This window comes from Paenibacillus paludis, from assembly GCF_042610515.1.
Lineage (GTDB): Bacteria > Bacillota > Bacilli > Paenibacillales > Paenibacillaceae > Paenibacillus_AQ.
The window spans coordinates 1-103686 of record NZ_JBGJZP010000026.1 but is presented as its reverse complement, the minus strand read 5'-3'; the positions used below and the strand labels follow the sequence as shown (position 1 = coordinate 103686).

Annotated in this window: 101 protein-coding genes and 2 pseudogenes; 1 reads left to right on the top strand and 102 read right to left on the bottom strand. The window is 49.2% G+C overall.

What is annotated here, in order from left to right:
* Nucleotides 1–130: 130 nt before the first annotated feature.
* The 96 genes and pseudogenes from ACAN56_RS31440 to ACAN56_RS30965 form a co-directional block, all read right to left on the bottom strand.
* A complete protein-coding gene (locus ACAN56_RS31440; RefSeq protein ID WP_019910496.1) occupies nucleotides 131–391 on the bottom strand; it encodes a stage V sporulation protein S in 261 nt (86 codons plus the stop codon).
* 200 nt (nucleotides 392–591) lie between these two features.
* Complete coding sequence (locus ACAN56_RS31435) at nucleotides 592–1386, bottom strand: TIGR00282 family metallophosphoesterase (RefSeq protein WP_038593324.1); 795 nt, start codon at nucleotides 1384–1386, stop codon at nucleotides 592–594.
* Between the two features lie 125 nt (nucleotides 1387–1511).
* On the bottom strand, nucleotides 1512–3053 hold the full coding sequence (gene rny / locus ACAN56_RS31430; protein ID WP_038593326.1) for a ribonuclease Y: 1542 nt from the start codon (nucleotides 3051–3053) through the stop codon (nucleotides 1512–1514).
* A 307-nt stretch (nucleotides 3054–3360) separates the two neighbouring features.
* Nucleotides 3361–4095: a regulatory protein RecX gene (locus ACAN56_RS31425; RefSeq protein WP_038593328.1), complete on the bottom strand. Its 735-nt coding sequence runs from the start codon at nucleotides 4093–4095 to the stop codon at nucleotides 3361–3363.
* A 114-nt stretch (nucleotides 4096–4209) separates the two neighbouring features.
* A complete protein-coding gene (recA, locus tag ACAN56_RS31420; protein WP_038593331.1) occupies nucleotides 4210–5274 on the bottom strand; it encodes a recombinase RecA in 1065 nt (354 codons plus the stop codon).
* A gap of 297 nt (nucleotides 5275–5571) precedes the next feature.
* Entirely contained in the window at nucleotides 5572–6861 is a 1290-nt protein-coding gene (locus ACAN56_RS31415; protein WP_076110063.1) for a competence/damage-inducible protein A, read from the bottom strand.
* A gap of 46 nt (nucleotides 6862–6907) precedes the next feature.
* Nucleotides 6908–7495 (bottom strand): CDP-diacylglycerol--glycerol-3-phosphate 3-phosphatidyltransferase, encoded by a 588-nt coding sequence (pgsA, locus tag ACAN56_RS31410; protein WP_038593337.1) that lies wholly within the window; start codon nucleotides 7493–7495, stop codon nucleotides 6908–6910.
* Between the two features lie 149 nt (nucleotides 7496–7644).
* Entirely contained in the window at nucleotides 7645–8136 is a 492-nt protein-coding gene (locus ACAN56_RS31405; protein WP_038593340.1) for a YajQ family cyclic di-GMP-binding protein, read from the bottom strand.
* A 208-nt stretch (nucleotides 8137–8344) separates the two neighbouring features.
* Nucleotides 8345–8506, bottom strand: coding sequence for a hypothetical protein (locus ACAN56_RS31400; protein WP_167347618.1), 162 nt, complete (start codon nucleotides 8504–8506; stop codon nucleotides 8345–8347).
* A gap of 81 nt (nucleotides 8507–8587) precedes the next feature.
* Nucleotides 8588–9568: a helix-turn-helix domain-containing protein gene (locus ACAN56_RS31395; RefSeq protein WP_038593343.1), complete on the bottom strand. Its 981-nt coding sequence runs from the start codon at nucleotides 9566–9568 to the stop codon at nucleotides 8588–8590.
* Between the two features lie 91 nt (nucleotides 9569–9659).
* The gene (locus tag ACAN56_RS31390) at nucleotides 9660–10427 is read right to left on the bottom strand and encodes a DUF3388 domain-containing protein (RefSeq protein ID WP_038593346.1); all 768 of its coding nucleotides are present in this window, start codon (nucleotides 10425–10427) and stop codon (nucleotides 9660–9662) included.
* A 177-nt stretch (nucleotides 10428–10604) separates the two neighbouring features.
* Nucleotides 10605–10865 (bottom strand): DUF3243 domain-containing protein, encoded by a 261-nt coding sequence (locus tag ACAN56_RS31385; RefSeq protein WP_038593349.1) that lies wholly within the window; start codon nucleotides 10863–10865, stop codon nucleotides 10605–10607.
* 153 nt (nucleotides 10866–11018) lie between these two features.
* On the bottom strand, nucleotides 11019–11786 hold the full coding sequence (ymfI, locus tag ACAN56_RS31380; protein ID WP_038593352.1) for an elongation factor P 5-aminopentanone reductase: 768 nt from the start codon (nucleotides 11784–11786) through the stop codon (nucleotides 11019–11021).
* Nucleotides 11786–13066, bottom strand: coding sequence for an EF-P 5-aminopentanol modification-associated protein YfmH (gene yfmH, locus ACAN56_RS31375; protein WP_379147735.1), 1281 nt, complete (start codon nucleotides 13064–13066; stop codon nucleotides 11786–11788). Before yfmH ends, ymfI begins: the two co-directional genes overlap by 1 nt.
* A 2-nt stretch (nucleotides 13067–13068) precedes the next feature.
* The gene (yfmF, locus tag ACAN56_RS31370) at nucleotides 13069–14307 is read right to left on the bottom strand and encodes an EF-P 5-aminopentanol modification-associated protein YfmF (RefSeq protein WP_340899787.1); all 1239 of its coding nucleotides are present in this window, start codon (nucleotides 14305–14307) and stop codon (nucleotides 13069–13071) included.
* A 204-nt stretch (nucleotides 14308–14511) separates the two neighbouring features.
* Nucleotides 14512–15372 carry a spore cortex-lytic enzyme gene (gene sleB, locus ACAN56_RS31365; RefSeq protein WP_038593360.1) on the bottom strand — a complete coding sequence of 287 codons (861 nt, stop codon included), beginning with the start codon at nucleotides 15370–15372 and terminating at the stop codon, nucleotides 14512–14514.
* 378 nt (nucleotides 15373–15750) lie between these two features.
* On the bottom strand, nucleotides 15751–18411 hold the full coding sequence (locus ACAN56_RS31360; RefSeq protein ID WP_379147732.1) for an FtsK/SpoIIIE family DNA translocase: 2661 nt from the start codon (nucleotides 18409–18411) through the stop codon (nucleotides 15751–15753).
* A 124-nt stretch (nucleotides 18412–18535) separates the two neighbouring features.
* Entirely contained in the window at nucleotides 18536–18751 is a 216-nt protein-coding gene (locus ACAN56_RS31355) for a YlzJ-like family protein (RefSeq protein ID WP_038593366.1), read from the bottom strand.
* Complete coding sequence (locus ACAN56_RS31350) at nucleotides 18748–19527, bottom strand: ClpP family protease (RefSeq protein ID WP_340897829.1); 780 nt, start codon at nucleotides 19525–19527, stop codon at nucleotides 18748–18750. The genes ACAN56_RS31355 and ACAN56_RS31350 overlap by 4 nt, the downstream gene beginning before the upstream one ends.
* A 130-nt stretch (nucleotides 19528–19657) precedes the next feature.
* The gene (locus tag ACAN56_RS31345; RefSeq protein WP_379147729.1) at nucleotides 19658–20668 is read right to left on the bottom strand and encodes an anti sigma factor C-terminal domain-containing protein; all 1011 of its coding nucleotides are present in this window, start codon (nucleotides 20666–20668) and stop codon (nucleotides 19658–19660) included.
* A complete protein-coding gene (locus ACAN56_RS31340) occupies nucleotides 20665–21159 on the bottom strand; it encodes an RNA polymerase sigma factor (RefSeq protein WP_038593373.1) in 495 nt (164 codons plus the stop codon). The genes ACAN56_RS31345 and ACAN56_RS31340 overlap by 4 nt, the downstream gene beginning before the upstream one ends.
* A gap of 231 nt (nucleotides 21160–21390) precedes the next feature.
* Nucleotides 21391–23070 (bottom strand): ribonuclease J, encoded by a 1680-nt coding sequence (locus ACAN56_RS31335; RefSeq protein WP_038593375.1) that lies wholly within the window; start codon nucleotides 23068–23070, stop codon nucleotides 21391–21393.
* 610 nt (nucleotides 23071–23680) lie between these two features.
* Nucleotides 23681–24556, bottom strand: coding sequence for a 4-hydroxy-tetrahydrodipicolinate synthase (dapA, locus tag ACAN56_RS31330; RefSeq protein ID WP_038593377.1), 876 nt, complete (start codon nucleotides 24554–24556; stop codon nucleotides 23681–23683).
* A gap of 16 nt (nucleotides 24557–24572) precedes the next feature.
* Complete coding sequence (gene dapG, locus ACAN56_RS31325; RefSeq protein WP_038593379.1) at nucleotides 24573–25793, bottom strand: aspartate kinase; 1221 nt, start codon at nucleotides 25791–25793, stop codon at nucleotides 24573–24575.
* A 187-nt stretch (nucleotides 25794–25980) separates the two neighbouring features.
* A complete protein-coding gene (dpsA, locus tag ACAN56_RS31320) occupies nucleotides 25981–26880 on the bottom strand; it encodes a dipicolinate synthase subunit DpsA (RefSeq protein WP_379147725.1) in 900 nt (299 codons plus the stop codon).
* Nucleotides 26881–27052: 172 nt separating this feature from the next.
* A complete protein-coding gene (locus tag ACAN56_RS31315) occupies nucleotides 27053–27649 on the bottom strand; it encodes a dipicolinate synthase subunit B (RefSeq protein ID WP_038593383.1) in 597 nt (198 codons plus the stop codon).
* Nucleotides 27650–28546: a dipicolinate synthase subunit DpsA gene (dpsA, locus tag ACAN56_RS31310; protein WP_038593387.1), complete on the bottom strand. Its 897-nt coding sequence runs from the start codon at nucleotides 28544–28546 to the stop codon at nucleotides 27650–27652.
* Nucleotides 28547–28759: 213 nt separating this feature from the next.
* Entirely contained in the window at nucleotides 28760–29206 is a 447-nt protein-coding gene (gene dut, locus ACAN56_RS31305; RefSeq protein ID WP_197073606.1) for a dUTP diphosphatase, read from the bottom strand.
* Complete coding sequence (locus tag ACAN56_RS31300) at nucleotides 29184–30449, bottom strand: M16 family metallopeptidase (protein ID WP_038593393.1); 1266 nt, start codon at nucleotides 30447–30449, stop codon at nucleotides 29184–29186. The genes dut and ACAN56_RS31300 overlap by 23 nt, the downstream gene beginning before the upstream one ends.
* A gap of 80 nt (nucleotides 30450–30529) precedes the next feature.
* Nucleotides 30530–31516, bottom strand: a complete 987-nt coding sequence (locus ACAN56_RS31295; protein WP_379147721.1) for a polysaccharide deacetylase family protein — start codon at nucleotides 31514–31516, stop codon at nucleotides 30530–30532.
* Between the two features lie 361 nt (nucleotides 31517–31877).
* Complete coding sequence (gene pnp, locus ACAN56_RS31290) at nucleotides 31878–33980, bottom strand: polyribonucleotide nucleotidyltransferase (protein WP_038593399.1); 2103 nt, start codon at nucleotides 33978–33980, stop codon at nucleotides 31878–31880.
* A gap of 301 nt (nucleotides 33981–34281) precedes the next feature.
* Nucleotides 34282–34551 carry a 30S ribosomal protein S15 gene (gene rpsO / locus ACAN56_RS31285; protein WP_019910460.1) on the bottom strand — a complete coding sequence of 90 codons (270 nt, stop codon included), beginning with the start codon at nucleotides 34549–34551 and terminating at the stop codon, nucleotides 34282–34284.
* Between the two features lie 150 nt (nucleotides 34552–34701).
* Nucleotides 34702–35649 carry a bifunctional riboflavin kinase/FAD synthetase gene (locus ACAN56_RS31280; protein ID WP_038593402.1) on the bottom strand — a complete coding sequence of 316 codons (948 nt, stop codon included), beginning with the start codon at nucleotides 35647–35649 and terminating at the stop codon, nucleotides 34702–34704.
* 37 nt (nucleotides 35650–35686) lie between these two features.
* Nucleotides 35687–36601 (bottom strand): tRNA pseudouridine(55) synthase TruB, encoded by a 915-nt coding sequence (gene truB / locus ACAN56_RS31275; protein WP_379147717.1) that lies wholly within the window; start codon nucleotides 36599–36601, stop codon nucleotides 35687–35689.
* Nucleotides 36598–37575 (bottom strand): DHH family phosphoesterase, encoded by a 978-nt coding sequence (locus ACAN56_RS31270; RefSeq protein WP_038593408.1) that lies wholly within the window; start codon nucleotides 37573–37575, stop codon nucleotides 36598–36600. The genes truB and ACAN56_RS31270 overlap by 4 nt, the downstream gene beginning before the upstream one ends.
* 21 nt (nucleotides 37576–37596) lie before the next feature.
* Nucleotides 37597–37950 carry a 30S ribosome-binding factor RbfA gene (gene rbfA / locus ACAN56_RS31265; protein WP_038593410.1) on the bottom strand — a complete coding sequence of 118 codons (354 nt, stop codon included), beginning with the start codon at nucleotides 37948–37950 and terminating at the stop codon, nucleotides 37597–37599.
* A gap of 18 nt (nucleotides 37951–37968) precedes the next feature.
* Nucleotides 37969–40674 carry a translation initiation factor IF-2 gene (gene infB / locus ACAN56_RS31260; RefSeq protein WP_379147742.1) on the bottom strand — a complete coding sequence of 902 codons (2706 nt, stop codon included), beginning with the start codon at nucleotides 40672–40674 and terminating at the stop codon, nucleotides 37969–37971.
* Nucleotides 40672–40990, bottom strand: a pseudogene (locus ACAN56_RS31255) (YlxQ family RNA-binding protein); the annotation flags it as partial. The gene infB and the pseudogene ACAN56_RS31255, both read right to left, overlap by 3 nt.
* Nucleotides 40983–41291, bottom strand: a complete 309-nt coding sequence (rnpM, locus tag ACAN56_RS31250; RefSeq protein WP_038593419.1) for an RNase P modulator RnpM — start codon at nucleotides 41289–41291, stop codon at nucleotides 40983–40985. The gene rnpM and the pseudogene ACAN56_RS31255, both read right to left, overlap by 8 nt.
* 32 nt (nucleotides 41292–41323) lie before the next feature.
* Nucleotides 41324–42421, bottom strand: coding sequence for a transcription termination factor NusA (gene nusA, locus ACAN56_RS31245; RefSeq protein WP_038593421.1), 1098 nt, complete (start codon nucleotides 42419–42421; stop codon nucleotides 41324–41326).
* 26 nt (nucleotides 42422–42447) lie between these two features.
* On the bottom strand, nucleotides 42448–42915 hold the full coding sequence (rimP, locus tag ACAN56_RS31240) for a ribosome maturation factor RimP (RefSeq protein ID WP_038593427.1): 468 nt from the start codon (nucleotides 42913–42915) through the stop codon (nucleotides 42448–42450).
* 176 nt (nucleotides 42916–43091) lie between these two features.
* A complete protein-coding gene (locus tag ACAN56_RS31235) occupies nucleotides 43092–47420 on the bottom strand; it encodes a PolC-type DNA polymerase III (RefSeq protein WP_379147713.1) in 4329 nt (1442 codons plus the stop codon).
* A 213-nt stretch (nucleotides 47421–47633) separates the two neighbouring features.
* Nucleotides 47634–49082, bottom strand: coding sequence for a proline--tRNA ligase (gene proS / locus ACAN56_RS31230; RefSeq protein ID WP_038593433.1), 1449 nt, complete (start codon nucleotides 49080–49082; stop codon nucleotides 47634–47636).
* A gap of 105 nt (nucleotides 49083–49187) precedes the next feature.
* Complete coding sequence (gene rseP, locus ACAN56_RS31225; RefSeq protein WP_038593436.1) at nucleotides 49188–50462, bottom strand: RIP metalloprotease RseP; 1275 nt, start codon at nucleotides 50460–50462, stop codon at nucleotides 49188–49190.
* Nucleotides 50463–50612: 150 nt separating this feature from the next.
* Entirely contained in the window at nucleotides 50613–51752 is a 1140-nt protein-coding gene (locus ACAN56_RS31220) for a 1-deoxy-D-xylulose-5-phosphate reductoisomerase (protein ID WP_038593438.1), read from the bottom strand.
* Nucleotides 51753–51775: 23 nt separating this feature from the next.
* Complete coding sequence (locus ACAN56_RS31215) at nucleotides 51776–52579, bottom strand: phosphatidate cytidylyltransferase (protein ID WP_379147711.1); 804 nt, start codon at nucleotides 52577–52579, stop codon at nucleotides 51776–51778.
* Nucleotides 52580–52600: 21 nt separating this feature from the next.
* Nucleotides 52601–53374 (bottom strand): undecaprenyl pyrophosphate synthase, encoded by a 774-nt coding sequence (gene uppS / locus ACAN56_RS31210; protein ID WP_038593442.1) that lies wholly within the window; start codon nucleotides 53372–53374, stop codon nucleotides 52601–52603.
* 79 nt (nucleotides 53375–53453) lie between these two features.
* On the bottom strand, nucleotides 53454–54008 hold the full coding sequence (gene frr, locus ACAN56_RS31205) for a ribosome recycling factor (protein ID WP_038593444.1): 555 nt from the start codon (nucleotides 54006–54008) through the stop codon (nucleotides 53454–53456).
* Nucleotides 54008–54736, bottom strand: coding sequence for a UMP kinase (pyrH, locus tag ACAN56_RS31200; RefSeq protein WP_038593446.1), 729 nt, complete (start codon nucleotides 54734–54736; stop codon nucleotides 54008–54010). The genes frr and pyrH overlap by 1 nt, the downstream gene beginning before the upstream one ends.
* 108 nt (nucleotides 54737–54844) lie before the next feature.
* A complete protein-coding gene (gene tsf / locus ACAN56_RS31195; RefSeq protein WP_038593448.1) occupies nucleotides 54845–55495 on the bottom strand; it encodes a translation elongation factor Ts in 651 nt (216 codons plus the stop codon).
* Nucleotides 55496–55624: 129 nt separating this feature from the next.
* The gene (gene rpsB, locus ACAN56_RS31190) at nucleotides 55625–56326 is read right to left on the bottom strand and encodes a 30S ribosomal protein S2 (RefSeq protein ID WP_036692565.1); all 702 of its coding nucleotides are present in this window, start codon (nucleotides 56324–56326) and stop codon (nucleotides 55625–55627) included.
* Between the two features lie 201 nt (nucleotides 56327–56527).
* Nucleotides 56528–57148, bottom strand: a complete 621-nt coding sequence (locus tag ACAN56_RS31185; RefSeq protein ID WP_379147706.1) for a hypothetical protein — start codon at nucleotides 57146–57148, stop codon at nucleotides 56528–56530.
* On the bottom strand, nucleotides 57145–57723 hold the full coding sequence (locus ACAN56_RS31180) for a hypothetical protein (RefSeq protein ID WP_038593451.1): 579 nt from the start codon (nucleotides 57721–57723) through the stop codon (nucleotides 57145–57147). Before ACAN56_RS31180 ends, ACAN56_RS31185 begins: the two co-directional genes overlap by 4 nt.
* Before the next feature lie 37 nt (nucleotides 57724–57760).
* Nucleotides 57761–58072 carry a hypothetical protein gene (locus ACAN56_RS31175; RefSeq protein ID WP_038593454.1) on the bottom strand — a complete coding sequence of 104 codons (312 nt, stop codon included), beginning with the start codon at nucleotides 58070–58072 and terminating at the stop codon, nucleotides 57761–57763.
* A 117-nt stretch (nucleotides 58073–58189) separates the two neighbouring features.
* Entirely contained in the window at nucleotides 58190–59593 is a 1404-nt protein-coding gene (locus ACAN56_RS31170) for a flagellar assembly protein A (RefSeq protein ID WP_379147704.1), read from the bottom strand.
* 29 nt (nucleotides 59594–59622) lie between these two features.
* Nucleotides 59623–60411, bottom strand: a complete 789-nt coding sequence (locus tag ACAN56_RS31165) for a FliA/WhiG family RNA polymerase sigma factor (RefSeq protein ID WP_038593460.1) — start codon at nucleotides 60409–60411, stop codon at nucleotides 59623–59625.
* 76 nt (nucleotides 60412–60487) lie between these two features.
* On the bottom strand, nucleotides 60488–60901 hold the full coding sequence (locus ACAN56_RS31160; RefSeq protein ID WP_379147701.1) for a hypothetical protein: 414 nt from the start codon (nucleotides 60899–60901) through the stop codon (nucleotides 60488–60490).
* Between the two features lie 2 nt (nucleotides 60902–60903).
* Nucleotides 60904–61401, bottom strand: coding sequence for a chemotaxis protein CheD (locus tag ACAN56_RS31155; protein ID WP_038593467.1), 498 nt, complete (start codon nucleotides 61399–61401; stop codon nucleotides 60904–60906).
* Nucleotides 61394–62020: a chemotaxis protein CheC gene (locus ACAN56_RS31150; RefSeq protein WP_038593470.1), complete on the bottom strand. Its 627-nt coding sequence runs from the start codon at nucleotides 62018–62020 to the stop codon at nucleotides 61394–61396. The genes ACAN56_RS31155 and ACAN56_RS31150 overlap by 8 nt, the downstream gene beginning before the upstream one ends.
* Nucleotides 62021–62023: 3 nt before the next feature.
* Nucleotides 62024–62485, bottom strand: a complete 462-nt coding sequence (locus ACAN56_RS31145; protein WP_038593472.1) for a chemotaxis protein CheW — start codon at nucleotides 62483–62485, stop codon at nucleotides 62024–62026.
* A gap of 27 nt (nucleotides 62486–62512) precedes the next feature.
* Nucleotides 62513–64570: a chemotaxis protein CheA gene (locus ACAN56_RS31140; RefSeq protein ID WP_038593474.1), complete on the bottom strand. Its 2058-nt coding sequence runs from the start codon at nucleotides 64568–64570 to the stop codon at nucleotides 62513–62515.
* A gap of 34 nt (nucleotides 64571–64604) precedes the next feature.
* Nucleotides 64605–66008, bottom strand: a complete 1404-nt coding sequence (locus ACAN56_RS31135; RefSeq protein ID WP_379147697.1) for a protein-glutamate methylesterase/protein-glutamine glutaminase — start codon at nucleotides 66006–66008, stop codon at nucleotides 64605–64607.
* A gap of 38 nt (nucleotides 66009–66046) precedes the next feature.
* A complete protein-coding gene (locus tag ACAN56_RS31130) occupies nucleotides 66047–66922 on the bottom strand; it encodes a MinD/ParA family protein (protein WP_379147696.1) in 876 nt (291 codons plus the stop codon).
* A complete protein-coding gene (gene flhF / locus ACAN56_RS31125; protein ID WP_379147694.1) occupies nucleotides 66922–68352 on the bottom strand; it encodes a flagellar biosynthesis GTPase FlhF in 1431 nt (476 codons plus the stop codon). Before flhF ends, ACAN56_RS31130 begins: the two co-directional genes overlap by 1 nt.
* Entirely contained in the window at nucleotides 68349–70382 is a 2034-nt protein-coding gene (gene flhA, locus ACAN56_RS31120; RefSeq protein ID WP_038593482.1) for a flagellar biosynthesis protein FlhA, read from the bottom strand. Before flhA ends, flhF begins: the two co-directional genes overlap by 4 nt.
* Nucleotides 70383–70402: 20 nt before the next feature.
* Nucleotides 70403–71497 (bottom strand): flagellar biosynthesis protein FlhB, encoded by a 1095-nt coding sequence (flhB, locus tag ACAN56_RS31115; protein ID WP_379147691.1) that lies wholly within the window; start codon nucleotides 71495–71497, stop codon nucleotides 70403–70405.
* 22 nt (nucleotides 71498–71519) lie between these two features.
* Entirely contained in the window at nucleotides 71520–72305 is a 786-nt protein-coding gene (gene fliR / locus ACAN56_RS31110) for a flagellar biosynthetic protein FliR (RefSeq protein WP_038600090.1), read from the bottom strand.
* A gap of 10 nt (nucleotides 72306–72315) precedes the next feature.
* Nucleotides 72316–72585 carry a flagellar biosynthesis protein FliQ gene (fliQ, locus tag ACAN56_RS31105; RefSeq protein WP_038593488.1) on the bottom strand — a complete coding sequence of 90 codons (270 nt, stop codon included), beginning with the start codon at nucleotides 72583–72585 and terminating at the stop codon, nucleotides 72316–72318.
* Between the two features lie 22 nt (nucleotides 72586–72607).
* On the bottom strand, nucleotides 72608–73375 hold the full coding sequence (gene fliP, locus ACAN56_RS31100) for a flagellar type III secretion system pore protein FliP (RefSeq protein ID WP_038593491.1): 768 nt from the start codon (nucleotides 73373–73375) through the stop codon (nucleotides 72608–72610).
* Nucleotides 73372–73899 (bottom strand): flagellar biosynthetic protein FliO, encoded by a 528-nt coding sequence (locus tag ACAN56_RS31095; protein WP_038593494.1) that lies wholly within the window; start codon nucleotides 73897–73899, stop codon nucleotides 73372–73374. The genes fliP and ACAN56_RS31095 overlap by 4 nt, the downstream gene beginning before the upstream one ends.
* Nucleotides 73900–73908: 9 nt before the next feature.
* Nucleotides 73909–74274, bottom strand: coding sequence for a response regulator (locus ACAN56_RS31090; protein ID WP_019910416.1), 366 nt, complete (start codon nucleotides 74272–74274; stop codon nucleotides 73909–73911).
* A 26-nt stretch (nucleotides 74275–74300) separates the two neighbouring features.
* Entirely contained in the window at nucleotides 74301–75593 is a 1293-nt protein-coding gene (fliY, locus tag ACAN56_RS31085) for a flagellar motor switch phosphatase FliY (protein WP_379147688.1), read from the bottom strand.
* Complete coding sequence (gene fliM / locus ACAN56_RS31080) at nucleotides 75583–76581, bottom strand: flagellar motor switch protein FliM (RefSeq protein ID WP_038593500.1); 999 nt, start codon at nucleotides 76579–76581, stop codon at nucleotides 75583–75585. Before fliM ends, fliY begins: the two co-directional genes overlap by 11 nt.
* 39 nt (nucleotides 76582–76620) lie before the next feature.
* Complete coding sequence (locus ACAN56_RS31075) at nucleotides 76621–77088, bottom strand: flagellar basal body-associated FliL family protein (RefSeq protein WP_038593503.1); 468 nt, start codon at nucleotides 77086–77088, stop codon at nucleotides 76621–76623.
* Nucleotides 77085–77309 carry a flagellar FlbD family protein gene (locus ACAN56_RS31070; protein WP_038593507.1) on the bottom strand — a complete coding sequence of 75 codons (225 nt, stop codon included), beginning with the start codon at nucleotides 77307–77309 and terminating at the stop codon, nucleotides 77085–77087. Before ACAN56_RS31070 ends, ACAN56_RS31075 begins: the two co-directional genes overlap by 4 nt.
* 84 nt (nucleotides 77310–77393) lie before the next feature.
* A complete protein-coding gene (gene flgG / locus ACAN56_RS31065; protein ID WP_038593510.1) occupies nucleotides 77394–78212 on the bottom strand; it encodes a flagellar basal body rod protein FlgG in 819 nt (272 codons plus the stop codon).
* A 123-nt stretch (nucleotides 78213–78335) separates the two neighbouring features.
* Nucleotides 78336–78719 (bottom strand): TIGR02530 family flagellar biosynthesis protein, encoded by a 384-nt coding sequence (locus tag ACAN56_RS31060; protein WP_038593513.1) that lies wholly within the window; start codon nucleotides 78717–78719, stop codon nucleotides 78336–78338.
* Nucleotides 78716–79207 (bottom strand): flagellar hook assembly protein FlgD, encoded by a 492-nt coding sequence (flgD, locus tag ACAN56_RS31055; protein ID WP_379147683.1) that lies wholly within the window; start codon nucleotides 79205–79207, stop codon nucleotides 78716–78718. Before flgD ends, ACAN56_RS31060 begins: the two co-directional genes overlap by 4 nt.
* A gap of 27 nt (nucleotides 79208–79234) precedes the next feature.
* A complete protein-coding gene (locus ACAN56_RS31050) occupies nucleotides 79235–80869 on the bottom strand; it encodes a flagellar hook-length control protein FliK (RefSeq protein ID WP_379147681.1) in 1635 nt (544 codons plus the stop codon).
* A gap of 23 nt (nucleotides 80870–80892) precedes the next feature.
* The gene (locus tag ACAN56_RS31045) at nucleotides 80893–81840 is read right to left on the bottom strand and encodes a MotE family protein (protein ID WP_379147679.1); all 948 of its coding nucleotides are present in this window, start codon (nucleotides 81838–81840) and stop codon (nucleotides 80893–80895) included.
* A gap of 18 nt (nucleotides 81841–81858) precedes the next feature.
* Nucleotides 81859–82302, bottom strand: coding sequence for a flagellar export protein FliJ (gene fliJ / locus ACAN56_RS31040; RefSeq protein ID WP_038593525.1), 444 nt, complete (start codon nucleotides 82300–82302; stop codon nucleotides 81859–81861).
* Nucleotides 82303–82308: 6 nt separating this feature from the next.
* Nucleotides 82309–83622: a flagellar protein export ATPase FliI gene (fliI, locus tag ACAN56_RS31035; RefSeq protein WP_038600094.1), complete on the bottom strand. Its 1314-nt coding sequence runs from the start codon at nucleotides 83620–83622 to the stop codon at nucleotides 82309–82311.
* A complete protein-coding gene (locus ACAN56_RS31030; RefSeq protein WP_379147677.1) occupies nucleotides 83615–84466 on the bottom strand; it encodes a FliH/SctL family protein in 852 nt (283 codons plus the stop codon). Before ACAN56_RS31030 ends, fliI begins: the two co-directional genes overlap by 8 nt.
* Nucleotides 84459–85475, bottom strand: coding sequence for a flagellar motor switch protein FliG (fliG, locus tag ACAN56_RS31025; RefSeq protein WP_038593531.1), 1017 nt, complete (start codon nucleotides 85473–85475; stop codon nucleotides 84459–84461). Before fliG ends, ACAN56_RS31030 begins: the two co-directional genes overlap by 8 nt.
* Nucleotides 85476–85479: 4 nt before the next feature.
* Nucleotides 85480–87069, bottom strand: a complete 1590-nt coding sequence (gene fliF, locus ACAN56_RS31020) for a flagellar basal-body MS-ring/collar protein FliF (RefSeq protein WP_038593534.1) — start codon at nucleotides 87067–87069, stop codon at nucleotides 85480–85482.
* A gap of 35 nt (nucleotides 87070–87104) precedes the next feature.
* Nucleotides 87105–87413, bottom strand: coding sequence for a flagellar hook-basal body complex protein FliE (fliE, locus tag ACAN56_RS31015; RefSeq protein WP_038593537.1), 309 nt, complete (start codon nucleotides 87411–87413; stop codon nucleotides 87105–87107).
* Between the two features lie 30 nt (nucleotides 87414–87443).
* The gene (gene flgC / locus ACAN56_RS31010; RefSeq protein WP_038593540.1) at nucleotides 87444–87890 is read right to left on the bottom strand and encodes a flagellar basal body rod protein FlgC; all 447 of its coding nucleotides are present in this window, start codon (nucleotides 87888–87890) and stop codon (nucleotides 87444–87446) included.
* Between the two features lie 6 nt (nucleotides 87891–87896).
* The gene (gene flgB / locus ACAN56_RS31005) at nucleotides 87897–88304 is read right to left on the bottom strand and encodes a flagellar basal body rod protein FlgB (protein ID WP_038593543.1); all 408 of its coding nucleotides are present in this window, start codon (nucleotides 88302–88304) and stop codon (nucleotides 87897–87899) included.
* 378 nt (nucleotides 88305–88682) lie between these two features.
* On the bottom strand, nucleotides 88683–90083 hold the full coding sequence (hslU, locus tag ACAN56_RS31000) for an ATP-dependent protease ATPase subunit HslU (RefSeq protein WP_038593546.1): 1401 nt from the start codon (nucleotides 90081–90083) through the stop codon (nucleotides 88683–88685).
* 33 nt (nucleotides 90084–90116) lie between these two features.
* Nucleotides 90117–90659: an ATP-dependent protease subunit HslV gene (gene hslV / locus ACAN56_RS30995; RefSeq protein ID WP_038593549.1), complete on the bottom strand. Its 543-nt coding sequence runs from the start codon at nucleotides 90657–90659 to the stop codon at nucleotides 90117–90119.
* A 130-nt stretch (nucleotides 90660–90789) separates the two neighbouring features.
* A complete protein-coding gene (gene trmFO, locus ACAN56_RS30990) occupies nucleotides 90790–92148 on the bottom strand; it encodes an FADH(2)-oxidizing methylenetetrahydrofolate--tRNA-(uracil(54)-C(5))-methyltransferase TrmFO (protein ID WP_379147672.1) in 1359 nt (452 codons plus the stop codon).
* A 24-nt stretch (nucleotides 92149–92172) separates the two neighbouring features.
* Nucleotides 92173–94269, bottom strand: coding sequence for a type I DNA topoisomerase (gene topA, locus ACAN56_RS30985; RefSeq protein WP_038593555.1), 2097 nt, complete (start codon nucleotides 94267–94269; stop codon nucleotides 92173–92175).
* 99 nt (nucleotides 94270–94368) lie between these two features.
* Nucleotides 94369–95487: a DNA-processing protein DprA gene (dprA, locus tag ACAN56_RS30980; RefSeq protein ID WP_379147669.1), complete on the bottom strand. Its 1119-nt coding sequence runs from the start codon at nucleotides 95485–95487 to the stop codon at nucleotides 94369–94371.
* A gap of 228 nt (nucleotides 95488–95715) precedes the next feature.
* Complete coding sequence (gene sucD / locus ACAN56_RS30975; RefSeq protein ID WP_038593560.1) at nucleotides 95716–96645, bottom strand: succinate--CoA ligase subunit alpha; 930 nt, start codon at nucleotides 96643–96645, stop codon at nucleotides 95716–95718.
* Nucleotides 96646–96711: 66 nt separating this feature from the next.
* Nucleotides 96712–97869 carry an ADP-forming succinate--CoA ligase subunit beta gene (sucC, locus tag ACAN56_RS30970; RefSeq protein ID WP_038593563.1) on the bottom strand — a complete coding sequence of 386 codons (1158 nt, stop codon included), beginning with the start codon at nucleotides 97867–97869 and terminating at the stop codon, nucleotides 96712–96714.
* A 348-nt stretch (nucleotides 97870–98217) separates the two neighbouring features.
* Nucleotides 98218–98682, bottom strand: coding sequence for a MarR family winged helix-turn-helix transcriptional regulator (locus ACAN56_RS30965; protein WP_038593568.1), 465 nt, complete (start codon nucleotides 98680–98682; stop codon nucleotides 98218–98220).
* Nucleotides 98683–98829: 147 nt separating this feature from the next.
* Here ACAN56_RS30965 and ACAN56_RS30960 point away from each other — a divergent pair, with 147 nt between their 5' ends.
* Complete coding sequence (locus ACAN56_RS30960; protein ID WP_076110114.1) at nucleotides 98830–99258, top strand: organic hydroperoxide resistance protein; 429 nt, start codon at nucleotides 98830–98832, stop codon at nucleotides 99256–99258.
* 122 nt (nucleotides 99259–99380) lie between these two features.
* Here the strand turns inward: ACAN56_RS30960 and ACAN56_RS30955 are convergent, their stop codons facing one another.
* From ACAN56_RS30955 to ACAN56_RS30930, 6 genes and pseudogenes are all read right to left on the bottom strand, one after another.
* Entirely contained in the window at nucleotides 99381–101177 is a 1797-nt protein-coding gene (locus tag ACAN56_RS30955; RefSeq protein WP_379147665.1) for a YifB family Mg chelatase-like AAA ATPase, read from the bottom strand.
* A 196-nt stretch (nucleotides 101178–101373) separates the two neighbouring features.
* Nucleotides 101374–101883 carry a metallophosphoesterase gene (locus ACAN56_RS30950; protein WP_038593578.1) on the bottom strand — a complete coding sequence of 170 codons (510 nt, stop codon included), beginning with the start codon at nucleotides 101881–101883 and terminating at the stop codon, nucleotides 101374–101376.
* 66 nt (nucleotides 101884–101949) lie between these two features.
* Complete coding sequence (locus tag ACAN56_RS30945) at nucleotides 101950–102363, bottom strand: hypothetical protein (RefSeq protein WP_379147663.1); 414 nt, start codon at nucleotides 102361–102363, stop codon at nucleotides 101950–101952.
* A gap of 134 nt (nucleotides 102364–102497) precedes the next feature.
* Entirely contained in the window at nucleotides 102498–102884 is a 387-nt protein-coding gene (locus tag ACAN56_RS30940; RefSeq protein WP_038593584.1) for a YraN family protein, read from the bottom strand.
* Entirely contained in the window at nucleotides 102881–103180 is a 300-nt protein-coding gene (locus tag ACAN56_RS30935) for an EscU/YscU/HrcU family type III secretion system export apparatus switch protein (RefSeq protein ID WP_038593587.1), read from the bottom strand. The genes ACAN56_RS30940 and ACAN56_RS30935 overlap by 4 nt, the downstream gene beginning before the upstream one ends.
* A pseudogene (locus ACAN56_RS30930) lies at nucleotides 103177–103686 on the bottom strand (DNA ligase); the annotation flags it as partial. The pseudogene ACAN56_RS30930 and the gene ACAN56_RS30935, both read right to left, overlap by 4 nt.

The window sequence follows — 103686 nt, the reverse complement described above, 5'->3', positions numbered from 1 at the left end:
TTCTCCAATAACGGGAGAATCGCTGCTCTTTTGAGTCTTAAGCTTTTGAGAGATAGAGGGCCTGTCTCCGACAGTAGAATATCTTCTTTTGGGACAGCCCCTTCATCCCGTAAGTTCTAACATTCATTAATTATCTAGGCTCTACAATGAGTTTAATCGCCGTCCGATCCTCTCCATCAATCACTATATCAGTAAAGGCTGGAATGCAGATCAAGTCGACACCGCTTGGCGCGACAAATCCCCGGGCGATGGCAACTGCTTTGACTGCTTGGTTCAGTGCTCCTGCTCCAATAGCTTGTAGCTCGGCCGATCCACGTTCACGAAGAACACCCGCTAGTGCGCCGGCAACGGAATTCGGATTGGATTTAGCTGATACTTTTAATACATCCATAGTAAGTACCTCCCCTGGGAAAATGATGGTGTTCTTCCACTACTGTAGATGTTATTCGCGAGAGAAGAAATAATTCCTTCTTTTTGCGGACTACTCCGGAGAAAATGGTACAAAAGTTACTCTTTTTCGATATAAAAAATATCACACTTTACCCCAAATCAGCGATTATTCCCGAAAAGCCTAATTCCTTGGTGTCCTCATTAACTCATAACCCATTCATCTTCACGCAGCCGAATCTTCTCCAGACGTGTTGCCTTGCCCGTAGCCTCGTCAATCTCTGCGAATAAACCGTGCAATTGCCATTTACCTTCGTCAACTACAAATCTGGCCGGAAGCTGGGTAGTGAACTTATAGAGGACCGCATCCTTTTCCATACCCAAAATTCCTTCTCTTGAACCAACCATGCCGGCATCCGTCAGATAAGCAGTGCCTCCCGGCAGGATAACATCGTCATTGCTCTGCACATGTGTATGGGTTCCTACAACAATGGAAGCATGCCCGTCCATAAAATAGCCCATAGCGATCTTCTCGGAAGTAGCCTCGGCGTGGAAATCCACCAGAATACACTTGTGATTCCGGCGCAGCTCGTCCACAATCTCTTCGCCCACCCGAAACGGATCATCAATTGCCGGCAAAAAGGTCCGTCCTTGCAAATTGACAATCGCCAGCTCTTTGCCATTGCCTTTAATAATCGTATATCCTCTGCCAGGTGTTCCTGCAGGGAAATTAGCCGGGCGGATGATCCGGGGCTCGTCGTCGATAAATTCGAAGATGTCCTTGTTATCCCATGTATGATTGCCCATTGTAATGCCATGAACGCCCCAGTTGAAAAATTCATTGGCAATAGCGGAAGTAATACCTCTTCCCGCTGCGGCATTTTCTCCGTTCGCAATGATTATATGCGGCTGGTATTTGTTCTTCAGCGAAGGCAGCATTTCACGCAGCGCTTTTCTGCCGGTATTGCCTACAATATCACCTATAAATAAAACTTTAATGTTGTTCTCCTCCTAAAAGTTTAATGGGTTAATCCAAGATAAATGTTCTTCGTACACATCCGGCTTCGAAAGCATATATTCTGTATGAAAGAAAAAAGGCCCCGCAGGGGGGCCGATTTCCTTGCTTATTTAGCGTATTCAACAGCCCGTGTCTCGCGGATTACGGTAACCTTGATATGACCCGGATAATCCAGTTCACTCTCGATCATCTTCGTAATGTCGCGGGCCAGACGGAATGCTTCCGCATCGTCGATCTTCTCAGGCTGCACCATCACCCGAACCTCGCGGCCCGCTTGAATGGCGTAGGACTTCTCGACGCCGTCGAAGCTTTCGGAGATTTCCTCCAGCTTTTCCAGACGTTTGATATACGTTTCCAGTGTCTCACGGCGTGCGCCAGGGCGTGCAGCCGACAAGGCGTCAGCAGCTCCAACCAGCATGGCAATAACCGAAGTAGCTTCGCAGTCACCGTGATGGGACGCGATACTATTGATAACAACCGGATGCTCCTTGTATTTCTTCGCCAGTTCGACGCCAATCTCGACGTGCGAACCTTCCACTTCATGATCCAGCGCTTTGCCGATATCATGCAGCAGACCGGCACGTTTAGCAAGCACGATGTCTTCCCCAAGCTCACCGGCCATAAGTCCAGTCAAATAAGCAACCTCCATGGAGTGCTTGAGTACATTTTGACCGTAGCTCGTACGGAATTTCAGACGGCCCAGAATTTTGATCAGATCCGGATGCAATCCGTGAACGCCAACCTCGAAGGTAGCCTGTTCACCGTATTCGCGAATCCGCTCATCCACTTCTTTGCGGGATTTCTCCACCATCTCTTCAATCCGTGCCGGATGGATACGTCCATCAGCAACCAGCTTCTCAAGTGCCGTACGGGCCACTTCGCGGCGAATCGGATCAAAGCCCGACAAAATAACGGCTTCCGGCGTATCATCAATAATGAGATCAATACCAGTAAGAGTTTCCAGTGCACGGATGTTGCGGCCTTCACGGCCGATAATCCGGCCCTTCATTTCTTCATTCGGCAATGTAACTACTGACACGGTTGTTTCCGCCACATGATCAGCTGCGCAGCGCTGAATAGCCAGTGTAATGATTTCGCGGGCTTTCTTGTCCGCTTCCTCTTTGGCCTGCTGTTCAATTTCCTTAATCATCTGTGCGGTCTCGTGGCGAACTTCCTGTTCTACATTGCTAAGAATGATACTTCTGGCATCATCGATGCTCAAATTGGAAATACGTTCCAGTTCAGTGACCTGGTTCTTGTAAATTACATCAATTTGCTGTTGTGTTTCGTCAATTCGTTTCTCTTTGTTAGCTACTTGTTCTTCTTTTCGTTCAAGCGATTCCATTTTTTTATCCAGTGATTCTTCCTTTTGCAGCAAACGTCTCTCTTGCCGTTGGATTTCATTCCGACGTTCACGAGTTTCTTTCTCAGCTTCAGTACGGATTCTGTGGACTTCGTCCTTAGCTTCGAGTACCGTTTCCTTCTTCAGCGCCTCCGCCTCTTTCTTCGCGTTCTCCACGATGACTACGGCTTCTTTCTCAGCGCTTGAAATCTTAGCTTCTGCAAGGGATTTACGAATAAAATAACCGAATCCAAAGAATAATGCAGCTACAACGAGAACGATTATGACCCAGATTGCAGTTACCATCTGTTCACCTCCTCGTTGGTTCCTCCAAGGGAAATGCCTTGGGAATTGTGCAGTTGTTAAACTATCCGTTCATCACCATACAAAAAACCGGTAATACACCGATTGCCATACTGCACATGCTGCACATGCACACTGCCCGCCTTATCCGGCGATTACATTTCATATGAGTTGTACGCGAACCGGTTCATAAGAGTCTGCTTTTTGGGAAGGAAAAAGGATTCTTAGTTTATGCCGATTCATGTTATATTTTATTATTTATAAAAAGACCTTGTCAAGAGAGTCGATAACCGCATTTAAGTCAAGAGAATCAGTCAGGGAAGTAAATCTCCTCTTCTTCACCCTCAAAATCCTCTTCCTGGCGTAAAACATTCAGTACCTGCCGTACCATTTCACCGGAATATCCGCGCCGCATGAGGAAGGCTCCGGTCTTTCTGCGCTTGTCATTAACGTCTCCGCGAATCAGATTCCATTTCTTGCGCCCTGTCTGCAGAGCGCTCTCCAGTTCCTGTTCCGGAGAGATATTCTCCAGCGCTTCCGAGATCAGCGACTTGTCGATTCCTTTCTCCCGCAGCTCCTGACGGATCCATAGCTTGCCCTTACGCTGATTTGCAATGCGTTGTTCCGCCCACTGCTTGGCATACAAGGGATCATCAAGGAAACGCTCCTGCTGCAACCGCAGCAGCACCTCGGCAATAATAGTCTCTCCTATTTCTTTCTCGCGTAAACGACGGGCCATTTCCTGAGACGTCCGAGGCTTGCGTTCCAAATACCGCAGCCCCTCTACATAAGCACGCTGCCGTTCATCCGCAACAACAATTTCCACCAGATCTTCCTTCATGAACGAACTGCCGGTAATCATCCGATATTTAATCATGACATCTTCATGAACAGTCATGTTATATGCGCCGAAATGAATAATGTAACGGTGATCGGACTTCTTTTGCCGCTCTACCCGTGTGATGACAAGCAGCTCGCCTTCAGGGAAATTGTCCAGCGGTTGTTCTTCCTGTTCTTCCGGTTCAGGGTTCAATTGTATTACCATGGCTGTCTGTCACCTCATAGCTATTGATTCTTATACTCTTCTGATCTTATGAAAAAGCGCCCTGTTAAGATCATTCACAGGGCGCCTATTACCTTATATAATATTCACTTCAATTTATTCGATTTCGAGCAGCAAGTTTTCTTCTTCCTCTTGCTCTGCAGCAATCTCGGTTTCACTCGGAGCCGCTACAATCGTCGACAAATTGCTGGCTTCACGAATCTTATTCTCAATCACCAGAGCAATGTCCTGATGCTCTTTCAGAAACTGCTTGGAATTCTCACGACCTTGGCCCAAACGTTCACCCTCGTAGGAATACCAGGCACCGCTCTTGTTAACGATATCCATTTCCGTACCGATATCAACAAGGCTTCCCTCTCTGGAGATACCCTCACCGTACATGATATCAACGTCAGCCTGCTTGAACGGAGGTGCAACCTTGTTCTTCACGACTTTGATCTTCGTACGGTTACCGACAACATCATTTCCCATCTTGATGCTCTCTACGCGGCGCACATCAAGCCGAACGGAAGAGTAGAATTTCAATGCCCGGCCGCCTGGAGTTGTTTCCGGGTTACCGAACATAACGCCGATTTTCTCACGCAGCTGGTTAATGAAGATGGCAATCGTATTAGACTTGTTGATCGCTCCGGACAGCTTACGTAAAGCTTGGGACATCAGACGTGCCTGCAAACCAACGTGCGAATCTCCCATATCGCCTTCAATTTCCGCTTTCGGTACCAATGCCGCTACGGAGTCCACGACAATAATGTCTACTGCGCCACTGCGGACGAGCGCTTCGGCGATTTCCAGTGCCTGTTCGCCTGTATCCGGCTGGGAGAGCAGCAGCTCATCAATGTTTACGCCGAGAGCATTAGCATACTTAGGGTCAAGCGCATGCTCTGCATCGATGAAAGCAGCTTGTCCACCAAGCTTCTGCACTTCTGCAATCGCATGTAGAGCAACAGTCGTCTTACCGGAAGATTCCGGTCCGTATACTTCAATAATGCGTCCTTTAGGAAGTCCGCCAATACCTAATGCAATATCAAGTGCCAAGGAGCCGCTAGGTACGACTTCGACTTTCATATGCGAGGATTCTCCCAGTTTCATGATCGAACCTTTACCGAATTGTTTTTCTATTTGACGAAGCGCCATATCAAGCGCTGCACGACGATCTGACAATCAGACCACTTCCTTCACTGTTTATAGTAATATAATAACGTGTTTTGGAGGTCTTGCCAAGCTTTTTTTCGAACATACATTCGTTTTTTTTGTCTTCCGGGAGAATACTCCCTTTTATTGTAAGCCTCCTTCCGGATGTTGAATTCAATACAAATCCTTCAGTCACCGGAAATCAACGGCCTATGCTCGCAGGAGCTCCGCTGTAGTCCGCGGCGCCGCATAAAACAAAAAACCGCAGCAGAGAGTTCTCAGTGCTACGGTTCTTCCGTATATACAATTATATACCGTCTTAGCAGGTTATTGCAAGGCTGATCCATCCAGCGGAGTAGCCACCTTGCGCTCCTCCAGCCTGCGCCAGAGACGGTATAATAGCGCTTTGACTGAACGCAGCCGGATGTTCTCACGCGTCCCTTTGAGATTGAGCTCATACACCTCAGTCTTTTGCCCCCGTTCCGCTAAGCCGACATAGACAAGCCCTACCGGCTTGCGTTCGGAATAGCCGGGGCCGGCAACGCCTGTAACCGATAACCCGAAATCACTGTCCCCTATCATTCTTACCTGTTCCGCCAGCACCTCAGCAACTTCGCGGCTGACCGCTCCGGCAGCATCAGGACCCTCGAGAAGAGCAGCAGGCACATTCAGCAGCTTCTTCTTCATCTCATTGGAATAGCAAACAATACCCCCATTGAACATGGATGCGCTGCCCGGAATATTCGTGATGCTCTCCATCAGCAAACCGCCTGTACAGCTCTCTGCGGCGCTTAAGGTCAGTCCGGCATCTGCCATCCAATCGACAATAAGCTGTTCCAGCGGCACATCTATATTGGCATACATATGCTCCGGCAGAATATCCTTGATTGTTTTCTCCAGCACGTCCAGCTTCTCCATGGCACTGTGTTCAGAAGTCGCTTTGGTAGAGATGCGGACCGTCACTTCCCCTTCCTTGGCATAAGGAGCGATAGTTGGATCAGTCTGACTCCGGATCAGATCGATCAATTTGTCCTCCAGCAGCGACTCGCCGATGCCGGCAAATTTGAGCATTTTGGAGTAAATCGGCATTTCGTCTGTCAGCGCGTGCTGCAGCAGCCATGGCTTAGCCTTGTCCGTAAACATCGGCTTCATCTCGCGCGGCGGGCCTGGAAGCACGATATAATACTTCTCTTCATGGGCGAATGCGATGCCGACAGCAAGGCCGATTTCATTGGAAAGCGGCGTAGTTCCTTCAATAATAAGTGCCTGCTTACGGTTGTTCTCTGTCATCACAATCTTTCGGTCATCAAAAAAACGCTGTACATGATCCATCGCAAGCTGGTCGATATGAAGCGAACGGCCCAGCGTTAACGCCAGTGCGTCTTTGGTCAGGTCATCTTCGGTCGGACCGATTCCACCAGTGAACAAAATGACATCCGCACGGCTCTTTGCAATCTCTATTGCTTCCTGAATACGGCCGCTGTTATCCCCGACCACAGTTTGAAAATAAACATCAATTCCCATCGCGGCCAGCTCTACAGATAAGAACTGGGCATTGCTGTTCACGATTTGTCCAAGTAAAAGCTCCGTTCCGACGGCAATAATTTCCGCTTTCATAGCTGGCTTTCTCCTCCTGGTTGTAGAGTGGATGCGTTGTTAAGTTCTAAGCATCATGAAGCTGCAGCAAATCCTTGTTCTTCACGAAATAATCAATCCCCGAGTAAATAGTGATGAGCGCAGCAGCCCAAATGGCAATATCATCAAGAGGAATACTGACGAACTGGAAGGGAAAGTTGTTGAGCAGCAGAAGTGAAATGGCGACAATCTGCACGACTGTCTTTATCTTGCCCCATTTGCTGGCGGCAACCACTTTGCCTTCGAGCAGCGCTACCTGGCGCAGCCCGGTTACGGCAAACTCACGGCTGATAATCACAATGGCGATCCATGAATCGCATCTTCCCAGCTCAACCAGAGAAATCAGCACCGCAGAAACCAGCAGCTTGTCCGCCAGCGGGTCAAGCAGCTTGCCGAGGTTAGTGACCATGTTATATTTCCGGGCTATATAGCCGTCTATACCGTCCGTGCTGGCCGCGAGCAGAAAGATTACAGCCGCGATCAGATGATTAATTGAAAGCTGGAACGAGCCCCAATGTAAAGGCTCCGGATAAAATCTGAAATCCACCAGCAAAAAAAACATCATAATCGGGATAAGGCAAATGCGGGCTAGCGTGATGCGGTTGGGCAAATTCACTGAAGTTCCTCCCCTGATCGTTACGAATCCAAAATTCCACTATTTTCTTCAAAACTGCTTAAGCAAGTATATTATAGCCATATGTACGTGTCAAAAAAACAGAAAGCACCCCGCAAAAATGGTGCGTAAGCACTGCGGGGCACAAAAGCTTACTTTAAATTGTTAAACTGCAAATCCAGCGGCAAATCGGCTTTGCGCAAAATCTGAATAATTTGCTGCAAATCATCGCGGCTTTTGCCGGTAACGCGGATTTGATCTCCCTGAATCTGACTCTTCACCTTCAGCTTGGAATCCCGGATCAGAATATTGATTTTCTTAGCGTTTTCCTGATCGATTCCCTGCTTGAGGCCAAGACGCTGGCGCACTGTCCCAAGGGAAGCCGGTTCGACTTTTCCGAAATCCAGATTCTTGAGGGTAATCCCACGTTTGACCATCTTGGATTGCAAAATATCAATGACTGCCCCCAGCTTATACTCGTCCTCTGAGGCGATCATAAGCGCATCCTTTTCCAGCTTCAGGCTGCTTTTGCTGTTCTTGAAGTCAAACCGGTTATCAATCTCCTTCTCGGTCTGGTGAACAGCATTGGTCAATTCCTGCATATCCATTTTGGATACAATGTCAAATGAACTTTCCGAACTCATGAATCCACGTCCTTTGCTAACAATTATTCTGCTCCTATTATATGAGAAAGGGCTTCTTAAGTCTAATTATGGCAAGAATAAGGCACCCGCACCCCCCGCATGCAAAACAGCCCCACAGATGTGGAGCCAAGTGCAAGCCTTTGATAATCAAAGGCTAAAAACACGCCCCCGGCAATAACCGCAACCGGGAGACGTTCATACAGCGGCTTTATCTGCTACGAGCGGGAGCCCGAAACATATCCAGAATCCCCAGCACAATATGTGCCAGTCCAAAGCCAAGAATTCCATAGCCCCAGGCGCTCGGTGTCAAGTAATAACCGAGGAGACTGACGATAATGCCCAGCCCTGTTACAATCCAGCTAACGGTCATGAGAGTACACCTCACTTTGGCGTAAGAACTGTAAATCACTCTTAGATTCTCCAAAATGCCAAAGTCTATACGTGGATACCTTTATTGACCTGAAGTGCTATTCTGGCTAGTAGCGCTGTCCTGCGACTCATCTGTGTTTCCGGATTCACTGTCGGCTGAAGTGCCCTCATCCAGTTCAAGCAGAATGCGGGAGGAGGTTTTGCCGTCAGTGATCACTTGTCCGTTAACAGTAATATTTGTAGCTGGCGAGTAACCGGATTTAATATAGATCCCTTCACTGCCGAGTGTAAAGCTCTTATTCTCGCCGGCCGCAGTGTTGCCAAAGCTGAGCTTCTCACCTTTGGAATTTTCACCCTTGTAAACTTCAAGCCAGCTTACACCGGTTGCCGCAATCTCAACCTGCACAGCGCTTCCGGAAGGAGCAGAAACTTTGTAAATCGTCGTTTTGCCCGATTTACGGTCCTGTGTGACCGTAACCGCCTGAGAGCTTGGTGAAGGAACCGGTGTAGCCGTCGGAGCCACAGTAGCCGTTGCAGTCGCTTCAGGGCTGCCTGCTGATTCCGAAGGAGACACCACTCCGCCCCCGACCGCTGTCGGGGAAGGCTGATTTTTAGAAGGATCCTTTTGTTCGTTGGTCAAATTCTCGGGAGCAGCATTTTCAGGATCAGCTTTGTTCATATTCGAAGATGCGTACAAATAAATTACTACAATAATCAATATTGGGAAGGTCCACATCAGGACTGTCGGAAGCCACTTCGCATTCCGTTCCGTTTCAGGTCTGCGGCTGCGCTTCTGAATCACGGTCTCCATCGTTGTTGTTTCTACCGGGGCAGCCGGGACATTGCCATGCTCCTCCATGAGCTCGTCCGGGTTCACACCCACTGCCTCAGCATAGGTTTTGATAAACGCCCGAACATAGAAGCTCCCGGGAAGCACTTTATAGTCACCCGCCTCGATGGCTTCTAAATATTTTTTTCGAATCTTTGTTACTTCCTGGACATCGTCAAGACTCATCCCTTTTTGCAGACGAGCCTCCTTCAAATGCCGGCCCAGTTCCGACATGCCATCACCTCCTAAAAGTTTTGTCAGCATTTGCTTTCTTGAAGAGCATCGTACAAAACCCGCTTCGAAAGCATCCGCTTTGTTTTATATTCTAAAGATCATCACTGTAGCTTGTCGTAAACGACTCGTACAATATCTCTTCGTTCGGCATATTGCGCAGCTCAATAATGATATCAAAATCATCAAAGGTATACTCGGATTCCCGCACAAAAATATCCGGATGCTCAATTACTTTTGTGCTGGGCATACTCATCACATTCTGAAGCAGATTGTAATGCTTCTCATTGGAGCGGATCGTGCTTACAATCCCGTCAATAATAAAGACATTATGAGGGTTCATCTCATCCTCAGCCAGCTGGCTGCGGACCGTTTGCCGCAAAAGCGTCGAAGAAACAAATGTCCAGCGCTTCATGGCGCAGACACTACCAGCGATAATAGACTCCGTCTTGCCGACGCGGGGCATTCCCCGTAGTCCTATAACCTGATTCCCTTCCCTTTTAAACAGTTCACCGAGGAAATCCACGAGCAGTCCCAGCTCATCCCGCGTAAAACGGAACGTCTTGCGGTCATCCGAATCGCGGTCAATATATCGTCCATGCCGGACAGCCAGCTTATCCACAAGCCGTGGAGAACGCAGCGCCGTAACCGTAATATTATCTACTTTTTTGAGCATTTCACCCATCAGCATAATCTTCTCATCATCGTTTGTTTCCAGGAGCATTCCGCGCGTCTTGCCTTCCACACCGTTGATGGTCAGGATGTTGACTTCAAGCATTCCGAGCATAGAAGCGATATCTCCAAGCAGACCAGGTCTGTTCTTATGTATCTTGTACTCCATATACCATTGTTTATATTCCACTTGTTACACCTCATAGATTCCTTTTCCCTGCACTTTGCCATACATTAAAAAAACCTGCTTCGGCAAGCGTTCTGAAACACGGGTCATGTTAATGATATATAAAATGAAATTGAAAGGCAAGGACACTACTGTAATAATTGCAGAAAAGCTCCCGCGAGGGGAGCTTGTTCCGCATGACTATGCGTTTTTCTTCGCCAGCTTGACCATGAGGGAAGCAATGGTATGCTTCTCATCGTCCGTACCGACATCCCACAGCTCTTTGATTGCCCGGTTGGAATAGTTTCCCGGATCGACTTTCTTATCAAGGAATTCCCCGATTTCGAAAGCCAGCTTGGAAATGGTTTCTTCGCTCATCCCCATTTTTTCAGCCTGAATGACCCGTTCACCCAAAAAGCTTTTCCAGCTATCAAAGTTTTTCACTACGGTTTCTGTTGACATCTTAAATCCTCCTTCATGTTTACGGTCCGCCCGCCTTGTTCAGGTGACAGCCGCCTTACGTGAGATTTAAAAGCAACAGTTATAATATGTCTCGGACGGTACGTTCTTATGCTGGAGCATTTCTCCAAGCCTCCACGCCAGTAACAGGAACCATCAGGTGATCCATCCGCCGTTCGGACTGATCACCTGGCCGGTAATGTACCCGGATTCAGGCAAGGCGAGAAAATAAACAAGCGAGGCGATTTCATGAGGGGAAGCCAGTCGTCCCGCAGGAATCTCTTCCTCAAGCATCCGCATCTCATCCTCCTGCAGATTGGCCAGCATGGCCGTATGGACAGCACCGGGAGCCACGGCATTCACCGTGACTCCTGAGGGTGCCAGCTCTTTGGATAATGCCTTAGTAAAGGCATTCACCCCGCCCTTGCTGGCGGAGTAGGCAACCTCGCAGGAAGCGCCTGAGATGCCCCAAACGGAGGAGACATTAATAATCCGCCCATACCGCTGGCTGACCATATAAGGCATAAAAATCTGGCTGCACAAAAAAGTGCCTTTCAGATTCACCGCCATAATATCGTCCCACTCTTCCTCCGTCACATCGGCTAGCATGCCATAATGTGCTTTTCCGGCGTTATTAACCAGAATATCCGGCTGCATCCCGCTGCTTTCCAGCTTTTCTGCCATGCGGACAAGCTGGCTGCGGTCCTTCATATCAGCGGTCACCGTCAACACCTTGGACCCCAGCGCCATACAGCGCCGGGCCACATCATTGGCCGCTTCGTGCGAGTTCATATAATGAATAACAATGTTCATCCCCACGGAAGCAAAACGTTCGGCGATAGCCCCGCCAATTCCCCCGCTGCCTCCAGTGACAAGCACGGTCATTTCTCCTATTGGCTTGCTGCCCTCTCCCGATAACGCCATTAAGGACTCACCACAAGCGACACAGCGAGTTGTTCCCAGTCCACATGATCACGCAGGCGGGCATTGACTTCATCCAGCGTAATGGATTCATAAAGCGGCAGCACTTCAAACAAATCGCCACCTCTGAACTGGTAGCGTGTGAATTCGTGAGCAATGCTCTCCGGCGAGTTCAGCATGCGCAGATAGCCGCCGATTTTCTTTTTGCGCGCCCGCTCGAAATCCTTCTCGGCAAAGCCGGTCTTCAGAATAACACTGATTTCTTCCTTCAGCCTGCTGATGAGCAGATCCGGGTCCTTCGTATCTCCGCCAATCGCCGAGAACGCGTACTGCGGTGAGCTGTTGAATTCATGTCCGAAGCTGTCGGAGATCAGTTCCTCGTCATAGAGCTTCTGGTACAGCGTCGTACTGCTGCCCAGCAGCAGATCCAACATTAGCTTAGTGGTGAGATCACGGCGGACTGCCGCTTCACCGGTGAGGCCTTCTACCTTCTCTTTAAAGCCAAAGAGACATTTCGGCATAGATACGGCGAGACGGCTTTCCTTGTGTTTCTCTGCAACGTGAACGGGCTCCTCTTCAAAAATAAGCGTGATTTCACCCTGCTTCTCGTATGATTTGCCGGCCTGGTTGCTGCGGATCAGCTCGAATACCTTCTCCGGTTCTACGCCGCCGACTACAAACAGCAGCATATTACTGGGATGATAAAAGGAATTGTAGCAGGTGTACAGTGTTTCTTTGGTAATAGTGGCAATTGATTCGATCGTTCCGGCGATATCGATATGTACCGGATGTTTGGCATACATGGCCTCAATCAAACCGAAATAGACGCGCCAATCCGGATTATCCGCGTACATATTGATTTCCTGGCCGATAATTCCTTTTTCCTTTTCGACATTCTCGTCGGTGAAATAAGGCCGCTGTACAAAATCAACGAGGGTACTGAGATTGGTCTCAATATTTTCTGTGGCCGAAAAAAGATACACTGTCTGGTCAAAGCTCGTGAAAGCATTCGCCGACGCACCGTTAGAAGCAAAGGTGGCAAAAATGTCGCCTTCCGGCTCTTCGAACATTTTATGCTCCAGGAAGTGGGCAATACCGTCAGGGACAGTGGTTTCCTCACCGCCGGCAACTTTGAAGTGATTGTCCACAGAGCCATATTTAGTGGCAAAGGTGGCATAGGTTTTCTGGAAAGCGGGCTTAGGCAGCACATATACCTGCAGACCGTTATCCATAACCTCGTGATACAGTGTTTCTTGAAGTCTTTCGTAATGGATCTGTTTCACCGCTATTCCTCCTTCCCTGTCAGGAAATAAATCGTATCCAGCTGGAACGTGTCGGCAGCCGCCTTCACATCTTCCACTCCGGTGCCATCGACTTGAGCCAGCAGCTCCAGTGCGGAACGGTCTTTTCCGGACAACTGACGGTTGAAATCAAACGAGATCAGTTCAAACGCCGAATCTTGAATTTCGGAAAGCAGATTGCGGATCATTGCCTTGGTCTGGTTCAGCTCCAGGTCACTGATATTGCCGGCCTTCAATTCTTCCAGCTGTTTGCGGATAATATCGACGGCTTTGCCGTAATTTTGGGTTTCGATCCCCGATTGAATGGTTCCAATGCCTTTATGCCCGTCATAACGGGAGGAAGCATAATAGGCAAGGCTCTCCTTCTCACGAACGTTGACGAACAGCTTTGAGTGAGGATAGCCGCCCAATATCCCGTTATACATCAGCGCGGAGGCGTATTTGTCATCCTTGTAAGTAATGGAAGTGCGCAGCCCCATGTTAAGCTTGCCCTGATTGACATCCAGCTTCTCTTCCACAGTCCGGACCTCTGTAACGGCTACCGGTGTAAAATTGGAGGAATACGCTACGGTCTCCTTGTGGCCACGGCCAAAATGGCGAACGACCAGCTTTTCAACTTCTTCAGGTGTAGTGTCACCAACAACGTAAAGATCGAGGATCGCTCCGTTCAACCAGGAATTGTAGGATTCATACAGGTTTTCTGGAGTAATGCTGTCAAGGTCGGCTCTTTGGCCAAGCGGATGCAGACGGTAAGGCTCCTGACGGCACATTTCTTCGATACAGCGTTCGGCCGCATAGCGGATCTTATCGTTAACAATCGCTTCCAGCTTTTTGCGTACCGTCTCACGTTCTGTTGCGACATACGATGCACGGAAGCTTCCGTCTTCCAGCAAAGGCCGGGTCAGTACTTCGCCAAGAAAAGCAAAAGACTCCCCGAGAAGGCTCTCTTTGCTCTGCACAAAGGAGTCATTGATCGTATCCATCCGGAACTGGACAATCTGATAATCGCCTCTTTTGTAGATATCAAAACCAAATCCGGCACCATAAAGTTCCTCCAGACGTTCACGGAACTGGGTTGTTTCCGGATAGTTGGCTGTACCTCTGCGAAGCACAAAAGGAACCAGCGCTGTTGAAGTGACCGTACTTTCGTCCAGCGGAACCCCTGCATAAAGTGAAATGGCGAAGGTCTTGAACGCCTTGGTCGGCAATACATGAATACGCATGCCTGCGGCGTTGCCATGTTGAAATCCATTATTTGTCAAGTCCAAAACTCCTTTACGGCGTGGATAGATGCTCTACAACAAGTTTATGAAGTATTATCCATTCTAAACCATTCCAAAGTAAGGAAGCAACCGGAAGAAAGCTTACCGGTTGCTCTGGGTCGGTTTTATACAGGGGGTTACATTGCGGCAAGTGCAAGTCCGCTGCTACATGCAGAAAATATGCTCCCCGATTGTCTTCACCTGCGGACGGGTCCAGATCCATTTGGAAGTAGCCGTCTTCGGATTAAAATAATAAAGGCAGCCGCCGGAAGGGTCCCAGCCATTAAGCGCCTGTTGAACAGCTTTGCGTGCCTGCTCATTGGGTTCTAGGTAGATCTGCCCGTCAGCTACGGCCGTAAATGCCCCTGGCTGAAAAATAACGCCGGAAGGTGTATTCGGAAAGCTTGGGGATTTCACGCGGTTCAGAATAACCGCAGCAACGGCAACCTGTCCTTCAAACGGCTCACCCCGCGATTCCCCGTAAACGGCATTGGCCATGATTTTCAAATCATTTTCGGACAGGCCCATTGTATTCCCTGAGGACAGTTCCGCTGTATTCGACTTACCGGAATCGGCAGTTTTACTTTTGTTTCCGGTATTTTTATTTGCTGTGCTGGTTGAAGGCTCTGTCGGCTTCCAGGCCTTGGTGGCATTGTACAGTTTCAACTTTGTTTTGGCACCGACGATACCGTCAGATTTTATGCCGAATTTCCACTGGAACCAGGTTACTGCATTTTTCGTTTTAGACCCGAATTGGCTGTCAATTTTGCCCGCGTAATACCCAAGATGCTTCAATCTTCCCTGCAGCTCGTAAACATCTTGTCCGGAAGAGCCGACCTTAAGCGGTGTTGTTCCAAAAGCAGGCAATGCCTCAACATCGGGAGCAGCAGTTTCCGACAGATCAGATGAAGCATGATACGGACTGGCGTAGATCGCATTCTGATCCTCAAAGAATAGACCTGCAAGCGGCAAGGTGGCCAGTGCAAGGGTTAAGCCGGCAAAAATCCATTGCTTATGTTTTTTCATTGGGTTCGCTCTACCTTTCTCTTGTAAGTTCAACATTGATGGCTAAAGTTATTATGACGACTGACAGGTGATCCTATGCATTGCAACCCGGAGAAGGACTGTATTCCATTGCAAATGAGAATAATTATCACCTATAATCAAAAGATGAACCGACAGGAGTTGAGATACGGCCATGAATTTGCAAGATCATATTTTGCTGTGGAATAAAGCTCTGATAGAAATTATAGATATCCGGCAGAGTTCCTTCTGCCCATCTTTTCGCTTAATGCACAGCTCGATTACATCGTTGAACGTCTCCTTGAAGCGCCAAAAGCAAACTAAATATCACATGCAAAAAAGAGCTGATCCCGGGTAAAGGGATCAGCTCTTTTGGCTATATTATGAGCTTATTTTGTTATGTTGATATTGCTCCAGTGACATAAGCACTTCCCGCGGCTTGCTGCCTTCGTACGGCCCGATAACCGCTCTGGCTTCCATGGCATCTATCAGCCGCGCAGCACGGGTGTAACCTACGCGCATCCGCCGCTGGAGCAGCGATACAGAGGCCTGCTTCGCTTCCAGTACAATCTGTACCGCCTGCTCATAGAGCTCGTCCTGCGGCTCCTGGTCCTCTGTCACCATGTCATCTACTTCAGGCACCAGGGTCTCGTCATAATTGGCCTCCCCTTGGCTGCTGACATACTGCACGATGGTCTCCACTTCCTGATCGCTCATGAATGCCCCCTGCACACGGATTGGCTTAGATGCGCCCATCGGCAGGAAGAGCATATCCCCGCGTCCAAGCAGCTTCTCGGCCCCCGGCATGTCCAGGATCGTCCGGGAATCCACATTTGACGACACGCCGAATGCGATACGGGAAGGAATATTTGCCTTAATAAGTCCAGTTATAACATCCACCGATGGACGCTGGGTGGCAATAATCAAATGAATGCCCGCCGCCCGTGCCATCTGCGCCAGCCGGCAAATCGCATCCTCAACATCATTTGCCGCAACCATCATGAGGTCGGCAAGCTCGTCCACAATAACAACAATATAAGGCAGAACTGCAGCAGGATTATCCTTCATCAGTGTATTGTAGCCTTCCACATTGCGTGTGCCCGATTTGGAGAAGAGCTCATATCTCTTTTCCATTTCTACGACAATCTTCTTCAGCGCCAGGCTAGCCCGCTTAGGATCTGTAACTACCGGGGCAAGCAGATGGGGAATCCCGTTATATACATTCAATTCAACCATCTTCGGGTCAACCATCAGAAATTTGACCTCATTTGGTTTCGCTTTATAAAGGATACTTGTAATGATACCGTTGATACACACGGATTTACCCGATCCGGTAGCACCGGCTACGAGCAGATGGGGCATCTTGGCTAAATTGCCGACAATCGTCTGGCCGGAAATATCACGGCCGAAAGCGATCGACAACCGGGACTCGGCATCTTGGAACACCTGTGTTTCCATAACCTCCCGCATGGTTACGACGGATACCTCAGAGTTAGGCACCTCGATCCCAATTGCTGATTTGCCCGGTATTGGCGCCTCCATACGGATATCCTTCGCTGCAAGCGCAAGCGCGATATCATCCGTAAGATTGACGATCCGGCTTACCTTCACCCCGATATCCGGCTGAATTTCGTAACGGGTTACGGCCGGTCCTCTTACCACCTCAAGTACCTTCGCCCGGACACCAAAGCTCTCCAGTGTAGCTTCCAGCTTGCGGGCAGTCTGCATGTAATCGTTCTGGTCTCCCGCCTTGCCTCCATTGTTAGGCTTGGCCAGAAGCCGGAAGGAAGGGAGCTTATACGGTTTGGGCGGCGGGGGAAGCGGAGCAGCAGGCACTGGGACTCCGTCTTCGCCTGCACCCAGCAGCCCGTCCAGCTCCACAACCACAGGATCTTCCGGCGTATCTCCATCAATAGCTGGAGTATCTGCCGGAACTCCTTCTAACACAGAGCCTCTCAAGCTGTTCCCGCTCCGCGCTGCAGGAGAGAATTCGCTCCAGTCCTCACGGTCTTCTTCATTCAGTCCTTCTGAACGGATGTGCTCGAAGAAATCGCGGATAATCGGTGTAACGGGCTCCAAATCTTCTCCAGCGAAATCATCCTCCAGATTATCCAGGGAAGCACGCCCCCTCCCGGCATCCATTCCGCTAATAATCGGGCTATTGGGTGAGCCGTTAAGCAGATCTGCGGAGAGATCTTCCTCCCGTTCTTCTTCGCCTTGCCCTTCTGTCCGTGGAGTCCCGCTCAGCCAACCCCCAATCCGCCGGAAGAACAGCGGCTGACTTCGTCTTGGCAAAGCCTGCTCGTCCTCATCCTCTTCATCTTCCTCCAGCTCTTGTACAGGCTGCGGCGCTGGTGTTCTGCCTGTTCTGGAGGAACGGGCCGCAACGGGAACTGCAGCTGGACGGTTGGCCGCTTTCAGGCGAATCCCTTCCAGCAGTTTCCCAGCACGTACCCGCAGCAACGAGAACAGTTCTACATAAGACAGGTTCGTGACCAGCATGAAGCTGATGGCCATCATTACAATCATTAGCAGCTTGGCACCAAGTGTGCCGAAAAGCCACAGCAGGGCTGCGAACTCCAGCGCACCGATATAGCCTCCGCTAATATCTTTGCCAAGCATATATACGCTGCTGTTGCTGGAACCGGGCGAAAGCGCACCGGAAAGATCAGTATGTATTTGCGCCATAACATTGCCAGGATGCAGCATCGACAATGGACCGAGCTTCTGCTCCATCGCTGAGATCGAACTCATCAGACACAAGGACAGCACAAGCAGCAGCACGCCGGAATGGCGGCTGTTCCAACTTGAAGGCCATCTTCTGTGAATCATCACCATCAGCCCGTAAAAAATACCGGCCAACGGCAGCACAAAATAAAAACGGCCTAATAAATAACCTGCCATACTTGAAAGAGAACGTCCAACCGCAGCCTCGCCGGACAATGCAATGACGGAAATCGTTATCAGCATAATGCCGTAAATTTCATATTTTAGAACACTGCCGAGCAGCGCTTTTTTCTTCTTCTTTTTTCGTTTAGCCACAACAGCCACCCCCGGAACAACATTATACCATATAATGGCGTGGCGTACCTATGTTCTGTTTTGTCAGAAAATGCATCTTTATGTTCTCTGTTCGCATTTCCCTTAAGGATTCCGGGGGTAGTTGTCATCTATCGTAAAACACGACGGCTCCCGGAGCGAATGCCGGGTCCAAATATTTGTCCAGCGGGCAATGAAGCAGCCTTACAATCCGTGCTTGTCCTCCCTCCAGCGGTTCAACCTGCATCAGCATTCCCTGAATGCTGACCTCCCGCAAGGGCTGTGAAAAGTGGATCGCCCCTTCAAAAACTTGTTCCATCGGAAGTACCGTATAGAAGGTCATTGTGTCAGCCCCCCCGGCAGCAATACATCCGTGCTTTGGGGATTATCCTTGGCAATCAGACCATTCAGGTGCGCCAGCGCCGCGCCGATGCCTCCAACCTCATCCATCAGACCATATTTGACGGCATCATAGCCGCCTACAGCTGTGCCGATATCACGGTTAAGCTCCCCTGTCTTAAACATTAAATCTTTAAATTGCTGTTCTGAAATATGTGAATGGGAAGTGACGAATCTGACCATCCTCTCCTGCATGCGCTCCATGTATTCAAAGGTCTGGGGCACACCGATAACAAGCCCGTTCATGCGGATTGGATGAATCGTCATAGTCGCGCTCTCCGCAATAATGGAATAGCTGGAAGACACGGCAATCGGAACTCCGATGCTGTGGCCCCCGCCAATGACTACGGTCACTGTAGGTTTCGACAAGGACGCGATCATTTCTGCAATCGCCAGCCCTGCCTCCACATCACCGCCGACCGTATTCAGAATAATCAGCAGCCCTTTTATATTTTTGTTCTGTTCGGCAGCCACCAGTTGCGGAATAATATGTTCATATTTAGTCGTTTTGTTGTGCGGAGGCAGTACGAAATGCCCCTCAATCTGCCCGATAATCGTTATACAGAAAATATCGGGTTCCCCTGTTGGAACTACCGTCTGCCCCAGCTCCTTCAGAACTCCCACAGTACCCGGTGGGATGGGTTCACTCGTTACGGGCTTTATTTCTCCCGGAAGGATCTCTTCATTCTTGCCAGTATCTGTACCTGCTGTAAAGTCCATTGTGCGCAGTTCACCCTTTCCGCTTACAGCCCTAATCTGCTGCAGCCGTACTATCTTTCAATAGTATGACATTCTAGGGGACTCCCTTATGCAATGAACTTCTATAAAAAATCAGCCTGCTCCTCCTATCTTAATAGTTATCCGCAACGGCTCCCAGCACAGCACCGCGGATATAAGGCTGCCCTTTCAGGTTCTTCAGACCGGCTGCGGAGCCAGTGACCACGACACCCAGAATACGGACATCTCCGGCTTCAGGTTCATTTTTGTCTTTTTTTAAGTATTGTTGGATCCGCTTGTATTCACTGTGGTAATTGTCCTTTAGTTTAAGCCCGTTCTTAATGTGCTCGAGAAAATCATCCGGTGACGCCTCATCCCGGTTAGGCCCGATCCCAAAACCATATACACCAGAGGAAGATGCCATGGGCTTTGGGTCTATCATCCCGCCATTCCCGTCTTCATGGGGTTCCAAATTGAACCATGAGGTTTCATCATACGTATCGACCCAATACCATACAGGTCTCGTTCCTTCAGGCAGCATCTTCTTCACTTCATCAAAGGAATAAGGCTTATCAAAAGATAAAGCCATCTCCATCAGTTCGTCAGGCTCCTTCTTCGTAAGCAAAGCAAGGTCGTTCAGGATTTTACCATACTTTACTTGCGGAATATAATAAGCCATCTCCCTCTGTCCGTTGTAAGGATTGTACTGCCTGTTGTATTTATAGCCCTCCACTTTCATCTGCGGGTCAGTCCCACTAAGATGGGCTGTACCCCCATATGCTCCGGTAGCGAACGGAAACCACCACTCATTGTAATTGAACCATTTTTCATTCCACGGAACAGGTACACCTTCAATGATTTTGTACGTATTCACTTCCATGACACCCGACAGAAATCCACGGTTGTCTCTAAATCCGGACAGGAATTCATTGGGGCTGCTGATCATCATATACATCCATTCGCTGTAGCGGGCCTCAGTCGATCTCCGCTCCACCAGCTGCGCAGCACCGAAGAAAATAGCGGTCAGCGTAAGAATACTAACAATCAGCGAAATGACAATGCTGCGGAACAGGCTTTTGCGTTTGGCTTTTTTCAGTGTATGTACCAGATTCTGATCCTCTTGTTCTTCCCATGGAGCAGTCATTCAGCCTCACCTCCGTAAATTTGTTGAAACTGCTGTCTGGCGCGGTATAGTGAAGCCTTTACCGTCCCTTCCGTTATGCCTAGAAGCGCCGCGATTTGTTTATAGGAGAATTCCATTTCATATTTCAGCAATATCAGCTGGCGGTTCGCCGGATTCAGCTTTCCAAGAACCTTTTCGATAAGCACTTTTTGCTCCTGCTGCAGCAACATTGATTCGGGCAGCTCATTTGCAGGTGCCTCAAGATCGATTTCCTCGGAATACTGGAACCGCGTTTGCCTTCGGCATAAATCATAGTAGCTGTTAATTGCCACCTTGTAGAGCCACGCGCTGATCTTATGTTCGTCAATCCCGTCAAGATACAGCAGTGCCTTGTACACAGTGTCCTGCACGATATCCTCCGCATCGGCGGTGCCAGCGCCCAAGCGGATTAAATACTTGCGGATTTCTGCCATTTTGGATTGAAGCTGCTGCTCCTTCAGTTTCGGGCCCATCTTGCACCTCCTTGGCTATATAACGATTGAAGGGCCTAAATGTTGTCCCTGCCATAAAATTATTTCGGCACATTGGCATCGGAGCCGGACCTGCCATTCAAATTTTGCATAGACACTGGGGATAATACTGCACAACACAAAGACCCCTCCTCCCCAAGAAACCGTCCAATATTTCCGGGGAGAAGGGGCCTTTGGCCCTGCATATTTATATTATAAGAAGCTAGTTGCTTCTTACACTTCCATAATGATCGGGAGGATCATCGGTCTGCGGCGTGTTTGCTCATAGAGGAAACGGCCGAGTGAATCTTTGACGCTTGTTTTGAGCGAAGCCCATTCATTGACCTTCTCGCTCATCAGGCGCTGCAGCGTACTGGAGACAATCCGGTTCGCTTCATCCAGAAGTCCTTCGGACTCGCGCACGTAGACAAAGCCGCGGGAGATAATATCCGGTCCGGATACGATTGCTCCGTTCTGCTTGCTCAGTGTCACAACGACAACAAGGATACCATCCTGGGACAGCAGCTTGCGGTCGCGCAGTACAATATTGCCAACATCGCCAACGCCAAGACCGTCAATCAGCACGTTGCCTGCAGTAACCTTGCCGGCTTTGCGGGCTGATCCGCCCTGAATTTCAACAATTTCGCCGATTTCGGTAATGAAAATGTTGCTTGGTTCCACTCCGACAGATTCTGCCAGAAGCGCATGTTTGCGCTGCATCCGGAATTCACCATGGATAGGAATAAAGTATTTAGGCTTCATCAGGTTGAGCATCAGCTTCAGCTCTTCCTGGCTGCCGTGACCGGAGACGTGAACGCCGGAATTGGAACCGCTGTAAATCACGTTAGCACCAAGACGGAACAATTCATCAATCGTACGGCCTACATATTTCTCGTTACCCGGTACCGGCGTTGCCGCAATGATAACGGTGTCGCCCGGCAGAATATCCACTTTGCGGTGGCTGGAGCGCGCCATGCGTGTAAGAGCTGACATCGGTTCGCCCTGGCTGCCTGTGCACAACACAACTACACGGTTGCCGGCCATTCTATTCATTTCCTCTGGTTCAATCAGCATGCCGTCCGGCACATGCAGATAACCCAGCTCAGAAGCGATGGATACCACATTCACCATACTGCGGCCAATAACCGTAATCTTGCGGCCAGTGGATTCAGCGGCGTTAACCACCTGCTGAATACGGTGCACGTTGGAGGCAAAGGTTGCCACAACAACACGCTGTTCAGCCTTGCGGAAGATATCTTCCAGTACGATGCCGACATTCTTCTCCGAAGGCGTGAAGCCTGGCTTCTCTGCGTTCGTGCTGTCAGACATAAGCGCAAGTACGCCTTTCTGGCCGATTTCAGCCATACGGTGGAGATTGGCAAATTGACCATTGACTGGGGTGTGGTCAAATTTGAAGTCACCTGTATGGACAACATTGCCTTCCGGTGTTTCGATACATACTCCGACGGAGTCAGGAATACTGTGATTGGTTCTGAAGAAGGTTGCTTTCAATGACGTTCCCAGTTCGATTTCCGAATCTTCGTTAATTAGAATCCGTTTCGTTTCTCCGAGCAGATTAGCTTCCTTAAGCTTGTTCTCCACAAGTCCAAGGGTAAGTCTTGTTCCATAAACTGGAACATTCAGGTTCTTAAGCACATAAGACAATCCGCCGATGTGATCCTCGTGTCCGTGGGTAAGCACAATACCTCTTACCTTGTCACGGTTTTCTGTCAGGTACGAAATGTCAGGTATTACAATATCAATACCGAGCATATCTTCCTCCGGGAACTTTAGACCGGCATCCACGACTACAATGTCGTTTCCGTATTGAACGACATACATGTTTTTCCCGATTTCTCCGACTCCGCCCAATGCGAATATCAGCAATTTATCGTTGTTGTTTTTTTTGGACAAATGAATCTAACCCTCCTATGATGTTGGACGTCATACTTTTTATTTGTAAACAATGAGCTTCATTATTTCAGCGGCGCTGAACACATTCTTCAAATTGCCGATAGTTTCCACGATGAACAAGAAATTCCGTAAGTCTGCATAATTACGCAAAGCGAAAAACCCCCGAATTCGGGCAGTGAGCACCTTCTTGAAGCGGACAAACACCGTCAAACTTCACCGCCGCGCCCCTCGCGCGTAAATCTGGCAGCAATTGCACAGACTTATACAAGGACCTATCCTGTCACACAATGTAAAATTACATTGACGGAAGATTACCGCATATTTAATTTTTGCCGCACCCAGTCACTTAAGAACATTATACATGATTTTTTTGGCAAAAGACAAGTCATCGGCTTCGTAAGCCTATTCTTTCCTTAAAGAACCTGCATTATTTGAGGAAAAGACAAGCAGAAGCTATGTTGCAATCCTTAACATTTCCGCTTATTTCACAGCATTTCCCTGTATGAGATTTAACCGCCAGCTTACAGTTTTAATACAAAAAACAAGAAGCCGTTTCCCCACGCGGGAAGCCGGCTTCTTGCTGCAATGCTTATTCAAGAGATTTGACCTTCTAATTCAGCAGCGCTTTAATGAACTCGGCCTCATCTTCGCTCGGTCCCACCAGTGGTAGACGCACGGATCCGACAGGAATCCCCCGCAGTTCCAGTGCATACTTAACAGCCGAAGGGTTCGGCAGCGGCTGCGGGCATTCAAACAACCCTTTGAATACAGGGAACAATTGGCGGTGAAGCTCGCCGGCCCGGTACACATTGCCGGAGATAAAGGCTTCGATCATTTCCGACATCTCAACTCCCACCACATGGCTGGCTACGCTAATAATGCCGTGACCGCCGACGGCAAGTGTTGCCAGTCCCGCAGAATCATCCCCTGAGTATACGTGGAAATCATCCGCACAAGCCGAAGCGATCAGAGTAATCTGATCGACTGAGGCACATTCCTTGGTCGCCACAATATTGGGGATTTCAGCAAGTCTTAGTGTCGTCGCCACACTCATGCTTACGCTGGTACGGCTAGGAACATTGTAAAGAATACAGGGCAAGGTTGTTTCCGCAGCGATCGCCGAGAAGTGCCGGTACAGCCCCTCCTGGTTTGGCTTATTGTAATAAGGAACGACGAGAAGAACACCATCTACTCCGATTTTCTCCGCTTCCTTCGTAAGATGTATGGAATTCTTCGTGCTGTTGCTGCCCGTTCCGGCAATGATTTTACAGCGTCCGTCCGCTTTCTCCAGAACGTAGGAAAAAAGCCGGAGCTTCTCCTCCTCGCTAAGTGTGGGCGATTCTCCGGTGGTACCACAGACTACCAGCGCTTCGGATTTCTGTTCCTCAATCAAATAGTCAACAAGGCGTGAAGTTGCTTCCCAGTTGATTTCTCCATCCCCGTCAAAAGGGGTTACCATCGCGGTTATTAATCTTCCGAAATCCACTTTGAATTCCTCCTTGTCAGCGGTGCAATTCAAACTTGGCATGCAATGCGCGCAGCGACTGCACCATATCTTCCTTCTTCACCAGTACCCAGATTGTTGTATTGGAATCGGCAGACTGTAAAATCTGAATGTTCTGCGAGGTTAACGCCTCAACAATGCGCGCCATAATCCCCGGCACGCCGTTAATGCCTCCGCCGATTACCGAGACCTTGGCGCAGCCGGACAAGCTCTTGGGACGAAGCCCCAACTCTTGCAGCGCAGCGATTGCCTGCTCCGATTTGTCATCGTTCACAGTATACAGCGCCTCCGAAGGCGTTACATTGATAAAGTCCACACTGATTTCATTGTCGGCCATGCTTTTGAAGATTTGCAGCTGTACTCCGGTACCGTTGCCGTCCGGACACTCCACAGAGATCTGTGTAATATTGCTGACATAAGCAATCCCCGTAACATAACGGTCCACTACCCCGTGTGAAACATCGCTGAATCCTTCAGGATGGGTGACAAGTGTACCTTCGGCTTCCGAGAACGTTGAGCGCACACGTACAGGAATCTGGGCCTGCATGGCAATTTCCACCGCACGGGGATGTATAACTTTAGCCCCTTGGTAGGCCATGTTGCAGATTTCTGTATAGCTGACATAGGTCAGTTGCTTCGCATCCTCGACAATCCGCGGATCGGCTGTAAGAATCCCGTCCACATCTGTGTAAATATCGACCATATCCGCACGGAGCGCTGCACCAAGCGCAGTTGCCGAGGTATCGCTTCCCCCGCGTCCAAGGGTCGTAAAATCACCGGCTTCGGTCTGACCCTGAAACCCGGTTACTATAACTACTTTATGCTCTCGCAATTCCCGTAGAATGCGTTCGGTCTGCACATCAAGAATTCTTGCGTTGCCGTAGTTGTTGTCGGTAAGGAAGCCAGCCTGTGCGCCTGTAAGCACCGTAGAGCGGATGCCCTCCTGCTCCAGCAGACCACACAGTGTAGTGGCAGAGATTATTTCTCCGCAGCACATCAAGAGATCTTTCTCCCGGTCCGGCAGGGAATTCCCGTTCTGCACTGCCCAGTCAAGCAGCGTGTCGGTTGCGTAAGGCTCCCCTTTGCGTCCCATAGCGGAGACGACAATAACCAGATCAAAGCCGCTGGCCATCTCCCGTTTGACGTGGCGGATGACATGCTCCCTCGCTGCCGGTGTGGACAATGAGGTTCCGCCGAACTTTTGCACCAAAATACCCATTTATAATTCCTCCATTACTTCTCTAAGCAAGCATGCGTTATATGCACTGAAGAACTGTTTCTATCCAAGGAACGGCTCATGTGCGCAAGATCTTTACTTTGAAATGCTGAATATTGGTCAAACCTTCCTCTTAGCAGATTGAAGCGGATTGAAAGTAATAATATAACCTACTCATTTATAAGCCAATTCATTTATTGTCCGCTGTGCGCAATGTCTCGTCCGATATCGACTGCACCAACGCATTAGCCATAATCATCCCTGCGCTTTTTGGGGCAACTATTCCAGGCAGACCTGGAGCCAGCATCGCCTTGATTCCATGCTTCTCCGCATAGCGGAAATCGCATCCGCCCGGGTCGGAGGCCAGATCGATAATTACACAGTGCTTCTGAAGACGTGAAAGTACCTGCGCGGTTATAATCATGCCCGGTACGGTATTAAAGATGAGATCAGCCTCCGGCACATGCAGCAGCAGTTCTCCGGTCATAAATGGCTTCCAGCCCATCTCTTCCGCACGTGCGTAATGCTCTTGCCTCCTGACGCCTATCTTTACTCTGGCACCGAGTCCCTGCAATACCTTTGCCATTGTAAATCCGGTTCTGCCCATGCCGAGCACCATCGAAGAGGAGCCGTGAATTGTAAAATCGGTATTCTGGATAGCCATAACCAGTGCACCCTCTGCTGTTGGGATGGAGTTGTAAATCGCCACATCGTCCCGGTTCAGCAGTTCCACGAGCTTAATCGAATGTCTGGCGCACAGGTTGCGCAAATAACTTTTGGCTACACCGGCATACACTGTGCAGTTCGGCGGCAACGCCGCGATATGTTCGTCAAGCAGCTGTAGGCGATCCGAGGAAAATACGGCATTAATATTTCCTTCCTCGTCACATCCCACCGTAGGCAGCACCAGCACATCCGCGCTGCTGAGCAGTCCGGCCGAAAGCTGAATCATGTTCACTTCCGGACTTGGAGTTTCCCACTTATCAAACCCGGCGGCGCTTACCGTCGCATCCATCTCTACGCATTTACTAATGACCTCCAGCTGTCTTGCGTCCCCGCCCAGGAACACGATCCTGATGCCAGTAAACATAAGGATGACGCTCCTTTCTAATTGCACGGGACCTGCCCAAATCAAGTAATGACAATAGATGCGGCCAGGTCCAACCTTTGGAATGCTAAAAAAGAGCTGAACCGCCCTCAGAATGAGGGCGGCAAAAGTGAAGCCTATGTTCGAGCATGATTACTATATCGAAACATGCTAATTATGCTGAATGAAACCGTTCGATAATCATCGGCTGCAGCTGATTGCCCTGCAAAGCTGCGTAGCAGGCCTCGGGTATGAGATCCATACGCGCTACAAGCGAGTTGGGCTTGCCTACAGGATTATCCTGGCCGAACGGCACAAAATAAATATGTTTGGCTACCAAAAGCTTTGCAATATTCGCCGCATTCAGGCCAAGGCCGTCATTCGTGGAGATGGCCAGCACTAGCGGCCGACCGTTACGCATCTGGGACTTTGCTGCCATCAGTACGGGGCTGTCTGTCATGGCGTTGGCCAATTTGCTCGTCGTATTCCCCGTGCAAGGGGCGATCGTCAGAACGTCCAGCAGCTTGGAAGGACCCAGCGGTTCCGCTTCAACAATTGTAGAAATGATATCATTCCCTGTTATATCTTTCAACTGTTTTAACCAATTTTCCGATGTGCCGAAGCGGGTATCCGTGTTCAGCACCGATGCGGAAACAATCGGTACCACATTTGCACCGTCGTCCATAAAGCGCTGAATCTGCGGCATCACTTCGGCAAACGTGCAATGTGAACCGGTAATTGCATAACCTACTGTTTTACCATGCCAATCCATTTATTCGTCCCCCCTGATTGAAGTCTCGTCAGATATCGACTGTACCAGCGCACTACCCATAATAATTCCGGCGCTCTTGGGGGCAACGATCCCGGGCAATCCCGGAGCCAGCATCGCTTTAATCCCGCGCTTCTCCGCATAGCGGAAATCACATCCGCCCGGTGCGGAGGCCAAATCAATAATTACGCAGTGCCTCTGAAGCCGGGATAGTACCTGCGCGGTAATAATCATGCTTGGGATGGTATTGAAGATTAGATCAACATCCGGCACATGAAGCAGCAGCTCACCTGTCATAAAAGGCTTCCAGCCCATCTCTTCCGCCCGCGCATAATGCTCCTGTCTTCTTACCCCCACCTTTACGCTGGAGCCGAGCCCTTGAAGCGCCCGCGCCATCGTAAACCCGGTTCTTCCCATTCCGAGTACCATCGATGTAGAACCATGAATAGTAAAATCGGTATTCTGAATGGCCATAACCAGCGCGCCTTCTGCTGTAGGGATGGAGTTGTATATCGCCACATCGTCCCGGTTCAGCAGTTCCACCAGCTTTAGTGAATGTCTGGCGCACAGACTGCGCAAGTAGCTTTTGGCCATACCGGTATACACCGTGGATCGGGACGGCATCGCAGCGATGTGCTCATCCAGCAGCTGCAGACGGTGAGAGGAGAACAGCGCATTGATATTCCCTTCATCATCACAACCAACTGTTGGCAGTACCAGCACATCCGCATTGCCTAAGAGCTCTGCCGACAGCTCTTCGAGGTTCACCCCCGGGCTAGGGGATTCCCACTTATCGAATCCGGCAGCACTTACCGTCGCATCCATTTCCACACATTTCCGAATCACTTCAATCTGTCTCGCGTCCCCGCCCAGGAACACGATCCTGATGCCAGTAAGCATAGGGATGACGCTCCTTTCCACATACACTATCGACTATAAATCATCTTATGCCGGGGGCCGCCCATGGGTGAAGAGCAGAGAAGAAATACAGGGGAAACTGATAAATGGATTGACTCAATTTAAGGTCAATTCAACAAAAAAAGCCTGCGGAGGAGGCCTTTACAGGCTACATCCGCAAGCTCCAGGTATGAGTAAAACAATAAATTCCGCCTGCTATTTGCCCGTATGGCCAAAGCCTCCGGCGCCGCGTTGTGTCTCGGACAGCTCGTCCACTTCCACCATGTTCACGGACGGCACGGCCTGGAACACCATTTGGGCAATCCGCTCATTGCGTGCGATGGCAAACGGCTCCTGACCCAGGTTAATCAGTAAAACTTTAATTTCACCACGGTAGTCGGCATCAATCGTCCCCGGGGTATTCAGGCAGGTAATGCCGTGCTTTAGAGCAAGGCCGCTGCGCGGACGGATCTGCGCCTCCAGCCCGTCAGGCATCGCCAGTGAGATTCCCGTAGGGATCAGGGCGCGCTCGCCCGGAGCAAGCACAACCTCACCGTCCACAGACGCATACAGGTCATAGCCGGAAGCCTGTTCCGACATTTTGCGGGGCAGCAGCACATCCTCGTTGCCGGGCAGTTTGTTAATTTGAACGTAATAAGACAAGATCATCTCTCCTAACATTAGCAATAGCTTTATCAGAGGAGCCGACCATCGCTAATGCGAGGGGCTCAGCAAACATGTGGTCCAGTAATCGATTGATATCATCCATGGTGACGAGTCCGATTTTGGTGATCATTTCGTCAAGTGTATCATGTCTTCCAAGCATCAGCTCATTTTTGCCAATCCGGTTCATCCGGCTGCTGGTGCTCTCCAGGCTGAGGATCAGGCTTCCCTTGAGCTGCTCCTTGCCTTTTCTCAGCTCATCTTCGCTCAGACCGTTAACGGCAAGATCATGCATCATTTCCTTGATCAGCTCCGTCACCTCTTTGGTCTGCTTCGGCGCAGTGCCGGCATAGACGGTAAACAGGCCGCTGTCTGCCTGGGAGCTGTGATAGGAGTAGACGGAATAGGCTAACCCGCGTTTTTCGCGAATCTCTTGGAACATTCGGGAGCTCATCCCGCCGCCGATAGCATTATTCAGCAGCACCATGGCATATTGCAGCGGTCCGCCGCTTTCTACGCCCGGGAGGGAGAGGCAAATATGGTTTTGCTCCGTCTTCTTGCGGTGAAACAGCAGTTCGCCATGGAAATCAGGAGCTGTCAAAGGCGCCGATTCACCATGGTTATCGAATGATCCGAAATGGGCCTCCAACAGGTCAACCAGTCCGTCATTGATATTGCCTGCTACGCTGATTACCGTATTCTCAATGGTATACTGCTGTTTCATATACGCGTGGAGATCATCGGCCGTCATGTCCGCCAGCCGTTCCTTCAAGCCCAGAATGGAATAAGCCAGCGGATGCTCGCCGTACGCCGCAGCGCACATCAGATCATGCACCAGATCATCCGGCGTATCCTCGCACATGGCGATTTCCTCCAGGATGACATTTTTCTCCTTGGCCAGCTCTTCGGCATCAATCCGCGAGCGGAAAAACATATCGGACAGCACATCCACGGCTATCGGCAGATGCTCATCCAATACTTTTGCATAATAACATGTATATTCCTTCGAGGTAAATGCGTTGACGTTGCCGCCAATCGCATCAAACTGCTCGGCAATATCTTTGGCACTGAACCGGTCGGTGCCTTTAAAAAGCATGTGTTCGATAAAATGGGAAATCCCGTTATTCAGCGGGTTCTCATTGCGGGAGCCATTCTTGACCCAGATTCCAAAGGAAACGGAGCGTCCGGTAGGAATTTTCTCCGTAACCACCCGCAGGCCGTTCGATAATACTATTTTTTCCACTTCTACGTCCTCCTGGCATAGCCCTGTATCTATCTTTGTATTTGTTACGCGCGACTCTTATCCTACCAGAAATTAACCGCTCACTCAACTTCTGAAGGGGCCAGCCGCTCCGCTGACAGTGTTTCACTGACCGTACCCAGCTGAAGACCTTTAGCTTTAATCCCCCGGATCATGCCTCTCAGCGCTTTGGAAGAGGAAGCCGTCGGATGCATCAATATCAATGTACCCGGCTCGGACTGGCTGCTGATTTTGGCGACAACGGATTCTGGAGAAGGGTTGCGCCAATCGACGGTATCCAGTGTCCACAGCACCGTTTTCAGCCCCAATGAGGCGGCGATATCCACTGTTTCCTGATCAAAATCACCGGACGGAGGCGCAAACCAGGTATTGGTTACTCCAAGACTCTCTTTCAGCAGACTCTTTGTTTTCTCAATCTCGGCGGTCGCCCGGGCCCGGCTTAAAGTGCTCATATCGGGATGGGTATACGCATGATTCTCCATCTCATGCCCGCGTTTCAGCATTTCGGCCGCAAGCTCCCGGTTATGGCTAAGCCAGCTTCCATCCAGAAAAAAGGTCACCTTTACCTTTTCCTCATCCAAAATGTTAAGCATCGGTATAATGAATTGATTGCCCCATGCTACATTGATCATCAGCGAGACCATAGGCTTGGCGGGATTGCCCCGGTAAATCGGGTGAGCACCCAGATCATTCAGTGACACCTTCGGCGGGATTTGCCGGTACACCCATTTCAGGCCCTCTCCCGGCCCCTGCAGCAGTGTATTACGGTACGTGGCCTCTACATCAACCTCAAGGCCATTATAACCCGGAATTGCCTTCCACACCCGGTCCACGGCAGCATCCACCGGTGTGGCATTCAGCTTAGCCGCTTTGCTCTCAATCAAAGAACGCAGCTCTTGGTCACGCTCTTTCGGAATGTTACTCCACACAGCCAGTCCATCCTGCGGCTTAAGCTCAGCCAGCATTTCCTTCACCGGTCCGTATGTACTGCCAAGACCGATTACCACAGCAATACAGGCAAGCACAAGCGCTGCTTTTTCCGTCTTCATGACGCCTTTCCTCCCCGGCAGAAACGTCTCACGCTCGTCCCGCACAGGGTGCTAGGACGCTTTGTCCCAGCCTATGTAGGTTTGGAGAAGAATATGCATACAGCTTGCACTTGAAGCAAATTAAAATAACCCCACAAAGTGGGGCCCGGGCTGCAAAGATAATCCAGATACATCGTTATATCAAGTGGAAACAACTTCGCCGTCCTTAAAAGGAAGGTATCCGTTTCAGCGAGAAATATAAGGATAATTTATAGCGTGAAGCATATAAATTCCTATATTTTTAAAAAAGAGCCAGAATGCATACGCTTCTGTCTCTTCTCAATTATACAATTGACGCTTTTGCCAAAAGGGTGAGTCCGGCTTACGCCTTTGCTCCGCTTTCCGAAGTCAATACCGCTTTGCGCGATAGATTCACACGGCCCTGCTGGTCAATTTCGGTAACTTTTACAGTGATGGTGTCGCCGATGGCAACTACATCTTCCACCTTGGCTACGCGCTCAGTGGAGAGCTGGGAAATATGCACCAATCCGTCTTTACCCGGAATCAGTTCAACAAATGCGCCGAACTTCTCGATACGTCTAACGGTACCCACATAAATTTCGCCGACCTGCACTTCACGCACAATGCCTTCGATAATGCCGCGGGCTTTCTGAATCATTTCTTCGTCCGAAGATCCGATAAAGACACGGCCATCCTGTTCGATGTCGATCTTCACGCCGGTTTCTTCAATGATTTTATTGATAATCTTACCACCTGCACCGATAACATCACGGATCTTGTCCGGATTGATATTGATGATAATGATCTTAGGAGCGTATTTGGACAAGCTTGGTCTAGGCTCGGAGATAGCCTCCATCATTTTGCCCAAGATGAACATACGTCCTTCTTTAGCCTGCTGCAAAGCATCCTGCAGGATTTTACGGTCGATGCCGTCGATTTTGATATCCATCTGGATCGCCGTTACACCTTCAGCCGTACCTGCTACCTTGAAGTCCATATCGCCAAGATGATCTTCCATTCCTTGAATGTCCGTTAAGATCGAGACATGCTCTCCATCTTTAATCAGACCCATTGCTACTCCCGCTACAGGGGCTTTGATCGGCACACCCGCATCCATCATTGCCAAAATGCTCGCGCAGATACTTGCCTGGGAAGTAGATCCGTTGGATTCAATCGCTTCAGATACCAAACGGATGGTGTACGGGAATTCGGTTTCACTAGGAATGACTTTGGACAACGCGCGTTCTCCAAGGGCTCCGTGGCCAATCTCGCGACGTCCCGGTGCTCTAAGCGGACGTGCCTCCCCTACGCTGAACGGAGGGAAATTGTAGTGATGCATAAACCGTTTGGTTTCTGCCGGATCAATACCGTCAAGAATCTGTACATCACCCAGTGCACCCAGTGTACATACGCTAAGGATTTGTGTTTGTCCACGGGTGAACAGTCCGGATCCGTGCGTACGCGGAAGCAGAGAAGTATCGCATTCAATCGGACGGATTTCATCCAGCTTGCGGCCATCCGGGCGAACCTTATCATGTGTAATCAAACGTCTGACTTCATCCTTCACGATATCATGCAGGACTTCCTTCACATCTTTAAGAAGTTCAGGTGTCTCTATGTATTTCTCTACGAAATACTCCACCGTTTCATTGTTGACCAAGTCGATGGCATCCTGACGGGCATGCTTCTCGGCAATTTTCACGGCATCTACGAGACGGCTTTCCGCATAAGCGCGAACCTCTGTGTTGACATCAGCGTTAACCGCATGCAGCTTCACAGCCATCTTCTCTTTGCCGGCAACTGCTACCAGCTGCTCAATTGTTGCTACGATCTTGCGGACTTCATCATGACCGAACATGATGGCTTCCAGCATTACATCTTCCGGCACTTCATTGGCTTCCGCTTCCACCATCATGATGGCGTCTTTAGTTCCCGCTACCACCACGTAGATGTCACTTGCCGCCTGCTGTGCAACGTCAGGATTAATGATGAATTGACCGTCAATGCGGCCGACAGCCACACCGCCGATAGGACCATTGAAAGGAACATCGGAAATACTGAGTGCTGCGGAAGTACCGATCATAGCAGCAATATCCGGCGCACAATCCTGATCCACGCTCATAACCATATTCAATACTTGCACGTCATTGCGGAATCCTTCCGGAAACAGCGGACGAATCGGACGGTCAGTCAGACGGCTGGACAAAATAGCCTTCTCACTTGGTCTGCCTTCGCGTTTAATAAATCCGCCCGGGATTTTACCCACTGCGTATAATCTTTCTTCATAGTTAACCGTAAGCGGGAAAAAATCCAGATCTTTAGGTTCGCTTGACGCTGTAACCGTACACAATACAGCAGTATCTCCGTAACGAACCATTACGGCTGCGTTCGCTTGTTTGGCCAGACGGCCTGTTTCCAGCACAAGGCGTCTTCCGCCAAGCTGCATTTCTACACGTTGTTCCATAAAATCCCTCCTTGAATGGTAGTAGACCCGCTGTACATTATCGCAGGTTCAATGATTGTCATTGGTGAAACGGATGTCTTGATCACTTTGGGGTCAAGGGCCGGTTCTCTATGTTTTATACAAGCAAAAACGGCTTGTCCTCCATAAGAGGTAAAATAGCCGTTTTTGCGAATAAGTTAAGCTTGCCTAATTGTAAAAGTTTTCCCTAAATTTTCAAAAAGCAACCCGGCTGTCCCGCTGTCGCTCCGAGAAGGACATACGGTATACAACCAGGCTGCTTTAAGGGTAATCTTATGGAAAATTAACGACGCAATCCCAGTTTTTCGATCAGGGCGCTGTAACGTCTGATGTCTTTGTTCTTCAAATACGCCAGCAGTTTACGACGTTGTCCAACCATCTTCAGCAATCCGCGACGGGAATGATGATCCTTCTTGTGCGTACGCAAGTGGTCAGTCAAATTAACGATGTTCTCCGTAAGGATAGCAACTTGCACCTCAGGGGATCCAGTATCGGATTCATGAGTTTTGTGCTCGTCGATCAATTGGTGTTTACGTTCTTGAGTCAATGCCATCCTGTTCACCTCCTTCATTATAATCGCCAGTAGCCTCGTCACCGTCGGTGAGAACGAGCAACCAAGCTATGGTTATGATGCTGTTTTTCCAGCAACGTTAATCAGTATAGCATTATCGGAAAGAAAAGTAAACGGCTTGTCCCGTGCAGATTAAGAATGATAGCCCAGCAGCTCTTTGGCCGTTTCGGCATCTGCAGCAATCTGTGAAATCAGGGCATCAATCGACTCAAACTTACGCTCAGGCCGGATAAAGGAGACCAGTTCTACCTTAAGTTCCTCTTCATAGATGTCTCCTGCAAAATCAAACAGATGCACCTCAAAGCTCGGGGCAATCATCCCCTCATGGAACGTAGGCTTCACGCCGACATTCATTACGCCGTACAGGACGTCTTCCTTATAAAAGACCCGCACTGCATACACCCCTTTAGCCGGGATGACATAACGGTCTTCCAGCTGAAGATTTGCAGTCGGAAAACCAATCGTGCGGCCTCTCTTCTCCCCGTGCCCTACAACTCCGCGCAGATGATAGCAGCGCCCAAACCATGCGTTGGCCAGGGTTAGATCTCCGTTCTGGAGGCTCTTTCGAATGCCGGAGCTGCTTACCTTCTCTCCTTCAAGCAGAAAAGGAGGCACTGTCTCCACATTCATCACACCGTTCCCCAGCTCACGGAGCATATCGGCATCCCCTTCGCCCATGTAGCCAAAGCGGAAATCGAAGCCGATAACTGCAGTTACAATATGCAGCGGCAGCAGCATTACAGAGACAAAATCCTGCGGGCTAACCCGGGACAGCTGCTCATTAAATTCAATTATATACAAAATATCGACCCCCATGCCGGCAAGCAGTTCCTGCTTGTCCTTCGCCGGGGTCAAATATCCATCATAGTCACCTTTGCCCATTACATCCTTGGGATGAGGATGAAAGGTCATGACTGCTGCCGGTACGCCTTGTTTACGGGCCAGAGCTACAGCGGAAGTAATGACGCTGGCATGTCCGCGGTGCAGTCCGTCAAACTGGCCCAGGGCAGTCACTTGCGGCTGCGCCCACTGCGCTGCGGTCTCCGCTGGCATTGGATAACTTAAGGTTACGGTTCTCACGCTGTTTCTCACCTACAATTCACTAATAAAATTAATATTATGCTTGTGCGAATACCTTTACAGGGGCTATTGCTCCTGTGTCATCCAATTCATAAATGCCCAGGAACACTCCCTGTAGATCATACAGCCGAAAATGTCCGGCCTGCTTTACTTCAGGTGCTACGTAACGTGTTGAAAGGCGCTGCCCCTGCAGGGCGGCCTTCCTCTTCTCATCCATTACCGAATGCCGGGACAGATGAGAAATCGCTTCATCCGCCGCGATCAGATGTTCATCGAGTGTGCCTGCTTCTTTATGCTCGGCAATTTGCTCAAGAGTTAGACAGTGACTGGCAGATATCCCTGCGGACATCGTCCGTTCCAGCTTGACCATCACACCGGGCACTCCAAGCGCCCGGCCGATATCTACGCAAAGCGTACGGATGTATGTACCCTTGGAACACAGCACACGGAAGGTAATATCGGGATAATTGCCGCTGTACACCATATCCGTCATCTCAATTTCGTAAATCTCCACTTCACGGCTCTTGCGCTCTACAGTCTTGCCTTCTCTAGCCAGCTCATAGAGGCGTTTGCCTTCCACTTTCACCGCCGAGTACATCGGGGGAACCTGAGAGATTACTCCTTTAAAGGAGTTCAGTACCGCCAGAACCTCTTCCTCGGTAACTTTCACTTCATCTACAGTTTCCGTAATGGTTCCGGTTAAGTCTTCGGTATCGCTTGCCATACCTAGTCTCAGTGTGGCCACATATTCCTTAGGCAGCTCCTGGATATACTCCACAACCCGGGTTGCCCTTCCAAGACAAAGCGGCAATACGCCTGTCACTTGAGGATCCAGAGTTCCGGTGTGTCCGATACGCTTCATGCCAAGAATCCGCCGGGCTTTGGCTACAACATCATGTGAAGTGTACCCTGCTGGCTTAAAAACAGCCAAAACACCTGTAAGCTCACTCATAAAAGACGTCTGACCTCCTCCAGCACCCGTGGTATTGCCTGCTCCAGCGTCCCCTCAACCCGGGCACCTGCTGCGCGGGTATGTCCGCCGCCTCCGAAGACTTGAGCCAGCGCCGCGACATCGACCTTGCCGGCCGAACGCAGGCTGACCTTCACAGCAGTCTCATCGATGACCTTGAACAGCATGCCGACCTCCACACCGCGAATATTACGCGGATAATTAACAATGCCTTCAAGATCCTCATTGGCGGCATTACATTCGAGCATATCCTGTGGTGTTACATAAACCCAGGCAACATCGCCCTGCGGAGTTAATTGCAAAGTGTTCAGTGCCCGATTCAGCACCTTCACCTGAGCTAATGTCATTTCCTCCAGCAACGTCTCCGCCAGCTCGGGACCGTTAACTCCCAGTGCCAGCAGCTCAGAGACAGCCGCCATCACTTTAGGTGAGGTATTCGTGTAGCGAAAGCCGCCTGTATCGGTCAGCAATCCTGTATAGATTGCTGTAGCAATATCTATATCCCATTCCACCTCAAACGTCTTCAGCAGGTCGAACAAAATTTCTGCAGTCGCAGCAGCGTCCGGCTTAATCAGCGTAACGAATCCGTAACCGTTATTGGTGGGATGATGGTCAATGTTTGCGATAAGGGCATCCTGAGCAAAAAAGCGCTGGGTCAGCCCCACACGCTGAAAATCTGCACAATCGACGCAAATGACATTACTGTACGTCCGGGGCAATTCACCGTCCGCCAGATTGACAATCTCATCGGCATGCCATAAATATTCCATCCGTTTGGGAATCGGGCCTTCATTCAGCATAGTATATTTTTTGCCCAGACATGAGAGAAGCCAGCCCACCGCGAGGGTGGAGCTGACTGCATCTCCGTCCGGCTGAACATGCGACACTACAAGATAATCGTCGTGTTCCAGCAGAAACTTACGGGTCTGCTGGAGACTTTGTTCATAGCTCTGCATTCGCCGTCTCCTTTATGTTTCCTAACTTTCTTCGTTCTTGCCGATCTCGCCGAGCAGCTTCTCAATATGACTTCCGTAAGCAACGGATTCGTCTATCTTGAAGATCAGCTCAGGCGTGTGGCGCAGGCGGATCGCCTTGCCAAGCTCGGAGCGGAGAAAGCCATTGGCTTTCTCAATCGCTTTTAGCGAATCGCTCTTCTGCTCTTCGTCTCCGAACACGCTCAGGTATACCTTGGCCTGCGAGAGATCGTTCGTTACATCTACCCCGGTTACTGTTACGAACCCGATGCGCGGGTCCTTCAGTCCGCTTTGGATAAGCTGGCTCAGCTCTTTCTTGATCTGTTCGCCAACCCGTCCCGCTCTGATTTTAGACATCTATATTCACCTCTTCGCTTAGCGCTCTACCGTTTCCATAATGAACGCTTCGATAATGTCGCCCTCTTGGACGTCATTATAGCGTTCCAAAGTTATGCCGCATTCATAACCCTGCGCCACTTCTTTGGCATCATCTTTGAAACGTTTTAAGGTGTCGATCTTGCCTTGGAAGACAACGATACCGCTGCGGATCAAGCGCATTTCGGCATTGCGGGCAATTTTGCCTGAAGTAACCATACAACCTGCAATGGTACCCACTTTGCTGATTTTGAAGACGTTGCGCACTTCTGCATGACCGATAACATTCTCTTTATAGATGGGATCAAGCATCCCTTTCATCGCACTTTCAATTTCCTCAATTACGTTGTAGATGATGTTGTGCAGACGAACATCCACTTTTTCTTGCTCGGCAGCCGCTTTCGTCTGGGCATCCGGACGAACATTGAAGCCGATAACAATAGCATTGGATGCAGCAGCAAGTGTGATATCAGATTCCGTAATGGCACCTGCACCGCTGTGAATGATCTTCACGCGTACACCTTCGACTTCGATCTTGGCCAAAGAGCCCTTCAGCGCTTCAACCGATCCCTGCACGTCCGCTTTAATGATTACGTTCAGGTCTTTGATCTCGCCATCCTTGATGTGCTTGAACAGGTCATCCAAGGTTACACGGGTATTCGTGTTCAGCTCGGATTGGCGCTGGGTTGTAGAACGTCTGTCCGCGATAGCACGGGCTTTACGCTCATCTTCAAAGGCCATAAACGGATCGCCTGCCTGAGGCACCTCAGTCAAACCGGTAATTTCCACTGGTGTGGAAGGACCTGCTTCCTTGATCTTGCGTCCTTTGTCATTAACCATGGCGCGTACGCGTCCGAAGCAGTTACCTGCTACAAAGGCGTCCCCGACTTTCAGCGTACCGTTCTGCACGAGAATACGGGCAACCGGTCCACGGTTCTTGTCAAGCTCAGCTTCGATTACAGTACCGCGTGCCCGTTTGTCCGGGTTAGCCTTGTACTCATTCACTTCAGCAACGAGCAGGATCATTTCCAGCAGTTCTTCCAGGTTGATGCGCTGTTTGGCGGACAGGTTAACGAAGATGGTATCTCCGCCCCACTCTTCCGGAACCAGCTCATAGCTTGTAAGCTCCTGCTTTACCTTATCAGGGTCTGCACCCGGCTTGTCGATTTTGTTGACTGCAACGATAATCGGAAGACCTGCAGCTTTTGCATGGTTGATGGCTTCAACCGTCTGAGGCATTACACCGTCATCGGCAGCAACTACAATAATCGTCATATCTGTTACTTGGGCACCACGAGCACGCATCGCAGTGAACGCTTCGTGACCCGGTGTATCCAGGAATGTGATTTTCTTGTGGTTGATTTCAACTTGATAAGCACCGATATGCTGAGTAATTCCGCCAGCTTCGCCGCCAGTTACGTTCGTGGAACGAATGGCATCTAGCAGTGTTGTTTTACCATGGTCAACGTGACCCATGATCGTTACTACCGGAGGACGAGCCTGAAGATCCTCTTCAGAGTCGTTCTCTTCAACGGTCTCGAAGCTGTCTTCATCCACTGGAATCTTCACTTCAACTTCTACGCCGAACTCACCGGCCAGCAGCAGAATAGTGTCAATATCAAGTTCCTGGTTGATGGTTGCCATAACACCCATCGAGATCAGCTTCTTAATCACTTCAGAAGCATCCTTATGAAGCAGCTTCGCAGTTTCACCAACGGTCATGCTGCCGCGTACGATAATTTTCTTCGGTGTGTTGTCAATCTTCTCGCGGCGTTCCATTGACTGGTTTCTGCCACGGTTGTTCTTGCCGCCACGGCCGCGGTAGTTGCCGCCTTTGCCGTCTTCAAAACGCTTTTGGCCGCTGTTGTTGTTCGGTCTGCCGCCTGTAGTGTTTCTCTTAGCGCCTCTGTCACCGCCACCGCCGCGGGAGAAGTCTCCGCCGGTGCCGCCGCCTTGAGCTTGCGGACGGTTCTCGCCAGTGCGTGGTGCACCGCCTTGAGCTTGCGGGCGGCTGCCAGTGGAGCCGCCTTGCGGACGGTTGCCGCCAGTCGAGCTGCCTTGCGGACGGTTACCGCCGGTCGAGCTGCCTTGCGGACGGCTGCCGCCGGTCGAGCTGCCTTGCGGACGGTTGCCGCCGGTCGAGCTGCCCTGCGGACGGCTGCCGCCAGTCGAGCTGCCTTGCGGGCGGCTGCCGCCGGTCGAGCTGCCTTGCGGACGGCTGCCGCTAGTAGAGCTGCCTTGCGGGCGGCTGCTGCTAGTGGAGCTGCCTTGCGGGCGGCTGCCAGTGGAGCTGCCCTGAGGGCGGGAATTTTGAGTGGAGCCTGTTGTTGTTCTGCGGGAATCTTGTCCGCTTTGGGGCCTTGGGGACGTCGTCGATTGGTTGTTGTTTTGGTTACTGTTCATACCTACCTGCTTTTCCGGTTGATTTTTGTTGGCATTCTGAGCACTTTGAGGTTCGGCTGTTACCGAGCCGGTAGTTACCGGACGGCTGCTGGTGCCGGGATCCCGCTTGGCTGCAGCGTTTGACTTAATATCCTTGAAGAACTGTTCTACTTTGGTCACAGAGCCATTCTCCATGACACTCATATGATTATTCACAGGGACATCCAAACGCTTCAGAATTGTAATAATTTCTTTACTGCTCATGTTCAGAGACTTCGCGTATTCATACACGCGCAGTTTATCTTTATTGTCTTCTTTAGTCAATAACTCCACCTCCGACAGTATCTCCGAGTTGCTTGGAGATCATTTCCGCGAATCCTTTATCCGTAACGGCCAGCACAACGCGCTGGTCTTTACCAATACTTGCACCGAGTTCATCCCGGTGAAATGCGATTACTAGTGGAATATCGTAGGTTCCGCATTTATCACGGAACTTTTTTTGGGTATTATCTGAAGCGTCACCCGCCAGAACGACCAGCTTCGCCTCTGAAGACCGTACCGCTTTAAGCACGGCCTCATCGCCGGTGACAATCTTGCCTGCTCTCATCGCAAGCCCTAAATAAGAAAGTGCCTTACTCATCGTCCTCACTATCCTTTGCTGCCAAAAATTGCTCCTCCACGGATGCAAAATCCCGGGCAAGCTGGGCATAGATTTCAGGACTCACTTGACATTTTAACGCACGGTCAAGTGCTTTATTCTTTTGTGCCAGTTTAAAGCATTCAAGCTTGCCGCAGATATAAGCGCCCCGGCCTGACTTTTTGCCTGTCAGGTCGATCAGCACTTCGCCCTCGGGCGTTCTAACCACGCGAATCAGCTCTTTTTTGGGCATCATCTCCTGGCTGGCAACGCACTTGCGCAGCGGCACCTTTCTTTGCTTCATCATAAACGCCTCCCCTCTAGTGAGCAGGTTAATTAATCAATGGAGACGGAATCCTGATGCATTTCATCGCTTACCGTTCTAGGTCTGCCGTATTCCTGCTCTGCCTGGGTCTCGCTCTTGATATCAATTTTCCAGCCGGTCAGTTTGGCAGCAAGACGGGCATTCTGCCCCTTGATGCCGATCGCCAGCGACAATTGATAATCAGGCACGATGACACGGGCCATTTTTTCCGCTTCAAAGACTTGAACTTCAAGCACTTTGGACGGGCTGAGCGCGTTGGCCACATATTCCTGTACAGCCTCAGAATAACGGACAATGTCAATTTTCTCGCCGCGCAGCTCTGTGACGATGGTCTGCACGCGTGTGCCTCTTGGGCCTACGCAGGAGCCAACCGGATCCACTTCGGGATTGCGCGAGAAGACCGCAATTTTCGAACGGAAGCCTGCTTCGCGGGCCACAGAACGAATTTCAACCACGCCGTCAAAAATTTCCGGAACCTCCAGCTCGAATAGACGCTTCAACAATCCGGGATGACTGCGGGACAACATAATCTGCGGCCCTTTGGTCGTATTCTCCACCTTGGTGATATAAGCCTTGATGCGCTCGCTTTGCTTGAACTTTTCTCCAGGCATCAGCTCGCTGAGCGGCAGAACCGCTTCGATTTTGCCAAGGTCAACATAGATGTTGCGCATATCCTGGCGCTGTACAAGCCCGGTAACGATATCATCTTCCTTGTCGATAAAAGCGTTATAGATAAGTCCGCGCTCCGCTTCACGAATACGCTGGGTGACTACCTGCTTGGCAGTCTGGGCAGCAATACGGCCGAAATCGCGCGGCGTTACTTCAAGCTCAGCGATATCCTCAAGCTGGAAGTGCGGGTTGATTTCCCGTGCAGCCGGCAGTGAGATTTCGGTCCGGGTATCCAGAACCTCTTCAACAATCAGCTTGCGGGCAAATACCTTGATTACGCCAGTGTTGCGGTTCATGTCCACACGCACGTTTTGCGCCGCATTAAAATTGCGTTTATAGCTGGAGATCAGCGCAGCTTCGATGGCTTCAAACAGCACATCCTTGCTGATGCCTTTCTCCCTCTCCAGTTCATTCATAGCTTCGATAAAATCCATACTCATGAAAATCCGGTCCCCCTTTCAAGACGTTAAAAAATAATGGCCAATCTCGCGCTGGCGACTTTGGCATACGGTACTACATGTTCTTTTTTGCCCGCGGAGATGAGCAGTTCCTCGTTCTCGAATGAGAGCAAACGACCTTCGAATTCTTTGAGTCCCTGAATCGGCTCATAAACTGTCACATACACGTCTTTGCCTACCGCTTTGGCAACATCCGCCGCTTTCTTAAGCGGGCGCTCAGCACCCGGCGAGGAAACCTCAAGGAAATAAGCCTCGGGTATAGGATCATTCTCGTCCAGCTTCGAGCTGAAATATTCGCTGATGGCACCGCAGTCGTCAATATCTATGCCGCCTTCTTTATCTACGAATATGCGCAAAAACCAGTTGGAGCCTTCCTTCACGTATTCAACGTCCACCAGTTCGAAACCATTGTCCTCGAGATAGGACCCGAGCATCTGCTCTACCGTTTGTTTAATTTTGGATTTGGGTGTGCTCAAAAGAAATTAACCTCCACGAACTTGTCTTTTGCTATATACCAAAGATAAAGAGTGGGTTTCCCCACTCTTTACACAACGGACTTATCTCATTATTACCAAAAAAATTATACCATAGTGCATCAGCACTGACAAGTGCTAGCCCTTGACTGCCTCTTTTCAGGCATCCAATTTGTAGTTTAAAACAGGGATAGCTGGTTGCTTTCCGGCAGGCCGCGGAAGCAGCCCATCCCGGTCAGCAGCTCAATTACCGTCTTACTCGCCTTGGACTTCTGCTGAAAATCCTCGATGGAGAGGAACTCTCCGGCATCCTTGGCGGCGGCAATGTTATAGGCGGCATTCTCACCAATTCCCGCGAGTGCAGAGAACGGTGGAATGAGGCTTTTGCCGTCAACGGTAAATTTGTTAGCATCGGAACGGTACAAATCAATATTTTTGAAAGTAAAACCTCGGGCTGTCATCTCAAGCGCCATTTCAAGAATCGGCAGCATCGCTTTTTCCTTTGGAAGCGCCTGGAAGCCCTTCTGTTCAATATCTACAATCTGGCGGGCGATGGCTTCGTAACCCTGGCAGCAAAGTTCAATATCAAAATCAGCCGCCCGCACCGTGAAGTATGTCGCATAATATTCAATAGGATGATACAGCTTGAAGTAGGCGGTACGGACCGCGGAAATAACATAGGCGGCGGCATGCGCCTTCGGGAACATGTACTGGATCTTCAGGCAGGAATCAATGTACCACTGAGGAACCTTGCACTTTTTCATTTCCTCGATCCATTCAGCAGACAGCCCTTTCCCCTTACGTACGCTCTCAGTAATTTTGAAGGCCAGTCCCGCATCCATTCCAGCCTTGTAAATCAGGAACAGCATAATATCATCGCGGCAGCCGATAACTGTCTTGATGTTGCAGGTGTTGTTCTTGATCAGTTCCTGGGCATTGCCGAGCCAAACTCCCGTACCATGCGACAGCCCGGAGATTTGCAGCAAGTCGGCAAAGCTGGAAGGCTTCGACTCCACCAGCATCTGGCGGACAAATTTCGTCCCCATTTCCGGAACTCCGTAGGTAGCCACAGGGGTCCGGATCTGGTCAGGCCTTACTCCAAGCGCATCAGTAGAGTTGAACATGCTCATGACCTTCGGATCGTTCATCGGGATGGTTGTAGGGTCCACTCCTGTTAAATCCTGCAGCATCCGCATCATTGTCGGATCATCGTGGCCCAGAATATCGAGCTTTAGCAGGTTGGCATCAAAGGCGTGATAGTCAAAGTGGGTGGTCTTCCATTCCGCATTGACATCATCTGCCGGGAATTGCACCGGTGTAATATCCTCTATCTCCATATAATCCGGCAAAACGACAATACCGCCGGGATGCTGGCCAGTGCTTCGCTTGACCCCGGTGCAGCCCGCGGTCAGACGTCCCACTTCTGCTCCCCGCCAGCGCTTCTGATGATGTTCCTCATATTTCTTCGTGAATCCGAAGGCTGTTTTCTCCGCCACCGTACCGATGGTGCCGGCACGGAATACGTTGTCCGGACCAAACATTGTTTTGGTAAAGTTATGGGCGTTCGGCTGATATTCACCCGAAAAGTTAAGGTCGATATCGGGAACCTTATCGCCCTTAAAGCCCAGAAACGTTTCAAAGGGGATATCCTGGCCTTCACCCTTGAGCTTGCCGCCACAGTCCGGGCAGACCTTGTCCGGCAGGTCAAAGCCGCTTGGCACGCTGCCGTCGAGGAACCATTCACTATGCCGGCATTCCGGATTTACACATATATAATGAGCTGGCAGCGGATTTACCTCGGAGATTCCGAGGAAGGTGGCAACTACAGACGATCCTACCGAACCACGGGAACCTACGAGGTAGCCATCCTTATTCGACTTTTTCACAAGACGCTCAGAAATCAGATAGTTGGCAGAGAAACCAAATTTAATAATCGGCGCCAGCTCTTTTTCCAGCCGGGCAACGACAACCTCAGGCAATTCCTCACCATAAATTGATTTTGCCGTCTCATAGCAGGTGTTGCGGATTTCGTCATCAGCGCCATCGATAATCGGCGTAAACAGCTGGTCCGGGAACAGGTCATATTCCTCAAAGCGGTCAGCCAGCTCCACCGTATTGGTGACGACAACTTCCATCGCTTTTTCCGCGCCCAGGAATTCGAATTCGGCCAGCATTTCTTCCGTGGTGCGGAAATGGGCATCCGGCTTGCGCTGGTCTTTGAGCGGGCTAAATCCTGTAATCCCGTGGATCGTAATATCGCGGAACAGCTTGTCCCGCGGCTCCAGATAATGCACATTGCCTGTTGCAATGACCGGCTTGTTCAGCTGTTCGCCGATTTCACAAACCTTGCGCACTACGCCCCGCAAATCCTCTGCGCTGGCCACGAATCCCTTGTCCACCAAATGCATGTACATCGTCAGCGGCTGAATCTCCAGAATATCGTAGAACTGGGCAACCTCCATCGCTTCTTCAGTAGACTTATTGAGCACAGCCTCAAAGAACTCTCCCCGTTCGCAGCCGGAAATGACCAGCAGACCGTCCCTGTGCTCTTCGAGCTTGGACTTAGGAATGCAGGGAACGCGCTTGTAATACTCCGTATGCGACATGGATATCAGCTTGTAAAGGTTCTTCTTGCCAGTCGGGTTGAGTGCATAGATGCCGCAGTGAAACGGCCGGGTGTTCGACAAATCATTGCCTACATAATCATTCAGACGGTCAAGCCGGGTCATCCCCTTCATCTTCTCGGCATCAGCCAGCAGACCATTCAGAATACCTCCCAGGGCAATGGTATCATCCACCGCACGGTGATGGCTTTCCAGCAGAACCTTATATTTGTCGGCGAGTGTATTCAGCCGGTGGTTCTTCATGCTCGGATACAACAGACGTGCAAGTTCCAACGTATCCAGGGAAGGATTGGGCAGCACAGGCAGACCCAATTTCACCAGGGAAGCCTGAATGAACCCCATATCAAATCTGGCATTATGGGCAACCAGGATACTGTCGCCTATGAACTCGACGAATTTCTTCAGCACCGGCTCCAAATCAGGAGCGTCCTTAACCATCTCATCAGTAATATTAGTCAGCTGCTGAATATGGTATGGAATTTTCTCATGCGGATTCACGAACGTTGAGTAGCGGTCGATCTCCTGGCCGCCGGTCATTTTAATCGCAGCAAGTTCGGTAATATTATTCCGGGTGATCGACAAACCGGTGGTTTCTATATCGAATACGACATAGGTGGCGGTCTTCAGGTCCAGCGGCTGCGCGTTCTCCACAATATTTACCGAGTCATTCACCACATTGGCCTCGACGCCGTAGATCATTTTGATCTTATGCTTATGTGCAGCATGATTGGCGTCCGGAAAGCTCTGCACAACCCCGTGGTCAGAGACGGCAATTGCCGGGTGCCCCCACTTTGCTGCGGTCTTGACATACGCGTCAATAGGCGCCACTGCGTCCATCGTGCTCATAGTCGTGTGCAAATGGAATTCTACCCGCTTCTGCTTCGCATTATCCTTACGTGCCGGCGGTGCCGATACTTCGTTCAGATCCGATGGAATCATTACCAGCTCCGGAATCTGCATAAAGCGGTCATATTCAACCTTGCCGCGCGCTCTAACCCATTTGCCGTTGGCCAGTTGGCCCATAACCTTCAGATCTTCTTTGGTCTTCGCAAACATCTTCATTTGCAGAGAATCAGTAAAGTCTGTGATGCAGAAGGTGAACAAGGTATTGCCGTTGCGCAGCTCCTTGCTGTCCAGTCCGAAGATCGTACCCTGAATCGTGATTTTCTTCTCTTCATCCTGAATTTCCAGAATAGGTACAGCCTGCTCCTTGATTTCATAACCGACCTGAAGCTTAATGACTTCATTCGGATCTCCCTCATCAACGGGTTCATCCGGCTCGCTGGCCATCATCATCATTTCAACGAGCTCGCGCTGCTCCTGCTGAAGCTTCTGCTGGAACTCTTCATAAGCATCCGCTTTGCTGTTTTCATTCTCGGCAATCTGCAGCTTAACTTTTAGGGACAGGCCAAAATATTTATCGTAAAATTTAATAATGGCGCCTTCGATTCCCTTTTTACGGGCCAGCTCTAAAGACATTGAATCATTTAGGCTGAGCAGAAGCGTACTGTCTTGAAGCTCTTGAGTGGAGCGGGTCAGCCAACCGTTGACCGATGGGATCTCGCGCTGCGCCCATTCCAGAAACAAGCCCCAGTATTCCTGTACAAGCTCTGCTCTGCTTACTTTTTCATCATATAGAAACAAGAAGCTGACTTTGGCAATATGCTGCAGCTTCTCACGCATTCTCAAACAAAATGTCCGGTAGGTCTGTGCCGGAACAAGAGTATCTTTGGCAATAACGATGTGCCAGTCCCGGTTACCGCGGCTGATTTCCACACGTTCGATATGCCCGTCCAAAAAGTAGGGATCAATGAGTGCAGGCGGAATCTCTCCCTGCTTCATCAACAGCTCGAATCTTTTTCTTCTTTCCACGTTCTGTTCCATGCTTCCCCCACCTAACTTTTACACAGATAATAAAATCTCCCCGCAATTTGAAAAAACCTAATTTCCAAAACCAAAGAAAACATTAGGAAGCCTTGAGTCCACTATTTTAAAAAGCTCCCGGGAGGTGAAAGCATTGGGTTCTTTCGGCCCGCCGACTCCTCTCCCAGAAGCTACATTCAGATACTGAAGAATTATATAGTATTGAGCAAAGAATTAATACGCCTTGGCAAAAACAACCGTATGCGCAGCGGGCTTGCCGCAGCAAATACAGGTATCCTTCTTCACCGCAGGCTCAAACGGAATATTACGGCTGCCTGCACCCGTTTCTTCCTTGACTTTAGACTCGCATTCTTCAGAACCGCACCAGCCTGCCAAAGCAAAACCACGCTGTTCTTCCATCGAATCCTTCATTTCTGCTAACGTATCCACCGAATAGAAGTGGTCCTCACGGAATTTCAATGCACGTTCAAACATTTCATTGTGTACTTGCTCCAGCATGGCATTAACCTCTGCGACAAGGTTCTCCTGCTGAATGATTTTCTTCTCGCCTGTAATACGAGATACCAGAACACAAACCCCGTTTTCCATATCACGAGGACCTAATTCAAGACGGACTGGCACTCCACGCATTTCGTATTCATTGAATTTCCAGCCTGGAGTAACGTCAGCACGATCGTCCACACGCACACGGATGCCTGCGTCTTTCAGATCCTTGAACAGCTCGTCCGTCCGGCCAATGACAGCTTCACGGGTCTTAGGAGGTCCGATTGGAATCATGATTACCTGTGTTGGAGCGACCTTAGGCGGCAAAGCCAAACCACGGTCATCCCCGTGCACCATAATGAGCGAGCCGATTAAGCGTGTTGTGGATCCCCATGAGGTTGTATGAACATATTCCAGCACATTGTCACGGCTTAAATATTGAATATCAAATGCTGTAGCAAACTTGGTTCCCAGATAATGGGAGGTTGCCGCCTGTACAGCTCGTCCATCCTTCATCATGGCTTCTATAGAATACGTGTCAACCGCCCCGGCAAAACGCTCGGAAGGTGTCTTCTGTCCAGTGATGACCGGAATTGCCAAATAGGTCTCGACAAAATCACGGTAATTCTCAAGCATCCGCATCGTTTCCTCACGGGCCTCAGTTTCATTCTCATGCGCCGTATGGCCTTCCTGCCACAGGAACTCTGTGGTACGGATAAACGGCAGCGTACGCTTCTCCCAGCGGACTACGTTGGCCCATTGGTTGATCAATACCGGAAGATCGCGGTAGGATTGAATCCATTTGGAATACATATGCCCGAACATGGTTTCGGAGGTCGGGCGAACCGCCAGACGTTCCTCCAGCACATCACCGCCAGCTTCCGTAACCCAAGGCAGCTCAGGGTTAAAGCCCTCGATATGATCCTTCTCCTTCTGGAAGAAGCTTTCCGGAATAAAGACCGGGAAATAAGCATTACGGTGGCCCGTTGCCTTAAGGCGGCGGTTCATTTCCTCCTGAATATGCTCCCAAATCTCGTATCCCTCCGGTTTGAAAACAATACAGCCTCGAACCGGAGAGTAATCCATCAGGTCCGCTTTCTTGATTACATCGATATACCAGCGCGAGAAATCCTCGCTCTGTGGGGTGATTTCCGTAACAAACTGCTTATCTTTTGCCATATGATGGAACTCCTCCTAATGCCCTGCAAAGTGTGGCTTTGGTTTCACAACATCGTTAAAGTCCTTTGCGGGGACTGCCAAAGCTCTAATTCATTCAAGTAAAAATCAACCGGTGATTAACCGCAGGATATCATTATAGGTAACGGCGATCATGACCAGGAACAGCAGGGCAAATCCGACAAAATGGACCATCCCTTCACGGCTTGGATCTACCGGTTTGCCGCGAAGTGCTTCTACACCCAGGAAGACGAGACGGCTTCCGTCAAGTGCAGGGATCGGCAGCAGGTTAAAAATACCGAGATACAGACTCAGAATAGCCGCCCAATAGGTCAGGTATTGAATGCCTTGCTGAGCGATTTGCCCCGTCATCTTCGCTGTTCCGACCGGACCTGAAATATCATCCATATTAAAATTATTAATCAGTGTTTTAAAACTTACAAAAATCGTTTTGGTCCAATCCACCATGGCAGTTCCTGATTTAGTAATGGTCTCGCCAAAACCGGGCTGCCGTGTAGGCAACTCAGGAGTGATCCCCACTTTGCCGCCTTCTTCGCCCTCCATACTGCGGGGAATCATGGCCACATTAAAGGTTTCATCGCCACGCTGCAGCGTCCACTGCATCTCTTTACCTTTGGAAGCGGAAGTTAATGAAATCATCTTCTGGTAGTCTCCGCCAATCTGTTCTCCATTAATAGAGACGACAATGTCACCTTTTTGCACTCCGGCTTCCTGAGCCGGCATACCTTCGCTGAGATCTCCAATCTTCACAAAGGTTGGATTCTCAATGACGATACCGGCCATCTGCAGATGTACTGCAAACAGCACAAAAGCAAGCAGAAAGTTCATCACCGGCCCGGCAACGATGGCCAAAGCACGCTGACCTACAGTTTTACTGCCGAATTGACGGTCTTTGGGCGCAATCTGTGTCTGCTGTCCCCGTTTGATCATCATTGCCTGTGGATGAACATCATAAGTGGTTACATCTCCATCGACATCAAGGCGGATCTTCAGCTCGTTCTCAAGGTCGGTATATTGCGCTTCCCCACGGATTACATTTCTGCGGGTATCGAGCGCGTCTAGAAAGATGCTTTTAACTTTGTTATCCTGTCCCAGTCTTACGGCAATCGTCTGCCCTGGACCGATCTCAATAATTTCGGGATCTTCACCGGCCATCCGTGCATAACCGCCAAAAGGCAGCAGGCGAAGCGTGAACTGGGTTTCATTGCGTTTATAAGAAAACAGTTTCGGACCGAAACCGATAGCAAATTCTCTTACAAGGATACCCGCGCGTTTGGCAAAGTAATAATGCCCCCATTCATGCACGGTCACCAAAACAAAGAACATGAACACCGTTAAAAAGACGACTCTTACCATTTCCATGCGTTACATTCCCCCTTAAGGTGTAAGACCGAAGTATGTCCTCTTAATTTATCATTATTCCAAGGCCTTGCACAAGAGAATCAACTGTCCCACCCAATTTTTCAGGGCAAAGCAAATATTTCCATGTTCCAAGTACATAAAGTGATTTATTTAAAGTTTAGCTGCAAGCTCCCGGGTCATCTCATCGCAATGCTGAATCTGCTGTAAATCCGGCTGATTGACATTCACCAGGCGCTGGAGCACTTCTTCAATAATCTCTTCAATACGCAGGAAGGGAATCTCATGCCGGAGAAAACGGGCAACTGCAATTTCATTAGCCGCGTTGAAGGCTGTGGTTGCCGTCCCCCCCGCTTTCCCGCATTCAATCGCCAGCTTCAAGGCTGGAAACCGTACAAAATCCATTTCCCGGAAAGTTAGGCGTCCTATTGCGGCAAGAGACAGCCGCGCGGCAGGCGATTCCCAACGTTCCGGATAGGTCAGCGCATATTGGATCGGGACCCGCATATCCGGATTTCCGAGCTGGGCGACAATACTGCTGTCCCGGAATTCTACATAGGAGTGAATGATACTCTCCGGATGCAGCAGAACATTTATCTGCTCATAGGGAAGACCGAACAGCCAATGCGCTTCAATGACCTCAAGTCCTTTGTTAACCATGGTTGCCGAATCAATTGTTATTTTGGCTCCCATACTCCAGTTGGGGTGGCGAAGCGCATCCTCTACGGAAACCTTCTTCAGCTGCTCACGGGTGTAATCACGGAAGGACCCGCCGGAGGCGGTGATGGTAATGCTGGAAACATCCTCGCGGTTCTCACCGTTCAGACATTGAAAAATTGCAGAGTGTTCACTGTCGATGGGCAGCAGCTTAACACCTTTACGGTTGGCAAGCTCGGTAACCAAATGCCCTGCCGTGACAAGCGTTTCCTTATTGGCTAGCCCAATATGCCGTCCGGCTTCGATCGCGGCAAGCGTTGACTGCAAGCCTACGCTGCCCACCACTGCCGTGACAACCGTATCAGCGTCCCCACCCGCAGCAATTTCTATCAATCCTTCACTTCCGTAAAAAAGCTCAATACCGGAGGGCAGCTCCGACCTGATCTGCTCAGCGAGTTCTTTCGTGGACACTGATACTCGGCGAGGCTGAAAGCGGCGGACCTGCTCCAAAAGCAGGGCGGTATTGCTCCCTGCAGCCAAACCATCAACATCAAAAGAGTCCGGATGCATTGCAACTACATCCAGTGTTTGAGTGCCGATCGAGCCGGTAGATCCGAGAACACTTATTTTCTTCATATGTGAACCTTCTTTCCCGTCGTTTAATAGTAAGGCATAAGCATTACGATATGTACGAAAGGAAATACGATAATCCAGCTGTCGCAGCGGTCAAGAATTCCTCCATGACCTGGCAGCAGCGAGCCTGAATCCTTAATACCGTACACCCGTTTATAGGCAGATTGTACAAGATCTCCAAGCTGACCGAGCACAGCGCAGGACAAACCGATAAGCAGCGCGCGTCCGTAAGTCAGCAGATCAGGAACAAATATTGCGAAAACAATGGAAATTACGATAGAGATCAGTACCCCGCCAAGGGCTCCCTCTACCGTTTTATTGGGGCTGATTGCCGGCCAGAGCTTATTTCTCCCAAAGCTTCTCCCTACAAAATAAGCACCTGCATCACTGCCCCAAATGCAGCACAACAAAAGGAAGGTCCAGAAGAGCCCATGACCGTCGCCTGCAGCTCGGGCCACAGCCATATAGGAAAAGCCCATTCCTATGTATACAATCCCTGTGAACAGGAGTGAAGTAATCTTAATATCCTGCTTATTCTTACTGAACACCGTCACCAGCAGGAACAGCAGCAGAAGAAGCCATATGCCTTGTTCCCAGGACAGCCATGGATTAACTTCGAGCAGGCTCCAAGGAATCATGTAGCAGGCTACAGCAGCATAACCAAGTATCGCAGTACCGCCAAACACCCGGACACCTGTCATTTTAACAAATTCATAAAACCCGATGAGCGCCATACCGGCAAGCAAAAGCTGATAAGCCCAGCCGCCCAAAAAACACAATCCCAAAAACACTGCTCCGGCAACAATTCCGGTGATCAATCGCTGCTTCAAAGATTCCCATCTCCCATCAGGCTACTTCAGTCCACCATAACGGCGTGTGCGTCTCTGGTACTCCGCCACAGCCTGCAGCAAATGCGTTTTATCAAACTCCGGCCAGAATACATCTGTAAACCAGAGCTCACTGTAAGCAACCTGCCAGAGCATAAAGTTGCTGAGCCGCATCTCTCCACTGGTCCGGATCAGCAGATCCGGATCCGGCAGTCCGCCTGATAACAGTCGGCTGTCGATCAGCTCCGATGTAATCTCCTCCGGGGACAGCAGGCCTGCTTGGATATCCTGACCCAATCCGCGCATGCAATCCTCGATTTCTTTACGACCTCCGTAATTCAGGGCAAAATTTAATATAAGTCCAGTATTCCCTTGTGTCCGGGCAACGGCTTCTTCCATCGCCTTCCGGGTATGTGTAGGCAAAGCGTCGGTATCACCCATCACGCGCACTTGTACGTTTTTCTCAATCAGCTCGTCCAGTTCAAGGGCCAGGAACTCCACAGGCAAACGCATCAGGAAGTCAACTTCATCCTTAGGACGTTTCCAGTTCTCTGTAGAAAAAGCGTACATGGTCAAAAACTCAACGCCCAGGTCGTTGGCGGCAATTGTTGCACGTTTTACAGCTTTCATTCCATTCTGATGGCCGACAATGCGTGGCAAACCACGCCGTTTAGCCCAGCGTCCATTGCCGTCCATAATTACAGCCACATGCCGGGGAATGTTGTCCGGTGAAATCTCGACTGGCTGTGGCTCCTGCCTGTCTTTACGGCTCAGCCATGCTTGAATCCGTTTGATCATTTCCGTTTCCTCCAAGCTCTTATCAGAAAGAGACAAACCCCACCATAAACGGAGGGGCCCTGAAGTCTCTTGATTGTCATTATACTTCCATAATCTCTTTTTCTTTGGACAAGAGCACCTTATCAACTTCAGCTATGAACTTATCCGTTGATTTCTGAATATCTTCTTGGTGTCCGTGTGATTCATCTTCGGAGATGCCGTTCTTCTCCATTTTCTTGATATCATCGTTGGCATCGCGGCGGATGTTGCGAATGGCTACCTTTGCTTCTTCACCAAACTTTTTGGTGAACTTCACAAGCTCAGTGCGGCGTTCCTCGGTTAACGCAGGAATAGACAAACGGATGATTGTACCGTCATTAGCCGGTGTAAGTCCCAGATCGGACTTCATAATTGCCCGTTCAATGTCGGAAAGCGATGATCTGTCCCAAGGCTGAATCAGCAGCGTCCGTGAATCCGGTGTGCTGATGTTGGCCAGCTGGTTGACAGGGGTAGGTGCACCATAATATTCAACTTGAATGCGATCCAGCAGCGCTGTCGAAGCGCGTCCCGCCCGCAATGAGGCCAAATCGCGTTTCAGCGACAAAATCGCTTTTTCCATACGCTCTTCGGCATTTTTCTTGACCGCTTGTGGCATTAATCTACACTCCCTTTAACAATCGTCCCGATCTTCTCACCGAGAACGACACGTTTGATATTGCCTTGCTCTGTAATAGCAAACACAATGAGCGGTATATTATTATCCATGCACAGAGAGGATGCAGTGGAATCCATGACGCCAAGATTTTTGTTCAGCACGTCCATGTAGGTCAGCTGCTCGTATTTCTCGGCAGTACTGTCTTTGAAAGGATCTGCTGAGTAGACACCGTCCACTTTATTCTTCGCCATCAGGATAACTTCCGCTTCAATCTCAGCTGCTCTGAGAGCTGCCGTCGTATCCGTCGAGAAGAAGGGGTTGCCCGTTCCTGCGGCAAAGATTACCACGCGGCCTTTCTCCAAATGGCGAATGGCACGGCGGCGGATGTACGGTTCAGCAATCTGCTGCATCGAAATGGAGGTCTGTACCCGGGTAGGAACATCGATTTGCTCCAATGCATCCTGCAGTGCAAGTGAGTTCATCACTGTTGCCAGCATCCCCATGTAGTCGGCCGTTGCACGGTCTATACCGCTTGCGCTTCCTGCGATTCCGCGCCAGATATTGCCTCCGCCGCAAACAATAGCGACTTGAACTCCAAGCTCAACAACTTCCTTGACCTGCTCTGCGATGGAAATAATCGTCTCGGCATCAATGCCATATCCGTTTTGTCCTGATAGTGACTCACCGCTTACCTTAAGGACTACTCTTTTAAATACCGGCTGTTCCAAATGTATACCCTCACTTTCTTACAAAAGACGGAACACGATTGTGCCTGTGTTCCGTTCATTTGATGCTTGCATTATTCAGTTCAATGAAGTTGTAATCAGTCTTGCTTCTTATTGATTAACTTGCGCCATTACTTCTTCAACAAAGTTGTCGACTTTCTTTTCCAGACCTTCGCCCAGTTCAAAACGAACAAAACGACGGATGGAGATGTTTTCGCCAATGGTGCTGATTTTTTCGTTCAGCAGCTGGGAAATGGTTTTGTCCGGATCTTTAACGAAGGGTTGCTCAAGCAAACAATATTCTTCGTAGAACTTGCTGATACGGCCTTCAACCATTTTTTCAACGATTTTCTCAGGCTTGCCTTCATTAAGCGCTTGTGCCTTCAGAATTTCTTTTTCTTTCTCTACAGCTTCTGCCGGAACTTCTTCACGACGAACATACAGCGGGTTAGCTGCAGCAATTTGCATTGCGATATCGCGTGCAAATTCTTTGAAGGAATCCGTTTTACCTACGAAGTCAGTTTCGCAGTTGATTTCTACAAGTACGCCAATACGTCCGCCAGCGTGGATGTAAGATTCTACAGTACCTTCAGTAGCAATACGTCCAGCTTTGTTAGCTGCTGCGGAAAGACCTTTTTCGCGAAGCAATTCAGCGGCTTTGGTGATATCATTGTTAGCTTCTTCAAGCGCCTTTTTGCAATCCAGCATCCCTGCGCCTGTTCTTTCACGAAGTTCCTTTACTGCTTTTGCATCTACTGCCATTGTTATTCCCTCCAGATAATTGTCGTTTTATACCATTTTGGTCCATTATCCTAAAAAAAGGGCAGTGAGAGGTTATCCACCTGCCAACCACCCTTTTCATTTAAGTTCTTGTTTGATTCCGGCTACTATTTAAGCAGTAGTTGTGTCTTCACCCTGGTGAGCTTCGACAACGGCATCAGCCATTTTACCAGTAAGCAATTTCACGGCGCGGATTGCGTCGTCGTTGCCCGGGATAACATAGTCGATTTCGTCCGGATCACAGTTAGTATCAACGATAGCCACGATAGGGATACCCAATTTGCGAGCTTCCGCAACAGCGATACGCTCTTTACGCGGGTCAATGATGAACAGCGCGCTTGGCAGACCTTTCATGTTCTTGATACCGCCCAGGAATTTTTCAAGACGATCTTTCTCTTTGCGGAGAAGGATTACTTCTTTCTTAGGCAGAACTGCGAAGGTACCGTCTTCTTCCCAAGCTTCCAGTTTCTTCAGGCGATCAATACGCTTCTGAATAGTTTGGAAGTTAGTCAGGGTACCACCCAGCCAACGTTGGTTAATGAAGAACATACCCGAACGTTCAGCTTCTTCTTTTACGGAATCTTGAGCTTGTTTCTTTGTTCCTACGAATAGGATTGTGCCGTTGTCGCCAGCGACGCTTTTTACAAAGTTGTAAGCTTCCTCTACCTTTTTAACCGTTTTTTGCAGGTCAATAATGTAAATTCCGTTTCTTTCAGTGAAGATATAACGATCCATCTTTGGATTCCAACGACGAGTCTGATGACCGAAGTGTACCCCAGCTTCGAGAAGCTGCTTCATGGAAATTACTGCCATCTTCACACACCTCCTAGTTTTGGTTTATTGTGTGTCTCCTCCGCCGCGTGTCATTTTTCTACAAGACTTCCTTCAGAAGAAAGCACCCCTTGTCGAAATCAACCGGCGTGTGTTTTAACACCGTCAATTACTATACCATAATAAAATAATGTATGCAACGATTCATGAAAAGTTTTGTGAATTTCAAAGTTCTAAGATAAATTATTTCACTGTAATCAGCTTGTCAATGATAACATTATTGCTCTCGCCTTTAGTAAAGCTGTACCGTCCATATTGAATTTTCGTATTGGCTTTACGGCTTACTGCCGTCTGAAGAAACTTATTCTTATCCGTAATTACACCTGCTTTTACCAGCAAATCGGCAGTTTCCGTAAGTGTGCTGCCGGTAGGAATTGTAACAGATATCGAGCCGTTTACGGCAACCTCCGGAGTAGCTGGCGCAACTGTGGATGGTTTCTTTTCGCTTGCAGGCTTTGACGGGGTAGCTGGTTCAGAAGGAGCAGCGGCAGCGCTTGGCTCCACCGCTGCTTGCGGCGTAGAAGCAGGCGAAGCTGGAGCGGCGGGTTCGTTTGCTGACGGAACAACCGCAGCTGGCCCCTCTTTCCCTGATCCTTCTGTTCCCTCTCCTGTCTCGCCTGTATTACTAGTGGCAGTAGGTGTTGCACTCGGATCGGTTACGGTAAGGTTCAGCTTCGCAGCTTCCTTAATTAGCTTCTCCTTGGACAAGGGAGCGGCTCCCCCGGTGATCATCACTTGCAGCAGCAATGCTCCTGCAATCAGGCCTGTACCTAGTCCGAACATGAAGGAACGATTCTTGATCATACCGTCTCCTCCTGCTTGGCCAGCTGCAGAATCAGTTGAACCTCTCCACGCTGAAGTCCTGCTGTCTTAGCGATAGCGTCAATAGACTTTCCTTGCTCATGCAGCTCGAACAATCGCGGATAACGCAATTTGATCGAGTTGACCGGCTTTGGTTTCGGCTCAGGCTGTTCTGCAGCGTGCTCTGTTGATGGCGGTCTCACAGCTTCTGAAGCGCGGCTGGCTGAAGATTCCTTGGCAAATGAAGCTGTTAGCTGCAGCAGGCCCTTTTCTTCAGCCGTCAGACGCGTTTCAAGCAGCATTGACTTCTTTTGCAGATCGGCAACTTGCTCCCGAAGTGAATCGATCTCCTCCTGCATTGCTGTTCTGTTGTTCTGGGATTGCTGTTTGATGCTGCTGACAAGCTGCAGCATTTTATCATTTTCCCGCTCGATGTCCGCCATATATAGTTCAAGCGCCGCTTCTGTTTCCTTTAGACTCTGCTTATCGGCTGAGTCTTCTTTTGCACGCGCCGGCAGTCTCAGGGCATAAACGATAGCGACAGCGCCTACCAGCACGATATATACCCATGGTTGCAAGTGCCCTATCTCCTTTTACATATCAAATTATATCCTCTCAGAGACTGAGATCGATCCGTCGGCCCTTATAGGGATGTTCAGCGTCGTGAGACGTCTGCTGTTTCTCTTGTTGATGGGAAGAGGACTGACTTCCCGCATGATTTCCCTGGCTATCATCATTGCGCAGCGCAGATTCCGCAGATTCGTCAACCTCAGTGCTGCGATGGGCCAGCTCCGAGCTCTGCTTGACATTCTGTCCTGCGAGCTGCTGCTGATCTACAGCAGGACGATGCTGCAGCCCATGCTGGACTTTGCCCGCGTCAGTTGTCCGGGGCAGGGCAATCTGCAATTCCACCGGTTTCAGACTCATAGCAACCCTCTTCTCATAAGTAGAAACGGACGGGCCGTCCCAAGATTCGCAAATCCTTCCAGAGCCTGCTGTATTTAGACATCAAGGATGGCCGGCCGCCTGTCGCTGCCCGCCTGATTAAACGTACGGCGCCAAAGTGATATCGCCTTCACTATAAATAAAGACAACCCGTTCCGTAGGATCCTTGACAAATCGTGTATATCTGCCAATTACGATTTTAGAACCTCCGTAGATGGTCTTAACTACTTCCACCCTGGCTCTAACTGTATCCTCGAGCATTCTTTCAATTTCCAGTACACGCTCTTTAATGCGCTTCTCTTCACGCATATGCGATTGTTTGGTGGCGTTCAGTTTGACGCGCAAAGCAACCTTATCAGGAGCAAGCTGACCATTGTTCGCCAATTGATTCAGCAGGTACAGCGCTTTGTTGGTTTTATCCTCATTTTCAAGCAGCTGCCGCAGCTCCAGGCGCAGATCGTTAATCTCATTTCGGAGTTCTGGTACAACGCCAACCTCAATGGCAGTCGCCGTAGACATCGTATTTCCGATGGTTCTTGCTACAACTCTTTCACCGGCTTGTACAACTCCACCTACTATAAGTCCCTTTGAACCATTGCAAAGCACATCCCGGCCTGCCCGGATATTAGAGTGCATAATACTTTGGGAAACGATAACATCCTCCCCGGCGACGACATTTCCATCCTGGATGAACGATACTTTTACATTTTTGCCTGCACTGACGAGTCCCTTGTTATACCCGATAATTCCGCCGGCAATCTCGATCGATCCCCCGGAGATCAGTTCAGCACCTTCCACTCCGCCAACCACACGGATATCTCCGGCAGATTTAACCGTAAACCCGGTCAAGACATTGCCGCGAATAACAACTGTCCCTACAAAATCAATATTTCCCGTACTGTAATCAACATCACCGTTGACTTCATAAACCGGGAAAACATTGACCTTGCCCTTCTCCGTCAGAGTAACGAGTCCGTCCATCGCGGCATACATCGAAGTTTCATCTTGATCGATCAGAACATTTTTGCCGACTTTAAAGTGGGCATCTTTTCCCGCTCGATACGGAATTTCCTCACCGGTAACCGTATTGCCGCTTTTGCCGGGCATCGGCGGAATTTTTCTGGCAATCAACTGGCCTTTCTTAACATTGTGAAGACGGACCAGGTCCTTATAATCGACCTTGCCATCAGCTTTTTCGAGCGGTTTGCGGTCCACCTCCATATCAATAGTAAGGACCACCCGCCCATCCGTACCATTCTCCGCGGGATCACCAATCGCAATTGGCACTCTGTTGAAGAAATACTCTTCTGGATTACTGCTGATTCGCTGTACAATATCCCGCTGAATACCGTAACGAATATTGTGACTGTTTAGGAAGCTTTCGAGATCTTCACTCGAACAGGAGAAGTTTTCATCCTTCTTGGAAAATTGGAGGTACGCAATCCCTTTATCCTCCGAAAACGTGATACTCACGTACTGGTTCAAAGCATAATTACCGATCAATTTTGCTCCCCCTTGTCACCGTCGCCCGGTTAATCGTTTTGCATGAGAAGATCGCGATTTTTCTCAAGTGTTCCTCTCAGCCGCAAAATAGCTTTTGAATGAAGCTGCGAAATCCGTGAAGGCGACAGTGACATCACCTCGGCGATCTCGCTTAATGATAAATCTTCATAATATAAAAGGGACACAACGGTCCTTTCTTTCACCGTTAGTTTCTCGATGCCTTTAGTGAGCGTATCGCGCAAATAAAACTCATTTACTTTGCGATCCGGATTTTTGGCTTTATCATCCACCAGGATGGACAAGCGTGTCTCTGATTCTTCCTCGCGAATAGGATCCTCTAGTGAGCAGAGCGACATTACTGCTACGTCCTGCAGCATATTCTGAAACTCCGTCTCCGTAACATTCAGATATTCGCTCATTTCCTCGTCACTGACTGATCTTAGGTATTTCTGCTCCAGCTGCTGGTAAGCATCTTCGATTTTTTTGGCTTTCTCCCTCACGGACCTGGGAACCCAGTCGCTCTGGCGCAATGAATCAAGAATCGCTCCACGCACACGCCAGGAAGCATAAGTCTGAAACTGGAGTCCCCGCTTATAGTCGAATTTCTCGATGGCATCAATCAAACCCATGACACCGTTGCTGGCCAAATCATCTTTAGATACATTTTTGGGTAATCCGACTGCCAAGCGGCTGGACACGTAATCTACAATATGGAGGTAATTCTCAATCAGCTTTTTTTTGGCTTCGGGATTACCTTGCTCTTTCCACTGTTCCCAGAGCCCGTCAGTTTCCGATTGAGAAGCTTTATGCTCGTTCAACGGCTTTCACCCTTCCCAAAGTTTAGTCAGCGGGCATAACACGGAACAGGTGAGCCACTTCCGCAATAGCACACGCTTATTCTTCTTTCAGGTGACGAACGGCCTTGGCCAATTCTTCAGGATCTTTCATAGAGACCAGTTTAGGCGGCAGCAGCGGTGTAAAACCTTCACTGCTTCCGCTTTCTTCGGCCGGCTTCGGTTTCAGCAGGTTTATTAATTCTTCATCCTCATCCGGAGTAATGACATCGAAATTGCCACCCAGCGCCTCATTGCCCTCTAAGTTTGTCTCAGCATCTTCTGGTTCTACAGACTGTCCAGCAATAAAACCCAATACCCAACTTAAGAGGAATGCAAGCACAAACCAAATAATAAATCCAAAACTGGCCCGAATTAAACTTGTTCCAAGTAAATTATGCCCATAGTTCACAAAAAAGGTAAACAAAAATCCTATCGCTCCAACGATGATGTTCACTACTATTTTTCTGCTCATGGTTATATTTCCCTAGTGCCTTTTTGCACGCTGCGGATATAGAGTATACCGGTACTGCAGGAAATTTCAATGGTGCGGCCAAAATTGCCGCCCGTGTCCTCGGCAATCAAAGGGATCTTTAGCGCCTCCAAAGCAAGCTTACAGGATTCCACATTACGAGGCCCGATCCTCATGGTGTCATTCCCCCCGGCAAAGGCAAACATTTGAGAGCCTCCGGCCATCTTGGCCACGATCCGGCTGCGCATTGCTCCAAGTGCAAGCAAGCGGTTCAGAAGCTCCGGCACTGCGGTATCTGCAAATTTGGCAATGTTCATTTGTCCCTCACGTGCGATATCCGACGAAGGCAGCATCACATGCGCCATCCCCGCCAGCTTCTTCCCAGGATCAAACAATGTAAGCCCCACGCAGGAACCAAGACCTGTTGTACGCACAAGGCTGTCTTGGCTTCCTACATTAAGATCTGCCATACCTACTTTAATAATGCTTTGTTCTTCAATCATTATCAAACGGTACTCCTAATGATTTAAAGATCTTCGGGAATGATTCTGGATCGGGAATAAGAAAGAACTGTCCTTCAATTTCGTCCTTGCCTTCCAGGAAAGTCGTGTCGATCAGCAAAGCATCATCGCCCATCTGACCGAACTGCAGCAGACCGTAGCCCAGAATGGCCCCGGCCATGTCCATGGCCAGTGCAGGCACTGTAGGGTACATGGAAAGCGAGGTGAAGTCGGCAAGGGAAGAAAGGTAAGACCCGGCAAGAATGTTGCCAATTTCATTCAAAGCCGAAAGCTCCATTTCACCCAGCTCCTGCTCGGGAGAAATCTCAATACCGGCAACCCGGTTAAGCAGGCTTATAGCCGCTTCCGGAGTAAGAATGAAAAAGAGATTGCCCGGTGCTTCACCCTCGACCCGCAGGAAAACCGCATATACCAGTTCTTCTGCTCCTCCGACCTTTTCAGTGATTTCTTCAAAGCTCAGCAGCTGCACTTTCGGAACAGCCATGTCGATCGGCTTGCCAAGAAGCTGAGATAACGCGGTGGCGGCGTTACCAGCTCCAATGTTGCCCACTTCCTTAAGGACATCCATTTTAAAATCCTTGAAGTTTTTGAAAAGCTCCATATGTTAGCCCTCTAGGCTTTCCAATTGCACGATTTCGCCCTTGTTCAGCACCTCGTTCAAATTGAGCATGATCAGCAAACGTTCTTCTCCAATTTTGGCCACCCCGTCCAGATACTTCGCTCTGATGCCCCCCACAACCTCCGGTGGTGTATCGATGGAATCGCGGTTCAAGTCAATAACATCATTGGCCGAGTCCACAATAAAACCAACTTCCATTGCATTTACATTGACGATAATGATACGGGTCTGGTCAGTATGATCAGCTTCCTCAATTCCGAAACGGCCCCGCAAATCAATTACCGGAATAACCACTCCGCGCAAATTGATAACTCCCTTAATAAAGGAGTAGGTCTTCGGCACACGGGTAATTGGCATCATGCGTTCAATAGTTTGGACTTTCTCCACTTCAATGCCGTACTCTTCAGAGCCTAGTTTAAACACGATTACTTTGATATCTTCAGCCATGGAATGAACCTCCCTGTTCTAACCTGATTATTTAATAAAAGCATTCGGATCAATAATAAGTGCGACCTGACCGTCACCAAGTATGGTCGCCCCGGAGATGCCTTGAACCTCAGGCAGATACTTGCCAAGATTCTTGATGACGATTTCGTTCTGCCCAATAAAATCCTGAACGGCCAGGGCTACGAGGCGTTCCCCTTTGCGGACTACTACTATTTCCGTTTCCTCTTCAGTACTTTCATCAAAATCAGGCACCGAGAAGAATTTGCTCAGTGAAAGCAGAGGGATATGACCGTTACGGAATTCAATCATTTTGTTGCTATGAATCGTGCGGATCTGAGTTTTCTTCACAATCCCAGTCTCCACGATGGAAGAAAGCGGAATGGCATATTTCTCGGAACCAAGCCGCACCAGCATGGCCGCGATAATCGATAAGGTTAGTGGAAGCTGTACTGAAAAGTTAGTTCCTTTGCCGAAGGTGGAATAAACAACCACGTTGCCGCCAAGAGAAGTAATCTTGGATTTCACGACATCGAGTCCGACTCCGCGCCCCGATACGTCAGAGATAACCTCTGCGGTACTGAAGCCCGGTGAGAACAAAAGTTGAATGGCTTCATCATCCGAATAGCCAGCAGCCTGATCCTGAGTAAGAATTCCCTTCTTAACAGCGGATTTCAGGATTTTCTGGGGATTTATTCCGGCTCCGTCCTCCTCAATTTCGATAAAGACGTGATTGCCGCTATGGAAAGCTCGCAGATTTATCGTACCCGTCTCCGGTTTGCCGGCAGCAATACGCTCCTGTACGCCTTCAACCCCATGGTCAACGGCATTACGGAGCAAATGCACCAGCGGATCACCGATCTCATCAATAACAGTACGGTCAAGCTCTGTTTCAGCACCAGTAACGATCAGATCGATTTTTTTGTCCAGAGATTTGGCAAGGTCACGAACCATACGGGGGAAACGGTTAAATACAGTGTCGACCGGTACCATGCGCAGCTTCATGACAATGTTCTGCAAATCGCCGCTGACCCGTCCCATATGTTCAACAGTCTCAGTAAGGTCACTATTCTGCACTTCTGTAGCCAGCTGTTCCAGACGGACACGGTCGATCAGCAGTTCACTAAACAAGTTCATCAGCACATCCAGGCGTTCGATATCTACGCGGATCGTCCGGGAAGGCGCTGCAACTGTTTTGGCAGCTGCCGCTTTGATTGCTTCTTCTCTGACCGGTGCTGCAGCCGGTGCCGCTTCGGGAGCAGCCGCCTCTTGAACCGGTGCTTCCACAGTAGCGGCAGCCATATCCTGCACCATCTGTTCCAGTGTCTCTTGATCAAGGGCTAAAGCCGTAACCTTATCAATTTCCGATAAGTTTAGGATCATGGATTGAATTTCACTTGCGTCCTTTTGGGTTATGTAATAGAGGGAAAAGCCGTAATCGAATTTTTCCTGCTCTATATCCTGAACCGAAGGGAAGGATTTGACCACCTCTCCTGAACGTTCCAGAAGATCGAAAACCATATATGCCCGCACCGCTTTAAGCTGACAATCCTGACGGATCGCTACGTCCACATAAAGCACCTGATGGCCCTCCTGCAGCGACTGCTGCAGAACCGAGTATTGGAATTCATCTAAAAACACCGGAGCGTCTCCAGTCTTTTGAGCTGCAGCTGTAACCTCGGCAGCGGCACCGGCTGCAGTAGGAACTTCACCTCGAACAATGGCCTGAAGAGAAGTCACAATTGCCGAGACATCTGCCTTACCTTCGCCCCCAGCCGTAATATCCTCAACCATTGATTCCAGGGCATCCAGACTTTTGAACAGTGTGTCAAAAATGAAATCCTGCATCCGCAGCTTGTTATTGCGCACTAAATCCAGAACATTTTCCATCTGGTGGGTAAGAGAAGCCAAATCCTCAAAACCCATCGTAGCCGCCATACCTTTTAAGGTGTGCGCAGAGCGGAATATTACCTGTACAATACTCAGATCATCAGGATTTGCTTCCAACCCCATCATACTTTCGTTCAATGACTGCAGATGATCATTTGACTCATCAATAAACATGGATAAATATTGGTTCATGTCCACTAACGAGCACCTCCCCTTCAAGTTCGCTTTTCCATTATTTAACGGCTTGCACCAGCCTTGGAGCAATTTCATGCAAAGGCAGGATATGTTTAACGCAATTCAATTCCACCGCAGATCGCGGCATTCCATATACAACGCAGGTTTCTTCACTTTCAGCGAAGGTTGAGGTTACACCCGAATCATATAGGGACTTCATCATTCTGGCACCATCGCTGCCCATACCTGTCATAATCACCGCATGCCGTTCCAGCGTGGTAAGCGGCAATAGTGATTCGAACATCATGTCCACGGATGGACGATGCCCATTACGGGCATCCTCACTCGTAAGCTCAATCGCATATTGTCCGCCTGCTGCTGGAACAACCTTCAGATGATAACCTCCGGGAGCGATATAAGCCGCTCCTTGGCGAAGGATCATGCCATGCTCCGCTTCTGCAACCTCAAGCGGGCTGAAGGTATTAAGCCGCTGGGCCAAGGATTTGGTGAAATTGGGCGGCATATGCTGGACAATGACAATCGGTGCCGGAAATTCAGCCGGGATGTTCTCCAAAAACGCCTTGAGCGCACGAGGCCCGCCTGTAGAGCAGCCTACAGCAACAAGCTTGCGCAGCCCTTTAGTACTGCCGGACTTCCGGTCAGCCGAAGCTGCAGGAGGTTCGGCGAACGTACCGGGGACCCCATCCAGTTGCGGACGTACATCAGGTGTAACTGGAGTAGAGTTCGCTTTGAAGCGGTTTTTTGCTTTTTCAGATGATGCCGGGGTTACCGGAGCTGCAGTAGGCTTGACAGGATTTCGCGGGAATCCGCTATTCCCTGGCTGCTTATCAAGCAAATTCTTGCCCGTTTCCTTAGGGGACGCGGTCTTTGCCTCCGGCTTCAGCTTGTCTCGTGCTGACGTGCCGGGAACTTCCGCAGCTTTTGCTTTCTTGGGAAGTTCCTGCTTGCGTACAGGAGGATCCGCAAGAGGTTTTGGAGTAACCGCAGCTGGCGGCTTGTCCTCACTCTTGGAGGCGGATGCTCGAGCTTCACGCTGCTCACGGGCCATCATCGCTTCTTTCATTTGCTCCCGGAGAGATTCTCCTACAGCAATAATATCCTGGGAGTTGGAAATGGATGGCTTACGTATGAAATCAAATGCTCCTGACTCCAGCGCCATAATCGTTTCCTTCATGCCCTGCTCATTGATTCCTGAGAGCATGATCACCGGCAGCGGACGCTGGGCCATTATTATTTTCAGCGCCTCCAGGCCGTTCATTTCCGGCATCTCCACATCCATCGTTACCAGATCCGGAGAAAGCTGATTCACTTTCTCAATAGCTTCACGGCCGTTTGAAGCCGTAGCGGTGACCTGGAAGTTCGCGTCATTTTCAATTAAATCGGAAATGATCTTGCGCATAAATGCAGAATCATCAACAACCAAAACTTTATATGGCTTCATATCATTTCCACCTCTGCTCCTCTAATTCAGAACAATTATTATTTACGCTTCAACCACCTGTTGATAAATCCCTTTATGCCCTCTACCTTGCTTGGTTCCGCTGAATCCGCGGCCAAATAGTTTTGGGCAAGCCGCTGTACGTCTTTGGCTGCTGCACTGTTCGGAAAAGCCACTGAGAATGGAACTTGTTTCTTAACTGCCTGAACAACATGTGCATCACTACTCATATACCCGAGAAACGGAATATCTAATTGTAAAAAGCGGCTTGCCGCCATGCGGATTTTGTCGCTGGTTGCTTTCGCTTCCCTCTCGTCTCCTGCTTGGTTCACAATCAGTCTAAAGGAAGTTTCGGGAAAGGAATTGTGCACTACCTTCATCAATGCATATGCATCAGTTATAGCTGTAGGCTCAGGGGTTGTTACTACAAGGCAATCATCCGCCGAGCTAATAAATTTGAGCGTTTCTTTGGAAAGTCCTGCCCCCGTATCGAACAGGATAAAATCCATAGTATCAGCAATTTGCGCAATCTGTGTTGTAAAGTAATTCAAATCTGATTCCGAGAGAGAAAACAGCTCATCCATACCCGATCCGCCTGCAATGAATTGTAGACCGCCTGGGCCCGTCTGAATAATTTGTCCGATATCCGCCTCTCTTTTCAGCAGATGGTACAAATTATATTTAGAAGAGACACCCATTAGCACGTCTATATTGGCCATTCCGATATCGGCGTCGAACAATAGTACCTTACGGCCCATTGCCTTCAGCGCTAATGCAAAGTTCAGCGTGAAATTCGACTTTCCGACACCGCCTTTTCCACTGCATACAGTGATGATTCTGGCGGAAATCCCGTCTTTGGGCACGAGTTTGGTGTCCTTGTTGGACACCAGCTGTCTCAAGGACTGCGCCTGATCCATTACGCCCCTCCTGTTCCCAGCAACATCCCTGATAGCTGCTCATTGGTAGCCATTAGCAGGTCATCTGGCACATTCTGGCCATTCGTTATATAAGACAGCATAAGAGGGAAGTCATTCAGAACATTAAATAACGGACCATAGCTTCCTGTCTCGTCCAGCTTTGTGAAGATAACCTTGTCAAGCTGATAACGGCCGAAATGCTCGGCGATCGTCTTCATATCGCGGCTTTTAGAGGTTAGGCTGAGTACAAGGAAAGTTTCACTCTTAAGTTCCTTGGCCAGCAGGCTCTGAAGTTCAGCGACGAGCATCTCATTACGGTAATTCCGGCCTGCCGTATCCATCAAAACGAGGTCACAGCTCTCCAGGCGGAACAACGCTCTTTGCAAATCTCCCGGGGATTGAACAACCTCCAGCGGAATATTCAGTATCGATGCATACGTACGCAGCTGCTCCACCGCGGAAATCCGGTAAGTGTCGGAGGTAATGAGGCCAACCTTCCTGCCTTGTTTAAACAGCTGCTCTGCCGCCAGCTTAGCGATTGTTGTTGTTTTGCCCACTCCGGTTGGCCCGGCAATGTAAACAATCCGCGTATCCGCCGCAATTCCGTTTGCAATACGGCCTGACAAAAATTCATCCACCTGAGCTTTCAGCATTTCACCGAATTGATCAGGTGCTCCGGTACGCCCCTCATCATTCCAGCGGGTAAACACATTGCTGATCCATTCCTCCACCAGCACCGGGTCAGTCTCCTGGTCCAGTAAACGGATCTTAAGCTGTTCCAGCTGCTCGGGCAATTCCACTCCGCTTGAAGAGTAGCGGGCGATACGTTCCATCCAGTGCTTCATGTCCCTGATTTCGCGAAGGACATCACTTTCCGCTACCGAGACTGCGGGCGGATTGGGTTCAGCACCAAAGTTCTCGTAAAGTGCCGTGACCGAACCAGGCTGTTCCTTCGGAGCAGAGGCCTGCATTGCATATGCAAGCTCTCTATCCAATTCCTCTTTCTGTTCCTCAACAGCAGTTACGGTTGCGGTTGCAGTTGAAGGCAGAACGGCTACATTCCCTCCTGCCTCAGCAATCCCGGAGGCTTCCGATATGGCAGCGGCAATTTCAGCAAAGCTCCGGCCAGCCGCAGGCTCCTTCGTGAGCGATGCTGACGGCGATGATGCTGTGGCGGCTTTCTGATAGGCCTGTGGCACTGCGCTACGCGGAACATTCAGCGATTGTACAGGAGCCTTTTCAGGTACAGCCGGCTTCCGCACCTCTTCCACTGCGGCTACAACTTCAATTTTTTTCTTTTTAAACATGCCCATAAATCCGCCGACTTTAACTTCCTTGGTGCTTAGGATGACGGCATCGCTTCCTAGCTCGCTGCGGATGGAATGCATGGCGTCAGGCATCGTATCGACCACATAACGCTTCACTCTCATAAGTTCACCACTCCAACGCTTTGAATTTCGATATTAGGTTCCAGTTCGCTGTAGGACAACACCGGAATATCCTGCATCGTCCGCTCAATAACCTGCCGCAAATACATACGAATGGTCGGTGAAGTCAGTACGATAGGCTGCTGCCCGGACTGAAGCAAACGGTTGATCTGTTCCGTAAGCCGCTGGTACACGGTTTGTGTCGAAACCGGATCCAGTGCCAGATAGCTGCCCTGTTCCGTTTGCTGCACACTTTCGGAAATTTTCTTCTCCAAGTTAGGTCCGACAGTAATTACACGCAGCGTCTCTCCCACTTGGGAAAATTGCTGTGTAATCTGTCTCGACAACGACTGGCGGACATACTCGGTCAGGATATCAGGATCTTTGGTGTAAGTACCATAGTCTGCCAGCGTTTCGAAGATCGTCACCAGATCGCGGATCGAAATCTTTTCACGCAGCAGCTTGCCGAGCACCTTCTGAACATCACCAATTGCCAGTACCGAAGGAATAAGTTCATCAACCAGCACGGGGTAATTCTCCCGGAGATTGTCGACCAGCTGTTTGGTTTCCTGACGTCCTAGCAGCTCATGCCCATGACGTTTGATCAGCTCCGTCAAATGCGTAGCAACCACGGAAGGCGGATCAACTACGGTGTAGCCGGATAATTCCGCCCGTTCTTTCACCGATTCGTCAATCCAAAGTGCCGGAAGTCCAAAAGATGGTTCAACAGTCTCAATACCGTTTATAGATTCATCATCATAACCGGGACTCATGGCAAGATAGTGATTAAGTAATAATTCACCACCGCCGACATTATTCCCTTTAATTTTTATGACATATTCATTCGGTTTTAGCTGAATATTGTCGCGAATACGAATAACAGGCACCACAAGTCCCATTTCTAGGGCACATTGCCGTCTAATCATGATAATTCTGTCGAGTAAATCTCCGCCCTGACCTGTATCGGCCAGAGGAATAAGTCCGTAACCGAACTCAAATTCAATGGGATCCACTGTAAGCAAGTTTATGACGCTCTCCGGACTCCGCACTTCTTCAATCTGCTTCTCCTCAACCAGTTGTTCCTCGGCAATCTGTTTTTGGTTTGCCTTCTGGCCCATGCTGTAAGCCGCATATCCCATGAGTGCTGCCAGGGGCAAGGTAGACATTACTGTAATCGGAGTGAAGAATCCAAGGAAGGCAATTGTCGCCGCAACGATATACAAGAGCTTCGGATAGGACAATAATTGGCCTGTCAAATCCTCTGCCAGGTTCCCTTCTGACGCCGCCCGTGTAACGATCAAACCGGAAGCGGTTGAAATGAGCAAAGCAGGAATTTGGCTGACCAGTCCATCACCAATTGTCAGTACGGAATATGTCGAAAGTGCATCCTGAAACGACAGTCCATGAATAGTCATCCCGATGACGAAACCGCCGATCAGGTTGATCAGCAAGATGATGATACTGGCAATTGCGTCACCTTTCACGAATTTACTCGCACCATCCATTGATCCGAAGAAGTCAGCTTCGCGTTCAACATTCCGGCGGCGTTCCCGTGCCTGCTGTTCATTAATCATCCCTGCATTCAAATCAGCATCAATACTCATTTGTTTACCGGGCATCGCGTCCAATGTAAACCGGGCGCCTACTTCAGCAACACGTTCCGAACCTTTGGTAATAACAATGAACTGCACAACAACCAGAATTAGAAAGACGATGAATCCGATAGCGATTTGTCCCCCGGCAATCCAGCTGCCGAACGTGGCAACAACTTCACCCGCATGACCATCCTTAAGGATCAGCTTAGTAGTGGAAATGTTGAGTGCGAGACGGAATAACGTTGTGATCAACAGCAAAGAAGGGAAAATCGAAAATTGCAGCGGATCCTTTGTATTCATTGCGACCAAAATAATGGTTAGTGCTATCGAAATATTGACAATCAGCAGTACATCCAGAAGCCAGACCGGGATGGGCAGAATCATCATAAGCACAATACCGATAACGCCCAGTAGAACTGTTAGATCTTTAGCTTTCAATGTCCTTTACCTCCCCCGGCTTATCTCCTCTTACCTTTAAGCTTGTATACATAGGCCAGCACTTCGGCAACCGCCTGGAACAGATCGGCAGGAACGACATCGCCAATTTCTGCTCTTTGGAATAATGCCCGTGCCAGCGGCTTGTTCTCCATAGTCACAACACCATGCTCCTTAGCCAGCTCTCGAATGCGGAGCGCCACATAATCCTGGCCTTTGGCTATAATCTGCGGAGCCTCCATTTTGGAACCGTCATATTTAAGGGCAACGGCAAAGTGCGTAGGATTCGTAATGATCACATCCGCCTTTGGCACTTCCTGCATCATCCGCTGCATTGCCATTCGGCGTTGGCGCTCCCTGATCTTTCCTTTAATTAAGGGATCGCCCTCCATCTTTTTGTATTCATCTTTAATGTCCTGCTTGGACATTTTCAGACTTTTTTCATGTTCGTACTTCTGGTACATATAATCGAGAACTGCCATAATAAACAATACAGCTGCTATTTTGATGCCAAGATTCATGGTCATCTTTGCAGTGAAACGGTATACACCCTCCGCATTCACATGTGAAAGACCGGCAAAACTCTCTTTCTCTCCCCAAAGCGTGCTGTAAACCAGATAGGCAATCAGCACCAGTTTAAAGACCGATTTCAGGAATTCCACAAACGAACGCATGGAAAATATATTTTTGAACCCTTTGATTGGATTAATCTTGCTGAACTTAGGCGTAATCCCCTCACCTGAGGCCATAAAGCCAACCTGTGCAAAATTCACGACTAGTGCGAGTAAGAAGGTAATCCCGAGCAGCGGGGCCAGCAGAATCAGTATCTGCAGACCATACTCGTTGAACATCTTGGACACATTTTCCGCTGTTACTTCCATCATCATGCGATTCTGAAAAACATCCAAATACAAACTCATAAAACGTTCTTTCATGAAACTTCCGAACATCGTCAGACTAAGCAGCGCCGAAAACAATACAACCGCACCGGAAAGTTCGGCACTTTTGGCTACCTGACCCTTTTTACGGGCATCCTGACGTTTTTTCGGGGTGGCTTTCTCTGTCTTGTCCCCCCCAAAATGCTGAAGATCCAATTTATATCGTTTCGGCTTCGGCATTACACTCTCTCCTTACAGTCACCTAAGGACTCTTCCCCATAAGCCCCAGCAAATTTTGCATGGACTCAAACATAATGTCGAAGAGATTCTGGAACAACGCAGCCAGACTCGGCATCAGAATAAGAAGCAGCGCGAGACCTATAATAATTTTGAGCGGTACCCCGATGACGAATACATTATATTGCGGAGCGGTTCTTGCCAGAAAGGCTAAACCGATATCCGTAAGAAACAGCGCGGTAACCAAAGGTGCCGACATTTGAAAGGCCAGCATAAAAGATTGGGCAAAAGAGCGGACCAGAAATTCTGAAAGGCTGCCATTGATCATTTTGACAAACAAATCGTTGTCTAGAGGTACCCAGTTATAGCTGTATACGATCGCATTCAGCAAGTAATGATGTCCATTCATGCTCAGAAACAGCAGCAGGGCAATCATGTACTTAAAGTTACCTATGATTGGGGCTGATGCTCCAGTCATTGGGTCAATGACGTTGGCAATCCCAAATCCGATTTGAATATCAATGAAGGATCCGGCCGTCTGAATCGTCATAAACATCAGATAGCCGATGAACCCGAGCAGCAAACCTATCAACGCTTCCCTGGCCACTAGCAGAATGTAGGTGAGGTCCTGCGGAACAACAATGCCGGTCCCCCTTGAGCTGAAGACAACTAAGGCGACAAAAAAGGACAATCCAATTTTGAAAGTTGCCGGCAGACTCTGAGAAGAAAACACTGGTATTACAACAAAAAAGGCGGAAATTCGACAAAAAATCAACAGAAAGACGGGAAAACTTTGCAGAAGGGTCTCCATATCCATAGTCTTAACCGATATACATGTAGAGACTGCCCAATATTTGACTGGTGAAGTCTACCAGCTTCGTAATGATCCAAGGGCCGAACAGCAGTAATGCAAGCAGTACGGCGACGATTTTGGGAACGAACGCAAGCGTCTGCTCCTGAATCTGGGTTGTAGCTTGGAAAATACTGACTATCAGTCCTACCACCAGACCAAGAATCAGCATGGGAGCGCTTGTTTCCAGCACCAAATATACGGCTTGGCCGGCTAGACCGATAATAAACTCCGTATTCATCCCTTATGCCTCCTCTTATACGTCAGGTGTTAAAACTCATCAGCAGTGATTTTACAACTAAGTACCAGCCGTCTACCAGTACGAAGAGCATTATTTTGAACGGTAATGAAATCATGACCGGAGGCAGCATCATCATCCCCATGGCCATCAGTGTACTCGAAACTACAATATCAATGATCAGAAATGGTATAAAAATCATGAAGCCCATTGTAAACGCCTTTTTCATTTCACCAATGGCAAAAGCCGGCACCATCACTGTCAACGGAATATCATTGTACGTGGCGGGTTTGACCGTGGCATTGTTGCCCGTGTAATTCATAAACAAAAGCAGATCTTTGGTGTCCGTCTGTTTGAACATGAATTCCTTCATCGGTTCGGCTGCTTTATTAAGCGCTTCGGACTGAGTTAAGGTACCTTTCATGTACGGCTGCAGCGCCGTTTCATTCACCTGTGCAAGTGTAGGCGACATTATGAAGAGAGTAAGAAAAAGCGCCAATCCTACAAGCACTTGGTTCGGAGGCATCTGCTGTGTACCGAGTGAGGTTCTGACAAAACCCAATACGATGACGATCCGTGTGAAGCTCGTCATTAGAACTAGAAAAGCCGGGGCTACACTCAGAACTGTCACAAGTAGCAGAATAGAGATGGAACTGGTACCCCCGCTGCTTGAGCCGTTACTGTCGCCTACTTGAATATTAATGTTCGGTATAGGATCAGCGTGTATCGGATGCAAAAGCAAAACACTGAACATACCGAGCAGCAGAAATGAAAGAATCAGCTTTTTTTTCATAAATCCCTCGACTCATCTTTAAGTGCATCATCCCGGAGAAGCTCTTCCATCTTTTCGTTGCGCTCAGGTGCAAGTGCAAGCTTGGATTGCAGGGTCTCATAAAAAGAGGATGTTTCACTAAGTTCGATTTCCTGCGATGGAACCTCACCGCGCACCTTGGCTTTGATTTTGGAAATGAGCGGCACCAGAAAGTTGTTCTGTCCTGACGACTCTTCTTCAAACGTAGAAATGATAAGTGCCACTTCCGCCGGGTCCGTGATTTTATCCAGCATGGATATATTCTCACCGACCCCGATCATGTAAAGGCTGCCGCCGATTTCAATAATCTGCACAGACTTATTGGGGCCCAGTCCGAGCGCACCCAGCGTTCGGATGGAGCGCCCGCTCATTAACGTCTGATTGCGGCGGCCAAGAAAACGGATCAGCAGCACTATAAGAATGACGATTGCCGCAAGGACAAAAATAACGTTGAGCAAATTCAGCAGGGGATTACTGTTTCCCAGCGGTTCGCTGTTAGCCGGCATGTCTGATTCCTACACGCCCAGCGTTTTATTGATCGCTTCAATAACACGGTCTGCCTGGAACGGTTTAACGATAAAGTCCTTGGCACCCGCTTGAATCGCGTCAATGACCATAGCCTGCTGACCCATGGCTGAACACATGATGACCTTGGCATTGGCATCTACTTTTTTGATTTCTTTAAGGGCGGCAATTCCGTCCATTTCAGGCATGGTAATATCCATCGTGATCAGATCCGGACGCAGTTCTTTAAACTTCTCAATAGCCTGCGAACCGTCCTGGGCTTCACCCACTACCTCAAATCCGTTCTTTGACAAAATATCCCGGATCATCATTCTCATAAATGCTGCATCGTCCACGATTAGAATTCGGTTAGCCATTTTTAAAAAATCCTCCCTAAGTATGCTTATTGTAATTTTTGAATTCGGTCCCACTGGCTGACGATATCCGTAACGCGAACACCGAAGTTTTCGTCGATAACTACGACTTCACCCTTGGCAATGAGCTTGTTGTTCACCAGAATGTCAACAGGCTCACCAGCCAGCTTGTCCAGCTCGATAATCGAACCTTGCGACATTTCCAGAATATCTTTGATCTGCTTCTGGGTCCTTCCTAATTCTACGGTCACTCTCAGTGGTATGTCCATCAATAAATTTAAATTATTTTCATCAATATTGCCAAAGGCTCCTGCGCTAAGATTAGCGAATTGAACAGGCTGTACATTTACATTGCGTCCAGGAGGCGGCGCCTGCGGTGGAACCTGTCCGTAAGGCACTCCCTGCGGCGGTACTCCATATGGCGGCACGCCCGGCATTCCATAAGCGGGCATTCCTGCCGGTGGATAATAATAGCCTCCTTCAGGCATTCCCTGCGGCGGATATTGCGGCGGCACTTCACCAGGTCCAGACGGTGTCTGCTGCACTGGAGGGGCTGCAGGAGCCTGGGCAGGTGCAGATGCAGGCGCTGGTGCAGCAGACTTATCCGCTGTCGACACAGCCGCCTCCTGATCCGCCTGGCTGACATCTCCGAGCAGCATGCTGACCATATCCTTGGCGAACTGAACCGGCAAAAGCTGCATAATCGTGGAGTCGATAAGATCCCCGATCTTCAGACGGAAGGAAATTTGAATCAAGGTTTCGTCATCCGGAAGACTGCCTACCCCTTCTCCACTCGACATATTCAGGATGTCGATTCCCGGAGGCGAGATGTTGACGAACCGGTTGAAGATCGTTGACATGGAGGTAGCAGATGAGCCCATCATCTGGTTCATTGCTTCCTGCACGGCGCTGATATGAATTTCATTCAGCTCTTCATCCTTCGGTTCTCCTTCACCGCCAAGCATTAAGTCGGCAATGACTTGCGCATCCCTGATTTTAATTACCAATGAGTTAATGCCTTGAAAACCATCCACGTACTGTACATGTACGGCAACATGAGGTTTAGGAAAAGCTTCCTCAAACTGTCCGCGGGTAATGATGGACACTTGCGGAGTCGTAATATCAACCTTCTTACCCAGCAAAGTGGAAAGTGCAGTCGCTGCACTGCCAAAAGTAATATTGCCGATTTCCCCCAGCGCATCCTGCTCAAATGGTGTCAGGTAATCATCAACTGTCTTTTCCTGTGGTTCCATTGAGCCTTCCGCGGACTGTCTGAGAAGAGCATCGATCTCTTCTTGGGATAAATAGTCTTTACTCGTCAAACTCTTCAGCTCCTTCACTGACAATCTCGTCTATTTGCACAGCTACACGCTCTTTAATCATCCCTGGACTTCCAATGAATTTCAGCTTGTCCCCTACTTTGATCGACAGCCCGGAATCCACGGTCTTATTGAGAGAGATTACGTCGCCGACGCTAAGCCCGAGAAATTCAGCTATGGATAACCTGGATTCACCCAGCTCTGCAACTATAGGCAGCTGCGCCCTGTGAACTCTCGAACGGATAGATTCAAGTTCAACCTCGTCCCGCACCTTCTTCTCAGAAACAAACCATTGGTGTACGGACAGCCTTGTCATAATCGGCTCCAGTACGACATGAGGGATACATAGATTGATCATCCCGGTAGTGTCGCCTATTTTGGTGCTTAACGAGATCAGCGCAATCGTTTCATTCGGTGATACAATCTGCATGAATTGCGGGTTCGTCTCCAGAGCTTCCATCCGTGGATTAATATCCAGAACCGTCTTCCAGGCTTCCTGTAGACTTTCAAAGCATCTGCTGAAAATCCTCTCCATGATGGTTGTTTCAATTTCGGTCAGTGCATTAATCTTGCTTGGTGCTGTTCCAAAACCGCCCAGCAGCCTATCGAGCATGGCAAAGGCAATATTCGGATGCACCTCCATGACCATTCGTCCCTCCAGCGGTTCCGCTTCGAAAATATTCAGAATCGTCATTTTTGGAATGGAACGGATGAACTCATCATAAGGGAGCTGCTCTACTTGTACGACACTGATCTGCACAAAGGTACGCAATTGGGCCGAAAAGTACGTCGTAAGATAGCGGGCAAAGTTATCATGAATCCGCGTAAGACTGCGGATATGATCTTTCGAGAAGCGTACGGCCCGTTTGAAATCGTAAGAGCGGATTTTTTTCTGGGTTTCTTCTTTTTTAAGTTCGTCGGCATCCATTTCACCGGATGAAAGTGCGGCAAGCAGAGCATCAATTTCATTTTGTGATAGTACATCAACCAATTCAATCACCCCCCATCAAACAATTAAACCCGCCAGCAGCTAAATAGAAGCCATAATGAATTTAGTGAATTCGATTTGGGTTATAGACCCTTCAGTCAAATTCTTGTTGATTATATTCACCAGCTTGCTGCTGATTTGATCTTTGCCGCTAGCACCATTCAGATCCTCTGGTTTGGTATCGGCAATCGCCTTAATAATTAGCGGCGTGATCTTAATAGCTTTTATCTTTTCGAATTCTTCCTTGGACTTCGCTGTATCCAATTGGAACGCGATGTCTACTGAAAGGATGTAATCGGGATCGGCAAGATTAGTTTTGATATCGGTGATTTGCGCCGTCAGTTCGACGATTTGATCAGCACTCATTCTGTTGGTTTCCACATTTTGAACTGCTGCTTTCACATCATTCGCATCGCTTGGGAAGATCTTATCCATTAGTAAAAATGCAGCTACTACGATGAGTGTTACCGCAAGTAAAATTGTAATGAGCCACGGCATCATCTTTTTCATGAGAGCTCCTCCATAGACTGGACTTTAATGGTGGCAGCATATGTGCCTATGTCCCTGTTATAATCTCGGATCTTACGTATGACCTCGTCGGCTTTTTCAAGCACGATCAGTCTTTTTCCGGTTACCAGTGTAATGTAAGTATCCGGGCCTTCCTCTACCATTTCTACCAGCAAAGCATTTAAAAACATTGGCGTTCCATTCAATCTTGTTACCGAAATCATAACAGGCCTCCTAACAAAAATAGGGGGAGGAGTTCCTCCCCCAAGACTTCACAATACAGCAAGTTTATGATTATGGTTTAAAAATTAACGCTTGAGGTTAACAACTTCCTGAAGGACTTCATCAGAAGTTGTAATAATCCGTGAGTTCGCCTGAAAGCCGCGCTGGGTTACGATCATTTCAGTAAACTCACCCGTCAGATCAACATTGGACATTTCCAGCTGACCGGAGACGATTTTCCCTGTACCTGCTTCCGCATCATTCGGAGTCGTTATCACAAGCTCACCGTCGGCATTCGCATTCAGTGTCATGCGGTACAGATTGCCGCCGATTTTCTCCAAACCTTGCGGATTGCTTACTTTAGCCATACCGATTCTAACGCCCGGCTCAGTTGTTCCGTCAGCCATCGTCTGTACGATGGTGCCGTCGCTGGAGATTGAGAACGCCGTTACTTCCGCTGCAAGTTGAATAGCCTCGCCATCGGAATTCAGAACATGCAATCCATCGGAAGTGATCAGGTTGCGGGCTGCATCCATATGGAAATCACCGGCACGGGTCAGAAAAGGGGTCTCCTGATCATCCGAAAGTCTAACCACGAAGAAGCCGTCTCCGTCAATCCGCAGGTCGGTAGGGTTGTTGGTAGTCATGGCACTGCCCGCCAGATGCATGGTGTCTACGGAACCGATGCTTACTCCAAGGCCAATCTGCTGCGCATTGACCCCGCCCTGACCGCCTTCAACCGGAGCAGTAACGCCTGATACGGTTTGGCTCATGATGTCCTTGAACATTACGCGGCCCGATTTGAAACCGACTGTGTTCACATTGGCGATGTTATTGCCGATAACATCCAGCTTGGTTTGAAATCCGCGCATACCTGAAACACCTGAATACATAGATCTTAACATGATTAATATCCTCCCGGATTATAGAGTCAACTGACCCATAATTTATAATGTAATTCATAATTGAGCTGTAGACACGTCAGTCGGTCGGCGTCTACTCCGGCTCTCCCGATAGGACCGGCCGGTTTACGAGATAATAACTGCACTATCAATTTGTGTGAACACATTGTCCTTCATAGAGCTTCCATCCATAGCCGTGACTACAGTACGATTAGGCACACTGACGATTAGAGCCATATCCTTCATTAATATCAAGGATTCTTTGCTGCCCTTGGCTGCAGCTTTATCCACTGCCGAAGAGATCTCATCCAATTGACGGGTTCCAAGTTCAATCCCCCGTTGCTCCAGTCGTTTCGCGGCATGATTGCTGAATTTCAGTAAATTCCGCTGAAGCACACTTTCAAATGAAGCTTCTGTTTTGACCGTATTCTTTGCTGCCTGCTGTCGCTGTAGAGCCTGCGGATGTACACTTGAGGGATACAGTTGTCCTATTGTCAACCTTTCGCTCATATTGTCCCCCCGCTCTCCCCGGCGTCGTCTTGAGTCTTGTCGCTCACAGTTTCTACTTTAGATGCTGCATTCTGGATTTGTGTAATGTCGGTTAAAGCAATTCGCTCAGTCCCTACAACTGCATATTGCACACCCTTATTGACAACGATGGATTCCACATTGCCTGTCTTTGGAAGTTTGGTTTCCGTATCAGTCCAGGTGATATCCTTGCCGATCAATCCGGAGACCGAACCAAGCGACTGACTCATAGCCGTCATTTGGGTCGAAATATTCATAAGTTGCTCTACCGATGAGAATTGAGCCATCTGGGCGATAAATTCTTTATCCTCCATAGGCTGCGTGGGATCCTGATTCTGCAATTGAGTCATGAGGATTTTCAAGAACTGATCCTTGCCCAGGACGGAGCTCCCTGTTGTTTTCTTGCTGCTGTCCGGAACTACATAATTCCATTGATCTTTGGTAGTCGTTATCGGAGTCGTTGATTCCATTTCATTTCACCTCACTTTTTCAAAATATTAAGCTTTGGCTGAGAAGCCTCCGCCTTCGTTACGGATATCCTCCTGGCCGTTTGCTACCCAATCCTTCCATTCCCCATTAAGCTCTGCGGCAAGCACCGCATCAGCAATTTCCTCACGACGTTCCTTGGAGCGACCATCCTGCTGTTGCCCTCCGGAAGCCGATTGACGTCCCTGCTGCCCGTTGAACTGGGAAAGAAGCGCTGAATTCTGCGAAACTTCCAATTTCTCGACCTGAAGTCCTTGAGATTGCAATGCGCTGCGCAATTGACTCATCTGCTGCTCAAGCATATCTTTGGCTCCGGAATGCTCAGTCAAGAACTGGGCAATCAAATTGCCGTTTTGCATCGTAATCTTAACATCTACTTGTCCCAAATTTTCCGGAAAAAGCGTAATTGTAGCTTCAGCTACCCCGCCTTTTTTTAGAATTTCAAGTTTCCCCGTGATCATTTTGTCCATTTCTTGAGCAAATTGATGAACGGGCACTTGGACTGTCGTTGCCTTCAACGGCGCTGTAATACCGCCTCTAAGCGACAATTGTCCTGCAGTCACGACATTGTTCTCATCTGCAGTCCCATTGATCTCGGGCAAAGCTTCTTCTAAGATTCCGGCTGGTTTAACCTCCGCTCCAGTCTTGGAGGCCGGTGTTATGATCACCTCTGCCTCAGCAGCACCTGTATTTGTTACAGGCGTAAGCGGATCTGCGCTCTCAACGTTAGCGGCAGTTGTGGCGGCAGCAATGCCGACAGTTTGTACAGGTGCCTTAGCTTCAAAATGATATACAGGCCTGTTATTCTCAGCCATTGCCTGTTGTTTCAAAGTCACAGCAGGAGTATTGCTAAGGATTGTTGCCTCTACCGTTTTGGCTTTATTGTCCGGTATAGAAGTTTCTGCTCGAGTTAACTCTTTAGCAATAACGTTATTTTCTACGGCTGATGCCTCCGCATGGATAACTGGTTTTGACTTAAGTTTACTCTCAGAAACGGCAGCTTGGGACATAATGACCGTGAACTCGTTCAACAGCTCAATACCCTCGGCCGCATTTTTTTCATTCCCGGTAACGGACGACTGCTGAATCAGATTCACTAGACTAGTAAGGTCATCCTGAACAACAAAACGCACAGTCTCTGAATTCTGGGCAAGCGGAGATAAGCCCGATGCAGGGTCGATGTCCATGTTTGCTGCACCAGTCTCAGCAGGGTTGTTACTGCCGGACAGCAGTGCCGATACCTGAATCAGCCAGCCTTGCAGGGCAGCGAGCAAAGCAGGGTCAGCGCTGATGTTGTCATCCAGCTTCTCAATATCCTGCAAAAGCCCTTCCAGCTGCTTAGAGCTCTCGGAACTTTCTGCATCCTTACCGCCCAGCGATTGACCAGCTTCTTCCCCCGTTGAGCTTGCGCTATTCAGCAAACCCTGAAGCAATGAAGCCAGATTGCCCAGTAAAGGCGTCTCTGTTTCCTTTGCAGTTCCTCCAGTCATACTCTGAACTAGAGTCTGGGCAAAAGGCATTGCCGTTGTTGTTCCGTTTGCAGCAGTTGCTCCACCAAGAGCTGAAGCTGCTCCGGTTGCAGCAGAAGAAGTTCCTGCCGATGTTGTCAGGTTACCGCCAGAAAGTGATGGAACGACTAAACTCATTATTTTTCACCTCCTTTCAAGTGTTATTTACCACCCATCAGCCGATTTACAATTTTGGCAGTTTGAGCGCTGTTTTTCTTCGTCATCTCGCCTAAGATCGAGGATCTTACACTGTCGCTCACCGTATTCAATATCGTAATCACCTTATCAGGGCTAATACTGTACATGGAACCAAGCAAGGTTGCCGCTTCTGTCGCAGGCATGGACGTGAATGTCTGGCTGAGCTTGTCCTTATTGAGATTAGCGCTTGAAGTTGTTGTAGCCACACTAGCCTCATTCTGCTTCAACCTCGATTGAAGGGCTGCAATAGCCATATCGGTAGAATCCGTCGTTTCTTTTAGCTTAATCGAGACATCTGCAGCCTTTTTAGGATCCATTTTTTCCAGAATCGCTGTTTTGCTGGCTTTACTCATGGCGCTGAAAACTTGAACCATTTCTTCAGTAGTTAAATTCTCCATAATCGGAGCTGCCTTGGAGGCTTTCATTCCCGCATACAGCTTGGCTAATTCAGCGACCTTCACTTCATACGGATCTTCCGTCTCCTCAGGAGCAACCTCCGCAGCTGCAGCTTCTTCCTTCATACCGTCAATCTGCTTTTGGAGCGCCTGAACCTGTGTTTCCTGAGTCGTTTTTTCTTCGGTCACCTGCTGCAGCTGTTTGGCCTGCTCAGCAACCTGAGCCTTAAGTTTTTTGATCGTTGTTTCCGAACTTGCCTCCTGCTCTTCGCTTTGCGCTTCAGGATCAGTGGCAGTCTCGCTCCCCGGTTCGGCAGGAGGATCAGGAATCACCTTTTCGATAAAAGGGATCTTGTTTCCGATTGCCAGCACGTTGTTGCGGATATCCATATTAAATAGAGTCAACAACACACCAAGCAGTACGAGAGTGAATATGATCGGAATCATTAAGAACAAAAACCGCTCGAATTTACCTGCTGACTCTTCATTTTCAAATTCCATATCATTGTTAGCCACTAGCGGAAACCTCCCGGGTTAGAGGGATTTCATCGCGAAGCGGACGGTAGCCATCTCATCCAGTTCGTTTTGTTCCCGTAAAATCATATTCTGCTGAAATATAGTTTGAGCCTTGTCTTTGGCTTTCAGCCAGACCTTCTCGTCAAGGACCTTAGTGCTAAGATGATCCTGCTTATGCTGCACCTCTACATGAGCCCGGCGGATATCCAAATGCTTGCGGGCGATACAGGTATCCAGATAATCCATGTAATCCTGCATCTCTCGAATCTTGGCCATCGGTGTCTTTTGTTCGGCTGCACTTTGCAGGGACAGCATCAGTGTGCTGCGCTGAGAGATTAATTCATCAAGACTTTTTTCCTGGGCTTGCAATTCTCCGAGCGCACTTGAAAGCATCCACTCTGCCTGTGTTTTTTCGTTGCCTTTCAAGTCCACAACTTTTTGAAAAGTATAATGGAACCTCACTGCTGATCAACTCCTCGAGAACTGTGAAATTAATGATTGTTGAACCTCGGCCAGCGTCACTTTTTCGTTAACTTTCTGTTTCGTGAAATCCCAGATGCTGTCGATATAATGCATCGACTCATCAATCTGGGCATTGGAGCCTCTCTGATAGGCACCGATATTGATCAAGTCTTCTGAATCCTTATATACCGCCATAAGTCGTTTTACATTCTCGGCCGCGTCAATTTGCTCCTCGGGAGCAATATCCTTCATTACACGACTGATGCTGGCCAGTACATCAATTGCAGGAAAGTGACCTTTATTGGCGATATTCCGGTTTAGCACAATATGTCCGTCGAGTATACCCCGCACAGCATCGGCAATGGGTTCATTCATATCGTCACCGTCAACCAGCACTGTGTAAAAAGCGGTAATGGAACCCGTTGGCCCTGTTCCCGCCCGTTCCAGCAGCTTGGGCAGACTGGCAAATACGGAAGGGGTGTAACCTCTCATTGCAGGAGGTTCGCCTACCGCCAGCCCTACTTCGCGCTGTGCCATGGCGTAACGTGTTACCGAATCCATCATCAGCATCACATTCAGTCCCCGGTCGCGGAAATATTCAGCAATCGTTGTGGCGATCAGCGCACCTTTGATCCGTATGAGTGCCGGCTGGTCGGATGTGGCAACAATAACTACTGAGCGCTGCAGACCTTCAGGCCCTAAATCACGTTCAATGAAATCCAGCACTTCCCTGCCCCGCTCACCGATAAGGGCAATCACATTCACGTCCGCCGAAGTATTGCGGGCGATCATGCCCATTAGAGTACTCTTACCGACGCCGGACCCTGCAAAAATCCCTACCCGCTGACCTTTACCGATCGTAAGCAGACCGTCGATCGCCCGGACGCCAATACTGATGGGCTCATGCACCCGGGGACGGTTCAGCGGATTGGATGGAATATTGAAGGTTGAGCTATGCGGCATCCGGGCCGGAATCAGTGAGCCGTCAAGCGGCTGGCCCAATCCATCCAGCACCTTGCCAAGCAGTTCGGAACCAACCTGAACGCTCAGCGGTTTGCCTGTACCTACAACATCACAGCCGGGGCCTATCGCCTGCAATTCTCCAAGAGGCATCAGCAGCACTTTATTATCGCGGAAGCCAACAACCTCAGCCTGCAGCGGCTTATTGCCTTTTGAAGGATAGATGTAGCAGACATCACCGATGCTGGCATCCGGCCCTTCTGACTCAACCATTAGCCCGATCACCTGGGTAACCTTCCCGTTAATTCTTACAGGATCGAAATTACGCAGCTGTTCTTTATATCGCCCACTGTCAAGCATCGCCTTCCCCATTTCTGTGCTCCTCGGTGTCCAATGCGATTCGAACCAGCTCTTTCTTGATTTCTGCAAGCTGAGTGTCGATTCGTGCATCAATGCTGCCGAAGGAAGAGCGGATCACACACCCAAGATCCTTAACTGTGGAATCAGGCAGGATTTGCAGTTCGGCCTGCGAATCCACCGCCAGCGCCAATTCTTCCCTGGCCGCATTGACGAAAGCGAACTGCGCAGGTGAAACGCAGAGGGAGATAAGTCCCTGCTCACGTTTGCGGGCCAGATTCTTGCGGATCAGATCCAGTGCGAACTGCGGTTCAACCGTCAGCTGCTTGTCCACAATTTTCTCGGCGATACTGCAGCTAAGCTCCACCAGGAAAGGTTCAGCTTCCTGAATAATGACGTCTCTCCCGCGGTATGCTTCTTGAAGAACATTACGTGCTTCCTCCATCATCTCCGCAAGCTTTTGCACCATATCCTGTTCAGCCTGTGTGACGCCTTCCTGATACCCTTGCTGAAACGCCTCCGCCTTGATAGCTTCTATAAGATGCTCATCCTGCTCCCTGCGCTGCCGCCACCATTCCTCAGCTTCATTCCGTGCCGATTCCACAATATTCTCAGCTTCCTGCGATGCGTTCCGGACCTGTCCTTCAGCGAACTCCTGGGCGTCCTTCAGCATTTGCTTGCGTGCTTGCTCTGCCTCTTCACGGGCCGGGTCCTGATATTGAACCTCTCCTGCTGCTGTTTCTTCATGAGCCGGTTCTTCTACAAGCCCTGCATGCTGCCTGGCTTGTTCCAGCCGCTTAAGCACATCTACGGGAACATATTGAGAATGTTTAATCAGCTTAGACAATGATGTCATCTCCTCCACCACGGGCGATGATAATTTCACCTGACTCTTCGAGTCTGCGGATCGTGCCTACAATGCGGGTCTGTGCTTCCTCAACATCACGCAACCGCACTGGACCCATATATTCCATTTCCTCGCGGAAGCTTTCGGCCATCCGTTTGGACATGTTGCGGAAAATAACATCGCGTACTTCTTCGCTGGCCACTTTGAGTGCAAGCTGTAAATCCGCATTCTCGATATCTTTGATAATGCGCTGGATGGAACGGTTGTCGACATTGACAATATCCTCGAATACGAACATCCGTTTTTTGATCTCTTCGGCCAGCTCCGGATCCTGTATTTCCAGGGAATCCAGAATCGTTCGTTCCGTCCCCCGGTCAACACCGTTCAGGATCTGTACGATAGATTCGATACCGCCTGCATTCGTATAATCCTGCGTTACTGTTGCAGAAAGCTTCTGCTCTAGCACGCGTTCGATTTGCGTAACGACCTCTGGTGAAGTACTATCCATAATCGCGATTCTTCTCGCAACTTCAGCCTGCTTCTCTTGTGGCAACGAAGAAAGAATGGAAGCTGCCTGCTCAAACTGCAGATAAGATAATACAAGGGCAATAGTTTGTACATTTTCATTCTGGATAAAGTTTAATATTTGATGCGGATCAGCTTTGCGTGCAAAATCAAAAGGTCTGACTTGCAGCGTTGCCGTCAGGCGGTTAATGACCTCCATAGCCTTGGTTGAACCAAGCGCTTTCTCCAGAATCTCCTTGGCGTAGTTAATACCGCCTTGAGAGATATATTCCTGAGCGAGGCATATTTGGTGAAACTCGGACATGATCGACTCTTTCTCGCCGCTATCCACCTTACGGACATTGGCTATCTCCAGAGTCAGTTGCTCAATTTCCTCGTCTCTTAGATGTTTGAATATTTGTGCCGATACCTCAGGGCCTAGTGTGATAAGCAGGATCGCCGCTTTTTGACGGCCGCTGAGACCCTGCTGGCTAGCTTTTGCCATTAGTTCACCTCTGTTCGTCTGCAAGCCATGTACGCAACAAGTTTACGAATTCATCCGGCTTTTTCTTCGCCAGACTTTCCAACTGCTTGCGAACCTGACTTTCATTCGTCACGCTCTCCAAGTTAATAGAAGGAAACTCGGTAGGAACCTGCAGCGGAATGTCTTCTTCCACTTCTTCTTCTTCTGTCTTCTTGCGGCTGCGGTAAATTAAGTATCCCCCGCCTGCGCCGACCAGCAATGCTGCCGCAGCAATGGCCCAAATCATCCACGTAGCAAGTCCGCCCGACCCTGTATCAGCAGCTGTATCTCCAAATTGTTGCGAGTATACCGAAACTTTTTTGGTCAAATCTGCGTCTGTATAAGTGACTCCTGAATCTGCTAGAGTAGCTCTTACAATATTGGTCAGAATATTCTTAATTGCTGCTGAAGTATTATCATCTAAAATATTTTGTCCTGTAGGTGGTTCAACCGCAACATTTATGGTTAAATCTTTTACAGTATACGGGCTAGCGATAATATCCTTGGTGATCCGGTTCACTTCGTAGTTTCGGGTCTCTGATGATTCTTCAGATGTAGAAGTGCCTGTATTAGTTCCAGATGGATAACCTGAGACATCTTCTGAGCCCGTACCCGCAACGCCTCCGGTAGTATTTCCTTGCCCCGAATAGGAATTGCTGATAATCTGCGAACTGATTTCAATCCCTTTCATATTCTCTGTATCTACCGGAGTAACAAGATCTTCTTTCCGGTTCTCTTTGTCAAAATTCAACTTAGAGAAGACAAGGACATCAACTTTATCCGGTCCTGTGAGCGTAGTTAGGAACTGTTTCACATTTTTCTTAACTTCTTCTTCAAATTTCTTTTGAAGAGCAAAGTTTTCTTCAACCTGGTTGGTAACCCCTGCCTGTCCGCCTTTAGCTGTCGGCATCAACTCAATCTCGTTATTTGCAATCGTGATGTTGTCAATCGGCAAATTCGGCACAGCAGTCTTTACAAGGTTGAAATAACCGTCAATATTGTCCTGTGATGGTCTAAATCCTGGATCAAAGGAAAGTACAACGGAAGCCGAAGCCTGCTCCTGACCCTCTTGAGCGGCAAAGACCGTCTCTTTGGGCAAATTAATCAGTACCTTAGCATCCTTGATTCCCTGCATCCGTCTCATCAGCTGTTCCACTTCACCATTTAAAGCATTGTTGTATTTAACATCAAACTCACTGTCCGTCGTACCGATCATCGACGAAGATTCGTCAAACACTTTATACCCGATGGAACCTCCCTGCACGATTCCCTGCGAGCCAATATCCACTTTAATGCGAGCGGCTTCTGTGCTTGGTACGGATATGCTGTGTCCATCCGGACTTAAACGGTATGAAATTCCTTTTGTGTCCAGGTAAGTCATGACTCCAGCGGAGTCTGTGCTGTCCAGATCTCGAAATGCCACTTCATATTCCGTTTTCGAAAGCCTCATGGTCAAAACTACGATTATTAAAATAATGATAAACAATGTAGAAAAAAATAAAATCTTCTGTTTAGCGCTAAATCTGTTCCAATACTGGGTGATTTTCTCCCGGTACTGGGCCAATCGTTCATTCACAGTGTCACCCCATCCGAAACTAAGCTAAGGATTATTTAGATTTGAGTTCTCATAATTTCCTGATAGGCTTCGATCACTTTGTTCCGGACTTGTGTCGTCAGCTGCAAACTCAGCAATGCCTGCTGGGAAGAAATCAAAGCCTCATCAATGTTGACTTCTCCCAATACGAATTTATTATTCATATCCTTGGAATATTGCTCTTGCTCTGCCACTTGATTAAGTGCATCCTGCAGATAAGAACCAAAGCTTTGTTTGGAACCGCTAACCACTTCTGACTCAGCAGCTACTGGCTTCATAGCAAGCGGTTGAACAGCTTGGGCTCCGATAGTTAAATTCTGTATCAACTGTTTTCCTCCTAAGATGTCATTTCAAAATTACCGTCCAATTTCAAGCGCTTTGCTTACCATGGCCTTGGATGCGTTCAGCATCGTAACATTAGCTTCATAGGAACGGTAGGAAGAAAGCATATCCACCATTTCCTTCGTGACATCTACGTTAGGCATGTACACATAACCTTCGGCATCCGCATCAGGATGGCTGGGGTTGTATACCGGCTTCATAGGTGAGGCATCATCAATAATCGACTGTACCTTAACCCCTTCGCTTTCACCATTCATCTTAGCATTCAATATGTTGGAAAAGCTTTTGTTCTCGGCTGTCTCCAGCACCACCAGCTTTCTCCGGTAAGGTACGGCTTTGCCGTCCACTACAGAGGCTCTGGTTGTTTCAGCATTGGCAATGTTGGAGGATATTACATCCATCCGCAGCCGCTGAGCGGTTAAAGCTGAAGCGCTTATTCCAAAACTGCTACCAAAATTCACTATTTGCTACCTCCCCTCAACTGCTGTGCGCATTTTAGTGATGTCACTGTTTATCAGATGTACATAAGAGTTGTACCGAAGCTGATTCTCGGCGCTTAACGCCATCTCGCGATCCATATCCACATTATTATCATTGTTGTTCATCGAGGTGGTGTGGTCTGTAGTGACTACTGCAGACGGAATGGCTGTAGCCGATCCGAATTGGAAATGGCGGGAATCCGATATCTTCGCGTTAAGCGTTGACTTCAGTCCACTTTCCTGTTGCCTAAGCAAACTTTCAAAAGAAACGTCGGAGCGTTTGAAATTCGGTGTGTCGTTATTTGCCACATTGTTGGCCAAAACACTTTGTCGTTTATTGGCGGCATCAATGCCTGCCTGTAGTCTTTGAAAACTGACATTGTTTAGCAAACCCATGCAAATCCCCCCCTTCCAAAGCTATCATAATGAAAAGAATTCCACAACTTCTTCCGAAATCCTGCTACTTTCGACAAATAAAGCTAAATTTTTAACTTTTTTATGTGATGCAGGTCGAAAGCTGTCGATGAAGATTTAAAATGTCAATCTCATATACATTGATTCTCTTAGAAATTGTATATTATTACAATAAGAAATAAGCCCTATCTTTTCTGAAAAGAGAGGGCTTAAAGCATGGTTTTTCAATTATTTACCTTTTTCGTTCCAATATCTAACTTTATTTAGCATATAGTGACATAAAAAGGTTGATTTCCAGCGACTTTTGTCATGTCACTACTTCCATATACCTAATTTGAAGTAATTTTGGAGGCTGTCGGATTAGAGGATATACTGACTTAAATCGCGGTCTTGTGCGATTTCTGACAGTTTTTCACGAACATATTCCGGAGTGATTACCATTGTTTCGAGAGTCAATTCAGGAGCTTCAAAAGATAGGTCTTCCAGCAGTTTCTCGAGAATGGTATGCAAACGACGCGCACCTATATTTTCCATGTTCTGGTTCACAGAGGCTGCAATTTTGGCAATTTCCTGGATCGCTTCCGGCTGGAACTGAATTTCAATATTTTCTGTCTTGAGCAAATTAACATATTGTTTCGTCAGCGCATTCTCCGGTTCAGTCAATATGGAGACGAAATCCTCCAGTGTTAGACTGCTCAGCTCCACACGGATCGGGAATCGCCCCTGAAGCTCAGGGATAAGGTCGGAAGGCTTCGCAATATGAAAGGCTCCCGCTGCCATAAACAGAACATAATCCGTCTTCACAGGTCCGTATTTAGTCATCACCGTAGATCCTTCGACGATAGGCAATATATCACGCTGCACCCCTTCACGGGAAACATCCGGTCCAGAACCTTTGCCCTGGCTGGCAACTTTATCGATTTCATCGATAAAAATAATACCGGACTGCTCGGCACGGGACACGGATTCCTGAATGACGTCGTCCATGTCAATCAGCTTGGCCGCTTCATCCTGAATCAGCACTTTGCGTGCTTCTTTGATCGGCAGCTTGCGTTTTTTGGTCCGCTTGGGCAGTAGACTGCCGAACATTTCCTGCATGTTCATTCCCATCTGGTCATTGCCTTGTCCGGCAAACATGTCCAGCATCGTAGGGGCGGTATCCTCCACGTCGATTTCAATGATGTCGTCTTCCAGCTGCCCTGCCAGCAGTTTGAATTTGACACCTCGCCGGCGTTCGCTGAGCGAACCATCCTCGGGCTCTTCCTTTGTATCTTCGGAGCTTGTGTTATTGCCGCCGAAAATCATTTCGAAGGGATTCCGCTGTGACTTGTTCTTGGAAGTAGACGGAACAAGGATCGAGACGATCCGTTCATTTGCCAATTCCTCAGCCCGGTCTTTCACCTTCTCTGTCCGTTCAAGCTTAACCATACGGATGGAGGTCTCCACCAAATCACGGACCATGGATTCCACATCGCGCCCCACATAACCAACCTCGGTAAACTTCGTAGCCTCTACTTTGATGAACGGGGCATTTACAAGCTTGGCAAGCCGGCGGGCGATCTCAGTCTTCCCTACCCCAGTTGGACCGATCATCAGAATGTTTTTTGGAACAACTTCATCCCGCAGCTCTTCAGCAAGCAAACTGCGGCGGTAACGGTTACGCAGTGCAACTGCCACCGATTTTTTTGCCTGCTTCTGGCCAACGATATATTTATCGAGCTCTGCTACGATTTGACGCGGTGTAAGCGATTGATTACCCATTATGACTTCCTCCCTCTTTCTGCGGCGCCGTGCCTATAATTGTTCAACAATAATATTGGAATTGGTATATACACAAATCTCGGAAGCGATTTGCAGTGCTTCCCTGGCGATTTCGGCAGCTTCTAAATTCGGAGCATGGCGTTTCAGCGCACGTCCTGACGCCAGTGCAAAGTTGCCTCCGGAGCCAATGGCCAACACATCATCATCCGGTTCAATGATTTCACCATTGCCGGAGATCAGCAGCATTCCCTCTTTATCCATCACAATCATTAAGGCTTCCAGCTTGCGCAGGATGCGGTCCTGGCGCCAATCCTTGGCCAGCTCCACAGCTGCCCGCTGCAGATTGCCGTGATGCTCCTCCAGCTTGCCTTCAAACTTCTCGAATAAAGTAATCGCATCGGCCACGGAACCCGCAAAGCCAGCGATTACTTGTCCTCTGTACAGGCGGCGGACTTTTTTAGCCGTCGTCTTCATGATGACACTTTCTCCAAAAGTAACCTGACCATCGCCGGCTATTGCCGCATGGCCATTATGTCTAACCGCACAAATTGTAGTCGCATGAAAGCTGGGTAACATGATTTTGCAACCTCCTAAAAGTTTTGTGAGCTTCGCACCTTGAATCTCTTCGAACAAAACTGGCTTCGAAAGCATATACCTTAAGTTTTGTGGGATGCCATTGCAAAAGAACGGCTTAACACACCCTAGTTTATGACGGGTTTGGTTCTGTGATCTCCGGTTCTGTGTAGGGAAGTCTTGTGCGGGCAGCGAAATCGGCAATACTGTCCAGTGCACGGTGAGCCAGAAATTCATTTTTTTCCTTCTTGCTGCGGATTTTCTTCTCAAGCTTAGGAAGCAGGCCGAAGTTGGCATTCATTGGCTGGAAATGTTCTGGATCCGCGGAAGTGATGTAAGCAGGCATGCTGCCCAGCACACTGTCCTCCGGGAAGATCAAGCCCTCCTCGCCAAGCGCAGCTCTGGCCGCGTTAATTCCGGCGATCATTCCGGAAGCAGCTGATTCCACGTAACCTTCGACACCCGTCATCTGTCCGGCAAAAAACAATCTTTCTTTGCCTTTCATCTGATAAGTCGGATGCAGCAGTTTGGGAGAATTAATAAAAGTATTGCGGTGCATTACGCCATAACGGACATATTCCGCATTCTCAAGACCCGGGATCAGCGAGAAAACGCGTTTCTGCTCCCCCCATTTAAGATGGGTCTGGAATCCAACCAGGTTGTACAGTGTACCTGCAGCATTATCCTGACGCAGCTGCACTACTGCATGAGGCAATTTTCCAGTGTGGGGATTCATGAGTCCTACCGGCTTCATTGGACCGAACAACGCCGTTTGCTTGCCGCGCTTCATCATTATTTCAATCGGCATACAGCCTTCAAAATAAATCTCTTTCTCAAAATCTTTAAGTGCTGCGGTCTCGGCCGAGATCAGCGCATCATAAAAAACATCAAATTCCTCTTCCGTCATCGGACAGTTAAGATAGGCCGCTTCCCCTTTGTCATAACGGGAGGCCAAATACACCTTGCTCATGTCGATGGTGTCTTTCTCCACAATCGGCGCTGCAGCGTCATAGAAGTAGAAATACTCTTCACCGAGCAGCGCTTTAATCTCAGCAGACAAAGCCGGAGAAGTCAGCGGACCGGTCGCGATAACGACAATCCCTTCCTCCGGTATATGCGTAAGTTCTTCATTTATGACTTCCACCAAAGGATGATTGTGCAGCGTCGAAGTAATTTCACCCGAAAATCCGTCCCGGTCTACGGCAAGCGCGCCGCCGGCAGGAACCGCATGACGGTCTGCAGCACCCAGGACCAGCGAATTCAACCGCCGCATTTCTTCCTTTAATACACCAACGGCATTACCAAGACCATTTGCACGCAGGGAGTTGCTGCATACCAGTTCAGCGAACTGATCCGTGTGATGCGCAGGCGTCTTTACAACAGGTCTCATTTCATATAGTCTGACCGGCACTCCGCTCGAAGCGATCTGCCATGCGGCCTCACTGCCGGCAAGACCGGCGCCTATTACTGTTACTTTAGCTGTTTCTGTCAATTTCCTTTCCTCCTGTAGCGACTATTATTCTGCTAATTCTTCGTTGTCCAATACAGCCTCTGTATGATCGCACGAGGTGCATTGCAGCTTGGTCCCTTGTTTGTTGCGCTTCTCAACCATCCAGGAGTTGCATACAGGGCATGGTTTAATGGAAGGTCTATCCCAGGAAACAAAATCACAGCCTGGATACTGATCGCAGCCGTAGAAGACGCGTCCCTTTTTGCTGCGCCGCTCAACAACCTTGCCTTCATGACATTTCGGACAGTTTACTCCGATATCCTTCACAATCGGCTTGGTATTGCGGCAATCCGGAAATCCTGAGCATGCCAGAAATTTCCCGAAACGTCCCAGCTTGTAAACCATCGGCTTGCCGCATTTCTCGCAGAGCTCGTCGGAGACCTCATCTTCAATCTCGATCTCTTTCATTTCTTCTTCCGCGAAGATTAGCCGCTTCTCGAAAGACTCGTAAAATTCGGCAAGTACCTTCACCCAATCCTCCGCGCCTTCTTCTACATGGTCAAGATCCCCCTCCATATGTGCTGTAAATTCCACATCGAGAATTTCGGGGAAAAACTCCTCCATCTGCTCTATAATCAGCTCACCAAGTTCAGTAGGCATAAATTTCTTCTCTTCAATAGCCACATAACCACGCTTCTGGATCGTTTCCAGCGTTGGTGCATAGGTACTTGGACGCCCAATACCCAACTCTTCCAGCGTCTTAACAAGACGTGCTTCTGTATAACGCGGTGGAGGTTGAGTGAAATGCTGTTTGGGTTCAATGTCCTGTTTAGTCAGATCATCTCCGGCTTTGAGCGGAGGCAGAAACTTCTCTTCATCTGTTGTTCCATCATCATTACCTTCTACATAAACCTTCATAAAGCCCGGGAAAGAAACCTTTGAGCCTACGGCTCTGAAGACAGCATCGCCTGCGGCGATATCCACGGAGAGCGTATCTAAGAGCGCAGAAGCCATTTGACTGGATACAAAACGCTCCCAGATCAGCTTATACAAGCGGAATTGATCGCGGCTCATATATTCTTTAACGGTCTCCGGCTCGCGGAATGCTGAAGTAGGGCGGATCGCTTCATGCGCGTCCTGCGAACCTGCGGCTTTTTTGGAATACTGGCGAGGCGACTCCGGCACAAACTTCTCGCCGTATTTTGCCCCAATCAGTTCCTTGGCTTCATCCTGTGCCGTTGTGGACAGCCGGGTGGAGTCAGTACGCATGTAGGTAATTAAACCGACGGTGCCTTCTTTGCCCAGCTCCACACCTTCATAGAGCTGCTGTGCCACGGACATCGTCTTGGCCGCACGAAAGCCCAGTTTACGTGCAGCTTCCTGCTGCAATGAACTTGTCGTAAACGGTGCAGAAGGATGGCGCTGCCTCTCCTTCTCTTTCACTTCATTTACTTTGAAAGCGGCGTTCTTGATAGCTTCCAGAACTTCCAGAACATCGCTTTCCTGGCCCAGCTCTTTTTTCACTCCGTTCAGCTTATGAAACTTCGCTTCAAAACTGGAGTCACGAATGCCGAGCTTTGCGGTGATGCTCCAATATTCAGTTGGGACGAAAGCGGAAATTTCATTCTCCCGGTCCATAATGATCTTGACTGCAACCGATTGAACCCGTCCGGCCGACAAGCCTTTTTTGACTTTCTTCCATAATAGTGGGCTAATCTTGTAACCGACAAGGCGGTCAAGAATCCGCCGGGCCTGCTGTGCGTTCACAAGATCCATGTTGATTTTGCGGGGTGTCTTAAAAGCATCCTTAACTGCTTGTTTGGTGATTTCATTAAAAACAACACGGCACTCCTCGGTATTATCCAAATCCAGCGCATGCGCCAGATGCCAGGCAATGGCTTCACCTTCACGGTCCGGGTCAGCCGCCAGATAGACTTTTTTCACTTTTTTGCTGGCGTCCTTGAGTTCCTTCAATATGGACCCCTTACCGCGGATCGTGATATATTTGGGACTGAAATCATTCTCTACTTCCACGCCAATCTGGCTCTTTGGCAAATCTCTGATATGTCCCATTGAGGCCTTTACGATATATTTACTGCCTAAATATTTGCCGATGGTCTTCGCTTTTGCAGGCGATTCGACGATAACTAATGCATCCGCCATAGGTTGTTCCTCCTAAAAGTTTTGTAAGCATAAGCTTCCTGGAACTGCTTCGGGCATATCTGAATCCGAAAGCATACGCTTAACACAATCTCTTCTATATTAAATTACCTTATAAATTGCACCCGGTAATTGTGTTACCGCTTTTTTTATGATTAAAGATAACAGAACTGAATGCAAATGTCCAAAATCCCATCTCGTTCTACCCAACAGCTCATCCAACGTAAATGGGCCTTGATGCAGTATATGGTATAGGTGAGACTCCTCACTTGTCAATTTCTTTTCTGCCGACTTGTCTCCGTTTTCCGGGTTAAAGAGCTCTTTCTCTCTCTGTTCCACCGACTTTACAGGCAGATAGGATATGTATTCTTCCACAATGTCGTGAGCGCCGGTCACTAATTTTGCCCCTTGTTTGATCAGGTCGTTCGCACCCCTGCTTTTGGGTGAAGTCACTGGACCCGGCACGGCAAAAACATCTCTACCAGCCTCCAGGGCGGCATCGGCAGTAATTAGCGAGCCACTGCGGCTGTCCGCCTCTACGACCACCGTCCCAAGGGCAAGGCCGGCAATAATCCGGTTGCGCTGTGGAAACAAGCCTGGGTGGCTTTTAGTGCCAATTGGATATTCGCTGATTACAAGTCCATCCTGTGCGATTTGATGTTCCAGTTCCCGGTTTTCTGAGGGATAGACCTTATCCAGTCCTGTCGCGACCACCGCAATCGTACTCCCGTATCCACGAAGGGCCGCTTCATGGCATACACTGTCGATCCCCCGGGCCAGTCCGCTGACCACAGTAAGGCCTGCCCCGCTCAGCTGCTCTGAGAGCGTCTCCCCTATCTTACGGCCATATGCCGTAGGCACACGGGTACCAACCATGGCAATCGCCGGGCGGGAGGCCAGGGCGAGGCTGCCTCGATAGTAGAGCACCCACGGCGGCTGCGGTGTCTCTTTCAGAAGCCCGGGATACTCCTCGTCGAGCAGAGTTACCATTTCTACTCCGCTTTCTTTCATTAGAATGTGACGATGGTGAATCCACTCGGAAGTATATACAGCTTCGAGACGCTGCGACATTTTCCCGCTGATTCCGACACGTTCCCAATCACCGGCACCACAGGTAAAAGCCAAATCCGTCAACATACCCGCTCGACGAATTTTGTCGATACTCTTCCAGCCGATGCCTTCCACTTCATTTAATCCAAACAACAAATATCGCGAATCCATATGCACATTCTCCCTCGTGAGGAAGGTCAGCCTTCCCTATTTTGTGATACCTGTGTCAGAAATGCAAGTTACAGTTCCTTAAACGTCTATACGGCAGCAGATTTGAACGCAAAAAAAGCAACCTTTTATCCCCATGAACAGGAACAAAAGGTTGCTTACCTTTGAACATATTATACACGATGCCCTGCTAAAGAACATACGTATGCTGATAAATATAATAGTAGAAACTTAGCTTCCGGTAAAGGCGCTCAGAATGCCGCGCTCTTCCAGCACGCTTACAAGCGTAGAGCCCATTTCTGCCGGAGTTGGAGCCACCTTAATACCGCAGGATTCCAGCACGGCAATTTTTTCGCTTGCCGTCCCTTTTCCTCCGGAAATAATCGCACCTGCATGGCCCATCCGTTTGCCGGGAGGTGCGGTAACCCCGCCGATGAAACCAACTACCGGTTTGGTCATATTTTCCTTGATCCATACAGCAGCTTCTTCCTCCGCCGTACCGCCGATTTCTCCGATCATAATGACCGCCTTGGTTCCCGGATCCTCATTAAAAAGCTTGAGAATATCAATAAACTCCGATCCCTTAACCGGATCTCCGCCTATCCCTACTGCCGAAGACTGGCCGATGCCGCGCTCAGTTAGCTGATGCACCGCCTCATAGGTCAAAGTTCCGCTGCGTGAGACAACCCCTACGTACCCCGGAGTATGGATGTAACCCGGCATAATGCCGATTTTACACTCTCCCGGTGTAATCACACCCGGACAGTTCGGACCAATCAAAACCGTAGAACGACCTTCCATGTAACGCGATACTTTCACCATATCCAGCACCGGTATGCCTTCTGTAATGCAAATAACCAGTTCCAGCCCTGCATCCACTGCTTCCATAATGGAATCGGCAGCAAACGCCGGTGGCACATAGATTACACTCGCAGTTGCCCCGGTCGCTGCTTTGGCCGCTATCACCGTATCAAATACAGGAAGGCTGACCTCACTACCGTTCTCCAGCGTGATGTTCACCGTCGTGCCGCCTTTGCCCGGGGTAACCCCGCCTACCATTTGCGTACCGTAATCCAGCGCTCCCTTGGTATGGAACAAGCCCGTCGAACCTGTTATGCCCTGCGTGATGACTTTCGTATTTTTATCTACAAGAATGCTCATGTTTTAGGTCACATCCCTACTTAGTTTGTCGAATACGAGCACTGGCGCTCAAAGGCCCAGCCGCGATTACACAAGAGCAACAATTTTCCGGGCACCGTCCGCCATGGAGTCGGCAGCAACGATATTCAGTCCGGAACCGGCAAGAATCTGCTTGCCCAGTGCCACATTGGTTCCTTCAAGACGCACGACGAGCGGTTTGGTCAGACCAAGCTGCCGGGCCGCTTCCACGACACCCGTGGCGATAACATCGCAGCGCATAATTCCACCAAATATATTGACGAAAATGCCGTTGACTTTATCATCGGACAAAATGATTTTAAAAGCTTCGGTAACCTTCTCGGTCGTCGCACCGCCCCCTACATCCAGGAAATTGGCCGGTTCGCCGCCGTAATATTTAATGATATCCATTGTAGCCATCGCAAGTCCCGCGCCGTTGACCATACAGCCGATGTTGCCGTCAAGGGCAATATAGCTGAGATCGTATTTCGAGGCTTCAATTTCCTTCTCGTCCTCTTCATCTAAGTCCCGCAGCTCCAGAATATCCTTATGCCGAAACAATGCGTTAGAGTCAAAATTAAGCTTGGCATCCAGAGCCATTACATTCCCGTCAGCTGTAACGACCAGCGGATTAATCTCCGCAATGGAGCAATCCTTATCCACAAAAGCCAAATATAGCGCTTGCATGAACTTGACAGCCTTATTCACCAGTTCTGTCGGAATAGCAATGCTGTACGCCAGTTTACGGGCCTGGAAAGTCTGCAAGCCTACTGCAGGATCAATGATTTCCTTAAAAATCTTTTCCGGATGAGTGGCCGCTACCTCCTCAATTTCCGTTCCGCCTTCTTCAGAAGCCATCATGACCACCCGGCCGGAGCCACGGTCCACAACGATTCCAATGTAATATTCTTTCACAATCTGGCAGCCTTCTTCAATCAGCAGCCGCTTTACAACCTTGCCTTCAGGACCGGTTTGATGGGTCACCAGTGTCTTGCCAAGAATCTCTCCGGCATAAGACCGGACTTCGTCAAGCGACTTCGCTACCTTCACACCGCCGGCTTTTCCGCGTCCGCCTGCATGAATCTGCGCTTTTACCACCACTACCGGTGTACCCAGCGATACTGCAGCTTCTACTGCTTCCTCCACTGTATAAGCTACTTTTCCGTTCGGTACGGCTACGCCGTACTTCTTAAGTACTTCTTTTCCCTGATACTCGTGGATATTCATACCGGAAGCCTCCTAAAGTGTTGCGGTGGCTTAAACAGGCAGCCTGCAGCCATTCCGCTTTCCGTTTTGATTGTCCAAAGCCGGGTCCAGACCGGTTTATTGCTACATATTCCGGCACAAGCAGAAAACCTAACCGCATCTAATAGAAACGGCGTGGCTTCTGCCAGTGACACAAGCTTTGAAATACAGATTTTCATCTATATTTAGCTATATGTCAGAAAAGGAAACCCAGAATATTGTAACATGTTTTAAAAGCGCTTTCCTCAAAAACTTTCACTATTTGCACACACATTTTCGCTTGATTTCATGCCGGAATGCGAACGATTATATTGACACAGCTTTCAAGAGCTATTTAGAGGCATTAATGTTAGCTTCGTGTACACGAGCCAGAAGGTCTTTAAACTGGCCCAGCAGAGCAACAAATTCATCTGCCGACAGCATCGTTCCTTCCGCCATTTTCCCCGGAATGCATGCCGCTTCACCCTGCAGTGCCCAGCCCTTTTCTGTCAGGGAAATCAGAACCTTCCGCTCATCCTGCAAGGAACGTTCACGCAGAATCAAACCTGCTGCCTGCAGCCGTTTCAATAGCGGCGTTAAGGTACCGGAGTCCAAAAAGAGGGCTTCGCCCAGCTCTTTAACCGTACACTGCTGTCTTTCCCAAAGCACGATCATTACTAGATACTGGGAGTACGTTAAACCGATCTTGTCCAGGTGAGGCTGGTACAGCTTCGTAAATTCGCGCGAGCAAGCATAGATGGTAAAACAAAGTTGATTATCAAGCATTAGCTCAGGAGTTGTCGTTGTCTTTTGCATTTCTTCTTCACCTGCCTTTATGACATTATTTTATCACAATTCATCCGTAATATCATGTTAATAGCGAAAAATAGATTGACTATTATTTTAATTGTGTTAAATTAAGTTGTGTACAATACATTATCAAATGAACGGGAGCGGATAATAATGATGACTATTCAACAAAAAATGTATGAAACTACAGTTAAAGCAGTAGGCGGAAGAAACGGAACTATTGAGTCGGAGAACCCTAAGCTGGCTCTTACGATCAGCACTCCCCGCGAAATGGGCGGCGCCGGCGGCGAAGGCACAAATCCTGAGCAGCTGTTCGCTGCCGGATATTCCGCTTGTTTTGACAGCGCGTTGAATATGGTGGCCCGGATGGGCAAAGTGAAGATTGAAGGCAGCGAAGTTACCGCTACTGTAAGCTTCGGCAAAGTTGAAGACGGGGGTTTCGGCATCGCTGTGAAGCTTGATGTTCTGGTTAAAGGCGTTGACCATGAAACTGCAGCCCAGCTTGTAGAAGCCGCCCACGGTGCCTGCCCATACTCCCGTGCTACCCGCGGCAACATTGAAGTGGAAATAAACGTACTGTAAAGAATCTGCGTCTTTCCAATCATTCTCGGAATGAGAACAGAACAAGCCGTCCATTGGCTATGGGCGGCTTGTTTGCCGTTAATATATCTCATAACCAGTAATAGACTATATACTATAAATCGCTAGTCCTCTGTCATGATCTGCCTGTCCAGATTGCGGTACTGCACCGCCTCCGCCAGATGTGCAGAGACAATGTCTACGGATCCTTCCAGATCGGCAATCGTCCGGGCCAGCTTAATAATCCGGTCATGGGCCCGCATGCTTAAGCCGAGACTTTCCAGAATGGTATGCAGCATCAATGTGCCTTCCCTGCCCAAACCGGCATAACGGCGCAGTGCCGCACCGGATAGTTCACTGTTCCAGGATATCGGCAGAGTCTTATATCGTTCTGTCTGAATAGCCTGGGCTTTCAGAACCTCTGCGCGCATCTCTGCCGAAGATAATGAAGGCCCCTCACCACCCCAATCCTTCGGACGGGGAACATCCACCTGCATATCAATCCGGTCCAGCAGCGGTCCGGAAATCTTAGAGCGGTATTGTGCAATCCTCGCAGGACTGCAGGTGCATCTCTGCTGCAACCCTCCGCTTCCCAAATACCCGCAATGGCAAGGATTCATAGAGCAGGCCAGCAAAAATTGGGCGGGAAAGGTAAATGCAGCGCGGGCACGGCTGATCGTCACTACCCTGTCCTCCAGGGGCTGCCTCAGAACCTCTAGTACATTGCGCGAGAATTCCGGCAGCTCATCCAGAAAGAGAATACCTCGATGGGCTAAGCTGACCTCACCCGGCTTGGGAATCCCTCCACCGCCAATAAGCCCTGCCGCAGAGATGGTATGATGGGGCGAACGGAACGGGCGCCCCCGCAGCAACCCGCTGTGGGCATCCTTAAGCTTGCCCGCCGCGCTGAAAATTTTGGTCACCTCCAGGGATTCACTGTCATTCAGCGGCGGTAGAATACTAGGAAGACGTTTGATGAGCATCGTTTTCCCCGTTCCCGGTGGCCCCATCAGGATAATATTGTGCATCCCCGCCGCCGCAATGGTTAAAGCCCGCTTCACATGATTTTGCCCTAGAACATCACTGTAATCCTCCAGCATACCGTTGTCTGCAGTTAAGACAGATCCTTCATACATCACTGCCGGTATATATTTCAAATGATCCAGCGTAAGCGCCATGACCGGTGGACGCTCGCTGTTGGCAAGACCGCTGCTGACGGAAACCGGAAACGGCAGCGGATTTTGCAGGACAGTCTCCTTTGTCACAGCTACAGCTTCAGCAGCAGCCAATCCTATTGGCAGACAAGACTTAGTTTCGACTGAGCCGCTCGATTCATCAACACCCATTGTATTCACACTTACTATTTGCTGCTCTACCCCGCTTCTCTTTGCGGTGTCCGCCAGGTTCATTACCGATTCCTGTTCAGGCTGCGGCAGCTGCCGCAAATGCTCTATCGCATACACTGTGATCCCGCTGATTAAAGCGGCCTCAGCAGCGTTGCCCAATGGCACTAATACAGCACGAAATCCGGCGCGCCGCGCTGCTTCTACCATCGGCAGCACACCTGTCACAGGGCGCAGGCTGCCGTCGAGCGCCAATTCGCCGATCAGCAGCAGCTTTTCTGCCTCAGGCATCACCAGTTGGCCGCTTGTCGTCAGAACGCCCAGGGCAATAGCCAGATCGAATGCCGAACCTTCTTTACGCAGATCAGCCGGGGCTAAATTGACCGTAACACGCTGCTGAGGGTAACGATAACCGCAATTTTTGACCGCCGCACGCACTCTTTCCACAGCTTCACGAATAGCAGAATCAGGCAATCCAATGATATTCGTCTGTGGTAAACCGTTGGCCAGATCAATTTCAACACCGATCATCACACCCTCAATCCCATACAGGCAGGCGCTGTGCATTTTTCCATACATAAAAAAAACACCTCTTCTCCTGAAGTACGCCGAAAATAAGCGTTGTCGTTTCAAGAAAAAGGGTGCTTCCTCATTTTCCGAGATTTTATTATAACCAGTATACAAATGATCTGCAGACATGCGCAATAGCTGAACGGGAGATCACCACTTCAGCTTATTTGCACAAATGTGAAAGGGCATTTAAAAAGGTGATAAATTAACCCTCTTCACTTACCACCACAGCATCCCTAATTTGCTCAAAAGAGAGCGGTTTGTAGCCCCAATGCTCCACACAAATATTAAAATGATTGTTTCCTTCATATTTCTGTCCATGAATATGACCATGCACATTCACGTAAGGCATATGTTTGTTCATATACATCGGTTCATGTGAAAGAAAGAAGAAATCCTTGTAGATCATCGGGTATTCACTAACCTCGTTGAAGCCCGCCTCCAGCCACCATTTGCGGCTTCGTCCGCGGTCATGATTGCCGAGAATCAGAATCTTGTAGCCGTTCAGTGAAGACACTATCCCCGTCGTCGCTTCCAGGTTCATAAATGAAAAATCCCCAAGGTGAAATACCGTATCCCCTTCGCCCACCACGGAATTCCAGTTCTCGATCATCGTCCGGTTCATCTCCTCCACACCACTGAAGGGACGTGATTCAAAATCAATAATCAGCTTATGCCCAAAATGGTGGTCTGAGGTAAAAAATACTTTAGACATTTGTGCACACCCAACTTTCACGGAAACTCTGTACATTCTGATTTCTCAATTATGCTGAACTTATTTTTATTTACGCCATTCCCGTTTGTTGGAACGCTGGTTTGCATCCAGCTGAATCAATTCGGCGAGTGGCGGAACTTCTTCATGCTCAATAAGCCATTTACGCATTTCCCTAATTGCCTCCACCTGTCCATTGCCCTTATCCCGCCAGGTTAGCAGCTCTATCACTTTAATAACCAGTGACAACAGGCTGCTGCTGTCGCTTTGGCTCTTTTCGGCCCGAATCTTTTGGATAAGTGCCTCATTCTCCCAATCAATCAATATCTCCTCGGCAATGGCTGGCCGCATAACGGTGAAGGTTTTGTTGCATTGGCTGCAGCAGACAACGGATAAAGGCTCTCCGCCTAAATCTACAGCGATCTTCTGTTCACATTCTTGGCATGTAAAACTTACTTGTATATCAAATGGTTGATTCCTCATGCGGACAACCCTCCTCATGGCAGCATTAAAAGTTACAATAATGTTTACCCATTCCCCTTAAGAAATGACCCATGACACGGAAGTAATGTCAAGACATAAGCTCTAATACGGACATTAAATCGACAAAAAGCTACTTAAAATGCCTCGCGAATATGCCTTAGAGCAGCGATACTCGTATCGTCATTCAGTAATACTGAAATCACATCAAAGGAGACCTGCCGTTCTTCCTGACCTGTGGCATGCAAATAGACCTCTGCCGTATTGCGCACCTGCCGTATTTTGCGGGTGTTCACAGATTCCTCGGGTGTCCCCTGCTGAGGGTTTCCGCTGCGGCTCCGTACTTCCACGAAGATCAGCCTGCCTTCAAGCTCAGCAATGATGTCAATCTCGCCGCTGCGGCAGCGCCAATTGCATTTTATAATATCGTAACCTTGGGAAGTCAAATACATCACAGCAGCTTGTTCAGCTGCTGTGCCTTTTTGTTTGCGGCTATACCGCCCGCCTGTGCCGTTCTCCCTCACTTGAGCCTCCGCTCTCCTGCAGAACGGTCACTCTGGTAGATATAGCTTAGAATCTCCGCCACCAAATGATACAGCTCAGGAGGAATCTGCTGATCGAGGTCCAACTTCGACAGGACCTCCACCAATGCTGCATCCTCCTGAACGGCAACCCCGTTCTCCTTGGCCCGCTGCAAAATCATATCCGCCACAGCGCCTTGCCCTTTGGCCACAACTACCGGGGCTTCGCTTTGGCCTGGAGTATATTTCAGTGCAACAGCCTTCTTAAGGTTCTGTGAAACTTCATTTGGCTCACTCATATCCGGTAATCGACTCCTTTGTAGGAGTCAGGAACATAGTCTGCCAGCTTGGACACAGTCTTCATACCGGATGCCGCAAGCGAGCCGGGCTCCGGCAAGGGCTCTGTGCGCAAGCTTAAAAGCTGGTAGCCTATTGACTCCACTGCGGATTGGACATCCTCCCGCCGATCCTCCAGCAGTTCAAGTACCCAAGGATCATTATTATGCACCTTGAGGCTTACGATCCGGTCGACCACTTGGACGTCAACCAGCGTCTGTCCCAGCTGCTTCATGTCCAAATCGAACCAAAGCCGGCAATTCGCCGCATCCAGTTCACCCTTGCGGCCACGCCGCGACTGAATATGGACAGAAGCCGTTTCCTGTCCATCCTCGCCTCGCAGCGGCAGAAATAGCGTCACCTGTGCGAACGGTGCCGTACGGTCCGTGTTGAGCAGCAGCTGCTGTCCCGTTAGCTGCTGCACAAGCTGGCCTGCGGCTTCCTTCACCGCAGGCGGCGCATCGCTGCT

What these genes read in the sequence shown, in the direction of transcription:
- ACAN56_RS31440 (WP_019910496.1), bottom strand. Translation starts at nt 391, where the DNA reads ATGGATGTATTAAAAGTATCAGCTAAATCCAATCCGAATTCCGTTGCC.
- rny (WP_038593326.1), bottom strand. Translation starts at nt 3,053, where the DNA reads ATGGTAACTGCAATCTGGGTCATAATCGTTCTCGTTGTAGCTGCATTA.
- ACAN56_RS31425 (WP_038593328.1), bottom strand. Translation starts at nt 4,095, where the DNA reads ATGGTAATACAATTGAACCCTGAACCGGAAGAACAGGAAGAACAACCG.
- ACAN56_RS31415 (WP_076110063.1), bottom strand. Translation starts at nt 6,861, where the DNA reads ATGAAAGCGGAAATTATTGCCGTCGGAACGGAGCTTTTACTTGGACAA.
- ACAN56_RS31405 (WP_038593340.1), bottom strand. Translation starts at nt 8,136, where the DNA reads ATGAGTTCGGAAAGTTCATTTGACATTGTATCCAAAATGGATATGCAG.
- ACAN56_RS31400 (WP_167347618.1), bottom strand. Translation starts at nt 8,506, where the DNA reads ATGACCGTTAGCTGGATTGTAACAGGGCTGGGCATTATCGTCAGTCTC.
- ACAN56_RS31395 (WP_038593343.1), bottom strand. Translation starts at nt 9,568, where the DNA reads ATGTCGGAACTGGGCCGGCATTTGAAGGAGGCTCGTCTGCAAAAAGGG.
- ACAN56_RS31385 (WP_038593349.1), bottom strand. Translation starts at nt 10,865, where the DNA reads ATGTCAACAGAAACCGTAGTGAAAAACTTTGATAGCTGGAAAAGCTTT.
- ymfI (WP_038593352.1), bottom strand. Translation starts at nt 11,786, where the DNA reads ATGGCGTTATCGGGAGAGGGCAGCAAGCCAATAGGAGAAATGACCGTG.
- yfmF (WP_340899787.1), bottom strand. Translation starts at nt 14,307, where the DNA reads ATGCGTATTCATGTATTGCCGACCAAGGCGTTCAAGACCTTCGCCATT.
- sleB (WP_038593360.1), bottom strand. Translation starts at nt 15,372, where the DNA reads ATGAAAAAACATAAGCAATGGATTTTTGCCGGCTTAACCCTTGCACTG.
- ACAN56_RS31355 (WP_038593366.1), bottom strand. Translation starts at nt 18,751, where the DNA reads ATGACCTTCTATACGGTACTTCCGATGGAACAAGTTTTTGAAGGGGCG.
- ACAN56_RS31350 (WP_340897829.1), bottom strand. Translation starts at nt 19,527, where the DNA reads ATGGACTTTACAGCAGGTACAGATACTGGCAAGAATGAAGAGATCCTT.
- ACAN56_RS31345 (WP_379147729.1), bottom strand. Translation starts at nt 20,668, where the DNA reads ATGACTGCTCCATGGGAAGAACAAGAGGATCAGAATCTGGTACATACA.
- ACAN56_RS31340 (WP_038593373.1), bottom strand. Translation starts at nt 21,159, where the DNA reads ATGGGCCCGAAACTGAAGGAGCAGCAGCTTCAATCCAAAATGGCAGAA.
- dapG (WP_038593379.1), bottom strand. Translation starts at nt 25,793, where the DNA reads ATGGGTATTTTGGTGCAAAAGTTCGGCGGAACCTCATTGTCCACACCG.
- dpsA (WP_379147725.1), bottom strand. Translation starts at nt 26,880, where the DNA reads ATGTTTACTGGCATCAGGATCGTGTTCCTGGGCGGGGACGCAAGACAG.
- ACAN56_RS31315 (WP_038593383.1), bottom strand. Translation starts at nt 27,649, where the DNA reads ATGGATTGGCATGGTAAAACAGTAGGTTATGCAATTACCGGTTCACAT.
- dpsA (WP_038593387.1), bottom strand. Translation starts at nt 28,546, where the DNA reads ATGCTTACTGGCATCAGGATCGTGTTCCTGGGCGGGGACGCGAGACAG.
- ACAN56_RS31295 (WP_379147721.1), bottom strand. Translation starts at nt 31,516, where the DNA reads ATGAAGACGGAAAAAGCAGCGCTTGTGCTTGCCTGTATTGCTGTGGTA.
- pnp (WP_038593399.1), bottom strand. Translation starts at nt 33,980, where the DNA reads ATGGAACAACGTGTAGAAATGCAGCTTGGCGGAAGACGCCTTGTGCTG.
- rpsO (WP_019910460.1), bottom strand. Translation starts at nt 34,551, where the DNA reads ATGGCATTGACTCAAGAACGTAAACACCAATTGATCGACGAGCACAAA.
- truB (WP_379147717.1), bottom strand. Translation starts at nt 36,601, where the DNA reads ATGAGTGAGCTTACAGGTGTTTTGGCTGTTTTTAAGCCAGCAGGGTAC.
- ACAN56_RS31270 (WP_038593408.1), bottom strand. Translation starts at nt 37,575, where the DNA reads ATGCAGAGCTATGAACAAAGTCTCCAGCAGACCCGTAAGTTTCTGCTG.
- rbfA (WP_038593410.1), bottom strand. Translation starts at nt 37,950, where the DNA reads ATGTCTAAAATCAGAGCGGGACGGGTTGGCGAACAGATCAAGAAAGAG.
- rnpM (WP_038593419.1), bottom strand. Translation starts at nt 41,291, where the DNA reads ATGAAGCAAAGAAAGGTGCCGCTGCGCAAGTGCGTTGCCAGCCAGGAG.
- nusA (WP_038593421.1), bottom strand. Translation starts at nt 42,421, where the DNA reads ATGAGTATGGATTTTATCGAAGCTATGAATGAACTGGAGAGGGAGAAA.
- ACAN56_RS31235 (WP_379147713.1), bottom strand. Translation starts at nt 47,420, where the DNA reads ATGGAACAGAACGTGGAAAGAAGAAAAAGATTCGAGCTGTTGATGAAG.
- proS (WP_038593433.1), bottom strand. Translation starts at nt 49,082, where the DNA reads ATGGCAAAAGATAAGCAGTTTGTTACGGAAATCACCCCACAGAGCGAG.
- rseP (WP_038593436.1), bottom strand. Translation starts at nt 50,462, where the DNA reads ATGGAAATGGTAAGAGTCGTCTTTTTAACGGTGTTCATGTTCTTTGTT.
- ACAN56_RS31220 (WP_038593438.1), bottom strand. Translation starts at nt 51,752, where the DNA reads ATGAAGAAAATAAGTGTTCTCGGATCTACCGGCTCGATCGGCACTCAA.
- uppS (WP_038593442.1), bottom strand. Translation starts at nt 53,374, where the DNA reads ATGATCAAACGGATTCAAGCATGGCTGAGCCGTAAAGACAGGCAGGAG.
- frr (WP_038593444.1), bottom strand. Translation starts at nt 54,008, where the DNA reads ATGCCACAAGCGGTCAAGAAAAATGCCGAAGAGCGTATGGAAAAAGCG.
- tsf (WP_038593448.1), bottom strand. Translation starts at nt 55,495, where the DNA reads ATGGCAGTAGATGCAAAAGCAGTAAAGGAACTTCGTGAAAGAACAGGC.
- rpsB (WP_036692565.1), bottom strand. Translation starts at nt 56,326, where the DNA reads ATGGCAGTAATTTCCATGAAGCAGCTTCTCGAAGCTGGGGTACACTTC.
- ACAN56_RS31185 (WP_379147706.1), bottom strand. Translation starts at nt 57,148, where the DNA reads ATGATCAAGAATCGTTCCTTCATGTTCGGACTAGGTACAGGCCTGATT.
- ACAN56_RS31175 (WP_038593454.1), bottom strand. Translation starts at nt 58,072, where the DNA reads ATGAGTCTGAAACCGGTGGAATTGCAGATTGCCCTGCCCCGGACAACT.
- ACAN56_RS31160 (WP_379147701.1), bottom strand. Translation starts at nt 60,901, where the DNA reads ATGAGCAGAAAAATAGTAGTGAACATCATCGTTGGAGCGATAGGATTT.
- ACAN56_RS31155 (WP_038593467.1), bottom strand. Translation starts at nt 61,401, where the DNA reads ATGATTGAAGAACAAAGCATTATTAAAGTAGGTATGGCAGATCTTAAT.
- ACAN56_RS31150 (WP_038593470.1), bottom strand. Translation starts at nt 62,020, where the DNA reads ATGGAGCTTTTCAAAAACTTCAAGGATTTTAAAATGGATGTCCTTAAG.
- ACAN56_RS31145 (WP_038593472.1), bottom strand. Translation starts at nt 62,485, where the DNA reads ATGGCTGAAGATATCAAAGTAATCGTGTTTAAACTAGGCTCTGAAGAG.
- ACAN56_RS31135 (WP_379147697.1), bottom strand. Translation starts at nt 66,008, where the DNA reads ATGAAGCCATATAAAGTTTTGGTTGTTGATGATTCTGCATTTATGCGC.
- ACAN56_RS31130 (WP_379147696.1), bottom strand. Translation starts at nt 66,922, where the DNA reads ATGGATCAGGCGCAGTCCTTGAGACAGCTGGTGTCCAACAAGGACACC.
- flhF (WP_379147694.1), bottom strand. Translation starts at nt 68,352, where the DNA reads ATGAGAGTGAAGCGTTATGTGGTCGATACGATGCCTGACGCCATGCAT.
- flhB (WP_379147691.1), bottom strand. Translation starts at nt 71,497, where the DNA reads ATGCCGAAGCCGAAACGATATAAATTGGATCTTCAGCATTTTGGGGGG.
- fliR (WP_038600090.1), bottom strand. Translation starts at nt 72,305, where the DNA reads ATGGAGACCCTTCTGCAAAGTTTTCCCGTCTTTCTGTTGATTTTTTGT.
- fliQ (WP_038593488.1), bottom strand. Translation starts at nt 72,585, where the DNA reads ATGAATACGGAGTTTATTATCGGTCTAGCCGGCCAAGCCGTATATTTG.
- fliP (WP_038593491.1), bottom strand. Translation starts at nt 73,375, where the DNA reads ATGAAAAAAAAGCTGATTCTTTCATTTCTGCTGCTCGGTATGTTCAGT.
- ACAN56_RS31095 (WP_038593494.1), bottom strand. Translation starts at nt 73,899, where the DNA reads ATGCCGGCTAACAGCGAACCGCTGGGAAACAGTAATCCCCTGCTGAAT.
- ACAN56_RS31090 (WP_019910416.1), bottom strand. Translation starts at nt 74,274, where the DNA reads ATGGCTAACCGAATTCTAATCGTGGACGATGCAGCATTTATGAGAATG.
- ACAN56_RS31075 (WP_038593503.1), bottom strand. Translation starts at nt 77,088, where the DNA reads ATGAAAAAGATGATGCCGTGGCTCATTACAATTTTACTTGCGGTAACA.
- ACAN56_RS31070 (WP_038593507.1), bottom strand. Translation starts at nt 77,309, where the DNA reads ATGATTTCGGTAACAAGATTGAATGGAACGCCAATGTTTTTAAATGCT.
- flgG (WP_038593510.1), bottom strand. Translation starts at nt 78,212, where the DNA reads ATGTTAAGATCTATGTATTCAGGTGTTTCAGGTATGCGCGGATTTCAA.
- ACAN56_RS31060 (WP_038593513.1), bottom strand. Translation starts at nt 78,719, where the DNA reads ATGAGCGAAAGGTTGACAATAGGACAACTGTATCCCTCAAGTGTACAT.
- flgD (WP_379147683.1), bottom strand. Translation starts at nt 79,207, where the DNA reads ATGGAATCAACGACTCCGATAACGACTACCAAAGATCAATGGAATTAT.
- ACAN56_RS31050 (WP_379147681.1), bottom strand. Translation starts at nt 80,869, where the DNA reads ATGAGTTTAGTCGTTCCATCACTTTCTGGCGGTAACCTGACAACATCG.
- fliI (WP_038600094.1), bottom strand. Translation starts at nt 83,622, where the DNA reads ATGCTTGACAGTGGGCGATATAAAGAACAGCTGCGTAATTTCGATCCT.
- fliG (WP_038593531.1), bottom strand. Translation starts at nt 85,475, where the DNA reads ATGGCAAAAGCTAGCCAGCAGGGTCTCAGCGGCCGTCAAAAAGCGGCG.
- flgB (WP_038593543.1), bottom strand. Translation starts at nt 88,304, where the DNA reads ATGGGTTTGCTAAACAATGTCAGTTTTCAAAGACTACAGGCAGGCATT.
- hslU (WP_038593546.1), bottom strand. Translation starts at nt 90,083, where the DNA reads ATGGGTAATCAATCGCTTACACCGCGTCAAATCGTAGCAGAGCTCGAT.
- hslV (WP_038593549.1), bottom strand. Translation starts at nt 90,659, where the DNA reads ATGTTACCCAGCTTTCATGCGACTACAATTTGTGCGGTTAGACATAAT.
- topA (WP_038593555.1), bottom strand. Translation starts at nt 94,269, where the DNA reads ATGGCGGATGCATTAGTTATCGTCGAATCGCCTGCAAAAGCGAAGACC.
- dprA (WP_379147669.1), bottom strand. Translation starts at nt 95,487, where the DNA reads ATGGATTCGCGATATTTGTTGTTTGGATTAAATGAAGTGGAAGGCATC.
- sucD (WP_038593560.1), bottom strand. Translation starts at nt 96,645, where the DNA reads ATGAGCATTCTTGTAGATAAAAATACGAAAGTCATCACGCAGGGCATA.
- sucC (WP_038593563.1), bottom strand. Translation starts at nt 97,869, where the DNA reads ATGAATATCCACGAGTATCAGGGAAAAGAAGTACTTAAGAAGTACGGC.
- ACAN56_RS30965 (WP_038593568.1), bottom strand. Translation starts at nt 98,682, where the DNA reads ATGCAAAAGACAACGACAACTCCTGAGCTAATGCTTGATAATCAACTT.
- ACAN56_RS30960 (WP_076110114.1), top strand. Translation starts at nt 98,830, where the DNA reads ATGATGACTATTCAACAAAAAATGTATGAAACTACAGTTAAAGCAGTA.
- ACAN56_RS30955 (WP_379147665.1), bottom strand. Translation starts at nt 101,177, where the DNA reads ATGTATGGAAAAATGCACAGCGCCTGCCTGTATGGGATTGAGGGTGTG.
- ACAN56_RS30950 (WP_038593578.1), bottom strand. Translation starts at nt 101,883, where the DNA reads ATGTCTAAAGTATTTTTTACCTCAGACCACCATTTTGGGCATAAGCTG.
- ACAN56_RS30945 (WP_379147663.1), bottom strand. Translation starts at nt 102,363, where the DNA reads ATGAGGAATCAACCATTTGATATACAAGTAAGTTTTACATGCCAAGAA.
- ACAN56_RS30935 (WP_038593587.1), bottom strand. Translation starts at nt 103,180, where the DNA reads ATGAGTGAGCCAAATGAAGTTTCACAGAACCTTAAGAAGGCTGTTGCA.